108 protein-coding genes (2 of these 108 running past the window's edge) are annotated in these 115,343 nt (G+C 42.1%); 41 read left to right on the top strand and 67 right to left on the bottom strand.

Translation table 11 applies throughout. From position 1 onward, the window contains the following. Positions 1 to 89: the 5' end (the start) of a glycosyl transferase family protein gene (locus AACW90_RS09265; RefSeq protein WP_390233461.1), read on the bottom strand. It extends 886 nt beyond the left edge of the window; only the first 89 of its 975 coding nucleotides appear in the window; the start codon lies at positions 87 to 89; the stop codon falls past the left edge of the window. 111 nt (positions 90 to 200) lie between these two features. Beyond that, complete coding sequence (locus AACW90_RS09260; protein WP_390233458.1) at positions 201 to 866, bottom strand: pyridoxamine 5'-phosphate oxidase family protein; 666 nt, start codon at positions 864 to 866, stop codon at positions 201 to 203. Between the two features lie 103 nt (positions 867 to 969). Between AACW90_RS09260 and pdxR the strand changes: the two genes are divergently transcribed. Next, positions 970 to 2,439: a MocR-like pyridoxine biosynthesis transcription factor PdxR gene (pdxR, locus tag AACW90_RS09255; RefSeq protein ID WP_390233456.1), complete on the top strand. Its 1,470-nt coding sequence runs from the start codon at positions 970 to 972 to the stop codon at positions 2,437 to 2,439. A gap of 18 nt (positions 2,440 to 2,457) precedes the next feature. Here pdxR and AACW90_RS09250 read toward each other — a convergent pair whose 3' ends face one another. Next, positions 2,458 to 2,889 (bottom strand): c-type cytochrome, encoded by a 432-nt coding sequence (locus AACW90_RS09250; RefSeq protein ID WP_390233454.1) that lies wholly within the window; start codon positions 2,887 to 2,889, stop codon positions 2,458 to 2,460. A 189-nt stretch (positions 2,890 to 3,078) separates the two neighbouring features. Between AACW90_RS09250 and AACW90_RS09245 the strand changes: the two genes are divergently transcribed. Continuing rightward, a complete protein-coding gene (locus AACW90_RS09245; RefSeq protein ID WP_390233451.1) occupies positions 3,079 to 3,702 on the top strand; it encodes a cytochrome b/b6 domain-containing protein in 624 nt (207 codons plus the stop codon). A gap of 116 nt (positions 3,703 to 3,818) precedes the next feature. Here the strand turns inward: AACW90_RS09245 and AACW90_RS09240 are convergent, their stop codons facing one another. Further along, entirely contained in the window at positions 3,819 to 4,913 is a 1,095-nt protein-coding gene (locus tag AACW90_RS09240; protein ID WP_390233448.1) for an MBL fold metallo-hydrolase, read from the bottom strand. 108 nt (positions 4,914 to 5,021) lie between these two features. Between AACW90_RS09240 and AACW90_RS09235 the strand changes: the two genes are divergently transcribed. Continuing rightward, on the top strand, positions 5,022 to 5,636 hold the full coding sequence (locus AACW90_RS09235) for a TetR/AcrR family transcriptional regulator (RefSeq protein WP_390233446.1): 615 nt from the start codon (positions 5,022 to 5,024) through the stop codon (positions 5,634 to 5,636). A gap of 249 nt (positions 5,637 to 5,885) precedes the next feature. Here the strand turns inward: AACW90_RS09235 and AACW90_RS09230 are convergent, their stop codons facing one another. Next, the gene (locus AACW90_RS09230) at positions 5,886 to 7,067 is read right to left on the bottom strand and encodes an NnrS family protein (RefSeq protein WP_390233443.1); all 1,182 of its coding nucleotides are present in this window, start codon (positions 7,065 to 7,067) and stop codon (positions 5,886 to 5,888) included. Positions 7,068 to 7,365: 298 nt separating this feature from the next. Here AACW90_RS09230 and AACW90_RS09225 point away from each other — a divergent pair, with 298 nt between their 5' ends. Next, complete coding sequence (locus AACW90_RS09225; RefSeq protein ID WP_275136192.1) at positions 7,366 to 7,494, top strand: hypothetical protein; 129 nt, start codon at positions 7,366 to 7,368, stop codon at positions 7,492 to 7,494. Positions 7,495 to 7,556: 62 nt separating this feature from the next. Here the strand turns inward: AACW90_RS09225 and nifJ are convergent, their stop codons facing one another. Beyond that, positions 7,557 to 11,153: a pyruvate:ferredoxin (flavodoxin) oxidoreductase gene (gene nifJ, locus AACW90_RS09220; RefSeq protein WP_390233440.1), complete on the bottom strand. Its 3,597-nt coding sequence runs from the start codon at positions 11,151 to 11,153 to the stop codon at positions 7,557 to 7,559. Between the two features lie 10 nt (positions 11,154 to 11,163). Next, positions 11,164 to 12,792 (bottom strand): NAD(P)-binding protein, encoded by a 1,629-nt coding sequence (locus AACW90_RS09215; RefSeq protein ID WP_390233437.1) that lies wholly within the window; start codon positions 12,790 to 12,792, stop codon positions 11,164 to 11,166. Between the two features lie 451 nt (positions 12,793 to 13,243). Here AACW90_RS09215 and AACW90_RS09210 point away from each other — a divergent pair, with 451 nt between their 5' ends. After that, positions 13,244 to 14,956, top strand: a complete 1,713-nt coding sequence (locus AACW90_RS09210) for a sensor domain-containing protein (RefSeq protein ID WP_390233435.1) — start codon at positions 13,244 to 13,246, stop codon at positions 14,954 to 14,956. Between the two features lie 98 nt (positions 14,957 to 15,054). Beyond that, positions 15,055 to 15,915: a DMT family transporter gene (locus AACW90_RS09205; protein ID WP_390233433.1), complete on the top strand. Its 861-nt coding sequence runs from the start codon at positions 15,055 to 15,057 to the stop codon at positions 15,913 to 15,915. An 81-nt stretch (positions 15,916 to 15,996) separates the two neighbouring features. Here the strand turns inward: AACW90_RS09205 and AACW90_RS09200 are convergent, their stop codons facing one another. Further along, complete coding sequence (locus AACW90_RS09200) at positions 15,997 to 16,236, bottom strand: hypothetical protein (protein WP_390233431.1); 240 nt, start codon at positions 16,234 to 16,236, stop codon at positions 15,997 to 15,999. Between the two features lie 123 nt (positions 16,237 to 16,359). On the opposite strand from AACW90_RS09200, the gene AACW90_RS09195 reads away from it, so the two are divergent. Together AACW90_RS09195 and AACW90_RS09190 are read left to right on the top strand one after the other, a co-directional pair. Then, a complete protein-coding gene (locus AACW90_RS09195; RefSeq protein WP_390233429.1) occupies positions 16,360 to 17,250 on the top strand; it encodes an AraC family transcriptional regulator in 891 nt (296 codons plus the stop codon). Positions 17,251 to 17,330: 80 nt separating this feature from the next. Further along, a complete protein-coding gene (locus tag AACW90_RS09190) occupies positions 17,331 to 18,230 on the top strand; it encodes an AraC family transcriptional regulator (protein ID WP_390233427.1) in 900 nt (299 codons plus the stop codon). A 37-nt stretch (positions 18,231 to 18,267) separates the two neighbouring features. Here AACW90_RS09190 and AACW90_RS09185 read toward each other — a convergent pair whose 3' ends face one another. Beyond that, positions 18,268 to 19,227: a LysR substrate-binding domain-containing protein gene (locus AACW90_RS09185; protein ID WP_390233424.1), complete on the bottom strand. Its 960-nt coding sequence runs from the start codon at positions 19,225 to 19,227 to the stop codon at positions 18,268 to 18,270. Between the two features lie 99 nt (positions 19,228 to 19,326). Here AACW90_RS09185 and AACW90_RS09180 point away from each other — a divergent pair, with 99 nt between their 5' ends. Further along, the gene (locus AACW90_RS09180) at positions 19,327 to 19,533 is read left to right on the top strand and encodes a DUF1127 domain-containing protein (protein WP_390233422.1); all 207 of its coding nucleotides are present in this window, start codon (positions 19,327 to 19,329) and stop codon (positions 19,531 to 19,533) included. A 127-nt stretch (positions 19,534 to 19,660) separates the two neighbouring features. After that, a complete protein-coding gene (locus tag AACW90_RS09175; protein ID WP_390233420.1) occupies positions 19,661 to 20,050 on the top strand; it encodes an MAPEG family protein in 390 nt (129 codons plus the stop codon). A gap of 25 nt (positions 20,051 to 20,075) precedes the next feature. Here AACW90_RS09175 and AACW90_RS09170 read toward each other — a convergent pair whose 3' ends face one another. Further along, a complete protein-coding gene (locus AACW90_RS09170; RefSeq protein WP_390233419.1) occupies positions 20,076 to 20,942 on the bottom strand; it encodes an EamA family transporter in 867 nt (288 codons plus the stop codon). A gap of 414 nt (positions 20,943 to 21,356) precedes the next feature. On the opposite strand from AACW90_RS09170, the gene glpD reads away from it, so the two are divergent. Further along, complete coding sequence (gene glpD, locus AACW90_RS09165; protein WP_390233417.1) at positions 21,357 to 22,886, top strand: glycerol-3-phosphate dehydrogenase; 1,530 nt, start codon at positions 21,357 to 21,359, stop codon at positions 22,884 to 22,886. A 182-nt stretch (positions 22,887 to 23,068) separates the two neighbouring features. On the opposite strand, the gene AACW90_RS09160 is transcribed toward glpD, so the two are convergent. Further along, entirely contained in the window at positions 23,069 to 24,049 is a 981-nt protein-coding gene (locus AACW90_RS09160; RefSeq protein ID WP_390233549.1) for a Gfo/Idh/MocA family protein, read from the bottom strand. A gap of 23 nt (positions 24,050 to 24,072) precedes the next feature. Next, positions 24,073 to 24,360 (bottom strand): putative quinol monooxygenase, encoded by a 288-nt coding sequence (locus AACW90_RS09155; protein WP_390233415.1) that lies wholly within the window; start codon positions 24,358 to 24,360, stop codon positions 24,073 to 24,075. 120 nt (positions 24,361 to 24,480) lie between these two features. Here AACW90_RS09155 and AACW90_RS09150 point away from each other — a divergent pair, with 120 nt between their 5' ends. The 4 genes from AACW90_RS09150 to msrB all read left to right on the top strand — a co-directional run bounded on the left by AACW90_RS09150 (position 24,481) and on the right by msrB (position 28,940). After that, a complete protein-coding gene (locus tag AACW90_RS09150) occupies positions 24,481 to 25,356 on the top strand; it encodes a LysR substrate-binding domain-containing protein (protein ID WP_390233413.1) in 876 nt (291 codons plus the stop codon). 119 nt (positions 25,357 to 25,475) lie between these two features. Then, positions 25,476 to 26,570: a PfkB family carbohydrate kinase gene (locus AACW90_RS09145; protein ID WP_390233412.1), complete on the top strand. Its 1,095-nt coding sequence runs from the start codon at positions 25,476 to 25,478 to the stop codon at positions 26,568 to 26,570. Next, positions 26,564 to 27,481, top strand: a complete 918-nt coding sequence (locus AACW90_RS09140) for a pseudouridine-5'-phosphate glycosidase (RefSeq protein ID WP_390233410.1) — start codon at positions 26,564 to 26,566, stop codon at positions 27,479 to 27,481. Before AACW90_RS09145 ends, AACW90_RS09140 begins: the two co-directional genes overlap by 7 nt. Before the next feature lie 316 nt (positions 27,482 to 27,797). Then, positions 27,798 to 28,940, top strand: coding sequence for a peptide-methionine (R)-S-oxide reductase MsrB (gene msrB / locus AACW90_RS09135; protein WP_390233408.1), 1,143 nt, complete (start codon positions 27,798 to 27,800; stop codon positions 28,938 to 28,940). 124 nt (positions 28,941 to 29,064) lie between these two features. Here the strand turns inward: msrB and AACW90_RS09130 are convergent, their stop codons facing one another. Both AACW90_RS09130 and sseA read right to left on the bottom strand, forming a co-directional pair. After that, positions 29,065 to 29,820 (bottom strand): nitroreductase family protein, encoded by a 756-nt coding sequence (locus AACW90_RS09130; RefSeq protein WP_390233406.1) that lies wholly within the window; start codon positions 29,818 to 29,820, stop codon positions 29,065 to 29,067. A 29-nt stretch (positions 29,821 to 29,849) separates the two neighbouring features. Then, a complete protein-coding gene (sseA, locus tag AACW90_RS09125; RefSeq protein ID WP_390233404.1) occupies positions 29,850 to 30,698 on the bottom strand; it encodes a 3-mercaptopyruvate sulfurtransferase in 849 nt (282 codons plus the stop codon). Positions 30,699 to 30,905: 207 nt separating this feature from the next. On the opposite strand from sseA, the gene AACW90_RS09120 reads away from it, so the two are divergent. After that, a complete protein-coding gene (locus AACW90_RS09120; protein ID WP_390233401.1) occupies positions 30,906 to 31,361 on the top strand; it encodes a hypothetical protein in 456 nt (151 codons plus the stop codon). A gap of 117 nt (positions 31,362 to 31,478) precedes the next feature. On the opposite strand, the gene AACW90_RS09115 is transcribed toward AACW90_RS09120, so the two are convergent. From AACW90_RS09115 to AACW90_RS09085, 7 genes are all read right to left on the bottom strand, one after another. Continuing rightward, positions 31,479 to 32,462, bottom strand: coding sequence for a glutathione S-transferase family protein (locus AACW90_RS09115; RefSeq protein WP_390233399.1), 984 nt, complete (start codon positions 32,460 to 32,462; stop codon positions 31,479 to 31,481). Between the two features lie 47 nt (positions 32,463 to 32,509). Continuing rightward, a complete protein-coding gene (locus AACW90_RS09110; RefSeq protein ID WP_390233397.1) occupies positions 32,510 to 33,205 on the bottom strand; it encodes a pirin family protein in 696 nt (231 codons plus the stop codon). Positions 33,206 to 33,407: 202 nt separating this feature from the next. Continuing rightward, the gene (locus AACW90_RS09105; protein ID WP_390233396.1) at positions 33,408 to 34,703 is read right to left on the bottom strand and encodes a MipA/OmpV family protein; all 1,296 of its coding nucleotides are present in this window, start codon (positions 34,701 to 34,703) and stop codon (positions 33,408 to 33,410) included. Positions 34,704 to 34,910: 207 nt separating this feature from the next. Continuing rightward, positions 34,911 to 36,431 carry a tripartite tricarboxylate transporter permease gene (locus AACW90_RS09100; protein ID WP_390233394.1) on the bottom strand — a complete coding sequence of 507 codons (1,521 nt, stop codon included), beginning with the start codon at positions 36,429 to 36,431 and terminating at the stop codon, positions 34,911 to 34,913. Beyond that, complete coding sequence (locus AACW90_RS09095) at positions 36,432 to 36,881, bottom strand: hypothetical protein (RefSeq protein ID WP_390233392.1); 450 nt, start codon at positions 36,879 to 36,881, stop codon at positions 36,432 to 36,434. It abuts the gene before it with no gap. A gap of 52 nt (positions 36,882 to 36,933) precedes the next feature. Beyond that, positions 36,934 to 37,869 (bottom strand): tripartite tricarboxylate transporter substrate binding protein, encoded by a 936-nt coding sequence (locus tag AACW90_RS09090; protein ID WP_390233390.1) that lies wholly within the window; start codon positions 37,867 to 37,869, stop codon positions 36,934 to 36,936. A gap of 33 nt (positions 37,870 to 37,902) precedes the next feature. Continuing rightward, a complete protein-coding gene (locus tag AACW90_RS09085; protein ID WP_390233387.1) occupies positions 37,903 to 39,366 on the bottom strand; it encodes a sulfatase family protein in 1,464 nt (487 codons plus the stop codon). Between the two features lie 347 nt (positions 39,367 to 39,713). Here AACW90_RS09085 and AACW90_RS09080 point away from each other — a divergent pair, with 347 nt between their 5' ends. The 3 genes from AACW90_RS09080 to AACW90_RS09070 all read left to right on the top strand — a co-directional run bounded on the left by AACW90_RS09080 (position 39,714) and on the right by AACW90_RS09070 (position 41,613). Further along, positions 39,714 to 40,568, top strand: a complete 855-nt coding sequence (locus tag AACW90_RS09080) for a LysR family transcriptional regulator (protein WP_390233385.1) — start codon at positions 39,714 to 39,716, stop codon at positions 40,566 to 40,568. A 61-nt stretch (positions 40,569 to 40,629) separates the two neighbouring features. Next, on the top strand, positions 40,630 to 41,007 hold the full coding sequence (locus tag AACW90_RS09075; protein ID WP_390233382.1) for a MerR family transcriptional regulator: 378 nt from the start codon (positions 40,630 to 40,632) through the stop codon (positions 41,005 to 41,007). Positions 41,008 to 41,040: 33 nt separating this feature from the next. Further along, positions 41,041 to 41,613, top strand: a complete 573-nt coding sequence (locus tag AACW90_RS09070; protein ID WP_390233379.1) for an NAD(P)H-dependent oxidoreductase — start codon at positions 41,041 to 41,043, stop codon at positions 41,611 to 41,613. A gap of 63 nt (positions 41,614 to 41,676) precedes the next feature. Here the strand turns inward: AACW90_RS09070 and AACW90_RS09065 are convergent, their stop codons facing one another. Together AACW90_RS09065 and AACW90_RS09060 are read right to left on the bottom strand one after the other, a co-directional pair. Next, positions 41,677 to 42,768 (bottom strand): alkene reductase, encoded by a 1,092-nt coding sequence (locus tag AACW90_RS09065; RefSeq protein ID WP_390233377.1) that lies wholly within the window; start codon positions 42,766 to 42,768, stop codon positions 41,677 to 41,679. A 67-nt stretch (positions 42,769 to 42,835) separates the two neighbouring features. Beyond that, positions 42,836 to 43,465, bottom strand: coding sequence for a glutathione S-transferase family protein (locus AACW90_RS09060; RefSeq protein ID WP_390233375.1), 630 nt, complete (start codon positions 43,463 to 43,465; stop codon positions 42,836 to 42,838). 124 nt (positions 43,466 to 43,589) lie between these two features. On the opposite strand from AACW90_RS09060, the gene AACW90_RS09055 reads away from it, so the two are divergent. Beyond that, positions 43,590 to 44,468: a LysR family transcriptional regulator gene (locus AACW90_RS09055; RefSeq protein WP_390233373.1), complete on the top strand. Its 879-nt coding sequence runs from the start codon at positions 43,590 to 43,592 to the stop codon at positions 44,466 to 44,468. A gap of 24 nt (positions 44,469 to 44,492) precedes the next feature. Here AACW90_RS09055 and AACW90_RS09050 read toward each other — a convergent pair whose 3' ends face one another. The 3 genes from AACW90_RS09050 to AACW90_RS09040 form a co-directional block, all read right to left on the bottom strand. Next, on the bottom strand, positions 44,493 to 45,119 hold the full coding sequence (locus AACW90_RS09050; RefSeq protein WP_390233370.1) for a LysE family translocator: 627 nt from the start codon (positions 45,117 to 45,119) through the stop codon (positions 44,493 to 44,495). A 95-nt stretch (positions 45,120 to 45,214) separates the two neighbouring features. Then, the gene (locus tag AACW90_RS09045; RefSeq protein WP_390233368.1) at positions 45,215 to 46,267 is read right to left on the bottom strand and encodes an aldo/keto reductase; all 1,053 of its coding nucleotides are present in this window, start codon (positions 46,265 to 46,267) and stop codon (positions 45,215 to 45,217) included. 109 nt (positions 46,268 to 46,376) lie between these two features. Then, positions 46,377 to 48,161, bottom strand: coding sequence for a choline/carnitine O-acyltransferase (locus AACW90_RS09040; RefSeq protein WP_390233366.1), 1,785 nt, complete (start codon positions 48,159 to 48,161; stop codon positions 46,377 to 46,379). A gap of 429 nt (positions 48,162 to 48,590) precedes the next feature. Here AACW90_RS09040 and betB point away from each other — a divergent pair, with 429 nt between their 5' ends. The 5 genes from betB (at position 48,591) to AACW90_RS09015 (ending at position 55,103) form a co-directional block, all read left to right on the top strand. Continuing rightward, complete coding sequence (betB, locus tag AACW90_RS09035) at positions 48,591 to 50,057, top strand: betaine-aldehyde dehydrogenase (RefSeq protein WP_390233364.1); 1,467 nt, start codon at positions 48,591 to 48,593, stop codon at positions 50,055 to 50,057. Between the two features lie 9 nt (positions 50,058 to 50,066). Then, on the top strand, positions 50,067 to 51,743 hold the full coding sequence (betA, locus tag AACW90_RS09030; RefSeq protein ID WP_390233361.1) for a choline dehydrogenase: 1,677 nt from the start codon (positions 50,067 to 50,069) through the stop codon (positions 51,741 to 51,743). 266 nt (positions 51,744 to 52,009) lie between these two features. Next, positions 52,010 to 53,227: a BCCT family transporter gene (locus AACW90_RS09025; protein WP_390233358.1), complete on the top strand. Its 1,218-nt coding sequence runs from the start codon at positions 52,010 to 52,012 to the stop codon at positions 53,225 to 53,227. Between the two features lie 289 nt (positions 53,228 to 53,516). Next, positions 53,517 to 54,542 (top strand): Lcl C-terminal domain-containing protein, encoded by a 1,026-nt coding sequence (locus AACW90_RS09020; protein WP_390233355.1) that lies wholly within the window; start codon positions 53,517 to 53,519, stop codon positions 54,540 to 54,542. 267 nt (positions 54,543 to 54,809) lie between these two features. Further along, a complete protein-coding gene (locus AACW90_RS09015) occupies positions 54,810 to 55,103 on the top strand; it encodes a hypothetical protein (RefSeq protein WP_390233354.1) in 294 nt (97 codons plus the stop codon). 161 nt (positions 55,104 to 55,264) lie between these two features. Here AACW90_RS09015 and AACW90_RS09010 read toward each other — a convergent pair whose 3' ends face one another. Then, the gene (locus AACW90_RS09010; RefSeq protein WP_390233352.1) at positions 55,265 to 55,417 is read right to left on the bottom strand and encodes a hypothetical protein; all 153 of its coding nucleotides are present in this window, start codon (positions 55,415 to 55,417) and stop codon (positions 55,265 to 55,267) included. Positions 55,418 to 55,788: 371 nt separating this feature from the next. Between AACW90_RS09010 and AACW90_RS09005 the strand changes: the two genes are divergently transcribed. Together AACW90_RS09005 and AACW90_RS09000 are read left to right on the top strand one after the other, a co-directional pair. Beyond that, positions 55,789 to 56,667, top strand: a complete 879-nt coding sequence (locus tag AACW90_RS09005) for an NAD(P)-dependent oxidoreductase (protein WP_390233350.1) — start codon at positions 55,789 to 55,791, stop codon at positions 56,665 to 56,667. A gap of 501 nt (positions 56,668 to 57,168) precedes the next feature. Further along, positions 57,169 to 57,564 (top strand): DUF3465 domain-containing protein, encoded by a 396-nt coding sequence (locus AACW90_RS09000; RefSeq protein WP_390233347.1) that lies wholly within the window; start codon positions 57,169 to 57,171, stop codon positions 57,562 to 57,564. 185 nt (positions 57,565 to 57,749) lie between these two features. Here AACW90_RS09000 and AACW90_RS08995 read toward each other — a convergent pair whose 3' ends face one another. Then, positions 57,750 to 58,037: a hypothetical protein gene (locus AACW90_RS08995; RefSeq protein ID WP_390233345.1), complete on the bottom strand. Its 288-nt coding sequence runs from the start codon at positions 58,035 to 58,037 to the stop codon at positions 57,750 to 57,752. A gap of 321 nt (positions 58,038 to 58,358) precedes the next feature. Here AACW90_RS08995 and AACW90_RS08990 point away from each other — a divergent pair, with 321 nt between their 5' ends. Beyond that, positions 58,359 to 58,517 carry a hypothetical protein gene (locus AACW90_RS08990; protein WP_195702807.1) on the top strand — a complete coding sequence of 53 codons (159 nt, stop codon included), beginning with the start codon at positions 58,359 to 58,361 and terminating at the stop codon, positions 58,515 to 58,517. A 69-nt stretch (positions 58,518 to 58,586) separates the two neighbouring features. On the opposite strand, the gene bioD is transcribed toward AACW90_RS08990, so the two are convergent. From bioD to bioB, 4 genes are read right to left on the bottom strand one after another with little or no spacing between them, the layout of a single operon-like run. Then, a complete protein-coding gene (gene bioD, locus AACW90_RS08985) occupies positions 58,587 to 59,270 on the bottom strand; it encodes a dethiobiotin synthase (RefSeq protein ID WP_390233343.1) in 684 nt (227 codons plus the stop codon). Then, a complete protein-coding gene (gene bioC, locus AACW90_RS08980; protein WP_390233548.1) occupies positions 59,263 to 60,024 on the bottom strand; it encodes a malonyl-ACP O-methyltransferase BioC in 762 nt (253 codons plus the stop codon). Before bioC ends, bioD begins: the two co-directional genes overlap by 8 nt. A gap of 41 nt (positions 60,025 to 60,065) precedes the next feature. After that, positions 60,066 to 61,220: an 8-amino-7-oxononanoate synthase gene (bioF, locus tag AACW90_RS08975; RefSeq protein ID WP_390233340.1), complete on the bottom strand. Its 1,155-nt coding sequence runs from the start codon at positions 61,218 to 61,220 to the stop codon at positions 60,066 to 60,068. A gap of 5 nt (positions 61,221 to 61,225) precedes the next feature. Beyond that, positions 61,226 to 62,278, bottom strand: coding sequence for a biotin synthase BioB (gene bioB, locus AACW90_RS08970; protein WP_390233338.1), 1,053 nt, complete (start codon positions 62,276 to 62,278; stop codon positions 61,226 to 61,228). A gap of 121 nt (positions 62,279 to 62,399) precedes the next feature. Here bioB and bioA point away from each other — a divergent pair, with 121 nt between their 5' ends. After that, on the top strand, positions 62,400 to 63,677 hold the full coding sequence (bioA, locus tag AACW90_RS08965) for an adenosylmethionine--8-amino-7-oxononanoate transaminase (RefSeq protein ID WP_390233336.1): 1,278 nt from the start codon (positions 62,400 to 62,402) through the stop codon (positions 63,675 to 63,677). Between the two features lie 150 nt (positions 63,678 to 63,827). Here bioA and serS read toward each other — a convergent pair whose 3' ends face one another. The 5 genes from serS to lrp form a co-directional block, all read right to left on the bottom strand. Then, the gene (serS, locus tag AACW90_RS08960) at positions 63,828 to 65,120 is read right to left on the bottom strand and encodes a serine--tRNA ligase (protein WP_390233333.1); all 1,293 of its coding nucleotides are present in this window, start codon (positions 65,118 to 65,120) and stop codon (positions 63,828 to 63,830) included. A gap of 107 nt (positions 65,121 to 65,227) precedes the next feature. Next, positions 65,228 to 66,577: a replication-associated recombination protein A gene (locus tag AACW90_RS08955; protein WP_390233331.1), complete on the bottom strand. Its 1,350-nt coding sequence runs from the start codon at positions 66,575 to 66,577 to the stop codon at positions 65,228 to 65,230. Between the two features lie 49 nt (positions 66,578 to 66,626). Further along, complete coding sequence (gene lolA, locus AACW90_RS08950) at positions 66,627 to 67,247, bottom strand: outer membrane lipoprotein periplasmic chaperone LolA (protein WP_390233329.1); 621 nt, start codon at positions 67,245 to 67,247, stop codon at positions 66,627 to 66,629. Between the two features lie 276 nt (positions 67,248 to 67,523). After that, entirely contained in the window at positions 67,524 to 70,370 is a 2,847-nt protein-coding gene (locus AACW90_RS08945) for a DNA translocase FtsK (RefSeq protein ID WP_390233328.1), read from the bottom strand. Between the two features lie 164 nt (positions 70,371 to 70,534). Continuing rightward, positions 70,535 to 71,029 (bottom strand): leucine-responsive transcriptional regulator Lrp, encoded by a 495-nt coding sequence (lrp, locus tag AACW90_RS08940; RefSeq protein ID WP_195702799.1) that lies wholly within the window; start codon positions 71,027 to 71,029, stop codon positions 70,535 to 70,537. A 156-nt stretch (positions 71,030 to 71,185) separates the two neighbouring features. On the opposite strand from lrp, the gene ald reads away from it, so the two are divergent. Then, entirely contained in the window at positions 71,186 to 72,310 is a 1,125-nt protein-coding gene (gene ald / locus AACW90_RS08935; RefSeq protein WP_275136132.1) for an alanine dehydrogenase, read from the top strand. A gap of 150 nt (positions 72,311 to 72,460) precedes the next feature. Here ald and AACW90_RS08930 read toward each other — a convergent pair whose 3' ends face one another. Together AACW90_RS08930 and cysB are read right to left on the bottom strand one after the other, a co-directional pair. Beyond that, positions 72,461 to 73,654, bottom strand: a complete 1,194-nt coding sequence (locus AACW90_RS08930) for a methyltransferase (RefSeq protein ID WP_390233325.1) — start codon at positions 73,652 to 73,654, stop codon at positions 72,461 to 72,463. Between the two features lie 55 nt (positions 73,655 to 73,709). Further along, positions 73,710 to 74,684 (bottom strand): HTH-type transcriptional regulator CysB, encoded by a 975-nt coding sequence (gene cysB, locus AACW90_RS08925; RefSeq protein ID WP_195702796.1) that lies wholly within the window; start codon positions 74,682 to 74,684, stop codon positions 73,710 to 73,712. Positions 74,685 to 74,989: 305 nt separating this feature from the next. Between cysB and AACW90_RS08920 the strand changes: the two genes are divergently transcribed. Next, positions 74,990 to 75,751, top strand: coding sequence for a DNA repair protein (locus tag AACW90_RS08920; RefSeq protein WP_390233323.1), 762 nt, complete (start codon positions 74,990 to 74,992; stop codon positions 75,749 to 75,751). A 72-nt stretch (positions 75,752 to 75,823) separates the two neighbouring features. Next, on the top strand, positions 75,824 to 76,600 hold the full coding sequence (gene miaE, locus AACW90_RS08915) for a tRNA isopentenyl-2-thiomethyl-A-37 hydroxylase MiaE (RefSeq protein WP_390233321.1): 777 nt from the start codon (positions 75,824 to 75,826) through the stop codon (positions 76,598 to 76,600). Between the two features lie 112 nt (positions 76,601 to 76,712). Here miaE and pyrF read toward each other — a convergent pair whose 3' ends face one another. The 7 genes from pyrF to sohB form a co-directional block, all read right to left on the bottom strand. Next, positions 76,713 to 77,411 (bottom strand): orotidine-5'-phosphate decarboxylase, encoded by a 699-nt coding sequence (pyrF, locus tag AACW90_RS08910; RefSeq protein WP_390233319.1) that lies wholly within the window; start codon positions 77,409 to 77,411, stop codon positions 76,713 to 76,715. 203 nt (positions 77,412 to 77,614) lie between these two features. Then, positions 77,615 to 78,784 carry a lipopolysaccharide assembly protein LapB gene (gene lapB, locus AACW90_RS08905; RefSeq protein WP_390233317.1) on the bottom strand — a complete coding sequence of 390 codons (1,170 nt, stop codon included), beginning with the start codon at positions 78,782 to 78,784 and terminating at the stop codon, positions 77,615 to 77,617. 23 nt (positions 78,785 to 78,807) lie between these two features. Beyond that, on the bottom strand, positions 78,808 to 79,083 hold the full coding sequence (locus AACW90_RS08900; protein ID WP_275136116.1) for a LapA family protein: 276 nt from the start codon (positions 79,081 to 79,083) through the stop codon (positions 78,808 to 78,810). Positions 79,084 to 79,214: 131 nt separating this feature from the next. Continuing rightward, complete coding sequence (gene ihfB, locus AACW90_RS08895) at positions 79,215 to 79,496, bottom strand: integration host factor subunit beta (RefSeq protein ID WP_195702782.1); 282 nt, start codon at positions 79,494 to 79,496, stop codon at positions 79,215 to 79,217. Positions 79,497 to 79,570: 74 nt separating this feature from the next. After that, positions 79,571 to 81,250, bottom strand: a complete 1,680-nt coding sequence (rpsA, locus tag AACW90_RS08890) for a 30S ribosomal protein S1 (protein WP_390233314.1) — start codon at positions 81,248 to 81,250, stop codon at positions 79,571 to 79,573. Positions 81,251 to 81,354: 104 nt separating this feature from the next. Continuing rightward, a complete protein-coding gene (gene cmk, locus AACW90_RS08885) occupies positions 81,355 to 82,032 on the bottom strand; it encodes a (d)CMP kinase (RefSeq protein ID WP_390233312.1) in 678 nt (225 codons plus the stop codon). 270 nt (positions 82,033 to 82,302) lie between these two features. After that, positions 82,303 to 83,364: a protease SohB gene (gene sohB / locus AACW90_RS08880; protein WP_390233310.1), complete on the bottom strand. Its 1,062-nt coding sequence runs from the start codon at positions 83,362 to 83,364 to the stop codon at positions 82,303 to 82,305. An 87-nt stretch (positions 83,365 to 83,451) separates the two neighbouring features. On the opposite strand from sohB, the gene AACW90_RS08875 reads away from it, so the two are divergent. Next, positions 83,452 to 84,192: a YciK family oxidoreductase gene (locus tag AACW90_RS08875; RefSeq protein ID WP_390233308.1), complete on the top strand. Its 741-nt coding sequence runs from the start codon at positions 83,452 to 83,454 to the stop codon at positions 84,190 to 84,192. Positions 84,193 to 84,333: 141 nt separating this feature from the next. Here the strand turns inward: AACW90_RS08875 and AACW90_RS08870 are convergent, their stop codons facing one another. Next, positions 84,334 to 85,269, bottom strand: a complete 936-nt coding sequence (locus AACW90_RS08870; protein ID WP_390233306.1) for an AEC family transporter — start codon at positions 85,267 to 85,269, stop codon at positions 84,334 to 84,336. Positions 85,270 to 85,448: 179 nt separating this feature from the next. On the opposite strand from AACW90_RS08870, the gene imuA reads away from it, so the two are divergent. Genes imuA through AACW90_RS08855 form a run of 3 tightly spaced genes read left to right on the top strand, consistent with a single transcriptional unit; the run spans position 85,449 to position 90,637 of the window. After that, positions 85,449 to 86,141, top strand: coding sequence for a translesion DNA synthesis-associated protein ImuA (gene imuA / locus AACW90_RS08865; RefSeq protein WP_390233304.1), 693 nt, complete (start codon positions 85,449 to 85,451; stop codon positions 86,139 to 86,141). Continuing rightward, positions 86,141 to 87,538 carry a Y-family DNA polymerase gene (locus AACW90_RS08860; protein WP_390233545.1) on the top strand — a complete coding sequence of 466 codons (1,398 nt, stop codon included), beginning with the start codon at positions 86,141 to 86,143 and terminating at the stop codon, positions 87,536 to 87,538. The genes imuA and AACW90_RS08860 overlap by 1 nt, the downstream gene beginning before the upstream one ends. Then, complete coding sequence (locus AACW90_RS08855; RefSeq protein ID WP_390233302.1) at positions 87,539 to 90,637, top strand: error-prone DNA polymerase; 3,099 nt, start codon at positions 87,539 to 87,541, stop codon at positions 90,635 to 90,637. 31 nt (positions 90,638 to 90,668) lie between these two features. Here the strand turns inward: AACW90_RS08855 and AACW90_RS08850 are convergent, their stop codons facing one another. Further along, positions 90,669 to 91,610 carry a chemotaxis protein CheV gene (locus AACW90_RS08850; RefSeq protein WP_390233300.1) on the bottom strand — a complete coding sequence of 314 codons (942 nt, stop codon included), beginning with the start codon at positions 91,608 to 91,610 and terminating at the stop codon, positions 90,669 to 90,671. Positions 91,611 to 91,788: 178 nt separating this feature from the next. Next, positions 91,789 to 93,003, bottom strand: coding sequence for a sugar metabolism global transcriptional regulator Mlc (mlc, locus tag AACW90_RS08845; RefSeq protein WP_390233298.1), 1,215 nt, complete (start codon positions 93,001 to 93,003; stop codon positions 91,789 to 91,791). Between the two features lie 288 nt (positions 93,004 to 93,291). Between mlc and pyk the strand changes: the two genes are divergently transcribed. Then, positions 93,292 to 94,737, top strand: coding sequence for a pyruvate kinase (pyk, locus tag AACW90_RS08840; RefSeq protein ID WP_390233296.1), 1,446 nt, complete (start codon positions 93,292 to 93,294; stop codon positions 94,735 to 94,737). A 77-nt stretch (positions 94,738 to 94,814) separates the two neighbouring features. Here the strand turns inward: pyk and AACW90_RS08835 are convergent, their stop codons facing one another. Both AACW90_RS08835 and cydH read right to left on the bottom strand, forming a co-directional pair. After that, positions 94,815 to 95,975: a patatin-like phospholipase family protein gene (locus tag AACW90_RS08835; protein ID WP_390233294.1), complete on the bottom strand. Its 1,161-nt coding sequence runs from the start codon at positions 95,973 to 95,975 to the stop codon at positions 94,815 to 94,817. Between the two features lie 21 nt (positions 95,976 to 95,996). Further along, positions 95,997 to 96,086, bottom strand: coding sequence for a cytochrome bd-I oxidase subunit CydH (gene cydH, locus AACW90_RS08830; RefSeq protein WP_275136105.1), 90 nt, complete (start codon positions 96,084 to 96,086; stop codon positions 95,997 to 95,999). 639 nt (positions 96,087 to 96,725) lie between these two features. Between cydH and AACW90_RS08825 the strand changes: the two genes are divergently transcribed. Next, entirely contained in the window at positions 96,726 to 98,213 is a 1,488-nt protein-coding gene (locus tag AACW90_RS08825) for a sodium-dependent transporter (protein ID WP_275136104.1), read from the top strand. Between the two features lies 1 nt (position 98,214). Continuing rightward, a complete protein-coding gene (locus tag AACW90_RS08820; RefSeq protein WP_195702769.1) occupies positions 98,215 to 98,316 on the top strand; it encodes a MetS family NSS transporter small subunit in 102 nt (33 codons plus the stop codon). 67 nt (positions 98,317 to 98,383) lie between these two features. On the opposite strand, the gene AACW90_RS08815 is transcribed toward AACW90_RS08820, so the two are convergent. The 15 genes from AACW90_RS08815 to yceD all read right to left on the bottom strand — a co-directional run bounded on the left by AACW90_RS08815 (position 98,384) and on the right by yceD (position 111,290). Beyond that, positions 98,384 to 98,812, bottom strand: a complete 429-nt coding sequence (locus AACW90_RS08815) for a hypothetical protein (protein WP_390233291.1) — start codon at positions 98,810 to 98,812, stop codon at positions 98,384 to 98,386. Positions 98,813 to 98,970: 158 nt separating this feature from the next. After that, on the bottom strand, positions 98,971 to 100,404 hold the full coding sequence (gene ptsG / locus AACW90_RS08810) for a PTS glucose transporter subunit IIBC (protein WP_195702768.1): 1,434 nt from the start codon (positions 100,402 to 100,404) through the stop codon (positions 98,971 to 98,973). Positions 100,405 to 100,770: 366 nt separating this feature from the next. Continuing rightward, positions 100,771 to 101,538, bottom strand: a complete 768-nt coding sequence (locus AACW90_RS08805) for a TatD family hydrolase (RefSeq protein WP_390233288.1) — start codon at positions 101,536 to 101,538, stop codon at positions 100,771 to 100,773. After that, the gene (gene holB / locus AACW90_RS08800) at positions 101,529 to 102,494 is read right to left on the bottom strand and encodes a DNA polymerase III subunit delta' (RefSeq protein WP_390233286.1); all 966 of its coding nucleotides are present in this window, start codon (positions 102,492 to 102,494) and stop codon (positions 101,529 to 101,531) included. The genes AACW90_RS08805 and holB overlap by 10 nt, the downstream gene beginning before the upstream one ends. A 5-nt stretch (positions 102,495 to 102,499) precedes the next feature. Continuing rightward, entirely contained in the window at positions 102,500 to 103,135 is a 636-nt protein-coding gene (gene tmk / locus AACW90_RS08795; RefSeq protein WP_390233284.1) for a dTMP kinase, read from the bottom strand. Beyond that, on the bottom strand, positions 103,135 to 104,148 hold the full coding sequence (gene mltG, locus AACW90_RS08790) for an endolytic transglycosylase MltG (RefSeq protein ID WP_390233282.1): 1,014 nt from the start codon (positions 104,146 to 104,148) through the stop codon (positions 103,135 to 103,137). The genes tmk and mltG overlap by 1 nt, the downstream gene beginning before the upstream one ends. Then, positions 104,145 to 104,948 carry an aminodeoxychorismate lyase gene (gene pabC / locus AACW90_RS08785; protein WP_390233280.1) on the bottom strand — a complete coding sequence of 268 codons (804 nt, stop codon included), beginning with the start codon at positions 104,946 to 104,948 and terminating at the stop codon, positions 104,145 to 104,147. The genes mltG and pabC overlap by 4 nt, the downstream gene beginning before the upstream one ends. Before the next feature lie 87 nt (positions 104,949 to 105,035). Continuing rightward, a complete protein-coding gene (fabF, locus tag AACW90_RS08780) occupies positions 105,036 to 106,277 on the bottom strand; it encodes a beta-ketoacyl-ACP synthase II (RefSeq protein ID WP_390233278.1) in 1,242 nt (413 codons plus the stop codon). A 98-nt stretch (positions 106,278 to 106,375) separates the two neighbouring features. Further along, positions 106,376 to 106,609, bottom strand: a complete 234-nt coding sequence (acpP, locus tag AACW90_RS08775) for an acyl carrier protein (RefSeq protein ID WP_017051317.1) — start codon at positions 106,607 to 106,609, stop codon at positions 106,376 to 106,378. A 167-nt stretch (positions 106,610 to 106,776) separates the two neighbouring features. Beyond that, complete coding sequence (gene fabG / locus AACW90_RS08770; RefSeq protein WP_390233275.1) at positions 106,777 to 107,514, bottom strand: 3-oxoacyl-ACP reductase FabG; 738 nt, start codon at positions 107,512 to 107,514, stop codon at positions 106,777 to 106,779. A 15-nt stretch (positions 107,515 to 107,529) separates the two neighbouring features. Continuing rightward, the gene (gene fabD / locus AACW90_RS08765; RefSeq protein ID WP_390233273.1) at positions 107,530 to 108,453 is read right to left on the bottom strand and encodes an ACP S-malonyltransferase; all 924 of its coding nucleotides are present in this window, start codon (positions 108,451 to 108,453) and stop codon (positions 107,530 to 107,532) included. Positions 108,454 to 108,525: 72 nt separating this feature from the next. Continuing rightward, positions 108,526 to 109,509, bottom strand: coding sequence for a beta-ketoacyl-ACP synthase III (locus tag AACW90_RS08760; RefSeq protein WP_195702759.1), 984 nt, complete (start codon positions 109,507 to 109,509; stop codon positions 108,526 to 108,528). A gap of 5 nt (positions 109,510 to 109,514) precedes the next feature. Next, on the bottom strand, positions 109,515 to 110,555 hold the full coding sequence (gene plsX, locus AACW90_RS08755) for a phosphate acyltransferase PlsX (RefSeq protein WP_390233270.1): 1,041 nt from the start codon (positions 110,553 to 110,555) through the stop codon (positions 109,515 to 109,517). Between the two features lie 9 nt (positions 110,556 to 110,564). After that, positions 110,565 to 110,735 carry a 50S ribosomal protein L32 gene (gene rpmF / locus AACW90_RS08750; RefSeq protein WP_195702757.1) on the bottom strand — a complete coding sequence of 57 codons (171 nt, stop codon included), beginning with the start codon at positions 110,733 to 110,735 and terminating at the stop codon, positions 110,565 to 110,567. Positions 110,736 to 110,765: 30 nt separating this feature from the next. Then, entirely contained in the window at positions 110,766 to 111,290 is a 525-nt protein-coding gene (gene yceD / locus AACW90_RS08745) for a 23S rRNA accumulation protein YceD (RefSeq protein WP_390233268.1), read from the bottom strand. A gap of 115 nt (positions 111,291 to 111,405) precedes the next feature. Here yceD and AACW90_RS08740 point away from each other — a divergent pair, with 115 nt between their 5' ends. Further along, positions 111,406 to 111,993: a Maf family protein gene (locus AACW90_RS08740; protein WP_390233266.1), complete on the top strand. Its 588-nt coding sequence runs from the start codon at positions 111,406 to 111,408 to the stop codon at positions 111,991 to 111,993. A gap of 11 nt (positions 111,994 to 112,004) precedes the next feature. Here AACW90_RS08740 and rluC read toward each other — a convergent pair whose 3' ends face one another. Continuing rightward, positions 112,005 to 112,946, bottom strand: a complete 942-nt coding sequence (rluC, locus tag AACW90_RS08735; protein ID WP_390233264.1) for a 23S rRNA pseudouridine(955/2504/2580) synthase RluC — start codon at positions 112,944 to 112,946, stop codon at positions 112,005 to 112,007. Between the two features lie 615 nt (positions 112,947 to 113,561). On the opposite strand from rluC, the gene rne reads away from it, so the two are divergent. Continuing rightward, positions 113,562 to 115,343 carry the 5' portion of a ribonuclease E gene (rne, locus tag AACW90_RS08730; protein ID WP_390233262.1) on the top strand. 1,332 nt of this gene lie beyond the right edge of the window, so 1,782 of the gene's 3,114 nt are visible here — the first part of the coding sequence; the start codon lies at positions 113,562 to 113,564; its stop codon lies beyond the right edge, outside the window.

Here is a 115,343-nt window from a genome sequence, read left to right as displayed (position 1 = left end):
ATTACTTGATAAGCTTGCTCAAAATTAAGAGGTTTTCGTCCCCTTTCGCCTTTACCTACGGTTCGTATACAATCGAGAATTGTGCTCATTATCTTCCTTGATTTCTATCTATTGTTTACAGACATCATTCGGCTAAAAACCGTTTTATGCCGTTAAATGTATCGTATTAAACATAGATAGCAACTGTTCTCGAACATTCACTACTCATATGAACGGCACCAACGGCCACCGTAAGCTGAAGAATAATCAGGTGTTACAATGCCTTCGCCGAGATCGGTCACAGGTTCAAGAGGCCCGATAACCGTTTTATAAGGCAAAACACCCGCCCAAACTGGTCTATCCAAGTCTGCTATATCGTCGTTAACACCATGATTACCAATTTTAACTGAGGCTTCTGTTAAAGGCATTCTCAGTAGCAGAGTCGCAGACAACTCTTTTTGACTACCTAAACGAACCTCACGGGTACGATTGGGTGCGATTTGTTCAACAAAGTGGTTCAATATACGATCTTTTTCGTCATTTTTACTTATCTGTTCAAACCGACCAAATACCACCGCACTTCGATAGTGCGCACTATGATGCATTGCTGATCGAGCCAGTACCCAGCCATCAAAAAGTGTAAAGGTCAAACTCGTTTCTATACTATTTTTCAACGTTCTGAGTAGGCGGCTATTGTTCGCACCGTGAATATAGATATGATCGTCGACTCTCCAAGCTAACATAGGAATAACGATAGGTACCCCTTTCTCCACAATAGCGACATGAGCAAGCAAACTTTCATCAATTATTTGATGCAACTTAGCTTGCTCATTACACGCTTTATGTGCGCCCTTTTTTATCGCTGTTCGTTCCGTTTTTGAAAGCATTATTTTGGCTCCTAGTTTGAACTTTTTATCTGGTGTTTTTACAATATACAATCAAACTGGTATCTTAATTAGAGCCAATTATAAATAAACCAAAGGGCCAGTTATGAGTTTAATCGACGTCGGTGATCTTTTTCTATCAAAGCAAAGTTCTTCACTTCAACAAACATTATTTGATGCCATTCAGCAAAAAATAATCAATGGGCATTGGAAAAGAGAACAAAAGTTACCCTCTACCAGAAAGATGGCAGAAGAACTTAAACTGAGTCGAAATACAGTAACCAGTGCCTACGAACAGCTTGTTGCAGAGGGATACTTGCAAAGCCGAAAAGGTTCAGGCTTTTTTGTAGCGGTATCTATCCCTGAGCACTTTCTGAAGACCGCTATCAGTCAATCCCAACGACCATACCGATCCACCATAAACAGTAAAGAACTCACTATTGTGCCCCCATTCGACACACAACGATCGCTTTATCTAAATCGACCATTTTCTCCTGGTATACCTGACCTCGCTGAATTCCCATATACCAAATGGCAACGATTGCTACAAAGACATATTCACCGGGACTCATTGTCAGGAATGGGTGACATACAAGGTTACTTCCCATTGCGTGAAGCACTCAGCCACTATCTACAATCGAGCCGCTCCGTTTCCTGTCATCCAAACCGAATCATCGTTACTTCCGGTGCGCAGCAGGCGCTTTCCATCGCAACCTTAGCGATTTTAGATCCAAATCAAACGGTGTTAATGGAAGAACCAGGATATTCACAGATGCGTAAAGTGTTGGACCTTTATCGTATTAAGACGGTTTCAGTATCAGTCGACCCGTTACTGGGGCTCAATATTTCCTCATTGCTAACACACAGAGCGGCGGCCGTTTACTTAACACCCAGCAACCAATATCCGATGGGAACGACCCTCAATACCGAGCAGCGGTTACAAATATTGCAATGGGCAGAGGCGAACCACGCTTGGGTTATCGAGGACGATTATGATAGCGAGTTTCAATTTGCTCATAGACCCTATACGTCGCTTCAAGGTTTATCTGCACAATCAGGGTTTTCAGAACGTCGTATCTATGTTGGCTCATTAAGTAAGACGATGTTTAACGGCTTAAGAATTGGCTACATGGTGGTGCCGGAAAATCTGGTAGAGACTTGCTTAAAGATAAAAGATGCGATGGCTGGCAATACCGCGATACATAGCCAAGCCGCTTTGGCAGACTTCATCTCTGAAGGACATTTTCTCCGTCATCTAAGGCGAATGAGGAAAATTTATCAACAAAAATCTATTTTATTACGAGGCGCGCTCACGCAACATTTTGGAAGAGAGTGGCAAGTGATCAGTCAGGAGGCAGGACTGCACACCACTGTTCGCTGGCAGGGTTCACCTAGCGAAAATCAAGTGGTCGAAGCGGCCGATAAGAAAGGGATCACGGTTCGACCCCTATCTTATTATGAGAAACACACCAATCAGCGCGACTGGAATGCTCTGGTTCTTGGCTATGGCAATGTACAAAGTAATAAAATTGAACCGCTTATCGCACAGCTCAGACAGATTTATCTCAGTCTGTGAATAGAACTCTTTTTTACTTTATTTCTTATTACGGAACTTACGATGACAGCCTTTGCAGGTACCAGTCGCATCTTTAAATCCGGCTACGAGAGCGGCCTGATCTTGTACCTTTGCTGCCGCATAGAAATCTTGAAAGCCTTGATCGAGTTTATCTAGATTCGTTGAGAATTTCTCAAAATCCTTCCATACCGCCTTTTTGGCGTTACTGCCTTCTTGGCTTCCTTCTGGGAACAGCGTTTTTAGGCTAGATGAATGCTTGGTTAGTGCCTCTCCCAGCATCTCAAACTTAGCGTAATCAAATTGACCACTTTCGAGCATGCCACCAACCGCTTCGACGTTATCTTTGATACCTGAATATGCATCCTGACGAGCCTCTATTTCCGCTTCAAACGTTGCTGCACTAGCCGAAACCGAAATAAGCATAAATAGGCTTACTAATTGCTTTTTCATTTTACTTCCTCCATGTCGCTCATATGAGAGCTGTTTATTATTTAAGCATAGTTACACAATAATCACGCTTAAGTAAATAGTTGTTATTACGTAAGTCGTGTTTGTTATGTAAATAGTTGCAATAGACATTACTCTTCGGTTAATCAGATTGTATAATGAGGAATAGCAAACTACTCACAAGGACGGGACATGAAAGTTTGGGACTTACCGACACGTTTATATCATTGGATTCAGGCGCTACTATTCGCTGGGTTGGCCTTTAGCGGTCTTACGGAACAAGGGCCGCACGTTTACTTTGGTTTAACCCTTTTTACTCTGCTCATATGGCGTATTATTTGGGGCTTTTTCGGAAGTGATACAAGTCGTTTCTCACGATTTATCCGATCACCAAAAACGGTCGTTCAATACCTAAATGGACAACATCCGGAGCAACCAGGCCATAACCCTGCAGGTGGTTATATGGTCCTCGCCATGATTGGTGCACTATTGCTTCAAGCGCTGACTGGTCTTGCTCTATCTGGGATGTTGGACCCCTTACCCGGTTCAGAAATCTGGCTTAACGATGACATATTTGATGTCTGCGTTCTCATACATGAAAACCTCGTTAATGGGTTATTTGTACTTGTAGGGCTACACGTGCTGGCCATTATTATCTATAAATGGCGGAACAAACCTCTCGTCAAAGCAATGTTTACTGGCTATCAAGAAAACATGACAGCCAAAATAAACTTAGCTTCAAATAGAAGGGCCTTGGTAATACTGATGATCGCTTTAGCAATAACATCGGCTATTTACACGCTTTCTATCGAATAAAATGTCGTATAACCATCAATTCGAATTAACGCTTCATCGTCGTTAATAGAGGTCCTAATGCAGCAATCACTGCTTTGCTTAGCTATAGAGTCTGGCAAAGTAGCGACCCACGTATTTTATTGCTCTTGTAGCGCTAACGTGGACTCATTCGTCTCTTGTGCTTCACGCCACCATGCATAATTACTAACCGGATTGTCGAGCTCAATCGCATCACCAAACACTGGCGTTAATAGATTAACGTTATTTTGCTTCGCCAATTTTGTAATTCGTTCAAACGGTTCAAACCAGTCGTGCATGGATAGATCAAAGGTACCATTGTGGATTGGCAACATCGCTTTGCCTTTAAGATCCAGGTGTGCCTGCATGCTATGTTCAGGTAACATATGAATATCGGCCCACAGGTCATTATAAGCCCCCGTCTCTATCATAGTGACATCAAACGGACCGTATTTTTCACCAATATCTTTGAAACCATTAAAATAGCCGCCATCTCCACTAAAGAATAGATTGTGTTTGTCGCTTTGGATGACCCAGCTTGCCCACAATGTTTCATCTCGATCAAACAGACTTCGACCAGAGAAGTGTTGAGCCGGTGTCGCAACAAGATGAATATTGCCAATCTGCACGTCTTGCCACCAGTCCAATTGGGTCACTTTAGATTCGTCAACACCCCAATCGATAAGATAGTCTCCCACTTTTAAAGGGGTAACAAAATGCTCAACTTTGTTCGCCAATTTCTTGATTGCCGCTTTGTCCAAATGGTCATAATGGTCATGACTGATAATCACCACTTTAATATTGGGTAGATCTTCAATAGAAATTGGGGTTGGGTGAAACCGCTTAGGCCCCGCCCATTGCACTGGTGATGCTCTTTCGCTGAATACCGGATCAGTCATGACATACTCACCATTTAACCTCATCAAGATGGTTGAGTGTCCTAAGCGAAAAATGACATCTTCATCACTGCTCTGTAATTGAGCCTGTGATATTGATTTCAAAGGAACTTCACTTGTTGGTTCCGCTGCGGTTCGTTTTGTATTAAAACGTTCGACTATCATGTCCCAAATATTCCCTAGAGACGGGCTGTATCTGATTTCCGAATTTACAAACTTTCCTTTATTTTGAGTCGCACCAATACCGGTTACACACGCGCCAATCGTTACAACTGTCATAAACAAAACTCCTAAACCAAATATTTTAAATTTCTTCATTCGAGTGCTCTAACTTGTAAACTACACTGGGTAGTTTACATTTATACATTGAAAAGTAAACTACTCAGTGTAAAATAATTAACAGCCTATAAATGAGTCGATGTTTAAATGTCTGAAGTAAAAAAAACGAGAAGTGAACTAAAACGTGAAGCAATTCTTAATGCTGCTAAGAAAGCTTTTATAAAAGATGGCGTGCAGAGTACCAGCATGGACAAGGTATCCGAGTTGGCTCAAGTCTCCAAAAGAACGGTTTACAACCATTTTGAAACCAAAGAGATACTTGTCATGCAAATCATGGCGGAGATGTGGCGAAAATCGACCATTCAGCCTGATTTTGAGTACCTAACAGATACCTCTCTACGTGAGCAATTAAGCGCTATTTTACTGGCTGAAGCAAAGATGTTCTCCGCTAAAGAAAATCTTGAGCTTTCACGCGTCGCATTTGGGCACTTTTTTTACAACCCTGAGGCACTGCAAAAGGAGATGGGCAAATTCTCCGCTAGAGAAACCACTCTTTTTAAATGGCTAGAAGCGGCGGTCGCTGACAACAGGCTTAAACCAATGGATTTTGAGTTTGCTAATAGCCAATTGCATAACATGATTAAAGGACACTGTTTCTGGCCCTTATTGCTCAATATAGGTAGCAAGATAGAGTTAGAAAAACTCAAAAACATCACCGATGAAACGGCCGCCATGTTTTTGAGTCACTATGCAAAGAACTAGTCTATCTATTACTGCTGGTGCCGTCGCCTCTGATATGATGACGTTGGCTTGTTTAGGTTCGAATGAATAACAGCCTTTATTTATATTTTATGTCATTCAACTTTCATCAATTAACGCAAGGTTAATTACGTAACTCTACTCGTAAAAGACAATGGAATATTATATTTGTCTCAACTTAACGCAATTTTAAAAACCGCATCTAATTGACGTTAGATACGGTTTTTATTTGGCTAATATACCAACTACTTATTAACCTGGATGTCCATCCACTCTAGGCGTCATAAGCATAATCGCAAAATTATATAGAAACATAACAAACGCAATCGTCCATAACACGGCAGCACTGTTCACTAACAACATCAGGTGTTCAGGAAATAGCGCCACAACAAAACTTCTTATCAAAGCAGCAATAAACAGTGCCAAAAAGGCTGGCCACATTCTTGGCCCTTCATAGATAGCATGACCAGTATGTCCCATCGTTACTCGAGAAATCATCGCTAAAATCACTCCACCCAATGCACCAATCGCGAATAAATGGATCATCGAGTGTTTGAAAAAACCTTCACTAAAACCGCTTGCAAGTAAACCCAACGGGATACAAAGATAGGCACTGTGCAGCGACCATACAAGGGGTTCGCTTAATGTGAGCCACGGCTTCCAACGCGCAAAACGAATAAACTGAAATAGCGCCCCAACGAGCAAAAATACCTGTGATAATTGTTGATTTGCTAGAGGAAAGAAACTAAGTACAAACAACATCACTAATGGTAAATTAGCACCAACATCAAGCCACAATAGCGGTTGAGCTTTCTCGAAATTGAATTTTCGAGCGGTAAAAAAAGGTATTACTCGTCCACCCATTACGGACAAAAGTAACATAAACCACCAAAGCATCGCCTGCCACACAGCAAGAGAAGGGAATGGCGGTAAACCCTTAATTGTTGCGTAACTGGCAAAATTCGCGATTAACGCAAGAACAAAAAGAGGAACAAAAAATAGATTTTTCCACCCTTTTGACTTAACCACTCGGAAACCCACTTCATACGTAACGGCGGCCAAAAATAGTGCTTCAACTATAGAGATGAGCCACAAAGGTGTTTGTGTCCAAAAAAGTAATCTAGGTAATGCCCACAACGACACAATAATCCCGAGTCGAAAACCCTTAGTACCGTTAATTCCGGTCCATGTTTGCACCGCCGTTAATACAAAACCGGCAACGATAGCCATTGCAAAGCCAAACAACATTTCGTGGACATGCCACCAAAGAGCAGGAACGTTAAGTGCACTCGGTTGACCGTATTGAAATGAATACACCCAAATAAGAATAGATAAAACCGCGTATAACGAGCCAAAAAGAAAAAATGGGCGGAAGCCAAGCCTTAAAAGAGGGGGAATTTTGTCTTCTTTGCTTTTGTCAGTAATGTTTAACAATTTTGGACCTTAGTAAAATAGAGCAATTGACCTCGAGGTGCAGGAAATGTGCCGATAATATTGATCAATAGAAAATACCTACAGCTCTTAAAAATCAATCTATTGAAGGTGTATTTCGAAAAATAAGTTACACACCAATCGTCATAAAGACAATCATAAGATGTCTATTTGACACTAAGCGTGTCTTAAAGACAGTTCACCTTGATATTTGACATATTTAATTATGTTATATCAAACAGTTACTAACTGGCACAGATACTGCTTTACCAAAGGAATATCCTTGCATAATGGTCACGATATGAATCCGAATTTATCCGCTATTCTGAAATCCAGCGTCATTCTATTCGCGGTATATTGGCTTGCAGTATACGCCGCTATTTTACCAGAGTTAATTTATATGTTTGCACTAAAGATAGGTCTGTTTTAATCGTAAACCCGTTATCCCCCCACTGATGAGAGGGGGGAGTTAAGGTAAGTTATCGATTGGTTTTACTTCTGAGCGGTCAACTCAACATGTGGGGCAATCGTCCCCGTACTTCGAGTGGCTAACTCTTCATATAATTGCCATTTCCTGTGGGCAACCTGTTGAGCCTCTTCCGTGATTTTCTCCGCCATTTCCGGATCACTTCGTTGTAACATTCGGTATCTATCCTCATTCATTCGATACTCTTTAAGAGAAATACTTGGTCTCAATGAGTCTAGGGAAAAAGGATTAATATCCACCTCTCTAAGCGATGGATTATATCGGAACAGAGGCCAGTGACCCGATTGAACCGCAAGTTGTTGCTGTCGTAAACCATCTTCCATATTGATGCCATGGGCAATACAGTGGCTATACGCAATAACGATAGAAGGTCCGCGGTACATTTCAGCCTCACGCATTGCCAATAATGATTGTTGTGGGTCCCCTCCAAGGGCGATACGAGCAACATAAACATTATTATAAGCAATGGCTTGCATGGCGAGATCTTTTTTGGTTGCCTGTTTTCCCGCCGAAGCAAATTTCGCTACCGCACCTAGAGGCGTTGATTTCGACATCTGACCACCGGTATTTGAATACACCTCAGTATCCATAACCAACACGTTTACATCCGCACCACTAGCTAACACATGGTCTAACCCACCTGAATCAATATCATATGCCCAGCCATCACCACCAACAATCCATATTGAACGACGAACGAGCTGCTCGGCAACTGAAGTGAGATTACGTGTCGATTCTGTATCTATCTGTTCAAGGCGTTCCTTGAGCGTATTGACACGTTTGATCTGCGCCTGGATTTCGGACTCCGTTATTTGTTTTGCATTAAGTAGTTGGTCAACTAATAACGGATCAAAGTGTTCGCGATTTTCTAACAACAGTTGTTCCGCTAATTCGCGCTGCTTAACGGCCGCTAACCTAAAGCCAAAACCGAATTCTGCATTGTCTTCAAACAACGAATTGGACCAAGACGGGCCTCTGCCATCATTGTTCACTGACCAAGGCGTTGTGGGTAGGTTACCACCGTAAATTGAGGAACAACCTGTCGCATTCGCTATCATTAATCGGTCACCGAAAAGCTGTGACATCAGTTTAAGATACGGGGTTTCACCGCATCCTGAACATGCACCGGAAAACTCAAACAGAGGTTGAAGGAACTGAACACCTCGGACGTGTGAGAAGTCCACTCGAGATCGGTCGTTGTAATCTAGCTCTTCAAAGAACGCCAGATTGCTAATTTCTTGTTCTAGATAAGGTTCTTTAAGCTCCATATTAATCGCTTTACGCGTGTCATCCCCATTTGAGTTAGCACTTACTATTGCCGGACACGCATCTACACATAGACCACATCCTGTACAATCTTCGGCATACACTTGCAATGTATAGCGAATTTCCGGAAATCCTCTCGCCGAGATATGCGCCGTTTTAAACCCATCAGGTGCAGAGTCCAACATCGATTTGTCATAAAACTTGGCTCGAATCGCGGCATGAGGACAAACGATACTGCAATTACCACATTGAATACACGCATCGAAATCCCAGATAGGGATACGCTGTGCGATGTTTCGTTTCTCCCACTGCGTTGTGCCTGAAGGATAGGTGCCATCGACTGGCAACTGGGAAACAGGAATCAAATCACCCTTGCCTGCCATCATCATCGCGGTCACTTCTTTTACAAAATCAGGCGCTTTATCAGAGACAAATTTGATCGCTTCAATTTTTGCGGTTACCTGCTTAGGTATATCGATCTGATGTAGATTCGCTAGAGCTTGATCCACCGCTAAGAAGTTTTTTTCAACGAGCTCTGGTCCTTTTTTCGAATACGTTTTTTCAATCGCTTTCTTAATTTTTTCTATCGCTTGGTCTTTCTCGATCACGCCAGAGAGGGCAAAAAAGCAGGTCTGCATGATGGTATTGGTTCTGTTGCCCATCCCTGTTTCACGCGCCACTTTATAGCCATCAATAACATAGAGCTTCATCTGTTTATCGATCAGCTGTTTTTGCATCCTTGCAGGCAAAGAATCCCACACCAACTCATTATCAACAGAGGAATTCAGCAAGAAGGTGGCATGTAATGCCGCCTTAGCCAGCATATCCGTTTTTTCTACAAAGGTCTGTTGGTGACAAGCAATGAAATTTGCAGACTGAATCAGATACGGACTGTTAATCTCATGGTGACCAAATCTAAGGTGGGATTCAGTTTGCGAGCCTGATTTCTTAGAATCATAGACAAAATAACCCTGTGCAAAATAATCAGGGTCGTCTCCTATGATCTTTATCGTATTCTTGTTTGCACCAACGGTACCATCGGCGCCTAGCCCATAAAACATCGCTCGAACCACTTCATTCGGTTCAATATCAAAGCTTTCATCAACCTCAAGATGTGACAAACCTACATCATCAATAATGCCAACAGTAAAATGCCGCTTAGTTTCGCCTTTAACATTATCAAACACCGCTTTTGCCATTGCAGGGGTAAATTCTTTACTCGATAGACCATATCTTCCTGCCAACACTCTTGGCATAGATTCGAATTTACTTCCGTCTTCCATTAACGCAGTAATAATATCTTGATAAAGGGGATCCGCCGTTGCACTTGGCTCTTTGGTACGATCAAGCACCGTAATGCATTTTACACTATCCGGTAATTCAGCTAATAGGTGTTCGGTCGACAATGGACGATAAAGGCGCACCTTTAACACCCCCACTTTCTCGCCCTTTTCGACAAGATAATCGACCGTTTCAATGAGGGTCTCAACCCCTGACCCCATCGCAATAACGACGTGTTCAGCATCTTCTGCGCCATGGAATTCAATAAGTTTGTAATGTCGGCCAGTTAACTCTGCTAGCTGATCCATGCAGCCCTGAACAATACTTGGTGTTGCTGCATAAAACGGGTTTACGGTCTCTCTCGCTTGAAAGTAAACATCTGGGTTTTGCGCCGTACCGCGAATAAATGGTGTATCGGGGCTAAGTCCTCTAAGTCTATGTGCTCGTACAAGTTCATCCGAGATCATTTCTCTTATTACTTCATCAGAGATTAGATTTATTTTGTTCACTTCGTGTGAAGTGCGAAAACCATCGAAAAAATGGATAAACGGTATTCGCGCAGACAATGTCGCAGTATGAGCAATAAGTGCCATATCGTGCGCTTCTTGTACCGAGGATGCTGCCAGTAAAGCAAAGCCAGTACCACGAGCCGCCATAATATCTTGGTGGTCACCAAATATTGATAACCCTTGAGCTGCCAGCGATCGCGCCGCCACATGGAAGACTGCGGGTGTTAATTCTCCAGCAATCTTATACATATTTGGTAGCATCAACATCAAGCCTTGAGAGGCAGTGAATGTAGTCGTTAATGCGCCACTTTGAAGCGCTCCGTGTACCGTTCCTGCGGCGCCTCCTTCACTTTGCATCTCTGCAATTAAAGGGATATTCCCCCAGATATTTCGTTTGTCCTCTGCTGCCCACTGGTCAGCAAATTCAGCCATTGTGGAAGAAGGCGTTATAGGATAAATAGCACAAACTTCACTCACGCGATACGCGATATGTGCCGTAGCTTCATTACCATCACAGGTATGCATAACATGATTAAAATGACTCATTTAGCGCCTCCTACTTCACTTCAGCTGCGACCATTTCGATCGCATGACATGGGCATTGGGTATAGCAAGCTTCGCAACCCGTGCATTTATCGTAATCAACCGAGTACCCTTTACCCTTACCTTTTGATGTAATCGCACCATAGGGACAAGCCCCTAAGCAACCATCACACTCAAAACAGTTACCACAAGAATAACAACGTTGGGCTTCAAACAAGGCTTCTTGTAACGTTAGGCCCCCTATGACTTCTTCAAAAGATGAGGTACGGATTTCAGGTGCTACGGCGGGTTGTTCCCGCTTATCGGCATCGGTTTTATACCAGAGATGCAGTTGATCATATTTAATCAGTGGTTGCTTCGATGCTTTGGAAAATGCTCTGCCACATAGGAAACCATTTATATGCGCGGCGGCTTTTTTACCATGTCCAACGGCAATCGTCACGGTGCGGTCACTTGGTACCATATCACCACCAGCAAACAGGCCAGGATACCCAGTCATCATTTGATTATTTACGACGACAGTGCCATCATCCTTGTGCTCAACACCCGGTACATTTCGGGTCAATTTGGTATCAATATTTTGTCCAAGGGCAAGAATAAGGGAGTCGGCTTGTATGGTTTCATATTCACCGGTTGGCTTCGGTCGCCCATCAACTATATTCATTTTTTCTAGCGTAAAAGTTGAACCATCGATACTATTGATAGTTCGAAGCCAATGAAACGCTATCCCTTCTTCCATCGCTTCCACACATTCAAAATCATGAGCAGGCATGAGTTCTCGATTGCGACGATAGATAATCATCACCTCCGCCCCCATTCGTTTTGCAGTACGAGCGGCATCCATTGCGGTATTACCCCCACCATACACCGCAACCCGCTTACCCAAGGTCGGCGTATCACCCATCCCGATATTACGCAAATAGGTAACCGCATCAATGGCTACGCCGGGGTCATCACTCGGGATCTCAATACCACGACCAACATGGGCACCGATAGCCAAAAATACCGCATCAAACCGTCCCTGCACTTTTGCGGCTAATAGGTCGTCGACTTTACTGTTGAGAACAATATCGATGCCCATTCCTTGAATACGCGCAATTTCTTGATTTAATACCTCTCGAGGTAAGCGGTAGGCAGGAATACCGAAATGCATCATTCCACCCGCCATCGGTCCCGCTTCATGGATCTCGACATCGTGACCAAATCGTTTTAGATGATACGCCGTCGCTAAACCACTCGGTCCAGCCCCCACCACTAATACCCTTTTCCCCGTTGCTTTCGCATCAAAGCGCACTGGCCATTTTTTCTCAATAGCAACATCGCCCAAGTAGCGTTCGACCGCATGAATACTCACTGGTTGGTCAACATCGGTTCTGTTGCAAGCGGTTTCGCAAGGGTGATAACAAACACGTCCATGGATCGCGGGAAGCGGGTTATTCAGTACCAGTTCTTGAAACGCTTCTTCGTACCGTTCTTCTTGCGCTAAGGATAGCCATTTTTGAATGTTGCTGCCTGTCGGACATGCATGGTTACAAGGCGGTAGAGAGTTTGAATAGATTGGAAATTTAGTACGTACGGGGCCAGACCCTTTTTTAGTGGTCAGGTCAGGTGGCAGGGTCATATCCTTTAACGAATTGCTCATATTGTTCTACCTTATGTTGGGGTAAAAACGAAAGCGGCGTCACGATTGTGGCAAATTGTTCTTCTAACGTGCGCTCCATTGTAAAATCTTTGCTATTGCTTCTCACTCGTTGTTTTTCTCTTTATTAGACTTTTACTATAGTCCTGCGCACAATTTAAATTTGTGCTAGTGGTCAATTACTGAACGTATTTATCCGCTTAAATTAGAAAAACGAGATATAACCCTTTAGTCGTACGTACTCGTCGCACTATCAATAGATCTATTAATCTATCTGTCTAATATTGATGCATAAAAAATAGAACAGTCATGTGCACTCACTCAACACACCAATGCCATTCAGATTTGAATTCGGTTTAAAACTTGCTTTTTACCCATAATTTCATAGAGTTAAATTTAGAACGGCATCATTGGAATATCCTTATGACAGCACTCTGTACGGAGGTGGACCGCATTGACTAATCAATCTATGAACGCATACGATCCTAATGAATCTCGATTTTTGCGGCTCATAGAGTCAATGCCAAAAGTGGCAGTACAGGGTTATGACAAAAACAGAAAGGTTATCTATTGGAATGAAGCAAGCTGCGAGATTTATGGGTACTCCAAAGAAGAGGCGTTCGGACAAACCTTAGAAGATCTCATTATTCCTGACGCCATGCAAAAGACCGTTATTGACCTCCATAAAGCGTGGATAGACCACAACATCGCTATCCCTGCAGGAGAGCTTTGCTTACGATGCAAAGACGGCCAGCAAGTAATTGTGTACTCAAGCCACATCATGCTTAAACAAGGATCGGATGAACCAGAGATGTTCTGCGTCGATGTTGATCTTACCGAGCAGCATAAGTCGAAGCTGGAACTACAACGAATAGCAACCACAGACAGTTTAACTGACCTCCCCAATCGGCGGTATTTTGAGCAAGAACTCGCTCGCCGAATCAGTGAAGCTAAACGATTCGATCAGAAAATGGCCGTGTTATTTATCGATCTCGACCTATTTAAAGAGATTAACGATACTATGGGACATAATGCTGGGGACCGCTTATTAATACAGGTTGCTCAACGGCTCAAACGCCGTCTAAGGATGTACGATACGCTCTCTCGATTTGGTGGCGATGAGTTTCTAGTCGTTTTGCCAAATATTCAAAACAATAGTGACGTCGAGATTGTGGTGCATAAACTCATGACTGAGTTTGAACAGACGTTTACGCTTTTTAAACAGAATATATACATCACAGCAAGCATCGGAATCAGCCTATACCCAAAGGATGGTATCGATACAGATCAGTTACTTAAATATTCAGATGCCGCCATGTATCAAGCAAAGGAAGACGGCCGGAATCGCTATCGGTTTTTTGACAAATCTATTCACAACGTTCTTCGCTTCCAACGAGAGATCTCAAATCACCTCAGAGATTCACTTTATTTAGACCAGTTTCATCTCGTTTATCAGCCTCAAATTGACCTTAACAACAATAAAATAATCTCTTGTGAAGCATTAATTCGATGGGATCCAACCCCTCCTATTAAGGCAGTAGGTCCGGATATTTTCATCCCAATTGCGGAACGTTCAGATCTGATTATTAAGATTGGCGAATGGGTGCTCAGAAGTGCTTGCAAACAGATCTCGCAATGGAAGCAACAAGGAATTAAAGACATACGAGTTGACATCAATGTCTCTGGTAGGCAATTAACACAGAACCACTTTTTCTCCTTCTTATTTGACACGTTGCGCGAGTTTGGCTTACAGCCAAAAGATCTCGGCATTGAGTTGACGGAACACACATTAATTACTGCGAACGACGATTTGATGATTAAGTTAAAACGTCTACAAAAAGCTGGTACGGCAATATCCATTGACGATTTTGGCACTGGCTATTCATCACTAAGTTATCTACGAAAATTCCCAATCAATTACCTTAAAGTTGATAGGGCATTTGTAACAGAAGTGCCGAATAATCGTAAAGATGAAGCGATTTTGAAGGCGATTATAGATGTGGGACACATCCTCGATCTCATTATCGTTGTAGAAGGCGTTGAAACCAAAACTCAGGCTCAATTTTGTCATCAACTCGGTAGCGATTCCGCTCAAGGGTACTTTTTCTACAAACCAATGAAAGCCGAACAGATGCTACCTCTGTTACTACACCAACTAGAAGACTGATATATATGCCTAAATGGTATAGATAGGAACAGGTTATGCTAGATTAGGTAATAAAAACACGCCACAATGGCACAACTATTCATTCAAATGTGGTCAATGTGAAAACCCTATTATATACCTTTGTGGCTATGCTCGCTTTCGCCGCCAATTCGATTTTGTGTAGAATTGCGTTACTAGAAGGATACATCGATGCAGGCTCTTTCACGCTGATTCGGATTTTATCCGGAGCAATCACGCTCATTATTATTACGCTAGTTTTTCGTCAATCCAAATCAATCGACCAACCCATTGATAAAAAATCTGTATTCATTTCGTCTATATCGCTACTTGGCTACGCGCTGTTTTTTTCATTCGCGTATATCGAACTTGGAACAGGAACAGGTGCACTTATTCTATTTGGGGTTGTACAACTAAGTATGTTGATCGCTTATGCCTTTAAAGGAAACCACATTATTGGTTTTGAGTGGTTAGGTATTGGAGTTGCCATCAGTGGCTTTCTGGTTTTACTTTTGCCTTCTGCAACCAGACCCAATCTCATTTCGGCACTGTTGATGGCGATATCTGGGGTATGCTGGGCGATATTTACTCTTCAAGGAAAAGCGTCTGGCAAACCTTTACAATCGACCACCCAAGGTTTTGTAGGCAGCTCGATGATTGCTCTTCTCATGTTACCGTGGTTATTAAATATCGACAGTATTACTCCAACTGGTCTGTTGTTAGCTATCTGCTCTGGCGTTTTCACTTCAGCATTAGGTTACGTCATCTGGTATATGGCGTTAAAGCAACTCACCGTGCTTACGGCATCAATCGTCCAGCTTTCCGTACCTGCAATAGCTTTGCTTGGAGGGGCTATCATCGTAAGAGAACCATTCTCATTTAATATTGTTCTTTCTACCACGTGTATCTTGGGCGGGATTGCTCTGGTATTTATTGCACAACAGATAAAATCAGCACGTTAATAATGTAAACCATATTGATGAAACCATACCAATACAATAAAAAAAAGGACGCTTTGTTAGCGTCCTCAACGGGGACCAACCCTATAAAAACATGGCCATGAGGCCCAAAGGAATGACAAGGAGGTAAAGCTCTAATCCACGGTCATTGAGGGCGAGGAATACCGACTTAATAAGCATGCTAAGCTTTAGTCCGAAGTGCACAACTTCAAGCTTTAAACTTTTATCACCATCCATATTGATATGCGAACTGGTTGATTTAATATGCTTATTGGCATAAGAATTTTTATATTCAAATGACTTATGTTTTGTTAACTGGTTCATGATAAAACCTCCTCCACCTTTTGTTAACACCTATTATATAAGCATTGTCACAAAATAAAATGCCATGTTTGGTATATTGGATATGCTTAATGGCAGAAACGATATTTTATATGGATGGCACCAATGGTAGAAAAAAATTCACACAAGTTTTACGCAAAGGAAGAGTTATTTGAAAGTGAGCTGATTGCTAAAGAGTGCTCTGGTGTTAATTCTCCTTCGAATTATTCACGGACATTAGGGGCATCACAAAACTGGATTGGGTGTGGATACATACATAAACCCGGCATTGAAACTGAACATATTAATATTAAATTCCCCTTCTTTTCTTTGGTTTATGTCATTCGAGGAAATGGGAGTTATACCGACGAAAAAGGCAAACTTTACCCGTTGTCGCCAGGCTGTGTATTTCAACGCAGACCAAAAGTCATACATACCACGGTGGTTAATCCCCACAGTGACTGGCAAGAATATTACCTAGACTGTAACGAAGAGTTGTATGAACACCTGAGTGGCATGTCTTTGATCAACAGAGATATCGCGGTGTACAGTAATGCCGTATGCCCGGGTATTAAGCCCGACATAGAATCCCTAATGTCACAGTTACAAAACGCCAACGAAGAGGATGTATTCGACGCTTATTTAAGTTTCTTGAACATAATGAGGACGTTATTGACCTCTCAAGATGAAGCCACTATCCCAAACGATATGATCACAGAAAGCATCACCGATTTCGAGATGCGTTATGCCGTTCGATTTGACCTCAAAGCGTACTGCACGGAGAAAGGCTGGGGCTACGAAAAATTTCGAAAAACATTTAAGAAACACATTGGTGTCTCTCCAAAAGAGTATTTAATCAGAAAACGAATGGATGAGGCCTGCCGCCTTTTAAGATCGACCAAAAAACGTATCTCGGTTATCGCAGCCGATCTAGGCTACGCATCACAATATGAGTTTTCGAATCAATTCAGTAAGTATTTCAACGTTGCTCCTAAGCATTATCGGGAGGGAATTTAACGAACTGAATGATTTTAACTGTACAAAAACACAGTAAATTGTACACTTACACTATCATTTATTGTTATAAAGAGACCCAAATGAGAACGAATTACCAAACTAAACTGAAGCCCGTTATTCGTTTTTTAGAACAAAATTACAATGTGCCGCTCAACTTAGAAGAGGTGGCTAAATTAGCCGCACTTTCCCCCTATCACTTCCACCGAGTTTTCAAAAGTGTTACTGGGGAAACATTAAATGAATTTCTACGTCGTCTTCGATTACAAAAAGCAGCACACGATCTCTTCTATAACAAACCCCCTATTATTGACGTCGCCTTAGAGCAAGGGTTTTCCAGTTCCCAAAACTTCGCGAAAGCATTTCGCAAACATTTTGATCTTTCCCCCAGTGACGTTCGCGAATGTACTAATCTCGCCATTTTTTCTCAGGTTCTTCGAAAGAGCAAGATAGGAAACACACACAGCAAAAACGGAAACGACTTAGTCGAAAACACTTCCTATAATTCTTCTCACACGACACAGAGGAGAATAAACATGATTAAACAACAATTTGACCAAGGAACCTTAGCCTACGTTCGAGTCACTGGACCTTACGGTGAGAACTACAAACCCGCACTCGACGCCCTGTATGGTTGGGCAAGCTCCGAAGGCGTCGCAAATGCTACTTGTATCTTCATCTACCACGACAACCCCGAAATAACGCCGGCGGAAAAGTGCCGAACGGATATTGGCTTATTGGTCCCAAAGAATGTCAAAGTAGCGGGAGCGGTAGAGAAACAACCATTTGTCGGGGGCACATATGCCACGATGCGAAAACAGATCACTGACATGTCCCAATACGGACCGGCGTGGAACGAACACATCGGCCAGATCGTTGATCTAGGGATAGAGATGGGTGACGGCCCATGCTTTGAGCTTTACCATAGCTTCAACCCAGAAACCAATGAATCGGATGTTAGTTTCTGTAGCTCAATTAGGTAATAATTGTATACGCAGCCTTATCTCAAGTTAGATAAGGCTAGGGTCTTTTGAGGTCAATCACGCCATCCTTTTCCGGTGGCAGATCAAGAAGATTGATACCTTCTGCGTCGTTTTGTCTAAACTCTTGCACCTGTTGTTGAATCCAGTCAACAAATGAGCGAATTTTTTCACGACGAAAGTACCCCTTAGGTGCACAAAGATAATAACTGTATCGAGATTTTACCGCTTTATCGCCGATACGCACCAAGTTCCCCTCACGTAAATATCTATTCGCCAAACTATGTTTAACTAAGGCTACGCCTTGCGCTGACAACGCCCCTTCCATGACAAATTGCGAACCATCATATTCAATGGAAGCGTGTCCCGTAGAAAGCTGCATCGTTTCAAACCATATTGACCAATTCATATCCGGCCATACGTCTTCAATTAGGTCTACTTTAGATAGATTAGATACATCGAATAGTTGATGCCGCTGTTGATAGCTAGGGTGACAAACAGGATATAGGATTTCATCCATCAACCAAACAGATTCAACATTAGTGTATTGGCCGTGACCATAACGAATACAGATATCCACTAAGCCGTCTTGAAAGTTGACTAGCTCATTTTTTGGGTCCACCAATAACGACAACTGAGGGTAGAGAGATCGAAAATGATTAATACGTGGAATCAACCAATGTTGGGCAAAAGTCGGATGAGTAGAAATAGACAACCGACTGGGCTCTGGATCTTGGCTTAGGTTTCTGACGCCATCTTGCAGATGAGCAAATCCTTTTTTTGCTGACTGAAAAAGCGTCTCGCCTTCGGCCGTCAACAGAACTTTTCTGTGTTGACGCACAAATAACTCGCAATCTAACCATTCTTCTAACTGACGTATTTGTTGACTGATCGCCGCTGCACTAACAAACAACTGCTCAGCGGCTAATTTAAAACTGCCTTTTTCTGCAGCTACATAAAAATAAAATAAGCCTTGTAGGGGAGGCAATTTATCTTTCACTTAAGTTCTCCTTAACTCAATGTCAATTTCTATCGTTTGTCAGAACGAGCACATTGAATGAGTATTGACCATGAAGTCCACTATGTTCAAGGAGTATTTATGACTATTCACACAAATTCATCACTCAATTACAATCGTCTTAGTACGCAAGTTTCGCTTAAGAATTTCTTCATCTTGATAAAGAAATGGCACCACAATGCTCGTAGCCGACAGACTCTAAACGAGCTCTCCAAGCACCAACTGGCCGACATTGGACTAGATAAATTGCAGGCAGTAAAAGAGGTCCAAAAACACTTTTGGCAATAGTAAAAACGGCAGATGCTAACCACATACACAGAAAGGCCATGGTCTAGCGCATTGAAAAAAACGAGAAATAAGAATCAAACTCCTTTACTCTAGAGTTCTATTGAAGATTTAGATAATGGAATGAACAATGATTACTGCGCTATATGCATCCTTACTTATGCTGTTAATAATTTGGTTAACCGTTAAGGTGATTAAACAACGCCAATCCGGAAAAATAGCGTATGCAGACGGAGGAGTAAAAGAGCTTCAGATAGCTCGCTCGGCACACGGAAATGCATCAGAAACCATACCTATAACATTAGTTTTAATGATTCTTTTAGAGTTAAATGGTGGCAATATTTATCTGTTGCACTTGTGCGGAGTAGCACTATTACTGGGCCGAATACTTCATGGAACAGGGATTCTTAACGAAAACTTTGGCAACAGAAAAAAAGGTATGGTGCTCACCTTTATCAGTCAATTAATTCTTGTCGTTGGCAACCTCATCTACTTACCTTTCGACAAAATGTTTGGCTAAGCAAACTTTGCTAATATATAACATACTAAAGATAAAAGGTGCCAACAGCGACAAACATCATCGCGGCACCGAATAATTTTTTCTGCCAGAGTACTTTAGACTGGTTGATCTGATGCCTAAAAAAGAAAAACGCAAGCAGAACACCAATCACACCTCGTAAAGATTGGATAACATTTCCTGTCACTACACCGCTCATATTGAACCCAATCAACAAGAAAACCACGGCAATTAACCATGCTATCGCAACCCATTTCACTTGATAAGCCATTTTAAACGTCACGCCTTTTACAGGCATTAAAAATAGACTCCCCAATCCACAGATAAAATAGTTAATCGAAATAGTCACTACCGACTGCTCAAATGGGTTTGACTGAATAATCTCTTTTGAAAACTGCGCAATGGCCATATCAGCAAAGCTATAACCGACACTTGCCGCCAAAACCAGTAAAAGCGGCTTCATCGCTATTTTTCCTGACAGCGCTGAAAACTGCCATGCGATAAGCAGGATAAATAAAATGGATAGCCATTGCATTAAGGTAAACTCGGCATTAAACATCACGATAGATATCATTGCCAACACCGGAATTTTGATTGCCAGCAGCGGTGATACTACCGAAGCATCACTAAGTTTTATGGCTTTTATAAGCATATACTGAGCAAAAAGGTAAGGGAGATTAATAAGCAGTATATCTAAGGTTAGAGAGGGTTCAATTAAGCGCCAATAACCCATAAATAACACGGGATATGCGGCAAACACCCCAATCGTGACATGTACCGCGATCAGTAGTCTCACCCCATCAATATTAAAATTTTGTTGGCAACGTTGAGTAAGAATATAGTTAGTCGCTTGGAAAAAGGCGGCCAGAAAGCTAGCAATAAACCCTAAAATCATATTAGGTGAATCTTCTAAGTGGTGTGGGGGAACACATGGAGCATTCAATAAAGGAAATATAATGCAGCCTGAAGGGTTTCTATACCAGTGGCTCTTCTGTACCAACAATCAACGTATTGTATCACCATGTTCTAATTGAAGATATTACCACCGCATTTCATTCCGTCTTTTGATCACCAAGAAACGGTCACTCTCTTTTCGCTCGTACGAGCAAAAAAGAAATCGCAACATTCCAGCAACAGAAACCGACGATAATACAGGCTATAATGGCGATAATTGATTATTTTGAGCACTGACCTGTCAATTTTGTAAAAAATAATTAACAACTTTTTATACGGTTTAATTCGATTTTTTGTCGGTTATGTGCTTTTATATAGACATCAATGCTCGAACGAACATAAAAGAGTCGGTATAATGGAAAAAGTAGAAAACGTTCATGATTTAATTGTCATCGGTGGAGGCATTAATGGTGTCGCTGTCGCCAGTGATGCGGCGGGTCGCGGGTTAGACGTCGCGTTATTTGAGATGAACGATCTCGCATCTGCCACCTCCTCCGCAAGTAGTAAACTGATACATGGTGGGCTTCGTTATCTTGAGCATTACGAGTTTCGTTTAGTCAGTGAGGCACTAGCAGAGCGCGAAGTATTGTTGAATAACGCCCCTCATCTGGTAGCGCCTTTACGTTTTCAATTACCGCATCGCCCACACCTACGCCCAGCTTGGATGATTCGTATCGGTCTGTTTCTTTACGATAACATCGGCAAGCGCGTCTCTTTACCCGCAAGCCACGGACTAAAATTTGCTTCCAACGGGCCTTTATTGCCACAAATGAAAAAAGGCTTCGAGTATTCCGACTGTGCCGTAGACGACGCTCGATTAGTGGTTATTAACGCCAAATTAGCGCAAGAGAAAGGGGCAAAGATACACACACGCTCAAAATGTATTGACGCAACGCGCAGCAAAGAAGGTTGGACGGTCACGATAGAAGATACATTGACAGGAAAAACAACCGAGTTTAAATCGAAAGCGTTAGTCAATGCTGCCGGACCATGGGTCGATAAATTTTTTGACTCACAGCTAAAAATGACTTCGCCTCGTGGGATTCGATTGGTGAAAGGCAGCCATGTCATTGTGCCCAAGATGTATGAAGAAAATCATGCCTTCATTTTGCAGAACGAAGATAACCGAATTGTATTTGTACTGCCCTATCTCGATGATTATTCAGTTATTGGTACCACTGACGTGGAATACACAGGCGACCCTTCAAAAGTGACGATAGATGATGACGAAATAAGCTACCTATGTGATATCGTTAATCAGCACTTTGTTAAACCCGTCTCTCCAGACGATGTCATCTCAACCTGGTCAGGTGTCCGTCCTCTTTGTGAAGATGAGTCATCCGATGCGCAAGCGGTAACGAGAGATTACACCATTGAGCTCGATGACCAACAACAAGATGCGCCTTTACTTTCCATATTTGGTGGTAAACTCACCACCTACAGAAAGCTTGGTCAAGCCGCCGTCGACCAGCTTGCACCTTTCTTTCCTGAGATGAATGAGCCATGGACTAAAACCGCGACATTACCAGGTGGCGATTTTATCAGCCGAGATAGCTTGCAAAGCACGCTTTTAAAGCAGTATCCATGGTTGGATGCCAACATTGCGCGGCGCTTTGTTAGGGCTTATGGCACTCTTTCCGTTTCTATCCTTAAACAGATAAGTAGCGTAGAAGAACTTGGTATGCACTTTGGACACGGTTTGTATCAAGCGGAAGTCGATTATTTGGTCGCTGAGGAGTGGGCCGTCAGTGTCGAAGATATTCTTTGGCGCAGAAGCAAACTCGGACTCAAGTACACACAAGCAGAAGTTAACGCTTTAGATGCATACCTTAATCCCCTCAGCACACAAGCTGAAAAGGTAGAAGACACGGCTTTATCGGCTTGATTAGCGGGAATACCTTCGTATTAGGCGATTAAATCCGCCCCCCCAAGTTCAGTTGTCCCCACTATTGTGGGGATGTCATCTGTTCTAACGATCCCATGAGCAACAAGGCATCCCATAACTATAAATACATCTGTTTATTCTGCAAAAGCCCTCGTTTAACCGCTTATCCACGACTCAGTTGTTCATAAACCTATAGCGGCTTCCCAATCGGTTAGGAGTCGCATGATTGTTCGGGAGTCTTCCGGCCGCGCGCTGGTTCCTTTCAACGTGAGATCACCCTGCTCTACCGCTTGTCTTATATTTCGTACTTGATACAAGAAGCCATTCCCTCTCGCATCTACATTGACCACTCTTCCATCTTGCTCATACTCAGTAACCACAAAATGATTCCCTATCGCTTCCGGTAACCAAGGGTTCGACGAAATCGTGAGGCTTCCTTTGCTTCCAAGAATCGTGAATTGTGGAAACAAACCATGGTCTTCTGCCGTATGTAACTGCGCAACAACACCATTTTTAAATTGAAACGTTGCGGCGGTATCACATATATTCCCATCGGTACCCATTTTACCAAATGCAGCCAAATTGTATTGACCAAACACTTGCTCACCAAAACAGCTTTTTAGTACAAGATGCATAAGAGACACAGGATAACAACCTAGATTATAAAGCGCGCCTTTACTATCTGGATTAACAAACTCAGCAATAGAGGCCACATACTGCGCATTAATCGACTTTACTTCGCCAATACTTCCGTTAGCAAGTTCCTCCATGATCTGAGCAATAAGCGGATGGTTGAGATACATCAAACCTTCCGCAAAAAAAACGTTGTGCTTTTCGACCGCTCGCAGCGCTAAATCGGTCTTCTCCATATCAACAGAAAGTGACTTTTCACTCAAGATAGCTTTGCCAGCTTGCGCTGCTTTAATAATGTACTCATGATGAAGATGATTTGGTAAGGCAACATAAACGACATCAACCTCTTTATCGTTAATCAACGCATCGAAGTCTTGGTAAACCTTCTCAACCTGATGCTGTTTTGCAAACGCTTGCAGTGGTTCGAGCGAACGACCAGCAACAGCACATATCTCGGTTGTTCCTTCTTCTTTGATGGCATCGGCCATGACACCGGAAATAAAGCTTGTTCCTAAAATACCCCATTTCAGTTTCTTATCCATATTGTTTCTCTTTAGAGTTGGTAAGTTTGATAGGCGCTAACAAGGTCAGTGAATCCTTGTTTAATAAACTTCTGCGTATGCTCGGCGCGAAAATGCTTTTCATAGGCGGCTTCATCTTCATAACGCTCCCAAAATATAAACTGTCGTGCGTCTGTTTTACTCTTCATCGGTATTGCCATGGTACAGCCTTCTTCACTGTTCATACTTACACAAAACGCTTTGATCGCCAGTAACGCATGGTCATAATTTACATCTTCTTTGATGCGAATTTCTGCTGTAATAAATAGACCTTTATCCACTTCAATCTCTCTAATAACTTGGGTTCATTGTATTCATTAATGTAATTGACTCCCCATAATTTATAAACGATCATATTGTTTATTCTTTATAAACCATGAGTTACTAATAGGGCATATCAAATGGACAAGCTAAAAAGTATGCAAGTTTTCGTTTACGTGGTTGAACATGGCACATTTTCCAGCGCTGCGGTTCATTTTTCGATAACCGCTACCATGATTGGTAAACATATAAAACAACTTGAGAAACAGCTTGGAACTCAACTCATCACTCGAACCACGAGAAAACAGTCATTAACTGAATCTGGTCAACTTTATTACAGCGACTGCAAACGAATATTAGAAGAAATCACCAACGTAGAAAATAAAATACTCACCGTTGAAAACAGACCAAAAGGGACGGTAAGAATTAATGCGCCTGTCACGTATGGAAGTATTGTTTTGGCCCCTATTGTCGCCGATTTTCTTAAGCTATACCCAGAGATTAACATAGAGCTCACCTTGGATAATCTTCGTATCGACCCTATTCTTGATCAAGTTGACATCATCATTCGCATTGGCCATCTTACCGATTCAACGTTGATTGCTCGCCCATTAGGCCAGTATGAGATGATATTTAGCGCCTCCCCAAAATATTTATCCACCTACGGCATACCAAGCAAGGTCAAGGATCTAGTGAGTCATCATTGCTTGGGCTTCCACTATGGGGATATTCAATCTCATCAGGCGAGTCGATTAGGCACACATGCCTTTGATAAAACCAATATCCGTTTATCCTCAAACAATGGTTATGCGCTGAAAATAGCTGCTTTACAAGGCCTTGGGATAATGCTCCAGCCGAAGATTTCACTTACTTCTGAGATAACCGACCAATCGCTTATTCAGATTCTTGATGACGAATCACCAACCTCTAATCCAATACATGTGTTGTATAAGAGCAAGTTCATTCCTATCAAAACACGAACATTTGTCGACTATTTATTAGAATGTACTGTGTAATCTGACGCTTATATGTGATTTAAATTGTGATCCAGAGCAAACGGTTACCTTTCTGACTATCATTTTGCAGAACGCCGGCCTATCATGCAAACTTAAGTTTGGTTGACGGACATATGTTTATGACTGAAAGAGAACAACAGATATTAAGTATCTTGCGAACAGAACCAATGATCGCACAACAAGTTCTAGCGGATAAGCTAGGGTTAAGCCGCAGCGCCGTTGCTGGCCATATCATGAACCTCACAAAAAAAGGGTTCATTCAAGGCAAAGGGTACATCATTGCACCCAACCAATACGCTATGGTCATTGGTGGTGCCAATATGGACCTTTGCGGACGCTCCTCTGCCGCTTTAATTCAAGGTGATTCTAATCCTGGCCAGCTCACAAGTGGTGCTGGAGGCGTAGCAAGAAATATTGCTGACAATCTTAGTCGTTTAGGCAGTTCCGTACAGTTTATTGGTGCCATGGGTGACGATAATTGGGGTGAGCAGCTTAAATCTGCCTGCCGTGAAGCTGGCGTTAGTGTCGAGCACTGTTTAACAGTGACAGGCGCAACATCTAGCAGTTATTTGTCGATACACGACCATGACGGCGAGATGCAATTAGCACTTAACGACATGAAATTGATCGACCGACTTAATGCCGAGCAACTCGCTCAACGTGAAGGGGCCATTGCTCGCTCTAGCGCGATTGTTCTCGATGCTAACTTAAGCCACAGTGCTCTTGAATACCTCTTTCATGTTCATAGTGACATCGACATTTTTGTCGACCCTGTTTCGTCAGTCAAAGCGCCCAAGCTACTGCCATTCTTAGATAAAATTCACATGTTAAAACCAAACTTAATGGAAGCGGAATTACTGTCTGGCATCACGTTTACACAACAGAGCGACCTAGAAAAAATTGCTGGGACCCTACACAACAAAGGGGTTGAGCAAATACTGATAAGCCTTGGAAGCAAAGGAGCTTATTCCAGCTGTAGCGAGGGAGCAACATTTATCCCTCCATCAAAAACACAGGTTAACAATGTAACCGGAGCAGGCGATGCGTTAATGGCTGGCCTTACTCACGGGTACCTGAATCAATGGCAGTGGAGTAACACTGTCGAATTTGCACTTGGCGCAGCACGATTAGCGCTAGTTGCTGAAAACACGATTAATTCAACTATGTCTGAAAAAGCGGTTCGACGCTTAATAGAGGAAACCATCACATGTTAGAGAAATACCTTGATATCCAACCAGAAGTGGCACAAGCATTAGCCAACAACCAACCTGTTGTTGCCCTAGAATCAACAATCATCTCACATGGTATGCCATTTCCAAGGAATGTAGAAACGGCTCTGTTGGTTGAGAACACCATCCGTGAACAAGGTGCTGTCCCTGCCACTATCGCTATCATCAATGGTCGCTTAAAGGTTGGACTTTCAGAAGAACAGATCACACACCTAGGCAAAGCTGGTTCAGCCGTAACCAAAGTAAGCCGTCGTGATATACCTTTTGTAGTCGCAAGCAAACAAGATGGCGCAACGACCGTTGCAGCTACAATGATTCTGGCATCAATGGCGGGTATTAAAGTCTTCGCTACGGGTGGTATTGGTGGTGTTCACCGTGGTGCACAACAAACCATGGACATCTCTGCTGATCTGCAAGAGCTTGCAAATACAGATGTTGCGGTTATCTGTGCGGGTGCTAAATCGATTCTTGATCTTGGACTTACGCGCGAATACCTTGAAACTCAAGGTGTACCAGTAATTGGTTACCAAACTGACAGCCTTCCGGCGTTTTACACGCGTGAAAGTGAGCACAGCATCGATTATCGCCTAGATACTGCAGATCAAATTGCATTGGCACTCAAAGCAAAATGGGAAATGAATTTAAACGGGGGCGTTGTGATAGCCAACCCAATTCCTGTTGAATTTGCCATGCCAACAGACACCATTACTAACGCTGTCAATACAGCATTGGCGGAAGCGGAAGCGCAAGGTATCTCAGGTAAGGAATCAACACCATTCTTGTTGGCTCGCGTTTGCGAACTAACCGGTGGCAACAGCCTAGATTCAAATATTCACCTCGTATTAAACAACGCTCGTTTAGGCGCTCAAATCGCGATTGAATACAGCAAGCTTTAACACATAATTGATTCGCAAAACGGGACAATTAATTAATGGTTGTCACAAGTAGCAATCAAATAAAATAAGCTCGATGGCGCAAACCGCAATAGGCAGAAATGTCTTGAACGGCTTGCAAAGTCGAGTTCATTTTGATCGTTTCCGCAATAAGAACGGTATAATTTCTTCTTTATTCACAACTCTCCTTAGGCGACTCGCCTCTCTTTTTCAAGAAAATCAAAGATTCCAAAATTTAAAATGCCTTTTTTTGAAAGTAATTCGGTCTTTCCCCTTTCTATATCCCTACATAACTTTACAAACAACAAAAGGGAAAGACATGAAGCGATTATCCAAGTGGTTGCTCTCTTTCGCGGTGATATTGCCAGCACTCGTACTGATCATCATGCCAGAAAGCTCTGCTAACGCAGAGAGCAACAAACCAACCGCTATGAACAGTCAAGTTGCCACACTTGCTGGTGGTTGTTTTTGGTGTACAGAATCTGATTTCGAGAAACTCGATGGCGTAACAGACGTCGTTTCTGGTTATGCCGGTGGTGAGCTAGATAACCCAACCTACAAACAAGTCTCTTCAGGTAAGTCTGGGCACATTGAAGTTATTCAGGTTACCTATGACGCAGATAGCCTAAGCTACGAACAGATACTCGATCACCTTTTTAGACATATGGATCCAACAGATGACAAAGGGTCATTTGTCGACCGTGGTCCGCAATATCGTCCGGCTATTTTTTATCACACGCCAGAGCAAAAAGCGATCGCGATGCAGTTCATTAAAGAGGTGGATGATGCTGGAATATATCCAGATCCAATTGCCACTGAATTAATAGAATATACCGAGTTCTTTCCGGCGGAAGATTACCATCAGGATTACTATAAAAAGAGCAAGGTTCGCTATAACTACTACCGCTATGCATCGGGTCGAGATCAATACTTAGACAAGCTGTTTGGCGAAGACAGAAACGAGAACCAGGTTACGTTACGCCAAATAATTGATGGCAAAAAACAAACTGTAAGCCTAAAAAAATATCGTAAGCCCTCGGATGAAGAGATCCGCAAAAACCTTACTTCATTACAGTATGATGTAACCCAAGAAGATGCGACTGAACGCCCATTCAACAACCCTTACTGGGATAACAAAAAAGAAGGGATTTACGTAGATATTGTTACGGGTGAACCTCTTTTCTCTTCAACCGATAAATACAAATCGGGAACTGGCTGGCCAAGTTTTACCAGACCGCTTGCTGGTAGTTACGTTGTCACAACGACGGACTACAAACTGATTTATCCAAGAACAGAAGTAAGAAGTAAGTTTGGTGATTCACACCTAGGCCATGTATTCAAGGATGGGCCAGCCCCAACCGGGCTTAGATACTGTATGAACTCGGCTTCAATGCGATTTGTCCCAGTAGAGAAGATGGGGACAGAGGGATACGAGGAGTATCTACATTTATTTGAAGGATAAAGAGTGATTTCCACTCAGGAATGACAGGCGTCAATACACTCTATTCCACCATCCCCACGAAAGTGGGGATTTTTTAACAAAAGAGCCTCGTTGCTACCTCTATATCTGTCCGTTGGATTGCCTATCAATGAGTGAATACAACCTCATTACGACTGACCCTTTGACGTTCGCTGTAAATACCATCTTCAGTACGCGAACCACAGCTTATTATCATAGTAATTTCCGCGTTTTTTTCTAAATCTAACAACACTTTGGCTCGTTTTGAATCAAAACCTTCCATTGGGCACGTATCGTATCCTTCTGCCCGCATAGCGGTCATAAATGTCATTGCGGCAAGCGAACTACTTTTATGTAGACTGACTCGAAGATCGGACTTTCCAACCTCTCTCACTGACGGTTTTTTCATACCTAAATATGCACTCCACCACTTTCTGAATAGCCCAAACAAGCCAAATCTGTCGTTTCTATATAATATAGGAATAAGCTTTTCGTAGTATTGCAAGGCTCTTTTCGAAACCGCATCTTCGCGGCCTTCGAAGGCCTTACGCACATTTGCGGCATTCATTTGAACCCGAGGTCGCCACTTATCGGGAGTGACGACGAAAGCAACCAGTTCGTTAGCGGTTTTTGCCGCTTTCTGCCCCATACAGATATCGGCCAACTCACTTCGAGTCTGTTCACCAATGATTCGATGAAATTGCCAGAGCTGCATATTAGAACTATTTGGCGACAATATGGCCAAGTCGAGGGAACGACTCACCGCTTGATGATCAAACGCAGCAGTTTGATCATATTTTCTCACCGAACGACGCGACTGAATCAGTTGCTGAAAAATAGCTGATTGCGTGTCTTCTGGAGGATTTATTAACGTTGTTTCCACTCTACATACTCACTAAGTTACAAATAGGATTATTCAATAGAGAAGTCGTGCCTTGAACCCCACTCCGTCCATGAGCCGTCATACACCGACAGTTTTTGCTTATTACACTGCGTTGCAGCAAGCGCTAAAACGCAAGCGGTGACACCAGAACCACAGGTGAAAATAAGAGACTGAGAATCGTCACAGACGTCGGCGAACATCATTTTCAATTCGCTAACTGGCTTTAGATAACCATTCTCAACCAAACGAGGGAACGGTAAATTTATTGAACTGGGAATATGTCCGCTTCTAACATTTTCCCTCGGTTCTACTTGTTGACCATGGAAACGCTCTGCTGGTCGAGCGTCGATTATTGCCATCTCTGGGAGGTGCGTCTTTGTATTCAGTGTCTCGATATTGATCTGCCACTCTGAACATAGCTGCGCTTGATAGCGACAGCTTGGCAATGCAATGGGCTCACTATTGTCTAATGGTGCACTGGCGGCTTTCCAAGCTGGCAACCCACCATTTAGAACCGCAACATCATTGTGGCCCATGGCCTTAAACATCCACCATACTCGTGGCGAAGAAAACAAACCATGACTATCGTAGACCACAATTTTTGTGTCATTCGCAATACCTAACAACCCAACTTGTTCAGAAAAATAGTCTGCCGACGGCATCATGTGTGGCAAATCTGAACCTAGATCGCATATCAAGGTATCAAAATCAAAAAACAGTGCACCCGGTATTCGCTCTGACTGCCATTCTGACCGTCCATCCCTTTCTATGCCCGGCATAAACCAGCTTGCATCTATTACGGTTAGCTCCGGGTGGTTCAGGTGTATTTTTAGCCAGTCAACATCCACGACTGAACTCGATAATTCAAATAAACTCATCTGTTTTGATTCTCCATCTTAAAGTTCCATTTCCAGTAATCCAAACCCTTCATATCTACATATTGACGTTAGGTCTTTCCTTCACTTTCATGGTTATACCATAACAAAATAAGACAAAAAATGAATTCGCCTTCCCCAAGAGAAAGTATTAGAGTTAATAGATAAGGGTACCGAGCCCGAATTCAAGCATCTATTTAAAGGAAGACAATGAAAAGTATCTCTATTGCTACAGCGATAATCGCGCTTACTGGCTGTCAAGGCATGAGTAACGACAAACCATCCGATATGCCGATTTCAGATAACGGTCAAGCCCAGAACAGCGAACAATGCGCCATCTACGACACAAGAGATTGGCAGGCCAGCATCACGCCTTTAACTGGAAGCGATAACACCTATGTTCTCACGGTAAGTGGGCAGGTTGACCTACCCTCACCCGCGTATCAAGTGGTATGGCAGAAAGGGCCAATAGACAGAGCCAATCCACCAAGCTTGCGTCTAAAGTTAACCACACTAAACGCGACCAATGGTGCATCCATACAAGTCATAACAGCGACCAAAATAGAATACACATTAGAGACGCCGTTACCGGCAATGAGAAACGTGATGGTTTCCTGCGGTGATTCTGTTGTTGCAACCATTCCTGTGTCTACTGGCAGTCATTAATCTGACCCAGAAAAATATAGAAAGGTTTCGTGTAGAAGATATTTGCGTAATAAGTTTGAACCTAACCGATTTAAAATGTTCAGCTCATCTCCATTTAGATAAGTAATGTGATCTTAGTTAGGCGAATCGACGATGACGTGAATGAGCAGACATATAGTTAATCTCTGGCCCTTCAGGAACGATTTGTGTTGGATTGATCATTGTATGGCTAAAATAGTAGTGACGCTTAATATGAAAGAAATCCACTGTATCCGCAACACCTTGAAACTGATAGAGATCTCTTACGTACTCAGCAAGGTTTGGAAACTGTTCTATTTGTTGTCGGTTACACTTAAAATGCCCAAAATAGACTGGGTCAAAACGAATCAGAGTGGTAAAGAGTCGCCAATCTGCCTCAGTCAAGTTATTGCCCGCTAAGTAACGCTGCTGACCGAGAAGTTCTTCGATGTTATCTAGCGTCTCAAAAAGTACGGTGTAGGCTTCTTTATAGGCGGTGGGGCTGGTTGCAAATCCAGCTTTATAAACACCATTATTGATTGCGTGGTAGACAATATCATTCATCTCATCGATCTGCTTTCGTTGCGCCAACGGGTAAAAATCAAGTTGATTACCTGTCAAACCATTAAAGGCAGCGTTAAGCATTCTAATTATCTCAGACGATTCATTACTCACAATACGATTGGATTGTTTGTCCCACAAAACGGGCACTGTCACCCGTCCAGTATAGTTAGGCTGGTTGCGCGTATAGATTTGAAACAAGTGGTCTGATTGAAAAAGAGCATCACCAGAGCTATGGTTATCTCGGTCGAAACTCCAGCCACTATTAAGCATATCCGGGCTGACCACCGAGACAGTTATGTGCGATTCTAAGCCTTTTATTGCTCTAAAAATGAGAGTACGATGCGCCCAAGGACACGCCAATGAAACATACAAGTGATATCGGCCAGATTCTGCTTTAAAGCCACCTTCTCCTGTCGGACCGGCTGCACCATCTTCTGTCACCCAGTTGCGTAATTGGGCCTCTTCTCGCTTAAACTTGCCGCTGTTCTGTTTGGTTTCATACCATTGGTCGTGCCAAACACCATCTACGAGCAAACCCATATTTTTATCCTCTTACTTTCTGTAGTTTAATCCGTTCTATAAACAAATTAAGGCAAATCAAAAACAAGCGCTATCACCTGAGTATGGCCTTTGTTAACAAATAATATATTATCGACCGACTCAATTTTTACACCATCGCCCTCACTCAACGTCTGCTCATCCATGGTTAACTCCCCAGATATATGGTGCACATAAACCTTTCGGCCAGAACCAATGGTGAGGTTCAATTCTGTATTTGAATCAAGCACTAATTGATGCAACGTAGTATCTTGTTTGATGTTAAATGCGGTACCTTGCCCAGTTGGAGATGCAATCGTCGTTAATCCTACATCTGTACCAAAAGATCGTTGTTGGTACCCGGGGTTGTTACCGAATGAATTGGGTTGTATCCAGATCTGCAATAGACGCAGTTCATCACTTTGCGACGCGTTAAATTCACTATGGTATATGCCACTACCCGCCGACATTAACTGGTATTCTCCCGCAGAAAGTTGCTCAATATTGCCTTCGCTGTCTTTATGTTGAATGGCGCCTCTAAGCACAAACGTGATGATTTCCATATCCCGGTGACCATGGGTATCAAAACCTGCATTTGGCTTCAGCACGTCGTCATTAATCACTCGTAAAGCTGAAAACCCCATATGTTCCGGGTCATAATAATCAGCAAAAGAAAAGGTATGTTTACTCTCTATCCAGCCGTGATTCGCTTTGCCTCTATCTTGCGATGGTCTTATCGTAATCATATTACTACCTATCCATATTTTGTTGGCTATGACAAGTAAACATCGGCGTGCTTGCTATCATCAATAGGATCAGTATATCTCTGTTATTTTGGGTTTAATAACGCAATATATTGATACTCTATTTCAAAATATTTGAACCCACTTTGAGGGACTATGCTGCGATCTTTCGATAGTAACAACAGAATATTTAGAGACGTTTTGATTACAAATCGACTTGCAGATAAATGGTATTGTAGTTGCTTCCGCCCTTTATTCGACCAAACTGAGAAGACGACTCAAAGATGGCAGAACGATGATGCAGAGAGTAACCCAACCATATATTGTTCCAGTCTCGTTTGTTAAATAAGTCTCCGAGATTAACGTCATATGAGACATCCAAATAATTAAGAAGTTGGCTAGGTTCATACCCCTTATCAGCCATACTTTTTCCTTCCATATAGGTGATTTTATCAATATATGAAAGACCTTCAGCCAGACCAATTCGCCATTTGGTTGGCCAATTCAACGTATAGTACGCTTTAACCGCCACGACATATTCTGTGCTTGCCCCTTGAGCGTCCGACGTCCAGTGGTGAATCAAGCCGGGTGTAAGATAGATATCGAAATCATATCCAAACAGTTCATCAGTGAGGGGATAGCCATAAAAAATTGAACTGAGTGTTCCGTCATTTTCGTCTTTTTCGCTCTCCAAACGAAAAAGAATATCACCCATATTAGACGTCGTTGCCCAACCGTGTGCCACTCTCAAGTAAGGCGATATTGAGAGTGACTCTCGTGACGGTGTGCTTTTATCATTAAAAAAGGCAATACCTGCATAAGCTTCGCCTTGCCACCGTTCTTCAACTATCTCGGCCCTATAAGCATTGTTATCCAGATACGTAGCACCGATACTTCCCAATAAGTAGAAATTAGAAGTAACATGATATTTAGCCCTAACTGCGGCCGTCGCGTCTATTCCTCCATCAGTTGATTCTCCGGTTTCTTGCTTAAAGGCATAGTATTTCGAATTGAATTCTTGGCTTTTTAACCTAAGAGTGAGCTTGGGTTCCAACTGCCAGTTACCGAATTCATAGTCACCTGATAAAACAAAATTAGAATGTAGGTAAATATCTTCATCACTCATTAACTCAGCTTCGAAGTCCCAATGCTTATTAAATGGGCGTTGGAATTTAAGGCCAAGATCCGCGCTATCTCCACCAGCTTCATTTTGTAAAGAACGCGGTATATCAACAAAACGAGTACGCAATATAGCAAAGAGGTTGTAATCCAGTTCTGGGTGTGTGTACAGCTTCGCACCCCCCTCTAACCCATCCAGATAAAAAGTCTCACCTTGAAAAAAAAGCATCGGCACAAAAGAGTTAACGTAATCATCGCCAGACTCATTAGCAAAAGGAATTGTCGCGGAACGCATCACCCCAGCAATACCCCATTCTTGCTCTGAATAAGAAGCAAATACAGAGGTTGAAAAAAGTAAAACGATACATAAACCAAAACGCATAGTACAAACCCAACCAAATAAAATTTAAGTCCCTGTTTAGATTGTATAAGAACAAAGGCAAAAACACATCGAAAAGTATGCAGAGAGATATATAATAATTTAGCAACGTGACCAACCGTTTTTTATTATCAATGCTACGCTTAATGGCATTCGTTGACCCAGTAGATTATGTTCAGCTCAAAATATGAACATAACTACTGGACAGTCTTACAATGTGGCTTGATGCGTGTCTTCAGGTTCTGACTGTTTTTGACTTTTTGTCGTCAATTGTTTGTAGGCCGAGAATAGCAATATCAATGTGCTTGCTGCCAAAATTACCGCACTCAAAGGGTGGCTAACAAAGATAACATAGCTGCCTTTTGAAATGGTTAGCGCTTGTCGGAATGATGACTCGGCAATCGGGCCTAATACGATGCCCATAAGCAAAGGGGTTAATGGATAGTCAAACTTTGGAAGAAAGAATCCGATCATTCCAAATACCATCATAACTTGTACATCGAACAAGCTATTATTGACCGCGTAGCATCCCGATACACAGAAGATAAACAAAATAGAGGTAAACAAATATGGATTTATCTTCATCACGTTCTTATATATTTTGATATAAGCAAGCGCATGAAAGATCATCAAGATATTAATGATAAACAAGCTAAATATCATTCCATATACTTCTGTAGCATGATTTTCAAATAGCTTAGGACCGGGAATAAGGCCATGTACCATTAACGCCCCTAATAAAATGGCCGCAATGATGTCCCCAGGTATACCAAGCGTTAGCATTGGGATAAGTGTCGCGCCAGTAATACCATTGTTGCCCGCTTCAGATGCTGCAATACCTTCTAAACTGCCTTTACCAAATTGTTCCGGATTTTTAGAACTTCTTCTCGCTTCGTTGTAAGCCAAGAACGAAGAAGTTACGGCTCCAGTACCGGGTACTGCACCGATAAAAGTACCGATGAAAGAAGACTTAACAATTGTTTTCAATGATGGCAGAAATTCAGCCATCGTCAACGAACCTCCTGTTGTAGCAGGGACGCTGAGCTTTCCTGTTTTACGCAAGTCATCTATGCGCCGCAATATTTCAGAGACAGCAAACAACCCGATTAAGGCCGGTACAAGCTCGATACCGCCACTCAAATCTAATAGATCAAACGTAAACCGATCTAATCCATCTATCGGGTCCAAACCGACGGTTTTAATCAGCATTCCGATACATGCTGCCGCAATACCTTTCAAAATATTACTGTTTACTGCAATGACGACAGACAATCCAAACACGGCTAAAGCGAAGTACTCTGCTGACCCAAATTTGAGCGCAACTTTTGCTAATTGGGGTGCAATAAATAGCAGCATTAATGCGCTAATAATCCCACTAATCACCGACGCATAAAGCGCCATTTGCATCGCCTTTAATGCGAGACCTTTTTTCGTTAACTCAAAGCCATCATTTAACGTCGCGGCAGAAGCGGGTGTCCCAGGTGTTCGAATTAAAATTGCCGTGATTGAGCCTCCATATACCCCACCACAGTACACACCCAGTAGCATCCCTATCCCTGTCGTTGGAGCCATATTAAAGGTAAATGGTAGTGCTAGAGTGACCCCCATTACCGTCGTTAGACCCGGTAATGAACCGAAAATGATGCCGACAAGCAGGCCTACATTTATAAATAAAAACGTATCCCAGTTAAGCAGCATATAAAAACTGTTTAAAAGCTCTGCATAATTCATCTAAAGCACTCCCGTTGGCAATTCGATATATAGGAAGGTTGTGAAAATATAAGAGATAAAATAGACAATGATAGGAATGAGTACATAGGCATATACTTTTTTCAATCTAAGCGTCGCGAGTATCAAAACAGAGCCAATAGTAATTGCGATATTGAACCCTATATAAAACATAGCTATCACGGACAATAACATAATACTATACACTGCTATGGCCTGACCCGAAATAAGCTCTGCTCTTAATTCGCATCCACTTTTTGAAGTGAAAAAATCGTAGAGTCCACTCGTTACAGCCACAACAAACAACGCTTGGCAAAGTAGTGTGGGGAATGCTCTAGAGGAGACATAAGAAACTTGTAAGTCAGAAGTTTGATATGGAATCAATAGATAAATCACTACTGAAAATAAAATGATTATTAGGTTAAATATGTTCTTTGAGACGTTATTGTTCATCGTATTCATCCAAATAGCTGCCATATCTCAGTATGGCAGCCAACTACTTAGGTTATTTGATAATTCCCATCTCTTTCAGTAATGGGGGAAGTTCATTAAGTTCCTTATCAAAGTTCTGATAGATTTTTTCTGATGTTATATCGAATACGGTAATATTCGCGTTATTAGCAAAGGTCTTGAATTCTGCTGAATTCAGCATGGTTTCAAACCCTGAACGAATAGTTTCAATTCTATCTTTTGGCGTATCCTTAGGCGCCATAATAAAGTTGTAGTTATCCATTACTAGATCAAAACCGGCTTCACGTACTGTCGGAACATCTGGATACTCAGGTAACCTTTCTTCCGTGAATACGGCTAAAACACGCATCTTTTCACCCAAAGAAACTTCAATAGAAGGCTGCGTTATAGAGATATCAATGTGACCACCTATCATTGCAACATTCGCTTCTGTTGTGCTTTTGTAGATAACATTATCCATACCAAAGCCAACTGTCTTTGACAATGCCACCATCGCTATATTAGGCATACTACCAGCGCCAGGTGAACCAGCATTAAAATCATGTCCTTTTAGATCAGCTACCGTGTTATATGGTGAAGATTTAGACACAGCTAACAATAATGGTTCTGATGTTGTACCGATAACTGGAACAAAATCATCAAGAGAGTATTTTACTTTTCTGATCATTGGTTGAGTGGTTGACACACCAGAGGTATACCACATTAAAGTGTACCCATCCGCTTTTGCACGCGCCAGTTCTGTCGCTGCAATAGTGCCACCCGCACCCGTTCTGTTTTTCACAATAAGATTAGTGTGTATATATTTTTGCGCGACATTCGCTAATGCGCGAGCTTGAGTATCGGAACTACCACCGGGTCCCCAAGGCATTAATAGTGTAATCGGTTTCGCCGGAAACTCAGCTGCCGAAACAGATAGAGATAAAGCGGCTAGAGGTAAAGATAACAGTCCTAATAGATGCTTCCTATTCATGTCAGTTCTCCATTTTTTGTGTAGGTTATTGGTTTAAAGATTGTTTTTCATCTTTTTTATTCTTAGAAGGTTTTCATGTTGTTCAAAATCACCAAGATATGATTTTGGATTTCGCTCAAACACCTTTTGTACGGTCTTTGGCAAAAATTCTGGTGGTTGCCCTTGGCACTGTTGTCTTTTTAATAAAGTCAGTGTCAACTTATGGCGTACTTCTTTATAGCGTTCATCATCAAATAGATTGGATATCTCTTCTGGATCTGCGGTTAAGTCATACAGTTCACCGTTATCATCTGCGTAAATAACCAATTTATGTTTTTTAGTACGTAACATTGTTCCTGGGCCCCATTGTGTTGGATCATGAGGCGCTTTGATTACAAGACCAGAGATAGGTTCCTTTGGCTGTACCGCATATATACCGCCTTCTGCCAATACACTCTTTCTTTCTATATAGTCTTCTGATAGAAGGCTTTGCCCTCGACAATAAGATGGTGTGTCTATTCCAAGAATGGACAAGACCGTCGGCATAATATCAATAGACTCGATTAGGTGAGAATTTGAACCAGCAGAAAGGTGACCACTAGGATCATACATAATAAGCGGTATACGAGTTAAGCAGTCATAGAACATAAGCCCTTTATGAGTAACACCGAAGTCTCCTAAAAATTCGCCATGATCACTCCAGAAAATAATTACGGTGTTATCTAATTGATCGAGTTGCTCTAGTTTGTCAATGATCCTACCTACCTGATCGTCAACGTATCTTATTTGACCACAATACATCGCCATGGCCTCTTTCATCTCTTGCTCTGTTGCCTGCAATGACTCACTGTGTATTCGCCAGTTTGTCAGCCTCACTGGTTCCTTGCTGTCCACTGGGGTTCTAAAGCTCTTAGGCAGCTCAAATTGCTCAGCTGAGAAGAGCGAATCGTACGGTGCTGGTGCAGCAAAATAAGGATGAGGATCTTGTAGGTTTATAGTAGCGAAGTAAGGTTTATTCTCGGTTACATTACGTTCAATAAAGTTGAGGCAATTGGTCGTAAGTCGTTCAGTCAAATTATACTTTGATTCTGCGGCAAGAGAACCACTGTCCCAACTTTTTTTGTAACCCGGATGATCGTCCATGTTGCCGATACAAATATCTTCACCTTCATCGTACATGACACCGATGGCATCCGGTTCAATGATATGGTCTTTGCCAAACAAGCCCAAGTTATAGCCATTTCGCTTTAACTCTGAGAGCATATTGGGATAATCTGGTGACATCGTACCAACATAATTTCGAACTTGGTGCTCAATTGGGTACTGACCAGTAATAAATGAGGTTCTTGATGGCCCACACATTGGGCTAATGGTGAATGCATTAGGGAAATAAGTCCCCTTCTCAGCCAAACGGTTTAGATTTCGAGTCTCTATAAACGGATGACCCGCAGGCGTCATATAATCTGCGCGCATTTGGTCTGGATTAATAATAATTATGTTATACGGTAATTTCGACAAAATACATTCCTTTTATTACTCCAAACATCTTTTATATTATTAAAATTCTTACACTTCTAATAATACTGATTGCATAGGCTATATATTTAGACCACCAAATAAACCTTGATTGCATATAATGAAAAATAAGTTAAATTTATATTAAAATTGAAATCTAATTTTTCTTTTTAAGATAAAAGAGCATGTCCATAAGCTATATAAAGAAAACCATGATTTGAATTTTGTGTCTATTGTTATTATTGCATACGGATATGCTCAATCTGGATAGGTAACAAAGTTTTTCACAATGCGAAGAAGCTCACATCATATTCAATCGTTCGTACTATAATGTCTATATTTACAATGCTATGTCGAAACTAAATGATCTTAAATTATTGAGGATATTCGTGGTTACTTTTCAGAAGAAAAGTGTCACTGGAGCCTCTGAAGTACTCCACTTATCGCAGTCAAGTGTTACTCGAGCGATACAATCTCTTGAAGATTATTTAGGCTTATCTCTTTTTACTCGCACAGCCAATGGCTTAGTCCCAACAGAATTTTCTTGTCGGTTTTATCAACGGGCCATTTTGATTCTGGATGAAATTGAACATATACATCATGATGTACATAATCTTTCTCATGAAAAGAGAGTTATTTTAAATATTGGACTAGGCATCGATTGCTATCCCATTTTTCAATCAGGATTACATCGTTTCTTAGAAAAAGAAGAAGACTATAATTTAAATATCAATATAGCGAGTGCTCGAGGATTAGTGGGCAATAGTGAAACCAAAAATTTGGATCTAATTATTGCTGATTCTACTATTATTTCAGGATGTTCATGGCTGAAAACGTTAAGAACATTTGAATCCAAAAAATATATTATTGTTCGAGAAGGACACCCAGTACTCAAGCTTGCATTAGATAAACAGTTTTCCGCGTTAAAACCCTATCCATATTATACTTATCACCTATTAGAAGATTCACACGGGTCCAAAATACCAAAGCCGCCATTAATCAGAATGAATGACTACATGTTCTTGCTTGATAGAATAGAACAGACGGATGGCTATATGTATGTAAATGAATCGACGCTTAGTCTCATAGAACGCTTTAAAGTCAAAGTCGTTGCAGAAACCAATTTTGATGCGATGCAATACTCTATTGCATATGAAAACATCGAGAGAATTGAAGCTTTATTACCTTATTTGCAACAGTCTTAAATCGCTCAGAAGGGCGCGAGCAGGATAATAACTTAAACTCGAATTCAAAAAGTGAAAAAATATGTTTATTGGTGAGGTCTCAAAAAGAACCGGATTATCCATAAAAGCGATCAGATTCTACGAAGAGAAAGGGCTAATTCGGTCTCCATTACGGCAAGGCCGTTACCGAGTATACACGGACACAGATATTGAGATTCTCAGTCTAATTTCTGAAGCTAAAAAACTGGGTGTTACATTAGCAAGATTAAAAAATGTGATTGTTTACCATGATGGGGAAATCGACTGGGCTCGAATCAACCAATTTCTTATAGAAGTCAAAAATGAATTGCAGGCAGAGATGTTGGCTATCTCTCGTAAGGTAAAAAAAGTGGAGAAATGCATCGATGCGATGAATTTTTCTTCTAATACGCTTGACTCTTCCCTTAAGGGGAGAGAATAAAATATTCGTCACTACTTAAATAAGGAAGTAATGATGAAAAATATTTTATTATTGAACGGCAATCCAAAAGAAGTCAGTTTTGCTAAACAGTTAAGTGATACCTATGAAGACGAAGCGAATAAAAAGCATCAAGTGTCTCGCTTCAATCTTTCAGAGATGAATTTTAATCCAAACTTAGAGAATGGTTACGACGAGATACAACAGTTGGAACCAGATCTAATTGAGTTTCAAAAATCCGTTCTGTTAGCAGACCATATTGTTATCGTTGCACCGATTTGGTGGGGGGGATTACCCGCCAAATTGAAAGGCTTATTTGATCGCACGTTTTTGCCGGGATTTGCATTTAAATTTGAAGATGACAACCCAGAACCCGTGCAGCTACTGCAAGATAAAACCTCAAGGCTCATCTTAACGATGGATGCACCGGCTGACTATGCAACGCAACAAGCACAACCCATAATGCAACAACTGGATCAGTTTACCCTTCAATTTAGTGGGGTTAGCAAGGCCGAACATAACTTATTTGGCTCGGTTATTTTATCAGACCGGGAGCAAAAAAATAATTGGCTTCAAACCGTTAAAGATGTAGCTGCAGCAGGTAAATAATGGCTAAAAGAGCAGCGGATAAATTCGATGCTCTTTTATATCAATTATACCTTATGATTCATATTAATTTCCGTTGCTAAGTAACCTCGGATAATCGGTGTAGCCTTGAGCTCCCTGACTATAAAACCGAGTAGCGTCAGGGCTAGCTAGCACCAGATCATGTTGATAGCGCTCTACAAGATCTGGATTGGCTATAAATGGCATACCAAACGCCACACCATTCGCCATACCTGCTTGCAACACCCGCTCCGCACTAGTTTTGTTATAACCTCCATTGACGATTAGATAACCAGTGTACTGTTTTCTTAACTCCGGAGTTAAGTAATCTAAAGTTTCCACTCCGCTTTCAGGCACAGGTTTGGGTTCTAGCAGATGCAAGTAAGCTAATCCAAACCGATCGAGTTGCTGCACCGCTTGAGTAAACGTTTCTCTATACTGGCTATCTGAAATCCCCCACACTTTGTTAGTGGGAGAAAGTCTAATTCCGACTTTATCTGGTCCTATTTCATTACAGACCGCCGTAACAACATCCATCATGAATCTCAACCTATTGTTGATACTTCCACCATAAATATCATGGCGCTGGTTACTGCTGTCCCGTGTGAACTGGTCGATAAGAAAGCCATTGGCGGCATGAATTTCTACCCCGTCTAGTCCTGCATCGATCGCGCGTCTTGCTGCATTTGTGAAATTATCAACCTGTACTGAAATCTCATCGATGGACAAGGATCGAGGTTTAACGAACTGTCGGTCCCGCCCTTTCGGTGTGGGTAGTTGCCCTGCTAACTGCACTGCTGAAGACGATACCGGCGTTTCACCGTCGAGAAAATCAGGATGAACCGCCCCGCCCATATGCCAAAGTTGAACAAAGATGGTACCTGAAGCCTGATGAACCGCATCGGCTATCTTTTTCCAGCCTTGTTGTTGTTCATCATTGAACATCCCAGGCGAATTAAGCCATCCTCGTCCATCCTTACTGACAGCGGTTGCTTCAGCAATAATCAACCCCGCACTGGCTCGTTGGCGATAATATTCGGCCATTAGTTCACTTGGGACGCCCGTTTCATTCGCTCTTCCCCGTGTCAGTGGCGCCATAACCATACGATTTTTTAAGGTTTTTTTACCCAGCAATACAGGTTTAAAAAGTGATGTCATTTCTATTCTCCTACGCAACAAAACACAATCATTAAAACAGGCAGAAGATCTCTTCTGCCTTGTAGACTTAACCACCAAATTCAGTTTTATAGAGCGAACCGATGGTCGGTTCTTCATAGATTCGAGCTTGATAGGCTTCAATGTTTGGGTATCGACTCGAAAGCGACGTTTTCAAGGCGCCTTGCCAATGCACTGTCACCATTAGATAAAGATCGGCCAAGCTTAACCTGTCCCCAGCGATATAGTTGTGTTTGCCAAGCTGTGCGTCGATAAGGGAATACACTTTATGTAGCTCTGCCTCAGATAATTCACGAACACGGTCAGCATCATTAGAATAACGTTCCGGAAAAAACAGACGGCTCCAATGAGGATGTACCGTAGCGTAAAGAAGCTGAAACCATTTTAGTGCTTCGGCATACGCCAATGTATCGCTCTTAGGCATTAAATGAGCGTCAGGAAACTGGCTTGATAGATATAACAAAATTGCTGCCCCCTCAGTTAAGACATAATTTTCAGAGTTCTGGGCAATAACTAAAGCAGGAACCTTGCTTAGTGGGCTGATAACAATGTATTCATCTTGAAAATGCTCGCCATTGGCCAAGTCCATAACTTGGGTTTCAAATGGTGTGTCTGTCAGTGTTAATGCGGCTTTGACGGCCAATGAGCATGTTCCAGCTCCGTGATATAGCTTATACATAATCGTTTCCTAATTTCGTTAATGAGTGGCTGAGTTCGACAAGAAGTGTAAGACGAATTAGACTGTCAATAAATTCACAATAAATGCAATTCAGCTGTGCAAAAAAGCACAAGGGTAGATAACTATGAATGACTGGGATGATATTCGTTACTTCCTCTCTGTTTCACGAGAGGGCAGTGTCTCAGCAGCAGCCAAAGTATTAGGGGTTAATCATTCAACCGTTTCTCGACGAATTAAAGGATTTGAAGAAAAGCATGGAGTGCTTCTCTTCAACCGTCTACGAGACGGTTACGAAATGACCGAATCAGCTGACGCTATTTTTGAACAAGCACAAAACATGGAATCGCAAAATGAACAGATTTCTCGAACTTTGTTTGGTCAGGACGCGAGATTAGAAGGGCCGATTAACCTGACCATGCCACATGACATTTTTGAGTATTGTCTTGCACCTGAGTTGGCACAATTTAATAAAGAACATCCGGGTATCAAAATCAATCTGATGGTAACCAAAGGGGTTCGAAATCTTGCAAGCCGAGAGGCGGATCTCGCCATTCGCCTAACTCCATCCCCACCCGACTATCTAATAGGCAGGCAAGCATCTGGTTTACAACACGGGATATACGTGGCAAGCCATATCGATTTAACTCAACCTATTGGGATAATAATATGGAGCGGAGAAACCGAGCTACCAGAATGGGCAGACCAGCATTTCCCCAACGCCTACATTGCACTTAAAGTTGATGATTTATCGAGTATGTATGCAAGCGTCAAAGCGGGGTTTGGTGCTGCTCGTATGCCGTGTTATATGCCAGATAGCATCCATGACACACAAGTAGTAAAACTCAATATCCCTATACCTCGCTCAGATTGGTCGGTATGGGTACTTAGCCATGTTGATCTAAGAAAAACAGCACGAATCAAGAAATGCCGTGACTTTTTGATCACGGCGATAGACAAAAAGAGAACCTTATTTGAAGGCGACACGTCATTAGAGCAACAGTGATTGCACTCATGACATGCGCTTTGGTTAACTGTCTAACTTACTTGCGAGTATTTTGAATCCTGCCACCCCAAAGAACAGCGCAAACAGAGACTCAAATACTCTACGAGATTTAGTATAAAAGTGCCGAATACGACTATTAGAAAACATAAGCGCATAACCGACAAATATAGATGCGTTGACCATCGCAACAACACCAATCACCTTGACCAAACTATCTGAATTTGAGCCCACAGGAATAACGATAGAATAGAGAGAACCAAAAAAAAGTATTGGCTTAGGGTTGGTTAAATGAATTAAGAGGCCACGCAAGTATGTTGCAAACAAACCTGACTTGATATGGTTCGACATACTTGCTGACTTTACCTGCCACGCAGATACAAACGATTTGTATGCTAAATATAAGAGATAACATGCCCCTAAATACTTAACTATTTCTAACAGCCAAACGTTAGAATACATCAGTGTCCCTAGGCCAAACGCACCACAAATGGACCAAAAAAGAGACCCGGTTAACACACCTAACGCCAGCATAACACCATAAATCCGGCCTTGATTCATAGATGTATTTGCAATGGCCAATGTTGCGGGCCCTGGACTAGCAATGGCTAAAAAAGCCGCCATAACAACCAACAAATAGTTTATATCTTCCATAATCTGCCTATTCCCTTACACCTGAATCCATCCGATCAGGTTGTTCACCGACAACTATCATTCTCTACCGCATCTTATATTAAGGCTTTCTTGGCTTAATACGGCGCTGGGTAGGTTTTCAATACACCATCAATACTCGTCAATATTTCTTGATTTAACGGCTTAGAAAAAGCACTAATATTCTCTTTAAGCTGAGCCATAGATGTCGCACCAATAATTGTAGAGGTGACACCATCTACTTGGTTACACCATGCTAATGCTAACTGACTTGGTGTAAGATCGTGTGCATCCGCAATCGCCATGTACTCTTTAATCGCGCTACTCGCAATTGGCGTATCACGGAAAATCCCATTGCGTTGCATGTATGTCCAACGACTGCCTTCAGGACGCTTTCCGTCTAAATATTTTCCACTAAGCATGCCACTAGCAAGAGGAGACCAAGGTAGATAAGCAATATCCTCATGTACGCAATTTTCGATTAGATAAGGCCAATCTTTAGCATGAAGCAGGTTGAACTCATTTTGGATAGCAACCATACGTGGAAGGTCATATTTTTCACTCAGCTTTAGGTAAGTATTGATCCCCCATGGCGTATCATCCGATAGCCCGCAATGACGTATCTTTCCCGCTTTTACGCACCTAGCTAACCCTTGCAGAATATCGAGCATCTGCGCCTCTTGTTGCTTGGCGTCAAATTCACTAAATGAGATTTTATTTGGCAGATGTTTACCAAAATGAGGCGATGTACGATTCGGCCAATGCAGCTGATAAAGGTCGATGTAGTCGGTTTGCAATCGTTGGAGAGAGGCATCTACAGCCGCAACAACCGCATCACCAGTGATAGGTCCACCTTCTCTCACCCATGGCATGCCTGGACCCGCTATCTTCGTTGCGATAATGAGTTCTTTTCGACGATGCGGGTTTTCAGCAAGCCAGGTGCCAATAATAGTCTCTGTTTTTCCGTAGGTGTCTGGTGAAGGAGGAACGGCATACATTTCAGCCGTGTCGATAAAGTTTATTCCCTGACTTATCGCATACTCTATCTGCTGATTTGCATCTTGTTGATTGTTTTGAAGTCCCCACGTCATACTGCCTAAACAGACTCGTGACACTAAAATATCACTGCTACCGAGTTTAGAAAATTCCATTTACATCGTTCCTTTACTTTTCATTTTACAAATATTACTAACAATATTTCATATTAAACTCTTTTTGTCTTTAGTTGATGACCAACTTATTCATGCCGTGTCATCAATACTATGCTTCTTCACGCATCAATTCTGCCATCTCAATGAGAGACTGCTCGATGTAAATCACCATATTGTCCAAATTGTCTTGCATTTGGGTTCGACTTGTCATGTTGAAGCATATGCCGTCGTTCTTTGTAAAATATCTGATCCCGTAACCATCATCGACAATCGGCCCATACCCTGCGAGATCAACACCATATTCGGATGTTGTACTTGTACAAACAACACTATGAGTTAATGCCTGATAGCCCGTACCGGTAAACAATGCTGGTAGAGTATTTAGACCGATAGAACTGCCGGCTATTTTATAGCGATATTTCAGCGCAAGAAGATGAGTGTAGATCCCATTACCAACCCTACACTCATCAGCCCGTGCAATATGCTTTTTCAGTGCTTGTCGCAGTAAGCGTTGTTTTTCTTGAACACTAAAATTTGGCGAATCTACACTGCGGATAAATGCCATCGACTCGGGAGTGACGGTGTACAAAACATCGATACGACCATCAAGGAATGTTCGAGTCATCACAGCTTCATAGGCGCTGTAACATTTTCCATACAGCTTATACTCTGCCAACTGTAACGCCAACTGAACAAACGCATCTGGACTCACACCAAATTGCTTTATGTGCTTTTTGCCAAAAAAAGAGAAGTTAAGTACTCTAGTTTGAGTATTGGCCATATGCTGAACAAATCGCTCTGCAGTGTCTTGTACCGTGTGAACCAATACATCATTTAGTTCAAATTTGATGTCCTCGACATTTGATAAAATCGCGCGACTCTTTATTTCTTCACAATCACTTTCGTCAAAAACAACCGCATCAATTGTGTCATATATATGTGCCATTAACGGAACCATAACCGAACCATCCACCCCGGTATGCTCGTAGTTTATTCCGGTTTTCCCGTTTGCAAACACAATAAATTGTATCGATTTATCAAAATAACGATTGCTGCCCGTTCCGTGTAACAATTGTTTTGAGATTTCGGTTATCGCTTCTGGTTTATTTTCATCTAAACACAACGCAAAAACCGACTCTTCAATAGCAGTCATGGCCTCTTTATTGCTCAAAGATATATCGAGCAATTCTGCTCTGCGTTCTGCCCATATATTGCGCGGCATTGTGGTTAGCAAGCCTATATTTTGCCCTTTATCCGAGGCAGACAAAATACATTCAAGATCGAATTCGATAGCAGATGGTGATCGGATATTTCCTTTTTCGTCGATAATATTGATTTTATAGATATGTTGATTCTGTAGAACAACAATATGCTGTCTAGATGATGAAACTTTAAACTCATCGGTTCCATTTCTGGGTATTCTGATTGAAGAAAAAATGCTGTTATATTGATTCATGCAAAGCGGTATTTCTTTTTGCATATCCACTTTGAGATCTTTCTTATCAATCAAAGCGATAAAGCTGTAGACACTGACAATCAAAGCGGCAGCGATAGTCGCTTGTTTACATACCTCTTCATCCAGCTTACTTTTAAGGTAATAAAATACATTACTATTAATGACCAAAGGCTCACGAGATTCCAGATAGAGATCTTTCCAAGCCAATGCAGACCAATTGGAGATGTCATCACTATCACTCCAATCACACAGCTCATTTTGCAGTCTTTCACCTTCCCCGCCAGACAGGAGAAACTGCTCCACTACGCTTTTCGCCCTTGTTTGTTCTTCTTCTGTTAATAAAGGTTCGGCCCATTCTAAAAGCCTATTACATGTATCATGTAAATCTGGAACCGGCATTGTCGGCAATGCTTCTTGGCAACTAAATGTGCTCACCATCGATCTTTCAACTCCTACTACAAGTTAAATAACTATTTTTCACCCGTCGAACCAAGCTAACTTGATTGCTACGGAATCTAACCAAAATAACGACTAGCCATCATGACCTTGATCAAATGATTACAACTCAAATGATTACAACTCAAATGATTTAACTGTAAGTAGCCTAGTTTATTGGTTTAGAGTAAACTCAGAAACACCCAACTACACCCTTAAAAAACAAAAGGTTACTGCACTTGTAGCGAGTATACAATTCAGTTAATAGTCCAAACCCACTTGATCATTAGAGTAATAATAATTAGTATTCTAACTAATTTATAGTTTTACGAATGTCACGTTCACTTGAAAAGGTGCATTTTATCTCTAATTTCGACGAATAAAACACGGCAATCAAATTGATTTTTTGGTCTTAAAATACGAGGAAACTTAATGTCATCGTTAGTTGTTTATCAGAACTATGTACACGGTCAATATCTATCTAATAATACGGGTGAAACATTTGAAGTCATTAACCCCGCGACAGGCCAAATAAGCTACTTAGTTGAAACCGCCAACGAAGTCATACAACAAGCTGTAATAAAAAGTGCTAAATCTGGGTTTGCCACATGGTCAAAAATGACACCGATCGAACGGAGTCGTATTCTCTTAAAGGCTGTCGCTTTACTGCGCGAAAACAACGACGAACTTGCCGCAGGTGAAGTACTTGATACCGGCAAACCTTGGCAAGAAGCCTCGGTTGTCGATGTGGTTACCGGTGCAGATTCAATCGAATTTTTTGCAGGCTTAGCCCCAAGTATAGAAGGTAATCAACAGACTGTTGGTGACGATTTTTATTATACGCGTCGTGAGCCGCTTGGCATTTGCGCGGGTATCGGCGCGTGGAATTATCCATTGCAGATTGCTTGTTGGAAAGCAGCACCAGCCCTAGCTTGCGGAAACGCCATGATCTTTAAGCCATCAGAAGAAACGCCGAGAGGCGCAATGCGCTTGGCCGAGGCATTCACGCAGGCTGGTTTACCCGATGGTGTCTTTAACGTTGTTCAAGGTGATGGTCGTGTCGGTGCGTGGCTAACAGAGCACGAGGACATCGCAAAGATCTCATTTACTGGAGAAGTTGGTACAGGAAAAAAGGTCATGGCTGCCGCCGCCAACTCACTTAAAGAAGTGACCATGGAGTTGGGTGGAAAATCTCCTCTAATCATCTTCAATGATGCTGACATAGAAAATGCAATTTCCGCTGCCATGCTCGGCAACTTCTATACGCAAGGTGAAGTTTGTACTAACGGTACACGCGTGTTTGTTCAAAAAGACATTTACCCGCGTTTTATTAGACGTCTTATTGAGCGTACCGAACAAAATATTATCTGCGGCGACCCAATGAATGCAGAGACCAACTTCGGAGCGCTTATTTCAAAAAGCCACCAGCAAAAAGTGCTCGACTACATTGATATTGGCAAGTCTGAGGGCGCAACACTTCTTACGGGCGGAACCGCCCTGCAACCAGAAGATTGTCCCAACGGGTATTTCGTTGCTCCAACCGTTTTCACCGATTGCACCGATGAAATGACCATCGCGAAAGAAGAAATCTTTGGGCCAGTCATGTCGGTACTTACATTTACCGATGAGGATGAAGTGATTCGTCGCGCAAACAGCACACGCTTAGGATTAGCGGCTGGCGTATTTACTCAGGATATTACTCGCGCCCACCGCGTTATACACCAAATACAAGCTGGCATTTGCTGGATCAATGCTTATGGTGCCTCGCCTGCTGAAATGCCAGTAGGTGGCTACAAAATGTCTGGTATTGGACGAGAAAATGGCAGTGAAACCTTAAAAGCGTATACGCAAATAAAGGCGGTTTATGTTGGCATGCAATCGCTTGATAGCCCATTTTAAGGAATGACAATGACTAACGAAGACTATGATTACATCATTGTAGGGGCTGGAAGTGCGGGGTGCGTACTCGCGAATCGCTTATCCGCCGATCCGAGCAACAACGTCTTGTTACTAGAAACAGGCGGCAGTGATAAAAGCATTTTCATTCAGATGCCCACCGCATTATCTATCCCGATGAACACAGAAAAGTACGCTTGGCAATTTAGAACCGAAGCTGAACCGTTTTTGGATAACCGTCATATGCATTGCCCTCGCGGAAAAGTGTTGGGAGGGTCTTCATCCATCAACGGCATGGTCTATGTGCGCGGCCATGCGCGTGACTTCGACGAATGGCAGAAACATGGAGCAGTAGGTTGGGACTATTCGCATTGTCTACCCTATTTCAAAAAAGCGGAAACATGGTCATTCGGTGGTAACGACTATCGAGGCGACCTCGGGCCTCTAGCGGTAAATAACGGCAACAATATGAAAAACCCGTTATATCAAGCATTTGTTGAAGCGGGCAAAGATGCAGGCTATTTAGCCACTGCCGACTACAATGCCGAACAGCAAGAAGGGTTTGGTCCAATGCACATGACGGTAAAAGATGGTGTCCGTTGGTCAACAGCAAATGCCTATCTAAAACCAGCCCTGAAGCGTAATAACTTGACGGTGGTTACTCACGCACTTGTACACAAAATTCTGCTAGAAGGTAAGACCGCCGTTGGTGTTCGATACGAACGCAAGAATCAAATAATTGATATACGTTGCAATAAAGAAGTGGTGCTTTCCGCCGGCTCAGTTGGTTCCCCTCATATACTACAACTATCTGGTATTGGTGCATCTGATACATTAAAAAATGCCGGAATTGAACAGGTTCATGAATTACCGGGTGTAGGCGAAAACCTTCAGGACCACCTAGAGTTTTATTTCCAGTTTAAATGCTTGAAACCAATATCATTGAACGGAAAACTTGGTCCATTTAGCAAGTTGTTAATTGGTACTCGCTGGATACTCGACAAGTCCGGACTTGGTGCAACCAACCATTTTGAGTCTTGTGGATTTATCCGTTCTAAAGCAAATTTAGAATGGCCAGATCTCCAATATCACTTCTTACCTGCCGCGATGCGATATGACGGTAAAGAGGCCTTTTCAGGTCATGGCTTTCAGGTTCACATTGGCCATAACAAACCCAAAAGCCGAGGGTCGATTAAGATTTCGTCAAACGACCCCCGTGTTGCACCGAAAATTCAATTTAATTATCTGTCTCATCAAGATGACATCGAAGGATTTAGAGCTTGCGTTCGTCTGACTCGCGAGATCATAAATCAACCCGGACTAGACAAATATCGGGGCGAAGAAATTCAACCTGGACTAACCGTAAAGACCGATTCAGAGATCGATCAGTTTGTTAGACGCTCTGTTGAAAGTGCCTATCATCCGTCTTGTTCCTGCAAAATGGGTGAAGACTCAATGTCCGTAGTGAACTCTGAAACCAAGGTTCACGGTATCGACAGTCTACGCGTTGTTGATTCTTCAATATTCCCCACTATTCCTAACGGTAACCTTAATTCACCGACCATTATGGTCGCTGAGCGTGCCGCGGATATTATTTTGGGGAAAGAGCTATTAGCGCCAAGCACGGCTCAAGTGGTGACTGCATCGGATTGGCAAACAAGCCAGCGATTACAGAACCCTAAACGATAAACATTCACCCTAACCAAGGAGTACATTCACTACCCTATATCTAACGAAAACATTCGTTCATGGAAAGTAATATTACTATGACCAACTAATGCGATGTTCGCAAATGGTCAACTTAACTATGTTCAATTTATCAGGTTTTAACTATCGTCAAAACGATACTTAAAACCTGATGGCACTTGCCGTCCTAAAAAATTGTGACATAGCGTAAAAACATAAATCAAGGAAATAATTATGTTTGCTAGCAACAACCCCGCGGAGACCAAATAATGACTACTTGGTTATCTATTGGTATTTTATTTACCTTTGCCGCTATCGTGTTTGTCCTTTACCGTTGGGGCAACATGAAGTGTATTGGCGTCACTCCTGTACGCAAATTCACCTTTATCGCCATCCTCTTCACCTCTGGTTTAGACGTCGGATTGATCATGTTTCCACTAACTGAGTTTGCTGGTTATGCTGATCTAGCCACCAGCCCTGAATACTCTTTTACTAATCCGTTAGCCATAGAGTTTGGCTTTTGGGCATTCTTCATTTGGGCCTTCTACTTCTTAACCTGTTTTTACTTTTGTGTTATTGAGCCAAGGGTCAAATTCTTCGAGATACCGTTAATCAAACTGATTAATAACGTTGTTATTATTGGTACCTGCGCGTTCACCGCTTACCTATTGTTGGTTAACTTACCGTGGTATCTACCCGAGTTAGGTGACGGAGAGACTATCATAGGTAGCTTCTATTTAGTGGTACTCGCCATCATTGCTGTCGCCGTGTACTCAAGTACAAGTATCCGCTACGTCAGAATATTAAGCTTAGGAAGCAGTTGGTTATTCATGGGCTTGATCGCGTTAATGTGGTCCGGTGCATTTTTATCGGATAATTCTAGTGTTGGCGAATTCTTTACCACCTTGAGTCTTTTGGGCGGTTACTTTACTAACCTACATAAATTTGTGTTGCCGCTTAATGATTACCATGAGTTTTATCTTTATTGGTGGTTTGCGTGGAGCATCATGATCGGCCAATTTACCGCTCGTTTTGTCAGTGGGCTCAGAACTTACCAAGTATTGGTTTCTATGATGGTATTCCCATCTATTCCAATCGCTATTTGGTTCAGTGTTCTTTATTACTACAGCGCCAACGCGATACCGGTTGCAGGTTTCTACAATCTCGCAATGGTCTTGGTTGGGATGACATTTGTTATCAATTCACTTGATTCCTTGGTTCGTTTATATACCGACAATTTAAACCTAACGGTACAGCGGTTCGGTAAAGTGCGATACATGATCGGTAATGTGGTATTACTCAGCGGGTTAACATTGTTGTTTAAATTAGATTTCCTTCAAATTCAATGGGTCGGAGCTTTGGCAATTGCATTAATTTTGGGCTGTTTTGGCTATATTCTTTTATTTCACTTTCGTAAAGTTAGCGAGATTGAGCGTTCACCTAAAGAGAACAGTATCGATTTCAACAAGATTGAATTAATCAACTAGCACATTGCGATAGGTGCCGGCTAAACGACACCTATCGCGCATTTTTAACCAAAATAATAGTCTACATAATCAACACAATTACTGTCTAGTCACCACCATTTGTCAAACGCTCACAAAACCTCTGCATCTTATTTAATCATATGATCTATTAGCATTTTCCCTTCGAAATAATTTTTATAAGCTATTTCCTACATCCCATATTCATTATATATATTACGATCACGACCATTGCAGATCCTTAGCGATAAAAAGAAACCAATCCTAATTTGAATATGGAGAATCGATCTATATGATTACAAACAACTTGGCATCTTACTTGTATTCTGTCGTTATTATGACGGTATTAGCCGGATGTAACTCCGGTAGTAATTCCTACAATAATGACAATACCGATCAGCTTCCCGATAATATTATTGGTGATTCATCACTCTATGAGATCGTCATTACGCCTAGCTCACTGGCTTATGTTCCTATGGTGCAACTACCAACACAAACAAGCTTCCAAGCCATCGGTAAATACGATGACGGCACCGAAATCGACATTACTGCGGAGGTAGATTGGTCAATGACCTCTTCGGGTATTGCTGACATTAACTCAGGTCATATCTCCCCAAAGAATGAAGGCAATACCCGCGTATTTGCAAATTTTGATGGCATCGTCAGCGACGAAGCAGACCTTACTATTACCGCATCATCAGTGTGTAGTCATAACGTTAACTTACCATTGGATGACGCTTCGATTACACCCGGAGGCGGCATCAATGATATTAGTAACAACGCGGCTGATGGTTGTTTGAAGATTGCGTCAGCGACCGTAACAGGAAAAACCTTATTATTCACATCGACACCCAGCGTTGCTGTATTACAAAGGCTCGGATACAAGCAAAGCATGGGCATAGACAGTGCTAATGATGGACGCAATTATTCAGCTACCGTTCTAGATAGCGCCTACGGCGAGGCATTTGGTCTGTTTGACCAAAGAAACATAACAGGTGATCATGGCATCGATGGTCAATATGATCGCTGGTGTACCGACTTAGCACGAATGCATTTTGCCGGAAAGACGGATTGGAAAACAGCAACGATCGCAGAGATGGGTAGCCACGATGCCTCTAAGAACCCGGCATTAGAAGGCTTATTCCAAGACAAAGGCGACTTGGCAACGTTAGGTTGGCCCACTGATAAACTTTATTGGTCAAACACACAAAGCGCTTCACCATCTAATTATGACACGATGCTTTTATCTAACGGTGCAACTTTTTCAGGAGGAGCGAGTTACACAAGTTACGTTTCATGTGTCTCTGAGGGTGAATAAGGCATAGCTTAAGGGCCAGGTACTTATGTGTTGTTTGATATCTATCGAGAGTGCTTTTACCAAAGCGAAAGTAAATCAAAATAAAAAATCTAGATATTAGGGTCAATTTGGTCATTAGACTCAGGCAACAATTAACCATTTCTTGAAGGCTGCTACATTTCTACAATCCCAAAATGAAAGCTGATTATGTTGTGAGGTCAATCTCATACTTAACATGAAGAGTATGATTTCATAATTACCCCAACAAGAATTGGATAGGATAATTTAATGGAACTGATAGCAACAAGATTGGATGGTTGGAATTTATACAAAGCGGGCGAACAGTACTTCGAATCACAAATAAAACTGACTAGCGAACAATTAGCGTCTGATGGCGAAGAAATTCTTACCAATTCAGGTAACCTAAAACAACTTGAATTTAGTCAAGATTCAATCAAAAACTGGTTCAACGACAGTAAAACGGAAGGTGATTTCCGAAAAATATTGAGCGCACTAGAGCCAATAATTATTGAACTTTGGACAGAGAAAAAATTGAGTTCTTGGACAATGGAAATATATTAGCAGACGCTGATTTCACCCAATGCCAAAAAGCACTGTTTATTGCAATACAGGCTAGATCAGCCACTACCGTTTAACGTTCTGACCACAACGGGTAAAAATGGCTTGAGTGACCTTAGTTTTCAAGCCTTCACATCTCACCCTCTAAAATTAGAGCATGGCGACTATCTAATTACAGCTAATTTTGGTTGCTCTACTTCTTCATTCCGTTTATTCCAGATATAAATCGGTGCTGAAGAAGCACAATCCGAACAGATCACATGCAGTTCAACCTCCGCATTATTCCAAGCACTTTTTTTTTGCTCAACACTTAGCATAGAACTTCCACAAAATGGACAATTTTTCATGGCGTTTTTCCTTAAAAAACTAAGGGGAGTAATCGCAAATCTAACCATGCTCAGCTGATTCAAATAAAGACATCAGTAGATCAACATTGAAACGCGACTCCAAAAATATGAGCAAACCATAACACTGGAGTGGTTAAGGGTGGGTTAATGTCGAATTGGTATGGTGCTCTTTTGCTAAGCCAAATAGAGTTTATTTTCTGAATTTCCCGCGATTTTTTCCTCAATACCACTAAGTAACCCAACCTTTCAATAATTTCACATCATTCAAGGATTGCTTAAATACAAGTAGACGTATACTATATAATAATACAAGCATACAATAAGATATTTAGGAGTTAAACATGACAAAACCAGTCATAGGTTTCATCGGTCTCGGCCTTATGGGCAGCAACATGGTTGAGTGCTTACAAAAAAACGGATATGAACCGATTGTAATGGATCTTAACAAAGATGCCGTTGCGGCGGTTGTCGCTCGCGGCGCTACCGAAGCAACTTCACCCGCTGAACTCGCAGCGGCTAGCGACATTGTGATGCTTTGTCTCACTACATCAGCTATTGTTGAAAAACTGGTTTATGCTGAAGACGGCATACTCGCGGGCATGAAGGAAGGTTCTGTACTTATCGACTTCGGAACATCTATCCCAGCGTCTACTCGTAAGATCGGTGCTGAGCTAGCCAAAAAAGGGGCAGACATGATTGACGCTCCATTAGGCCGCACACCCGCCCACGCGAAAGACGGACTTCTAAACATCATGGCCTCTGGTAATCAGGCGACCTTTGACAAGGTTAAGCCTGTCCTCGACGTGCTTGGCGAAAATATTTTCAATTTAGGTGCGTTAGGCGCAGGTCACACAACCAAACTAATCAATAATTTCATGGGTATGACTACGGTCTGCACCATGTCGCAAGCTTTCGCTGTGGCGGCTCAAGCTGGTGTTGACCGCCAACAACTGTTTGAGATTATGTCTACTGGTCCGTCAAATTCGCCTTTCATGCAGTTCTGTAAAAACTATGCTGTAGACGGCGTGAGTGACTTAGGCTTCTCTATTGGCAATGCCAACAAAGATCTAGGCTATTTCCTCGAGATGGTTAAAGACTTAGGCACCCGAGCTGAGATTGCTGAAGGTACCTCTGCCAATCTTCAGGCCGCCTTTGATGCAGGTATGGGCAACGGTAATGTTCCAGAAATTTTCGATTATTTCCTTAAACTAGAAAAATAATTCGAATACGACCTTACTATTGTGTTGGAGCGGGTGATAAAGCAAACACACTCTAGTAAGGTCTGGCTCAGTAATAGTTTTTATCCCTACATTTAACATATACCTACGTCCCTTACCTTCGATTGCCATTTTTGTCTGCAAGCAGTTACGTTGAAATCAACCACTGAGATATAAAACAATAACCATATCTGTGTCTATCATATTTAGTACCTAACTATAAATCATCATTACGCGAATTGTAGTTATTACTCCCTATTCAATTCTTATCAAATTCACACATTTATTGGCATCCTTATCTATAAACCCTCTCGTCTTATCGTCAATTAAGGTTCCTTGTTATGCCGATGTTTGATTTTTCCAGCATAAATACTCACTAACACAAAAATTAGACACCTTTTTTCATAGGTTCTCGGCCCGAGATCAATTTATTGTTGACCATGACCGTTCGGCACTGGCACACTCTGTAACGACAGCAAATACAACCAATAGAAAGGTTTTGATATGAAGTTATTTTTGACGATAATTTGGGTTGTATTAAGTGTGACCTCTTTTTTCACATGGTCCAATGATAGTGAATTAAAGCAGGCATTTGAATCACGACAAAGTGATGTACAAGTCCAAGGTGTCGGTACTGTAATTCGTTTATTGGCAGACGATAATAAAGGGTCGAGGCATCAAAAATTTATATTGAAACTGTCTAATCGTCAGACTCTCTTGGTGGCACATAATATTGATTTAGCGCCGCGTATTTCTAATCTAGAAACTGGAGATGTTGTTGAGTTTTACGGTGAGTATGAGTGGAATAATAGAGGTGGCATTATCCATTGGACACATCGCGACCCAAGAAATAAGCACAAACATGGCTGGCTCAAACATAATGGTCAGGTGTACAACTAATTTACTTTACTACATAAAATACGCTTAGGTCTGGTTTTAATTACTCGATTTAATGCGAATTAACATCAAAATATTCCAGAGATAAAATAATACAGAAATAAAAAGTTGATTCAAACCAACCTAGAAAATTCAAATCAACTCTATATCAAGGTAATGTATACCAATAAGGTAACTAGTCTTATTATCTACAAACTATACATGACCACAACGACTGAGGTGTTTATGTTTTCATTCCCGTTGCCGCTCTCTTTATGTTGAATAGTATACTCTCTGTTAATGGTAACATTATTGGACCCATCATTAATAAGCGCTTCCGCGCTACTTTGAATATCTTCTGAATTTATCGTAGAAAACAAATTTGGTTGATATAGAAGTGTAATAATGCCTTGCCATGATACTGAAACAGATTTTGCGCTGACATTCGTCGAGGACAAAATTATACAGAACAACACTCCCTTAAATAAAATATTCATAACCGCCTTCCTAATTACTTTACATAACATCCATATTTATGTGGCCACCTTTCGAAACTATGCATAATGAAAAATAAACCACTATCTAAATGCTAGTCTTATTGGCAATTATAATCAATATTTTTATTATGAATGCTAATTTGAAAATTAGATTAAATAAAAATAGTCCTTTAATTTATCGTACGGCTCATCTAAATAATATGAGACTATGAGTAAACCCGGATGTTAGACTTTCGTCTTATTGAGTAAATGACTCGTTAAGCGTAGATTCGAAGCAGCGTAGGATTGCAACTGCAGTTCGCTTTGATAAGGAATAGAACAATGGTTGAGAATACCAATTTTCAAATGGCGATCGACTTACTTTGTTGTCACCTAGGGATCACGGAAAAAGAGGCCAAAGAACAACTAGGTATTGGCGAGGACCAATTGCTTCATAAACAAGTATTGGATACCCAACGCACTCTGTCTGATGGGGTTTAGCTCCGAAAAATAAATTTTATAAAAAAATGGGTTGCCACAATTTGGCAACCCATTTTTTTATATTGAATCTTATGCCTTAATAATTGGTTCTATATTCATATACTTACCAATATTTTTCTTTTTGACGCTAGGTACGTAGGGTATCTCACCCAATTTAGGTGCCGGGATTTTTTCTTCCAACATACGGATAATATCCGCGTAATTTTCCGTTCCAGGATTAATGCGATTTGCTGCCCAGCCAATAATTTCCAAACCATCATTCTGAATCGCTTCTACACTAAGCATGGCATGGCTCAAGCAACCAAGTTTAATGCCGACCACCAGTACTACTGGAAGTTTTTCCTGCTTTACCCATGTCGATAAACATTCGGTGTCTGAGATAGGAACACGCCAACCTCCCGCACCTTCTACTAACACCATATCAGCGACACTCTTATGTGTTGCTAATTTTTCGCTTAATAGCGCAGGGTCTATCTGCACATTGTCGAACTTAGCGGCAATATGTGGTGATGTCGCGCTCAAGAGTGCATAAGGGTTGGCTTCACCATAAGCAATATCGATCGTTGCCGCTTCTTGCAAATGAAGCGCGTCAGAGTTTCTAAGCCCTTGCTCTGTTTCTTTACAACCCGCGGCGACAGGTTTATAACCGATGGTTGATAAACCTTTCGCGGCAAGTGCTTGTAATATTGCTTTTGACACAACAGTTTTACCAACTTCAGTATCTGTTCCGGCAATAAAAAATGCATTAATCATAAAAAATTGTTCCTAAACACACTTGATAAGTTGCGGGTAGCAACTCATTGTCATTTTTAAATCTTTGGTATTCGGTCTCAACGCGAGACAAGGTGCTTTTTTTGGTCAACCCGGGAGAACGTGCTCCAACATGAGTTGCACCAATGCCTTTTAAGTCCCGCATTAACTTAAATGCCGATGCGTACCAAAGCTGAATTGTTAGTAAGTCTAGATGATGGTTTTGTGATCCAGCTTGCGCTAACGCAATTTTTATCTGTTTCTCACTTAGAAATTGATTCACGTGTTGATATGAATCAATTTCAGCCCACGCATTTCTCAGCTCAATTAACGATCCCTGCATTAAGGTAGAGAAAAGAACCTTGCCACCTTTTTTTGTTACTCTTTGTAATTCTCTAAGTGGAATAGCTAAATCGTCACACCATTGAAGAGCCAAACTTGAAAAAACAATATCGAAATGGTGGTTGTCAAATGGCAATGCTTCTGCATCCGCTTGTCGATATTCAAGCACATTATTATTGCAACGAGCTTTGGCTTGAACGAGCATTTCTTTTGAAAGATCCGCTGCAGTAACCTCTGCTCCTCGGTGAGAGAGATGCTCGGAAAAATACCCTGTTCCACAGCCAATATCTAACACCTTCAATCCTGACAAATCTTGCGGCAAGTATTTCAACAGCTCGTTGCCGACATCTCTCTGAAATTGTGCATGTTGGTCATAGCCATGGGCAGCTTTGCTAAATGCCTCTGCAATAGCCATTTTACGAGCCGAATTATTGGGTACGGAACATTCCACTAGTATTAACCTTTAGTATTTTTTTCTGAAAACTGGATGATGTTATTAGCCAAATCTGTTACCTGTTTTATTGTGTGGTTAGCCGTGAGCGTAATTCTAATTCTACTGCTCTCTTTAGGCACCGTTGGGGGGCGAATTGCTGTCACCCAATTGCCCTCTTTTTTGAGACTATCTGCTAACGTCATTGTTTTAGCAACATCACCACAAATAAAAGGTTTGATGGGTGTTCTTGTCTCTACGAAGCCCGGAGTACCAGACAAAACCGCATTATACGTATCGTAGAGATTCAATAGCTTATCTCTACGCCAGTGCTGGTTTTGTAACATCGCAGCGGCATGAGTGAGGGCATGAGCTTGACTCGGCGGTATCGCCGTGGAGTAAACGTGATGTCTTGCAAACTGTGTTAGATAATCACCCAACGCGGAACTGCAGAGAACCGCAGCACCTGAAAGCCCAAAGGCTTTACCAAATGTCACGACCAAAACTTGAGGCACAATATTCGCTTCGTTACAGCTCCCTGCGCCATTCTCACCGAGAATTCCTACTCCATGGGCATCGTCGACCATTAACCAGTTCCCATAGCGACTTGTCACCTCTGCTATTTCGCTTAGCGGTGCTAAGTCGCCGTCCATGCTAAATACGCCTTCAGTCACCACAAGGCTTTGCTTTTTGGTAGAGAGCACTTCATTAAGGTGTTTCACATCGTTATGCTTAAATCGTTTCATAGACGCCGGGCTAAACATACCCGCTTCCATAAGTGAAGCGTGGTTTAGCCTATCTTGAACCAATAAATCTTGTTTTTCTAACAATGAAAAAAGCACCGCTTGATTCGCACTAAAACCTGAACTGAACAGAATTGCTCTTTCAAAACCAAGCCAAGTACAGAGCGTTTCCTCAAGCCTTTTATGTGCCGTTGAAAAACCGGTAACTAACGGCGATGCACCACTGCCTGCGCCATACTTGTCGATACCCTCTTGCCATGCTTTAGACAATTCGTCTGAACTAGCCAGGCCCATATAATCGTTACTCGAAAAGTTGGTATAGCACATGTCTCCAAAACGAAAGTTAGGTTGATTACCGCCCTCAATTACCGTTATTTTGCGGTCTAAAGCGGCTATTTTTCTTCCCTCTAAAGCAGTATCAATTCGACGACTAAACACGACGTCTACATGCTCGCATCATAAAAAAGGTCGTCTTTTGTCGGCCGTGCTGCGACTCTCTCTACCACCTGATCGAGTAGCTCACTTTCTTGGACTTGATCCGGCTTTTGACTTACCTCAACGCTATTGATACCCAGCTTATTGAAAAGCTGCATATCGCTATCTTCATCCGGGTTTGGTGTCGTCAATAATTTACATCCGTAGAAGACCGAATTTGCTCCAGCCATAAAGCATAGTGCTTGCATTTGTTCATTCATGCTTTCGCGCCCAGCAGAAAGTCTCACCGCTGATTCTGGCATCATGATCCGCGCTACAGCAATAAGACGTATAAAGTCAAAAGGCTCTACGTCCTCTGCATCCTCTAACGGTGTACCCTGCACTTTCACTAACATGTTAATTGGCACGCTTTCAGGGTGGACTGGCAGATTAGCAAGTTCAGCGAACAAACTTGCCCGATCGTTCACACTCTCACCCAGACCGATAATGCCACCCGAACAAATCTTCATACCAGAGTCACGCACGTGAGACAGGGTATCTAATCGGTCTTGATAGGTACGAGTAGTAATGATGTTTCCATAATATTCAGGAGAAGTATCTAGATTGTGGTTGTAATAGTCGAGCCCTGCGTGTGCCAAATCGACGGCTTGATCTGGCGTTAGCATACCCAATGTCATGCACGTTTCTAACCCCATTTCCTTAACACCTTTCACCATATCTTTTAGATATGGCATATCACGCTCTTTGGGGTTTTTCCACGCCGCTCCCATACAAAATCGTGTCGAGCCAGAGTCTTTTGCTTTTTGCGCCGCGTCTAAAACGCTCTGCACTTCCATTAAACGCTCACGGTCTACATCGGTACGATAATGGGCGCTCTGAGGACAGTATTTACAATCTTCCGGGCAAGCACCTGTTTTGATAGAGAGGAGAGTACTGACCTGTACATAATTATGTTGCTGATGTTGACGATGAACCAGTTGTGCTTCGAATAGCAGGTCCATAAAAGGCTTTTCTAGTAATGCACGAACTTCTTCAATTTCCCAATTGTGACGAACTTCCACGTGATGCTTCCTTTAGTTATTTTTTTAATACTTGGCTAGTCTACTGATTCGCTTTAAACTGTCAACATAACTAAATGAATCAAGTTTACACTTGCTCAAAAAACAATCAATAAGAAGCATCATGGATTTAAAATTTGATCGCCAACACATTTGGCACCCTTACACCTCTACAGTTAATCCATTGACTTGCTACCCCGTGATAGGCGCAAAAGGGGTTGAAATCATGTTAGAGACAGGAGAAATACTCGTTGACGGCATGTCCTCTTGGTGGTCAGCAATACATGGCTATAACCACCCCCATTTAAACGAAGCGGCGCATAAACAAATAGACAGCGTTTCTCACATCATGTTCGGCGGGATAACCCACCAACCTGCCATTAGTTTATGCAAGAAGTTGGTACTATTAACACCTAGCGAACTTCAGCATGTATTTCTTGCCGACTCAGGGTCTGTTGCGGTTGAAGTAAGCCTGAAGATGGCGTTGCAATATTGGCACGCAAAAGGCAAACCAAAGTCTATGTTCCTCACTCTACGCGATGGCTATCATGGTGATACTTTTGCCGCCATGTCTGTTACCGATCCTGATAATTCTATGCATAATCTATACAAAGGTTTTCTCCCTGAGCATCTATTTGCTGATTCTCCAAAGATTGGATACTGGCAAGAGTGGGACGACTCAGATATCGACGACTTTAAGCAAAAGATAACGAAACACCACAACCAGATTGCAGCAGTCATACTAGAACCGATTGTCCAAGGCGCAGGAGGAATGCGCATTTATCATCCAGAATTCCTTAGGCAAGTACGCTCATTATGTGATGAATTCAATGTCCTTCTCATTCTCGACGAGATAGCAACTGGATTCGGCCGAACAGGTAAGTTATTCGCCTGCGAGCATGCGGATATTCAACCCGATATCTTGTGCGTGGGTAAAGCGATAACTGGCGGGTATATGACCTTATCCGCAACGTTAACCACTAAAATTGTCGCAGATACTGTATGTGGAGGTGAAGCCGGTTGCTTTATGCACGGTCCTACTTTTATGGGCAATCCATTAGCTTGTGCGGTTGCTAATGCAAGTATGGAGCTCATTGAAACGGGTGACTGGCAAAGACAAACTGCCATAATCGAATCTCTTTTTGCTAAGAAATTACCAGAATTAACCCGCTATGAATTGGTACAAGACACGCGTTGGCTGGGTGCAATCGGAGTAATCGAAACAAAGAAAGCGGTCAATATGGAAGTGATTCAGAAATTTTTCGTTGATAACGGTGTTTGGATACGACCGTTTGGCAAGCTGATATACATAATGCCCCCGTATGTCAGTTCGCCAGAGCATGTAAATAAGCTAATTGATGTGATTGAAACTGCACTACAAGACAAGAATTGTTTTATTTAGAGCGTTTCAGATGAAAACCGACGTCATCCCCATGAAAATGGGGATCTAGCATCACCAAGATTCCCGTTTTCACGGGAATGACGAAGAATTTAGCATTGATCGAACAGCATTAGACAATTTTGTCGGCATTTATCTACTACGTTGTCACGTTTAACCGATATGAGTTAATCCATTCATGTACTTACGCAGTACTTCTGGAATCTCTATTCTTCCATCCGCTTGCTGATTGTTTTCTAATATCGCAACCATAGTACGACCAACAGCCAAACCAGAACCATTTAGTGTATGGACAAGCTCCGGCTTCTTTTCACCCTTACGGCGGAAACGTGCTTGCATACGGCGCGCTTGGAAATCCCACATGTTAGAGCATGACGAGATCTCGCGATAGGTTTCTTGAGCAGGAACCCACACCTCTAAATCGTAGGTTTTGCGAGCACCAAAGCCCATATCACCTGTACAAAGTATGACTTTACGATAAGGGAGAGCCAACAGTTGAAGCACTTTTTCAGCATGACCGGTTAATTCTTCTAATGCATCCATCGAATCTTCCGGCTTAGTAATTTGCACAAGCTCGACTTTATCGAACTGGTGCATACGAATAAGACCACGAGTATCACGACCATAAGAACCCGCTTCTGATCGGAAGCAAGGTGTATGAGCGGTCATTTTGAGCGGCAGATCAGCTTCGTCAGAAATAGTATCACGCACCATATTGGTCACTGGAACTTCTGCCGTTGGGATAAGACACATACCCTGACCTTCTTCCGTCGCAGGTTTAGTATGAAAGAGATCCTCACCAAATTTTGGAAGCTGCCCAGTACCGTAGAGGCTATCGTGGTTCACTAGGTATGGGACATACATTTCTGTATAACCGTGTTGTTCAGTATGAAGATCGAGCATGAACTGAGCAATTGAGCGATGTAGACGCGCAAATTGGCCTTTCATGACGATAAAACGAGCCCCAGAAATCTTTACTGCACTTTGAAAATCTAAGCCGTCACCCATTTCACCAAGGTCAACGTGATCTCTCAGTTGAAAATCGTAAGATTTGGGTTCACCCCAACGCGCCACTTCTACATTCTCATTTTCATCTTTGCCTGATGGAACAGCATCGTCAGGTAAATTAGGTACAGATAGTGTGATTTCTTCTAGTTGGATTTGTAGCTCTGCAAGTGCATTTTTCGCTTGATCGAGTTCGCTACCAAGATTGCCGACTTCTGCAAGAATTCGTGCCGCTTCATCATGGTCGCCTTTTGCTTTCGCTTGACCAATGGACTTCGAACGAGAATTACGTAGCGCTTGTAGCTCTTCAGTTTTCACTTGAAGGGATTTACGTTGTTCTTCAAGTTCACGTATCTTATCTACATCAAGAATAAATCCTCGACGGGCTAGTTTTTCAGCTGTGTCATTCAGCTCTGTTCGAAGTAATTTAGAATCCAGCATTGCTAATCCTATGCTTTAAGTTGTGAAAAAACGCGTTGTTCATTGACTTCAACATCAACACCAACGCGTTATAGAATAATTAATCGAGTAAAGATATCCAAAAAGCACTACTTTTCATAGCGCTTTTGCAGGCTTTTTTCATCTAATGAGCAAAGATAATCCAACTTATCGCCAATTTTTGTTTCTAAGCCGCGATTTGTCGGAAAATAATAGCGCGTTTCTTTCATTTCTTTTGGAAAATAATTCTCTCCGGCGGCATAAGCATTAGTTTCATCATGAGCATATCGATACTCTGCTCCGTAACCCATATCTTTCATTAAACTGGTGGGCGCGTTACGTAAGTGGTGAGGTACTTCATATTCAGGTTGATTATGCGCGTCCGACAATGCCTGCTTCCACGCAGAATAGACCGCATTACTTTTAGGTGCACAGGCCAAATACACGACAGCTTGGGCAATGGCTCTTTCTCCCTCGGCGGGACCTATTCTGGTAAAACAATCCCAAGCTGAAACCGCAACCTGCATCGCCCTCGGATCGGCATTGCCAATATCTTCAGACGCGATAGCCAACAATCTTCTTACGATATAGAGTGGGTCACAACCTGCAGCCATCATACGCGCGGACCAATAAAGTGCGGCATCTGGGTTAGACCCTCGTATCGATTTATGCACGGCAGAGATAAGGTCATACCAAATATCGCCTTTATTATCGAAACGAGACACCTTCTCTCCAGCAACTTCAGCCAGTAACGGCAGCGTAATTTGCTTGATGCCCGCTTCATCTTCTTCCGCCATGTCATAAAGCAGCTCAAGATAATTAAGCGCCATTCGAGCATCACCATTAACCAATTCAGCTAATCGATCTGAAACATTATCGGTAAAATTCGCTTCAATTTGACCTAAACCACGTTCTTTATCTTGTGCAGCTTGATCGATAACAGAAAGGATATCTTCTTGATTTAAAGAGGTGAGCTTATAAACCCTCGCTCTGGATAACAGGGCATTATTAAGTTCAAAAGATGGGTTCTCTGTGGTGGCTCCAATAAAGGTGATGGTGCCATCTTCAATATGTGGTAAAAAAGCATCCTGCTGGCTTTTATTGAATCGATGGACTTCGTCGACAAACAGAATAGTTCGGTGCCCTACAAGTTTATTTTCTCGTGCTTTTTCAATAGCAGCACGAATATCTTTTACACCGGAGGTAACGGCAGAGACACGCTCAACTTCAGCGTTGGCATAGTTCGCGGCAACTTCTGCTAACGTTGTTTTACCGGTACCCGGTGGGCCCCATAAAATCATGGAATGTATATGACCCGCTTCCAAAGCTCTACGTAACGGTTTGCCTTCCCCTAGAACATGTTTCTGACCAATATATTGCTCCACGGTCATAGGGCGCATTCGCGCAGCTAGCGGACGAAAATCTTCATCGGCTGCAAAATCTAGACTGTAATTACTCAATTTGACGCCCTATACCACAAATATTATTCGTTACGATGAATGCCATTAGCTACTGTGGAAGCGATCCGTTTCTTTGATCATCCACTTCAACACCATCGGGGATAGCAAAGGTAAATCGTTCCTTACTTGGAACCTTGTTGTTGTAACCATTGAAAACAAACTGACCTTCTTGGCCATCTTGTTCGATGACAGTAAATCCCTTAATTACACCCGCACTGTCCACATCAACCTGAAATTGACCTTGATTAGAGTCAATGGCTGTCGGGATTAAGGTAAATCTATCCCCTTGTTGAGAAACCAAATAGTTATCCCAATCACTTGATCTATTCCGAGTAAGCAGCACGAATGGGGTTTGTGATGTCGCTTGCTCTTGCCAATAAATACTCACCTGTTCTACAAACGGGCTGTAGTACCAAAGTGTTTTACCATCGGATACCAGCACGTTTTCGTCTGGCATGACCGTTGTCCAACGAAAAAGGCTTGGACGTGCAATCTCTACTTTCCCTTCCCCTTCCATTACGACTTCATTGTCAGGACTAATAACCGTTTGAGTAAAGGAAGCACTGAAACCGTCGGTTTTAGACAGTCGTTCGCTTAGTTCATCCTTAGGCGATACGGCGGCGGTCGCAGTAAAACTAAAAAGAAACAAAAGAGTTAAAATCTTATTCATTTATAAGCCTAGTGTTGTTGGTAACTATACCAATTGTTTAAAGTAATCAAATTACGTCATTCCACGAAATCAGCGGCATCTCCACTAAATCAACGGCATCTCCACTAAATCAACGTCATCTCCACGAAAGTGGAGATCTAAACCCACTCAGATTCCCGTTTTCACGGGAATGACGACGGAATTTAGTACTCACCGAACAACATCACGTTGTCTTAAACAATTCGCGTTGAGATGATGTGTGATACGTATACTGACTCCCTTACGCGAGGTTAGTTCCTATTCTTTAACTGGCGCTGGTGCTAACACTTCTCGATTACCATTGTGCCCGGGAGAACTAACGATACCTTGCGCCTCAAGTTGTTCGATAATTCGAGCCGCTCGGTTGTACCCAATTTTAAATCTACGTTGGACACCCGAAACGGAACCACGACGACTTTGAACTACGTGCTCAACAACCTGATCAAATAAAGGATCGACATCCTCATCGCTGTCCATATTCTCGCCGGGAAGTAAGGTATCTGCCGTCTGCTGGCCATTAACAATCTCGTCGATGTAATTTGGTTGTCCACGCGCCTTCCAATCGTTTACCACAGCATGAACATCATCATCCGAAGCGAAAGCACCATGTACACGAGTTGTGTGGCTAGAGCCCGGAGGCAAGTAGAGCATGTCACCCATGCCGAGCAGTGACTCTGCACCGCCCTGGTCGAGAATGGTTCTTGAATCTGTCTTGGTTGATACGGTGAAAGCAACACGAGTTGGTATGTTTGCTTTGATAAGGCCCGTAATCACATCCACAGATGGACGTTGAGTCGCGAGAATTAGGTGGACACCGGCCGCACGAGCTTTCTGTGCCAAACGGGCAATCAACTCTTCCACTTTCTTACCCACGACCATAATTAAGTCAGCAAACTCATCCACCACCACTACAATGTATGGCAGTTTCTCTAGCAGTGGCGCCACTTGATCCATACTGTCACCGGCTTTCCATAACGGGTCATGAATTGGGTGCCCTGCGTCGGCAGCCATTTTCAGTTTTTCATTAAAGCCTTTTATATTACGTACACCCAAAGCGGACATTAGTTTATATCGACGTTCCATTTCACCAACACACCAACGCAATGCATTGGCAGCATCTTTCATGTCAGTCACTACTTCTGAAAGAAGATGAGGAATACCTTCGTATATAGAAAGCTCCAGCATTTTAGGATCGATCATAATAAAGCGAAGGTCTTCTGGCTTAGCCTTGTAAAGCATACTTAGAATCATGACGTTCACGCCAACTGATTTACCAGAGCCCGTAGTACCTGCGACAAGTACATGAGGCATTTTGGCGATATCGGCAATGACAGCTTCGCCAGCGATATCCTGTCCCATAACGACGGTTGTTGGTGACGTAGATTCTTGGAAAATTTTGCTGTTTACAACATCCGAAAAATACACCGTCTGACGGGTAATATTGGGTAGTTCTAATCCTACATAGGGTTTACCCGGAATAACCTCGACGACCCTAACGGCCATCGCAGAGAGCGAACGAGCCAGATCCATAGAAAGGCTAGAGATTCGACTCACTTTTACCCCTGGAGCTAAATCCAGTTCAAAGCGTGTGATAACCGGTCCTGGGAAAATATCGACTACTCTCGCCTTGATTTTGTAATCATCAAGTTTTGATTCAACTAATCGTGCAATCTCTTCGAGCGCGGCTCTATCTATGTGATTCTCACGCTTCTCAGGATGATAAAGTAACTCTAATGTAGGCAAAGGCGCGGTTGGTACAGGCAGATTGGCTTGTTTTTGAACCAAGAAAGGATTTTGCTCTGCTGCCATATTCTGTTGCGCTTCTGAAACCAGATCTTGGAACGCTTTCACGTCTTCGTCACCTTGTTCTTCTTCGACTACATTGCTTTGAATATCCGCCCGAGTTTCTTCAACGGTTTTACTTTCTTCACCAATCGTTGTTTGTTCCCATTCTTGTTCACTGTTGTCGTCGATTACCGACACCGCGGAAACACGGCTCTTTTCAGCAAATTCATCATCGATGAGATGGTCAAGCGCTTCTCTTGATATCGACGGCTCGGTTTTTTCTGTCTCATTAACAAAGTGTTCAATATCTGATTTCGATGGCTCTACCCTATTTGTTCTCTCCATTCTATGAGACGTCAATTCATCATCTCTTAGACCAATATTTTGAGTCACTATCGGCATATCATTATGCTGCTGTGCATCCTGTTCTAACTGTTCAATCGTTGAATACAGTTGCTGCGAGCGTTCTACGTTTGAAGCCTCTTCATTTGTATGAGATGCAGATGCTTCTAGGTTTTCTTTAGGAATATGGATGTTATATCGACGTTGTGGATTATCTTGCTCATTATCGGATTCAAGACGATGTTCAAATGGCGTATCAATGGCCAGTTCTTCCTCACTGGTTGTTTCTTCTACCTGATCATTATTGACAGATTGCAGTGTCTCTTTTGGCGAACCACGAAGTGTATTTAGAGCCCATGTCAATGCACTTATAAAGCGCGAACCTAACCACTCTACAATTGACAACCAAGATATTCCGGTTAGTAATGTAAGGCCCGCGCCCCACAAAAACAAGAATACAATGGTGGTGCCAAGGATATTTAGTATCGGTAGAGACAAGCTTGTCAGCACATCGCCAATGACACCACCCGATGAGAAGTACCAAATATCATCAAAATTTATATCGGCTAACCCACAGCTCGTCAGGATAACGAGACTAAGGCCAAGAATTCTTGTTCCCCAGAGCATCAAATCAATTGAATCGTCATCCTCCCGCTTTCTAAACAAACCCCATGTAAATGCCGCGTTTACGATAGGTACACAATATGCCAATGAGCCAAATGCAAAAAACAAAGTATCGGCTATCCATGCACCCAACATACCGGAGGCATTATTGACTTCACCACCCCACGAGGTTTGAGACCATGACGGATCGGCTGGACTGAAGCTATAGAGGGAAATAGCGAGAAATATAGCGATGAGAGAACCAAGGATAAAACAGCATTCTCTAAGACGCTGAAAACCACTTAGGCGACGTCGGTCGCTTTCATCCCCGGTTTTGATAATAGTTTGTACTTTATTTTTTTGCTCTTTGAACATAGAAGCTTACTAACTTTATAAAACAATCCGAGCGGCCAATGCCGCTCGAATAATAAGTGATTAGATCTCAATAACTAAATTTAATCATATCACCAATAAAAACCCAACCTGTAGAAAGCCTTAATTTGAACCTTGTCCAGACTTAGAACTTTCTACTATCGCAGTTATCGTGTTTGAATGACCAACTGATTCGATTGTTTGACTTCTTCCATCACAACGTAGGTACGAGTGTCATTCACACCAGGCAATCGCAATAACGTATCCCCGAGTAGTTTACGATATGCACTCATATCGGATACACGCGTTTTAAGAAGATAATCGAAATCACCAGATACGAGATGACATTCTTGGATATCATCTAACTTTTGTACGGCTGTATTAAACTGTTCAAATACATCTGGTGCACCACGGTTCAATGTAATCTCTACAAAGACGAGTAAAGACGCATCTAAATATTGTGGATTTAGTAATGCGGTATAACCAATTATATACCCTTGTCGTTCCAATCGACGAACACGCTCCAAGCACGGTGTAGGTGAAAGACCTACTCGCTTAGACAGTTCTACATTCGATATACGACCATCCTTTTGCAATTCATTTAGTATATTGCGATCAATGCGATCTAGTTCCTTGGACGGCTTTTTGTAGTTGTCTGCCATTTTTTATTCCACCTTTTAACTTCCCTGCAAAAAAATATACTACAACTTAGTAATATACAGAATCAAATATTGCTTTATACACTTTATACTAGAGGTATATTTGGGATTTTAACTAAAAACCCAGTTGTTACAACCACAAATCGAGAAGGAGTTAGCATGATTATCGGCGTACCTAAGGAAATCAAAAACCACGAGTATCGTGTGGGCATGATCCCAGCAAATGTGAGAGAACTTATTTCACATGGTCATCAAGTGTACATTGAAACCAATGCTGGTTCGGGTATCGACTTTTCAGACGATGATTACATCGCTGTAGGCGCATCCATTCTTCCTACTGCTTCTGACGTATTCGCTAAAGCAGAAATGATTGTAAAGGTAAAAGAACCTCAATCTGTAGAGCGTGCAATGCTCCGTGAAGGGCAAATATTATTCACTTATTTACACCTTGCACCAGATTTTACACAGACAAAAGAGCTTATCAAGAGCAAAGCTGTCTGTATAGCCTATGAGACTGTAACAGATTATATGGGTCGTCTGCCACTATTAGCACCGATGTCTGAAGTCGCAGGACGAATGTCTATTCAAGCTGGCGCACAAACTTTAGAGAAATCGAATGGTGGTCGCGGCCTTCTACTTGGAGGGGTTCCAGGTGTTGAACCCGCTAAAGTCGTTATAATTGGTGGTGGCGTCGTAGGGTCTAATGCCGCAAGAATGGCTGTTGGTATGCGCGCCGATGTAACTATTTTAGACAGAAGCCTCGATACCTTGCGTCAATTAGACGAAGAATTCCAAGGCAGAGCAAAAGTGGTTTATTCTACAGTGGATGCCTTAGAGAAGCATGTTCTGGAAGCTGACCTTGTGGTAGGTGCAGTACTTATACCCGGTGCAGCGGCCCCTAAACTTGTCACTAAGGAACATATTTTCAACATGAAACCGGGTTCTGCTATCGTTGATGTCGCCATTGATCAAGGCGGTTGTTTTGAAACCTCACATGCGACCACCCACGCAGATCCTACCTATGTCGTTGACGATGTGGTCCACTACTGTGTAGCAAATATGCCGGGAGCAGTAGCAAGAACCTCTACTTTTGCACTGAACAACGCCACTCTACCTTATATCCTAAAATTAGCAGACAAAGGTTACAAAGAAGCTTTACTGGGCGATGAAGGGTTCTTAGATGGGCTTAATGTTATCCATGGCCAAGTGACATGTAAGGAAGTTGCTGAAAGCTTTGAACTTGAATATGTAGAAGCGAAAACAGCGATAGCGATGTTTAATTAGGCTGAATACCTCAGGTCATTTCGTCATCCCGGTGAAAATTGGCCTATTTTCATGAAAACCAACGTCATCCCCATGAAAATGGGGATCTAAACCCACCTAGATTCCCGTTTTCACGGGAATGACGAAGTATTTAGCACTAACCGAACAGCATTACGTTTTTACCGCATGAATCATAATATTTCGCGGTGTCACTTCTCTTTCACAGAATTCTACAACGGAAACCTGATAACCATTTTGTTGCAAAAATAGTGCTCGATCATACACAAGCCACAATTCTAAAGCGCGACGAAACAGTTGTTGAAGCAGGCTTTGACGTTCCATTTGCCAAAATCTTTTTTCCCCTTCTCCTTCCCAAAGGGTAAAATCGATAACGGGTAAAATGATGTCCTTTTCCTTAGCTGCCCAGTTACAAAAATGTTCAAACCCTTCAGAAAGCATCGATTTTTTGATACTAGGGACCGCGACATAACTTTCCATACCAAGTACCTTTTTTAACACTAGGTCAAAACCTAGTCGATAACGCATTTCTTGCTCTCGATGCCTTGATACTCTTTTTCCACCAGTAACCGTCTCTTGTAAAGGAATACGTAATTCTGTTTTTGTTAGATTAAGTGTCGAACGTAAGCCTTGGTCTGAAAGTGGTTGATACTTTTCGTGTTCAATGAGGTGATAGCAACAAGGAGAAATGGAGATAGCTTGGCTGCCTGCTGCACTGGCGTGCTGGATTAATCTGACATGAAGATCACCACAGGCATGCAATGCAACAACATGTTGATTTGAAGTGACAATGTCTCGTGCTTTTTCCGATAAAGCATCCCCTTGAATAAATGTCATAGGAAGGGACTCCTTGATTGCCTCCCGTTGTCCTAATTCACAAAGTGAGGTTTGCCACTCAAAACTGGTCACAAGCTGAGTTGAACACGATGCCAATATTCGCCCCAAATAGCCTTTCCCTGAACACCATTCTAACCATTCGGTTCCTTTATGGTGCGCTAACGCAAAACTCCCCATCGATACAATCTGTTCAAGCTTTCTACCTGGGATACCAGAATCGAGCCCTCTTTTTAACGAAACCGGATCTTGAGTTGTCATCGATAACGAGATAAGCCTCTGCAATTCTTCCACTTGTGGGAATACAAGAGTGATATCGTTCATCAATTTAGAGGTTGAAGATTTGTATTGCCGCACTTGTTCTATAGATAATGCTGATAGCCATTGACATAACTCTGGATAATCGCCAGACCATGTTAGCCGAGATTGAATGCTCTGATGAAAGGGTTCAAATCGCCACAGGGATTCATTTTGTTGGAGTATAAGTTCGAGTTGTAAAAAAACGGATTGCATGATTCCTCCTACCTAGCAAAGCGAATTGTAGGAGGAATTAGATAAAAATAAATACTTACCGTATTGGTAAGTTTATATCTTTAAACATCTCTTCAATTTCGACATTATTTCTTAGTGATATGGCTTGTTCTACAACTGGGCGAGTAAGGTGCGGTGCAAAACGCTCCATAAAATCAAACATATAAGCACGTAAGAAGGTCCCACGTCTAAAACCAATACTTGTCGTACTAGACCCAAAGATATGACTGGCATCGATAACAACTAAATCAGTATCTTGAATTTGGTCAATCGCCATACTCGCGATGACACCTACACCAATACCCATTCTAACATAGGTTTTTATGACATCAGCGTCTGTTGCGGTAAAGACAATTTTAGGCGTTAAACCTGCTGTATCGAAGGCCGTGTCTAGTTCAGAACGACCAGTGAAACCAAAAACATAAGTCACAAGTGAAAAAGCAGCCAGATCTTCAATCGTCAACGATGATTTTTGTGCTAATGGGTGATCTTTTGTCACTACAATAGATCGGTTCCAATGATAACAAGGCAGCATGATGGCGTCATGATAAAGGTGCAAGGCCTCTGTTGCTATCGCAAAATTGGCGGTTCCTTTCGCAACGGCTTCTGACATTTGTGAAGGTGTCCCTTGATGCATATGCAAAGAAACTTTAGGGTATCGAGCCGTAAAACCTTTGATAACGTCAGGCAAAGCATAACGAGCTTGTGTATGTGTCGTGGAAATATTTAACGTGCCCATTTCCGGGTTAGTGTGCTCACTCGCAACCGATTTGATACCATCAACACGTGAAAGAATTTCTCTTGAAATTCTTACAATATCGACACCAGCCGTTGTTACTTGAGTCAAATGCTTACCACTGCGTTCAAATATTTGAATACCAAGCTCATCTTCCAGCAAGCGTACTTGTTTACTAATACCGGGTTGAGAAGTATAAAGACTTTCTGCTGTCGCGGACACATTGAGATTGTGATTCACGACTTCAACAATATACCTTAGCTGCTGTAACTTCATTATGTTACCTGTATTCCTTTACCGTCTATCGTTATAATTAAAGGTTATAAATAATAGTTATAACGTTTAATTATAAAAATTGATAGTGAAAATGCATAGCGAGCGAAATAATCTGTCGCAAGATTAATCGCTTAATGGTGTTATTTGCAATCAAACACACAATTTTTGTCGATATATATCGATTTTTATTACCAATCGCGAGCTTAACGTTAATAATTATGTTCATCGTCAATACCACTATTGACCCCTTATAGATTAGTGTATGCTGTCTATAGTTTGATTCTCCACCTGATAGATATAAGTTTATGAATATTGGTCTAATTGTTATCCTCGTTGCAATATTGCTGATTATGGTCATCGGCTATAACGTGATGTTGCAATATAATGCAAAGATTGAGTCCTCTCGAAAGGTCGAATCATCACGCTATCTCGCGATTATTGATGCCACCGAAGATCTCATCGGTAATGCTCATCATCTACCCTATAGCCAAGATTTATTGATCTGCCTAAACAGTCGCATTTTGGATGCATTAGAAAACATGTTTATGCTTGATCCAAAAAACAAGCAACTCGCTCAACGTGTCGAGAATATTAAGCATCAAATTCAAGCATTAAGAAACAACTACACAAGTGGAGAAAGTACTAATTTCAAGGTTCCTAGCAGTGATAAACAAGCGATTGTCATGTTAAAACTTGTTAAGCGCCTAAAAGATACTATTCGAAGCGAACACAATAAAGGTCGCTTCAATACGCAAGGTTACGTCGCTGAAAACGCTCGATTAGAAACGATTCAACTGCGGATAAACATTGAGAATGTCATTAAGAGAGCCAATGAGGCCGTGGTTCGAGGTCAGTCAGGAACCGCAAGACAACTACTCAACAAAGCTATCGATATTTTGATGTCTAAGAACGACGCTTATTCCACTAAGGCACGCGAAAAATTACAGGGTATGTTGAATGAGTTAGATAAAAATAAGAAAAGCCAGAATGCAAATCTTGTTGCGCAAGAAGAGAAAGAACGCGACAGCGACATGGAAGCTTTGTTTGGCGAGAAGAAGAAATGGTAATCAGAGCATTTTGATCTATTTTTATAAGGTCGCATTCGCGACCTTTTCTATAACAACCAATTAGTACAAATCATGAATACAAACGCCACTATTCAACAATTACTCAACCCTATCCATCTTTTTTTACAATGTGAGACACCCGATGAATGGATCGATGTTGCCAAAAAGCCCGAAAACCTTGAAACCATCTTACTTGACCATCTGTTATGTGAATTAAAAGCCGGTCAATCGGCTATGTACCTGATACGAAAGTACGCAGTGGATAGCCAAAGTGCGGCGATTCTACTTGAGTGGTTTAAGCCTTATGAAGATATCGCTTACCGCAAAATCGGCAACTCAACTACACTCAAAGGCATGAATACGGTCACTAAAGCGATTATGGCGAAGTCAGGGTCACCCTATAGCCAAAACCTAATCGACAAAATGGTCATGCTGATTAAAGAAGAATTACATCACTTTTATCAAGTTTTAGAGATCTTGGAGTCTAGAGGGATTAAATATGAAAGCATCAAGCCAAGTCGATACGCTAAGGGATTGTTATCAAAGGTGAAAACCTACGAGCCTGATACCCTTATTGACAAATTAATTATCGGTGCTTACATTGAAGCGCGATCTTGCGAACGATTTGCGAAACTAGCTACTTACCTTGACAAAGATTTGGAAAAATTTTATATCTCCTTGTTACGCTCTGAAGCACGGCACTACCAAGATTATCTTGCATTAGCCGAACAAATTGCAGGAGGCGATATCTCCGAGCGAGTGAAAGAACTGGGCGTGATCGAAGCGGAACTCATCTCTTCACCAGATAATGATTTTAAATTCCATAGTGGAAGACCGGCTAGCCTTTAAAAAATTGCATATTAACACGACCGTCAATAATGCCTTCTTAGATTTAAAACGCGAATTTCATTCAATAGTCAAAAACTAAAGGCGCTCAGATTCAAAAACTAAGCGCCCGTATTTATTCAATCAGGCTCTTATTTATTTCTGTAAGCACAAATGCTGGGTCTTTTGCCTGTGTGATAGGCCTACCTATTACTAAATAGTCTGAGCCTGCTTTAACCGCTTCTGCTGGCGTCATAATGCGCTTTTGATCACCAACTGCACTACCTACAGGTCGGATTCCAGGAGTAACTAACACAAACTCATCGCCCAGACTAGATTTAAGCATTGAAGATTCTTGAGCCGAACACACCACGCCATCCAAACCACTATTTTGAGTTAATAGTGCAAGGCGTTTCACCTGCTGCTGTGGTTCCATGTCTAATCCGATGCCAGCAAGGTCAGAACGTTCCATACTGGTTAATACCGTGACGCCAATGAGCAAAGGCCTTTCATTCCCATAGGGTTCTAATATCTCACGAGAAGCCGTCATCATCTTCTCTCCGCCACTAGCGTGTACATTAACCATCCAGATACCCAGTTCTGCTGCGGCTCTTACTGCTTTTGAACAGGTATTAGGAATATCGTGAAATTTAAGGTCAAGAAATACAGAGAAATTACGTTTATGCAGTTCTTGTACAAATTGTGGACCATATAGAGTAAACATTTCTTTGCCCACCTTTAGGCGGCAAGAATTAGGATCGATTTTATCAATAAAGGCTAACGCATCCGCCTGATTATCATAATCCAGAGCCACAATAACTTTTTGATCCAACATTTTCTCTCCTAACTAATATTCAAAAAAAACCTCCAATTTGGAGGTAATACCAATCACATTAATTGTGTGACTAAAATGAATTCGATTCCGTAAACCGCTTAAGACATCAAGCTCCGCCATCCTCACGAAAGTGGGGATCTAATCCCACACAGATTCCCGTTTTTACGGGAATAACGAAAACTGCATCAATATCATCGGTTTCATTATTCCCCATCAAGTCCACGAATTGGCTTAATGGTTCCCCAACCTTTACATGATGGGCAGTGCCAATAAAGTGAATGGGTTGAAAAACCACATTTTCTGCAGCGATAATGCGGCTTTGTTTTAAGTTGCTCGCCGACAAGCGACCGTAGCGTTGTTAAACTCTCTTTAGCTCGCCCTTCTTCAGCTTCGGCTAAATGGTAATCCATTAGGCGGTGAAAGCCTTTCATTGTCGGATTTCGAAGTAACTGCCGGGTTAACAATGTCTGAGCAGAAGCAAAACCCTCATGATGTGCGACCAGTTGTGCCAACATCAGTTCCGCCGAAACTCCTGCCTTCTTATCTATACACTTACGCAGAAACTCAACCAGTTGCTCTTCTTGACCAATATGGTGATAACACTCGGCCAACGTTTCAAGTACTTCGCTTATAAAATCAGTATCTTGATCTAGCACCATCTCCATATATTTGATGGTGCCTTTATAATCTTCATTCTCAAGATATATTTTACCCAAAGAAATGCTGGCTCTTACGCATTTAGGGTCTTCAGATAGTGCTCTTTTAAAATAGAGTATCGATTTAGCTGTGTTGCTTTCCGATTGCTCTAACAGTGCCAATTCACACCAAAAATGAGCAATATTTGCTGTAATGCGTTTGCGACCAAGTTTCACTAATGCCGTTGCATATTTGATTGCATTATTCCACTCTCGTGTCTGTTGATAGATGCTCACCAATTGAGTCAACGCCGCTTCTTTGTGAGAAGGCTCGTCAACTAATTGTTCAAATATTTTTTCGGCCCGATCTAAAAAACCGGAAACCATGTAATCTTTTGCTAATTGTTGCAGTGCAAGATTCTTTTGGTCTATAGAGAGGTTTTTTCTTGAAATAAGATTTTGGTGAATTCGTATAGCTCGATCAACTTCCCCACGAGATCGGAACAGGTTTCCGAGGGCTAAGTGAGTATCAATAGTTTCTGCATCAACTTGAAGTAATTCAATAAAATGATCGACCGCTTTATCTGATTGATCAGATAATAGCAGGTTCAAGCCCGTAACGTATTGCCGGGAAATTTGATGGGACTGTTCTTGTTTATCTTGCCGTGCGCTTCGGTTGCCCATGTACCAACCATAGGCTGCCGCAATTGGCAATAATAAAAAGAGTAGTTCAAGCATGGATGCTTACCGCTATATCACCATTAAGCTTTCGACTCGACCGGAAGCTGATTAACAGAAGACTTCTTCAGCTTTCGATTTAAACGACGAATGGTTAACTGAGATTTTAATTGCATACTTCCTACAATAAGCCAAGCTAGTACAAATCCAGCAACAAAAACAACCCCTAGCAATGTAGACAGGTGAAATTCACCTTGTGCCAATAGGTAGTTAAAAGAGACGACTTCTTGATTTTGCGCACCTAATGCTAATGCCACAAGAAAAAGTGCAATGACTAGAATCGTTTTTATAATTTTCATGACTCACTACTCCAGATATTTCGCTAACGTCTGATTATGCAGTAATTTGAGTCTACAAACCATCGGAAACCGCTTATAAAAAAGCGGCATATTAAAATATGCCGCTTTTTTATAACTCTATATGAGTGATATTAGCTAATATCTACGCGTTCGCGAAGCTCTTTGCCTGGTTTAAAGTGCGGAACATATTTTCCGTCAAGTTCAACCTTATCACCTGTTTTAGGGTTACGACCTAAACGAGGTTCACGATAATGCAATGAGAAACTACCAAAGCCACGAATTTCGATTCGATCACCACTTTCTAAAGTAGAAGCCATATGCTCTAGAACATCCTTTACAGCGTCTTCTATCTCTTTCGCAGAAAGGTGTGTTTGCTCAGCACAGAGTCTTTCTATTAGTTCAGACTTAGTCATATTTACCCTCATCACATTTTCAAAAACGTCAAATCATAAAAAAAGGGAGCCAAGAGGCTCCCTAATTGCGATTATTACTCGCCTTTAGCAGCCTTGAAAGCATCTGCCATAGCATTTGTGAACCCGCTAGTAGAAGTCTCTTCTTGCTTGTTCACTGACGCCATTGCTTCTTGCTCGTCAGCTTCATCCTTCGCTTTAACAGAAAGGTTTACTACGCGGTTCTTACGGTCAACGCCCGTGAACTTAGCTTCAACACTATCGCCTACGCTTAGGATTAGAGATGCATCTTCAACACGGTCACGTGAAACTTCAGATGCACGGATGTAACCTTCAACACCCTCTGCAATTTCAAGTGTAGCACCTTTTGCGTCAACTGCAGTTACAGTTGCGTTAATTAGGATGCCTTTCTTGTTATCAGCAACAAATGCGTTGAACGGGTCATTTTCCATTTGCTTAACGCCAAGAGAAATACGTTCACGCTCTGCATCAACTGCAAGAACAACTGCAGAGATTTCATCGCCTTTCTTATAATCACGTACCGCATCTTCTCCTGCAACATTCCAAGAGATATCAGATAAGTGAACAAGACCGTCGATGCCGCCGTCAAGACCGATAAAGATACCAAAGTCAGTGATAGACTTGATCTTACCAGTTACTTTGTCGCCTTTAACTTGCGCTTCAGAGAATGACTGCCAAGGGTTAGCTTTACATTGCTTAAGGCCTAGAGAAATACGACGACGTTCTTCGTCAATCTCAAGAACCATAACTTCAGCTTCGTCGCCAACGTTAACCACTTTAGATGGGTGGATATTCTTGTTAGTCCAATCCATTTCTGAAACGTGTACTAGACCTTCAACGCCTTCTTCGATTTCCACGAAGCAACCGTAGTCAGTTAAGTTAGTAACACGACCAGTTAGTTTGTGACCTTCTGGGTAACGCTTAGCGATTGCTACCCATGGATCTTCACCAAGTTGCTTAAGACCTAGAGATACGCGAGTACGCTCACGGTCAAACTTAAGAACTTTAACTAGGATTTCATCACCTACGTTTACGATCTCAGATGGGTGCTTAACACGCTTCCAAGCCATATCTGTAATGTGAAGTAGGCCATCTACGCCGCCAAGGTCAACGAATGCACCGTAGTCAGTAAGGTTCTTAACGATACCTTTAACTTCGCTACCTTCTTGAAGTGTTTCAAGAAGTTCGTCACGCTCAACACTGTTTTCAGATTCGATAACAGCACGGCGAGAAACAACAACGTTGTTACGTTTTTGATCTAGCTTAATTACTTTAAACTCTAGCTCTTTGTTCTCTAGGTGAGCAGTGTCGCGGATTGGGCGAACATCTACTAATGAACCAGGTAGGAACGCACGGATACCGTTTAGTTCTACTGTGAAACCACCTTTAACTTTACCGTTAATGATACCAATAACAGTTTCAGCTTCTTCGTATGCTTTCTCAAGAACGATCCAAGCTTCGTGACGCTTAGCTTTCTCACGAGAAAGTTTAGTTTCACCAAAGCCATCTTCAACAGCATCAAGTGCTACGTCGATTTCTGAACCAATTTCAACATCAAGTTCGCCAGCAGCGTTCTTGAATTCCTCTGCTGGGATAGCAGATTCTGATTTTAGGCCAGCATCAACAAGAACGAAACCGTTCTCGATAGCAACTACAGTACCTTTAACAATGGTACCTGGGCGAAGTTCTAGTTCGTTTAGAGACTCTTCAAAGAGTTGAGCGAAAGATTCAGTCATTAATTTGATCTTCAATTATTAAACTTCCACGGGCATCCTACCGCGTGGGGTTGATAAAATAGCCAGTCATCATCCTTGCGACCGACCTCCTATTGCCTCTTAAATTAAGACAATTTAGATTCGATATATTCAAGCGCTTGATCAACCACTTCACCTATAGAAAGTGTAGTAGAATCAAGCACTAATGCGCCATCAGCAGGACGTAACGGAGCCACCGCACGGTTGCGGTCTCTGTCATCACGCTCCTGTATCTCGCGTAAAAGGTGGTCAAATTTAACACTTAACCCCTTATCTTGCAACTGCTTAAGGCGTCTATCCGCCCTTTCCTCAGCCGTTGCGTCAAGGAAGATCTTCACCTCAGCATTTGGGAAAACTACCGTGCCCATATCACGCCCATCAGCAACCAAACCTTGTTCGTTGCTAAATGAACGTTGGCGTCGTAATAACGCCTCACGGACTCGTGGTAATGCCGCCACTTTTGATGCTGCGGTACCCGTCTCTTCTTTACGGAGCTCTGAAGAAACGTCTTCCCCTTCTAAAATAACCTTAACCAGATCACCTTCCGCGATAAACTGTACGTCTAAATGCGTCGCTAAAGGTACTAACGCCTCTTCCGATTCTGTATTAACACCATGATGAATAGCCGCAAGCGCTAATACACGATAAATAGCGCCAGAATCAAGTAAGTGAAAACCGAGTTTTTCAGCCAACAACATACATAGCGTGCCTTTACCTGCACCACTAGGTCCATCAACAGTTACAACGGGTTTCTTCGAGGACATTTATGACTCCAATTCTTAAGTGTGTAGCAATTCTATCCGTATAGAACCACTTTTATCGGCGGCATATTATAGGTCGAAATGAGGAGCGGAGCGAGGAAAGAAGGAGGAAAATTTAAAATTTAATAATTGACTATTAAGTCATTAAAAGTGGGTTAAGCAAGTGCTTTATTTAGCTAATACCTTGTTAACCCACGTAATAATTGTAGACAACAACAACGTTTTACCATCGTATACAGATGTAACTTATTGATCTATAAACACTGTCGTTTTCTATATTATCGGTCTCTGTCCACGAGATAACCATTTCATCAGTAAATGATCTGCGGCTTCGCCACCGATTCTCGCCAGTTTATCCGCCATTTTTTTCTTTTGAACATAACGAACGGAGAGTACCGTTTTCTTTTTACAGGCATTAACAACGATATCATCAGATGTGCTAATTTCATCCACTAACCCTAGCGCTTGAGCTTGTGTTCCAAACCAATGTTCACCTGTTGCTACTTTTTCTAAATCAAGTGCAGGACGTCGTTCTCGGATGAAATCTTTGAATAGCCCATGGGTTTCTTCAAGTTCTTGTTTAAATTTATCCCGAGCTTTATCGCTGTTCTCACCGAACATCGTCAATGTACGTTTATACTCACCGGCTGTGAGCTGTTCAAACTCTATATTATGTTTTTTAAGCAGTTTGTTGAAATTTGGCAGTTGAGCAATCACACCAATTGAGCCAACAATGGCAAAAGGAGCAGATACAATTTTGTCACCAATACACGCCATCATATAACCACCACTTGCGGCGACTTTATCGACAGAGATAATCAGTGGGATATTTGCGGCTTTGATACGGTCAAGCTGCGAGGACGCAAGGCCGTAACCATGAACCATCCCACCACCAGATTCTAGACGAAGTAACACCTCATCACCTTCTCTAGCAACAGACAATATTGCAGTGACTTCTTCTCGCAGAGACGCCACTTCTTTGGCATCAATGCTGCCATTAAAATCCAAGACAAACAGATGCGCTTCACGTTTACTCTCTAAAGCGCCTTCTTTAACCGCTTGTTTCACTTCTTTATTTCGTGATTTTGCTTTCTCTTTTTCTGCTTTTTTTTCTGCCTTATCACGCTCTTTTATAAAGGTGCCATCATGTAAGTGGTGCTCCATCACTTCAATGTTATCTTTGTGTCTCTCGGTTAGGTTGGTGATCTCTAACTCACCTTTCGGGCCACCTTGTTTCCCACCGACTGCTTTTGCAACCACTAAAATAGCAATAACTGCCACAACAAAAGTCGCAATCTTGGCCAAAAATAGGCCGTAGTCCAACAAAAATTCCAATCTAGTATCCCCAATCATTTCAATTCGTGTATTGTAATCACTTTGTCATGATAACCAACATTAAATAATAAAAATAGGGATATGGAAGTGGATTATTCAGTCTCAAAAGACACACTCAAAGATAAAATCATTTTAGTTACCGGCGCTGGCGCTGGAATAGGAAAGCAAGCGGCTCTTAGTTACGCCCAACATGGTGCGACCGTTATTCTATTGGGCCGTACCGTTAAAAAACTTGAACAAACTTATGACGAAATAGAAGCAGCCGGTTATGTTCAGCCTGCAATTATCCCGTTGGATATGAAAGGAGCAAGTAAACAAAACTATATTGATATGGCTGAAACGATTGAACAGCAGTTTGGCCGTTTAGATGGTGTATTACATAATGCTAGCCTGCTTGGCGTCATCAGTCCATTCGATCAAATAAGTGAAGATACCTTTGATGATGTGATGCAAATCAATGTAAAAGCGCAGTTTTTGATGACTCAGGCCTTACTGCCTATCTTGCACAATTCAGATGATGCTAGGATCGTCTACACCTCGTCTTCTGTAGGACATAAAGGCAGAGCTTTTTGGGGAACCTATTCAATCTCTAAGTTCGCGACCGAAGGTATGATGCAGATCCTTGCTGATGAGTTAACCGATACTGCGATTAAGGTTAATGCCATTAACCCAGGTGCTACGCGAACAGGGATGCGGGCTACAGCCTATCCAGCAGAGGACTCGCATTTATTAAAAACACCGTTAGATATTATGCCACTCTATCTCTATTTAATGGCACCTGAAGGTAAAGAGATAAATGGGCAGTGTATTGATGCCCAACCTAAATAGGATCCCCTCGATTGACTAAGTGTTCACTCTGTTCGCTTCTTAAATCGAGAGATCCTTCACTTCTTGAACCGTCACTTCGTTCATTTCTAAACAAAGGCGAAGTGATTGTTTGAAAAGACTTTATAACTAACGCTTAATGCTCTAAAGCAGCATCACCGTTATTGGAAAAGCGATAAGAAAAGCCAAATAACTATAGAACCATGCCGTATTGGCAAGATCGCTGTCTAAGCGATACAACACCGTTGGTATCGTTGAAGTAAAGCCCGTTGGCATAACCGATAACAGAATACATACCTTAGCAACCAACCCATCGTATACTGACCACAAATCAAACAAGGTAATGAGAAGAATCGCAACGGCCGGAGCAAGAACTGCCCGACATGTTGATACCTGTATCGCCAATGTTTTCCACTTATCCCCGCCCTTAAGATTAAATGTCAATCCCACAGAGAAAACCATCATTAAGCTGCCAAATGGAATCACATATTGGTTAATATCACCAATAATCAGCGGTCTGTTGAGGCCGCTTAGGTTAAGCATCAAACCCATAAAAATGGCACTGATTGCGGCCAAAAATATAGGGTCGCGCCAAAAATATCTTTTTCCAATATTGAGCGGCTGATCTCCACATTTTCGGGCGTAAGGGTAGATCCCGGCAAAATAGATTAACTCTTCACTTAATTTATACAGGGCAGCAATCGCTATCCCATTTTCGCCGAAGATAAAAAAAGCACACAGATTACCTAACGCACCTAAATTATAAATAGTGGTAACCGAAACTAATGCCCCAGCCTGCTTAGGTGCAAGATTTTTCCATTTCACGGCAAAAAAACCGACCAGTGCTCCTAGAAAGATGACCCCAACCCCCACTAAAGGAAGATAAAAAAGTTGAGATTCTATTTTTGGGAGTTGCCAGATAGAAGTCAGTATTGAGTAGGGAATGATGATGGTTAAGGTAAATTTGCCTAAGGTTACGCTAAGAGATTGATTGATCTCTGCATATTTTTTTTGAAACCATAAACCGATTGAAAAACTCATGACAATGAGTGCGAACAGCATAATGAGTTGCTGATGCATTAAATAACTCCTAGATACGGCTCACTCGGTGAGAATTATTGATTCAGACTCGGATATTATACAAGGTTCTGTATTTTATATAGAAATAGTTTATCTCTCTGATTCCTACTTTTCTTCCTTGATCCTCTCTCTCGATCAAATATACTGTATGTATATCCAGTACATTTGATCGAGAGAGAATGATGCAAACCGCTATTGATCTATTACATAGTAAGCACCTGATTTGGCAGGGTTCTAAACCTCAAAATCCCGTAGAAACTCACCCAACAGGATATATAGAGCTCGATAAACAACTAGGTGGTGGCTTTCCAACTCATGGTGTGGTCGAAATATCATCCGCTTTTGGTATTGGCGAGCTACGACTGCTCACTCCGTACATAAAAGAAAATGGAAAACAAAGGCTTAGCGTATTTATTAACCCACCTGGGCACCTCTGTTCCGAGTACCTAATTCAACAAGGTATTGATCTTAAACGCGTCGTGATGATCTTTCCTAAAACAAAAAAAGAGGCACTTTGGTCTGCGGAGCAAAGCTTGAAAAGCGGTTGTTGTGGCAGCGTCACTTTATGGCACCCATCATTGGAAGTGCATCAAGCAAGAAGGTTACAGGTTGCCAGTGAAACAGGACAATGTCTCAATTTTTTATTCAAAACCAAACAAAAATATCAGATTAGTTTACCTATTTCACTAAGTATGCAGCTCCAACCTCAAGCCAACGCTATACAGGTCACTCTCCATAAGCGTAAGGGCGGTTGGCTTAAATCAACATTTTCTGTCGATATGAGCCGTCGTTGGGCTCACCTTAACCAAGAGGAAAGCACCGAACAAAGTAATATTACGCCGTTTCCTCTACTGAAACGAGGCCACGCGTGATTCTTTGGCTCTATCTTCATTTTCCTAAACTGCAACTCGATACCCTTTTCTCAGAGTCAGGTGAATTACCTATTGCTATTCTGCACAAAAATCACATCGTGCAACTCAACAACATTGCGACACAATCTGGGCTGAAACTCGGTATGGGGTTAGGTAATGCTGCTTCCCTTTGTAATATATTACAGGTACACCCATACAAATCGGATATTGAAGAACAAAAGTTGTTAGAAATTGCTCATTGGTTATATATGGTTACAGCAGATATTTCTCTCTCCTCACCTTCAGGTTTATTGCTTAAAGTCAGTAATATGTTAACGCTCTACGACGGATTAGATAGCTATTGGCAAGCGGTTAAAAAACCATTAGACGACCTTAATATCGAATACTGTTTCGCGACCGGTTACTCCCCTTACTCTGCCCGATTACTCGCTCAAGCCCAACTCAACCGTATATCAGAAGATAAAGGGGCAATAGAGCAGCAATTAAAAAAATACCCTTTAGAAGCAACCGCATTGACAAAAAAGACCATAGAGAAACTGAATCGTGTTGGCGTTCGCCATTTAGGCGATCTTCTCATGCTCGATATTTCAGACGTTGCCCGTCGTTTTGATATTGAATTGGTTAATTATATTGGTCAGTTGACCGGACGATTTAAGCATCTTATCGAATTTTATTATCCACCAGAAACATTTACCCGATCTTTAGAACTGCTCTATGAAATTGATAATTTTCAATGGCTAGAAAAACCATTACACACACTATTCAAACAATTAGAACGTTTTCTTAAACGAAGGGACCAGATCGCTTATGAATTGATATTGACACTTCACAAGCGCGAAAAAAGCAACGAAGCCCAAGAAGTCATGTTCACCTCAGCACAGGGTGATTACCTTGCCACCAAATGGCATGAGCTCAGCCAGTTAACCCTAGAGTCGATTAAACTCGATGCACCCGTCGTTGCTATCACCTTATCCATTAGCCGAGTAGCCCAACAGCAAGGAGACGGACACGACCTCTTTGATGGTCCAAAAGGAAGCATGTCTGCTCTCGAACTAATATCTCGCTTACAAGCAAAGTTGGGAAAAGAATGCGTTTCAGGTCTTACCTTAACCTCAGACCCTAGACCCGAACAAACAACACGGCTTTGTCAGCCTCTAGAAAATAATACTATTGGTCAAAAAACGAAGCAGATAAGGCCCAGTATTCTGCTTCCTTTTCCAACACCTTTGCAGGAAAAAATCACCATCATCCAAGGTCCGGAAAGACTCGCAACAGGATGGTGGGATGCGGGTGAAGTAACAAGAGATTATTTTATTGCCAGAGGTCATAAAGGGAAGACGTTGTGGGTATTTAGAACTCCAGCAAAGGAGTGGTTCATACATGGGGTATTCAGTTAAATGACGCCTCATTCACTCAACTACGCTGAACTCTTTTGCCAGAGTAATTTCTCTTTTTTAACAGGGGCTTCTCATCCAGAAGAGTTGGTTTTACAGGCCGATTTCCTACGTTATTCTGCTATTGCCATTACTGATGAATGTTCCGTCGCTGGTGTCGTCCGTGCTTTTCGTACCATCGAAGAAAAAAAGCTCAAGGTTAAACTTATCATCGGCAGTATGTTTTGGCTCAATTCTGAATGCCAGATAGTTTTACTTAGTCCTACACGTGAAGCTTACGCCGAACTATGCCGAGTCATCACTAATGCAAGAAGACGAGCAGAGAAAGGCAAATACAATCTTTCCGAGTGGGATATTATGTCCCTTAAACACTGCTATATCCTTTGGTTGCCTCGTCAAAAACACTGCGATCAGTATTGGGGAGACTGGTTAGCGAAACATCACCAAAAAAGGATGTGGCTTGGTCTCCAACGCCACCTAAAAAGCACAGACAAATATTACCTCGACCACTGCAAACAATTAGCAGGCTTATTCAATATTCCAATCACGGCTTGTGGCGGAGTGTTAATGCATAGTGCAACACGTTTACCACTTCAACATACGCTAACCGCAATACGAGAAAACCGTGCGATTACTGGCATTAAACAACACCTTATTAGTAATACCGAGCAAAGCTTACGCCCCATAGATAAACTGCAAATTATCTTTGAGTCCTCGTGGTTGCAAGCCTCGCACAAACTGGCACAGCAATGTACGTTTACAATGAAAGAGCTTTGTTACCAGTATCCGGCAGAACTCATACCCATCGGGCATACCCCCATGAGTTATCTGCGAAAATTAGTTGAAAACGGAAAAAAAATTCGTTTCCCTAATGGTGTTCCTACCGAGGTTCAAGCAACGATAGACAAGGAATTAATTCTAATAGAAGAATTAAAATACCCTTTCTATTTTTTAACTATCCATGACATCGTCATGTTCGCCAAAAACCAGAGTATTCTCTATCAAGGACGTGGTTCAGCCGCCAATTCTGTTGTTTGTTATTGTTTAGAGATTACCGCTGTCGATCCAAGACAAATCTCCGTTCTGTTTGAACGTTTCATCAGTAAAGAAAGAGATGAGCCACCAGACATCGATGTCGACTTTGAGCACGAAAGGCGAGAAGAGGTGATTCAATATATCTATAAGAAATACGGCCGAGAGAGAGCCGCTTTGGCCGCAACGGTTATCAGTTATCGATACAAAAGTGCAGTTCGAGATGTCGGTAAGGCGTTAGGAATTTCAGAAACTCAATTGGACTTTTTTATAAAAAACACCAATCGACGTGATCGCACCCTCGATTGGCAAGCCCAGCTCACCGAATTGGGCCTAAAACCCGACTCGCTAAAAGGCCAGCAATTTATACAACTGGTTAATGAAATCATGGGGTTTCCACGTCATCTATCTCAACATGTTGGTGGTTTTGTTATCTCTTCTGGCCCTCTATATGAACTGGTTCCAGTCGAAAATGCCTCTATGCCCGAAAGAACGGTGATCCAATGGGACAAAGATGATTTAGAAACGCTCAAATTATTAAAAGTCGATGTACTTGCTCTTGGTATGCTTAGCGCGATTAGAAAATGCTTCGATCTCATACAAAAACACGAACAACGAACGTTAACTATCCCGGATATCAGTCGCATGCAAGATGATGAAAAAGTCTACGCCATGCTACAAAAAGCAGATACCGTAGGTGTGTTTCAGATTGAATCTCGAGCTCAAATGAGCATGCTGCCGCGTTTGAAACCAAGGTGCTACTACGATCTTGTTATTCAAATTGCTATTGTGCGTCCTGGGCCTATTCAAGGCGACATGGTTCACCCGTTCCTAAAGCGGCGAGATGGTAAAGAGCCTATCACTTACCCTTCTGAAGCCGTTCGTGACGTTCTACATCGCACGATGGGCGTCCCCATATTTCAAGAACAAGTCATTAAGTTAGCCATGGTGGCAGCGGGTTTTACAGGAGGAGAAGCCGACCAACTACGACGAGCGATGGCCGCATGGAAAAAAAATGGTCATGTGTTTAAGTTCAAGGATAAGCTTATCAATGGCATGCTAGAAAGAGGTTATGACGCTGAGTTTGCACAGCGCATCTTTAATCAAATCTGCGGCTTCGGTGAATATGGTTTTCCTGAAAGTCATTCTGCCTCTTTTGCAATATTAGCGTACTGCTCTGCATGGCTAAAATATTATTATCCTGAAGCCTTTTACACCTCTATTTTGAACAGTTTACCGATGGGGTTTTATAGCCCATCTCAGCTTATTCAAGATGCCCGCCGACATGACATTTCCGTTCTACCTGTGTCAGTGAATCATTCAAAATACGACCACATCATGGTGCCTAACGACCAACAAAACAAACACAGTTACGCCTTACGTCTAGGGTTTCGCCTTGTTCGAGGGCTTTCAGAAAAAGGGGCAAAACAACTTATCAATAATCGTCCAGAAAATGGGTATAGCAACACTGGGCAACTCAAAAGCATCGGTTTGAACAAAAAGGATATCGAAGCCTTAGCGTCTGCTGATGCCTTAAAAGCACTTTCAGGAGACCGATATGCAACCCGCTGGGCCGTAATGGATTCAATACAGGATTACCCTCTTTTTCAACAAAACTCTGCCGACAACAATGCGTTTCAATACCAAGAAAATGAATTTGAAACATTAACTGAAGATTATGCTGCAACAGGCGTATCGCTCGCAAAACACCCCATAACCTTGTTGGAAGAAAAAGGGATATTAGGTAAGTTTACGCGACAGGTAGAATTGTTAAATCAGCCACACAAATCACTGGTGACAGTAGCAGGTATTGTAACGGGCCGACAATCTCCTGGAACCGCGGCTGGTGTGACATTTTTCACTTTGGAAGATGACACAGGTAATGTCAATGTAGTGGTATGGTCTAATACCGCAAGGGCTCAACAGGAAGCGTATCTAACCGCTAAAATACTAAAAATAAAAGGGATATTAGAGCATGATGGGCAAGTGACCCATGTTATTGCAGGCAAGCTGATTGATTTAACCGATTCTATCGCACAGCTTAGTACCCAATCTAGGGATTTCCATTAAACTTATTTCCGGCATAAAAATGCCGGAGAACCTAATCCAAAATCTGCTTCATTCTCTCTTGGGCCACACCCACCAAAAGATCTGGTTGGAATTTAGAGATAAAGCGATCACAGCCGACTTTTTCTACCATTGCATCATTAAAACTACCACTCAAAGAAGTATTTAGAGTAATAAATAGATTTTTCATTCGTGGGTCATTCCGTACTTCGTAAGTTAATCTATACCCATCCATTTCTGGCATTTCAGCGTCGGTAATCATCATCATCAGTTTTTCAGTAACGTCTGTACCTTCATCACTCCACTTGCGTAGTAAATTCAAGGCCTCTAAACCATCACCACACTCAATAATATTCAAGCCCAATTGTTCAAGTGTACCCTTAATTTGTCCTCTAGCGGTCGATGAATCATCAACGACTAGAACGTTCCTACCCACCATTTGAGTCGTAAGCCGCTCATCAAGAACGCCTTCGGAAATAGAAATATCGTAATCAATAATCTGAGCCAATACCTTCTCTACATCGATGATCTCAACAATCTTCTGTACGCCTTCATCTTCTATATTAGTGATGGCGGTTAAGTAGTTTGATTTACCGGCTGTTTTAGGTGGCGGCGCAATATCAGTCCACGTTGTGTTTACAATATTACGAACCTGACCGACTAAAAATCCCTGAACACTTCGGTTGTATTCCGTAATAATTAAATTTTGCTCTTCATCTGGGTGCATAGGTCGGTACCCAATAGCAGCACGAAGATCAATAATAGGTACTGACTCTCCACGTAAAGAAGCCACACCAATGACATTCTGGTGAGAGCCTGGCAATTTAGTTACAACAGGTACTTTTAGTATTTCTTTAACCTTAAACACATTGATCGCAAACAATTGGCGATTGCTCAGTTTAAACAACAACAACTCAAGTCGGTTTTCACCCACCAAGTTCGTTCTTTGATCAACGCTACTTAATACTCCAGACATACGACTTTCTCACAGAGATTGGAATTAAGTTCTAATTCACACTTAGAAACAAAAAATTACGATACCGTTATTTATACTATACAACACCGGATAAACCTATCCAGTATCCATAGATACACCACGAAAACATGAGAGAACTGATTGATATCAATCTTCAGTACATAACATGTACCAAATATCAGCCCTCCACGACCTTCATTAATAACTCTCCATCATACATAGCTTGTTTAATTAACGCAGCGCCAGGCATAGTGGCTTGCTTGAGAAAGCGACTCTCGACTATATCTACGTTTCGATGATAAACGGCTAAACTTTGCTTCTTAATCGAAGACTCTATAGCCGGATAAAGAATAGATTTGGCACGGTTAATTACACCGCCAATGAGTACTTTTTCAGGGTTAAACAGATTGATCATGATAGCGATCGCGGACCCCAAATAATAACCAAGTTTTTCAATCACTTCCACCGCGAGAGGATCGCCCACTGCGGCTGCAGAGCAAATCGCTTCGATAGTGGGGTTGGCGGCATCAATAGAGGAGACTTCTCCTTGTTCAAGACGCATTGTGACTTCTTCTCTAATTGCTTTAGAACTCGCGACCGTTTCAAGGCAACCATAGTTACCACAATGACAACGCTTACCAGCAGGATCTATCTGAATATGCCCTAGATCACCAATATTACCATTTTTACCCTGAAGTACTCGACCATCTAGCACAATGCCCGCGCCAACACCGTGATGAATCGAAATCAACACAGAACTATCATTTACCTGAGAGTTTCCAAACAGTTTCTCTGCGAGTGCCCATGCATGCGTATCATTGGCAATAAATACAGGTAACCCTGTCGCCTTGTACATTTCTGGGCCCAAAGGCAAATTGGCGACATTGTAGTGTGGCATTTGAATCACAATACCGTGCTCAGAGTTAACCAAACCCGGCAGCGTTACTGCAATACTGGTTACTCTATTTAATTGATCGGCATAGGTTTGAAAAAATTCCTCCGTTTCATGGAGAAGACGTGCGAGTAGATCATCTTGTTCTACTTCATGAATATCTATTTTTGTATCAACTAAAACCGAACCACCTAACTCATGCAGTGCGATAGTTAAATATCCACGACCTAATCTCATAGAGAGAAACTGCCAACCCTCATTGTTAGTTTGTAACCCGACAGCAGGCCGCCCACGACTCGTCGCTTCCTGAACCGTAGTTTCATGAATAAGATGTGCATCGATAAGCTCACGAGTAATTTTTGTGATACTTGCAGGCGCCAATGAACTCGTTTTCGACAGATCGATACGAGAGATTGGGCCGAGCTCATCAATTAATTTATATACACGACCAGCATTGAACTGTTTTATATGATCAATATGGCCTGGTTGAGCCATGTACATCTGAAACTCCAAAATAACACTGTTAGGGTGATTTTTTTACTTTGCGAAGTAATTGTGAAGCGCCTTAGCAAATCGCCGTGACCAGTATCACGCACAAATCGTATTTAGTTCATAAATAGAGAGAAATTTATATTTCAAACACCGAAATAATTGATCTATGACAGGATTACCACGTCGTCAAAACACTTTACCCTAAATGATAACTACACCCCAATAGAACAATTCTTTTTTCTCGCCTTAGATTCATATCATATACTCAATGAGTAAAGTCAGTAACGGAGATAAAAAATGGTAGAAATGCTTAGAAGAACAAAAATTGTTACCACCCTTGGTCCGGCCACAGATAAAGACAATGTCCTCGAAGAAATCATCAAAGCTGGTGCCAACGTTGTTCGCATGAACTTTTCACATGGCAGTGCTGATGACCACATTAAGAGAGCAAAAAAGGTCAAAGAAATTGCTGCAAAATTAGGTCAACACATCGCCATTCTTGGTGACTTGCAAGGCCCTAAAATTCGAGTCTCTACTTTTAAAAATGGTAAAATCGACCTCGTCATTGGGGAGAAATTCACCTTAGATAGCGAACTAGAAGCAGGGATGGGTGATCAAGACGCCGTTGGTCTGGACTATAAAAACCTACCGCAAGATGTTTCTAACGGCGATCTATTAATGCTTGACGATGGCCGAGTTCAGCTCAAAGTTATATCCGTAAAAGGCAACAAAGTGTTTACTGAGGTTGTCATCGGTGGCGTGCTTTCAAACAACAAAGGGATCAATAAAAAAGGCGGAGGGCTATCTGCAGAAGCGCTAACTGAAAAAGACAAACAAGATATTTTAACCGCGGCAAAAATAAAAGTCGATTATCTCGCTATCTCGTTCCCGCGTAATGGGGAAGATATGAGATACGCGAGAAGGCTTGCCCGGGATGCAGGATTGGAAGCGAAATTAGTCGCTAAAGTTGAAAGAGCCGAAACAGTTGCAAATGCAGAAAGCATAGATGACATAATTCTCGCTTCAGACGTCATCATGGTCGCTCGTGGTGATCTAGGTGTGGAGATCGGTGACCCTGAATTGATCGGAGTCCAAAAACAACTCATTAAACGTACTCGCAGTTTAAACCGAACCGTGATCACTGCGACTCAGATGATGGAGTCAATGATAGTCAACTCTATGCCAACACGAGCTGAAGTAATGGATGTCGCTAATGCCGTATTAGATGGTACAGACGCGGTTATGCTATCCGGCGAGACTGCCGTTGGTGCGCACCCCGTTGAAACCGTAATATCAATGGCCAGTGTGTGTGTTGGTGCAGAAAAAATGCCGTCTTTAAGTACATCAAGTTATCGTATTGATAAGACATTCCAAGCGACCGAAGAAGCAATAGCAATGGCAACGATGTATTCAGCCAATCATTTGGAAGGTGTGAAAGCAATGATATCACTGACAGAATCAGGTAAAACACCACTTATGATGTCTCGTTTAAGCTCTGGCCTCCCTATATTTGCACTTTCTCGTAATGAATCCACCTTAAACAAATCATCTTTATATCGAGGGGTTACGCCTGTGTACTTTGATTCCCATGCAGATGCGGGCATATCATCGGCACAAGAGGCCATTACTACTCTAAAAAATAAAGGCTATGTACATAGTGGGGATATTGTCATTATTACGCAGGGAGACGTAATGGATATCATTGGTTCAACGAACTGTATGCGAATAATAACCGTGCAATAGTCGCCTATCAGTACTAGGGTCTTTTGATCATTCGAGGCTATTTTGCAACGAAAGATCAACAGACCTTAAGTCCTCACCTAATATTTACACTTGGATTCAGGTATATTAGTTGCGTTCTTTCTCGCTAAAGAGTGTTGCTTGATAAATTCGTAGCCCGCACTAAGGCCCAGTTCATAGTCAAAGATAAGGTCTTCTTTTTTACTCATTAATGGTGAGGATTTTAGCGGCTCAGAAGGCACTATTTGCACAATAAAGCAGTCGTCAGGAGGGTTACTCAAGAATGCATTAGTTAGTGCAAGACTTTGATAATGTACCATAAAGAAGTCTGCCAAACCTGAATCAAACTTTCCGCCCAGTAAATGACTTAAGCGATACACGTCGCCTGCCCCATACAACCAACGCCCGCCATTAAGAATATCTAAATGCTTATGGTGTATTTTCTTCTGTTTCGATTTATCTATTTGTTCCTGCCAAAAACCACTCCACTCATTTTTCCATTGTTCAACGGTTTTATTCCAACGGTCCTGAACATTATTCATTGGTTCTTTAATCCAATGAACATCAATATTTAACTCTCTAATTTTTTCCACTTCTGATTCGAGGCTTTCTGTTCGAATGACAATAATATTGCGAGCACCCTGTCGCCAAGCTTCTTGGACGGGTATAGCGGCTGTCACACCACCATCAACAAACCTCTTACCCTCAATTATCACTTCTTCAGAGTAAAGACCCGGGATAGCACACGTTGCTCGCATGACGTCATACCAGTTTTCTGACAATAGCGGAATATACCTATCTTTAATGCTACTAACTTCGGTAACAGCAGCAAAGGCTTGCCTCTCTCTTAGGACTTTTCGTCCCATATCCAGATCAAGTTTGTAAGGATAATCGCGAAATTTATTCAGTGCCCAATCAAGATCCATACTTTGTTTACGTCGCATATAACTGAACAGATGGAAAAACTTATCATCTGTCGTCAAATCTAACGTAAAGGCTTTGCCTATACCGGGTTGTCGGCACAAATACGCACTAATATTTAGCGCACCTGCAGATGTGCCATAGAAGACATCGAAGGGATCAAAATTGGAAAGAAGAAAGGCATCTAAAACTCCAGACGTAAAAATACCACATTGGCCTCCTCCTTGAGTAACCAATGCACTTCGCCCATTTTGGTACTTACCATACTTAATAAGATCTAAGTCTGAATGTATACCACTCACAACACCCCGATTGGACATAGTGTACGCTTCATATAACGATTAGTTAGCGATCGCTACAAAGCTACAGAAAAGAATGACAGCATAAGATCCTGCAACAACCGTTAGTGCCATTTTTAAGTTGTATTCCATAACACGTTCTCCTTTATTTTATATATTGATTAAATAACAGACGAAGCTAATATTCACAAGCAACCATCACAACCAAGCCTTGAAACTGTAGCGGTTATCACACATCGTCCTCTAACCTTTTATGTCTGTTTCACTTTATCAGTATGAAAGCCTTAAATAACCAAAATTCTAGGCAAATAATAAGATAATTGTGCATATTGCACATTTTTCAGTCATACGCACTGCCATGAGGAAAAGTAATATTATCTATTAAATTCTATAATATAAGATATTAACACTGCCTTTAAGATAAAACATAAACTATTACCCCAAAATATAGCTGCATTAACACTTTTAGAACCAAAATAATTATAATTTTTAACAACCCATTTCTATTGCTTTACTCTGTCTATCTCTGTAATCTCCACTCAACGCGTAGCCGATTGTTTCAGGTTTCGCAAACACACACCATACAACACAGAACAAAACTCTGAAATTTACCTTGGAAACTAGAGATAAAATCTAGTTTTTTACATAGATGACAGAATTAACTCCATCAAGTTAGTCTTAAAAGAGTTAATAATGTTACTTAGTAGTTAATCCATATTGGACTAAGTGTAAATGCTTCATAACTCAGAGTTTAGTAGTAAAGGAGTAACTATGAAGCGTGAACAATGGGGATCCCGTGCAGGATTTATTCTTGCCGCAGTTGGATCTGCTATCGGCCTAGGAAACATCTGGCGTTTTCCTTATATGGCTTATGAAAATGGTGGTGGCGCCTTTTTGATTCCTTACCTTTTTGCCATGATCACCGCAGGTATCCCATTCATGATCCTAGAGTTCAGCATGGGTCAAAGAAATCGTGGGTCGGCTCCGATCACTCTGGCGCGTATTAACGCCAAATTTGAGTGGTTGGGTTGGTTCCAAATCGGTGTTGCCGCAACGATTGCCGTGTATTATGTCGCCGTCATTGGCTGGGCAATTTCATACTTGGGCATGTCATTTACCCAGGAATGGGGAGCGGACACAAATGCGTTCTTCTTCAGCGAATATCTAGGTTTAGGTGACAATTCACCCTCTAATCTAGGTGGTATGCAGTGGGGAATTGCTGGTTCGATGTTGATCGCTTGGGCCATCACTTATGCCGCGATTGCGGGTGGGGTTAAGGCTGGTATTGAACGTGCAGCAAAAATTATGATGCCAGTTTTGTTCATCATGGTGATTGTATTAATTGCGCGTATGATTTTCCTACCAGGTGCTATTGACGGTATCAACTACCTATTTGAACCTGATTTCAGTAAGCTTACGGATATGAAAGTGTGGGCCGCGGCTTATGGCCAAATCTTCTTCACACTGAGTATCGGTTTTGCCATCATGTTAGCGTATTCAAGCTACCTACCTGAAAAGTCGGACATCAACAACAACGCCTTTATGACGGTATTGATTAACTGTGGTTTCTCAATCCTCGCGGGTGTAATGATTTTCTCTGTTCTTGGCTACATGGCCGCAGAGCAAGGAAAACCAATAACAGAAGTGGTATCTGCTGGTGTCGGTCTTGCGTTTGTAACGCTGCCTGCTGCGATTAACTTATTACCTGCTCCATACATCCTAGGCCCTCTATTCTTCTTAGCATTGGTTGTTGCCGGGTTAAGTTCTCAGATTTCCATCATGGAAGCCGTTGTTTCAGCTGTCATCGACAAACTAAACTGGTCACGTAAGAAAGCGGCAACTATCGTTTGTGGTATTGGTCTAATTATCTCGATGGCATTTGCTACTGATGGCGGTTTGTTACTTCTAGACTTAGTGGATCATTTCGTAAACAACGTAGGTATCTTAACGAGCTGCTTCATCGAAATCATGCTTATGGCTTGGTTAGTTAAACTTGCTGACGTGCGTGAATATGTGAATAAAGTATCCGACTTTACAATCGGCGCATGGTTTGAAGTTTGCCTACGCTTTATCACTCCATTAGTACTTGCAGCAATCCTATACACCAAGTTCACTAGCTTAATCGCTGATGGCTACGGTGGTTACGCGAAATCTGAGCTTATGACTCTAGGATGGGGTTTAATCGCTCTGCTAGCGGTAATAGGTATTATCATTAATGTGGTTAGCAAGCCGCAAAAACCCGTTGACGCAGAGGTTTAAGATGACAACTAGTGCAATTATTATGATGATTATCGGTCTGGGTATTACCTGGGGCGGAGCAGCTATCTGCATTAAACGTGCAATGGATAGCGGTAAAGAATAATCACCTTTTTGCCTTTTAGGTAAGAAACGTGAATAAAAAGCCAGCTGTCGCTGGCTTTTTTATTGCATCAAAACGTGTACCGAACGCCAACACCTGCCCCTATACCCAACTCCAAGTCATCCGATTTCGTGTTGTAACTTAGCTCTGGGTGGATCTGAGCATACGCATCCCAATTAGTTGCAAAGTCCCAATCTAAACCTAGTGGTATTCGAGCCCCAAATTCATCGCCGTGGTTATCCCAACCTACCCAACCACCAGCGCCAACATACCAAGTAAAGGGAAAGTCGCTGCCTTCAAATGCACCCTCTTTAAAAATATAATCAAACGCGACACCATCATTCCCTATCGCTAAATTCATGTTTTCATCAATCTGAATTAACGCACTAAAGCCTTGATCGATACCAAAGCCGACAGCCAATGGAGTGACCTCCTCTGCCTGAATACCGTACGTAACCATTGACGTCATAACAACGAGTACTGCTAACTTCTTATCCATATTCTTACCACTCCAATTGAATCGACGATTACATTGTTCATAATAATTATGTGCCAAAGTACACTCAATTCCATCCTTTAGCCGCCACTCAAGATAAAAATTAAAAAGGGAGACTTTCGCCTCCCTTTGTTTAATCTAAACTAAGAATAAAGGCGAGATTAACCGTGGTTACGCATCCACACATCCATATCTGTTTTCAGGTTATCTGATTTGGTTCCAAATATTGCCTGAACACCACCAGAAACCACCACCACACCAGCAGCACCAAGCTGTTTTAACTTCGCTTGGTCAACCGCATCTTGATCAGCGACGGCAACACGAAGGCGCGTAATACATGCATCTAATCCTGTAATATTGTTTTTACCACCAAATGCCGCAACCAGCTCTCCCGCCATTTCATTTTCTGAGACCGCGACTACAACCTCATCTGATTCCTCTTCACGTCCGGGCGTTTTAAGATCCATCACCCTTATAACAGTACGGAAAACCACATAATAAAGCGCAGCGTAAGCAAGACCTAGCCCTACCAGCAATACCATGTTTTCAGCACGTGGTGATTGAACAACGAAATCAATGAATCCATTAGAGAATGTATGACCGTGAACAATGCCCAAACCATTAGTTAACGCATAAGCTGCGCCAGCTAATACTGCGTGAATCGCATAAAGTACCGGAGCAACGAACAAGAATGAAAATTCAATCGGTTCTGTAATACCCGTTAGGAATGACGTTAACGCGGCTGAGACCATGATACCCATGACTTTCGCACGATTTTCTGGTTTAGCTGAATGTGCAATAGCTAACGCTGCTGCCGGAAGACCAAACATCTTAAATAGATATCCGCCTGCCAACTGTCCAAAACCATTACCTGCAGCTCGTGAGGCATCATCAGCCGTCAAGAAACAGGTCATAATACCGTTTACTTCATCACCAGATGCGTTAACGCAGCTACCTGCTTCGTAGAAAAATGGAACATTCCAGATGTGATGTAGGCCAAATGGAATGAGAGCACGTTCAACAACGCCATAAATACCAAATGCAGTGATTGGGTTTTGATAGGCAGCCCAATCAGAGAAAGCATCAATACCAGAACCAATTGGTTGCCAAATAAACGCCAGTACCACACCTAAAGCAATAGCGAGAAAACCAGTGACAATCGGTACAAATCGTTTACCAGCAAAAAAGCCTAAGTAATCCGGCAATCTAATTGTATAGAAGCGATTAAAGGACCAAGCGGCAATAGAACCCGCGATGATACCGCCAAGTACGCCTGTATCGATACTATCGACACCTAACACACCAGCCATAACAGATAGAGTAGCAACCATGATTCCGTAACCAACAATTGCAGCAAGACCCGATACACCGTCATTGTTGGTAAAACCTAATGCAACACCAACCGCAAAAAGCAACGGCATTTGACCAAATACGGAGCCACCAGCCTGTTCCATCAGATGAGATACTATCTCGGGTAACCAGCTGAAATTGGCGGCACCAACACCAAGTAAAATACCCGCAACCGGAAGAACAGATACTGGTAGCATCAGCGCCTTACCGACTTTTTGCAAATTGGCAAAAAGATTCTTAAACATATTTTATGCTCCTGATAAGTAGATAAACGAGGCAAGATCCTAATGGAACTTTACTTAGCCCTAATATTAGTACCCTTAAAAAATATCACATGAATCCCTCAAAAGAGGTCTTGTTCACGCGTCACTTTTCTCATATATGCTACTTTTATCATCTTCATTCATTAAAATTGGCATGAATATATATATTTTTAGAATACAACTTCAGCAATCAAGCATTCATTATCGAATACCTGACCTCAGGTTTTTCTCAGTTTTCTTAAGGTCTATACACACAATTAGTTAACTTCAACATAAATGGTTAACTACTAGGTTGTAACAAAAAAAAGGAGCAAGCGCTCCTATATTTATGTCGATCAACGATAGTTATTATCGCAAGAATAAATCTCTAAAGTTCTGAGTGGTCTTTTGTGCGACTTCGGTAAGTGATGTCGATTTAAGCTGCGCAATATACTGAGCGACTTCCACTACATAAGCAGGTTGATTCTGCTTGCCTCGATGAGGAACGGGTGCCAAATAGGGTGAATCAGTTTCAATAAGTAATCGCTCTAAAGGCAATTGTCTCACCACTTCTTTTAGCTCAATCGCTTGCCTAAAGGTTACGATGCCAGAGATAGAGATATAAAAGCCTAACGACATTGCGTGTTCAGCAAACTCAAGGTCTTCAGTAAAGCAGTGAATTACACCACCACACCTTTCTGCATGTCCATTTGTTAGGATAGATAACGTATCTTCTCGTGCATCTCTTGTATGGATAATGAGCGGTTTATTCAGGTCTACCGCTAACTCAACTTGTTGCTCGAATCGCTCTCTTTGAAGACCAGCGGTTTCCGGCTTATAATGATAATCCAACCCAGTTTCACCAATGGCAACCACTTTAGAATGGGTTGCATACTGCTTCAAAGTATCGAGAGAAAACGGGCTTTCCACATCAAGAGGATGTACTCCACAAGAGGCGTGAACGTGATCATAGGCGCTGATCATCTCAATCATATTAGGAAAAGCATCGAGCGTTACACCAACCGACAATAATTCGTTAACTTTCGCATTAGATGCTTTATCGATCACATCTTGAATACTATCATGCAGCTCGTCATAATCTAATTTATCTAAATGACAGTGTGAATCTACAAACATACGTCCTCTTGAAGCTCTATTAACCAGTTAATTAACAATAACTCAGTATTTAACCCTGAAAAAGATTCTAACTGATCTTTCATTTTATTAATGGACAGCATGGCTTTATACGCCGCCGAGTAAGCCACTCGCTCTGCCAATTCCGTACTCTTTTCACACATACCAAGTTCGCTGCAACCAAAATGTGCTTTTTGAATATCACTCATTATGATCGCTAGCCAAGATAATCGCCCAACTGGATTATCTTTTATCGATAACCACACTGGGTTGTAACTTGCCCCTTTTGAACTCAAAAACGTTTGTAATGCTGACTCTACTTTTTGAAAATCGGCATACGTTTTTTGTTCAAAAAATGCTAAAGCCTTTAACGGCGCACCGTTACTTAAACGGATGCCTACATAGTTACATGGTTTGGTCGTTTGGGTTAATAACCATTGATAAGTCTCTTCCAAATTAGACTCAGCAATCGTCCATTTTTGACAGCGACTAATAATAGTCGGTAGAAGTTTATGGTTATTGTTCGCAAGCAATAAAAAAACGCAATTTTTAGCTGGTGACTCTAACGTTTTTAACAATGCATTCGATGCCGACTCATTCATCGCATCAGCTGGCGTGATGATGATGACACGCTTACCTGCAAGTTGAGACGATTCTACGGCCCATTGATTACAGGCACGAATCTGGTCAACCGTAATAGACTTCCCCTCTTTTTCAGGGGAGACCCAATGGATATCGGGGTGATTGCCAGATTTTGCTAGCTCACATGAGTGGCAAAAACCACAAGGTTCCGACGTGGAATGACTACATACTAAAGTATGCACAAACCATTCGGCTAGTTTTTCAATACCGCTGCCTTGTGGGGCACTACATAACATCGCCCCAGAAACTCTATGAGTTTCACTCAGCGCCTGCCATTTATGCAACAAAGGCAATAACCACGGATAGATATCTCGCATAAACGTTACCTGTTCGCCTTAAGCCAATCCAGTAGCGCTTGTTTTATACCTACCGCCACCTGCTCAATTTTCTGGCTCGCATCAATAATCAGCACAGAGTCGTCCTCATTGGCAATCTCCAAATAGCGTGCTCTAGACCGATCAAAAAAACTGATATCATTCTTCTCAATTCTGTCTAACTCTCCACGACCTCGTGCTCTTTCAAGGCCTAGACGAGGATCGAGATCGAGATACAGCGTTAAATCCGGTTTAAAATCACCTAAGGTTACCTGCTTTAGCTTTTGCATGGTATCAGGTGGAATCTGACGTCCACCACCTTGGTACGCTTGAGAGGACATATCATGGCGATCACCAACAACCCACTTACCGTTTTCTAGCGCGGGTTTAATGACATTCTCGACCAACTGAACGCGAGCAGCATACATCAAGAGCAACTCTGTCATATCTTGTAAAATTTCACCATCGTGTTCTTCCTTCACCAGCGCACGCATTTTCTCCGCGAGTACGGTACCGCCAGGTTCTCTCGTATTCACGACCTGTTTAATACCTTGTTGCTCTAATACTTCATTAATCGCAGCAATCGCAGTACTTTTTCCCGCACCTTCTAGTCCTTCAACAACAATAAATTTGGTTTTAATCATTATTTTTTTCTTAATTGTTTTAAATAATTTTGAACGGCTCGATTATGTTCTTTCAAGCTCTTGGAAAACACATGACCACCCTTGCCGCTTGCAACAAAATAGAGATAACGAGTTTTGTCAGGATTTAATGCGGCATCCACAGATGCTTTTCCCGTCATCGCGATAGGAGTTGGAGGCAATCCATTTATTGTATATGTATTGTAGGGTGTTGGCGTTTGCAGATCTTTTTTGCGAATATTCCCTTTGTACTTATCTCCCATACCATAAATAACAGTTGGGTCCGTTTGCAAACGCATTCTACGATTAAGTCTGTTTACAAATACGGAAGAAACTTTGGTTCGTTCTTCTTCTACCGCTGTCTCTTTTTCAATAATCGATGCAAGAATCAATGCCTCATAGGGCGTCTTGATAGGCAGTTCTTTTTGACGTTTTTCCCACGCTTGATTCAATACCGTGTTCAGGTTTTGATGCGAACGCTTTAGTATGTCTAGATCCGACATTCCTGCCGTGTAATGGTAGGTTTCGGCCAAAAACAAACCTTCTAATTTTTCGTGTTCGATACCGAGTTTTATTGCAATCTCTGATTCCGATAGATCCGTGATCTCATGTCTTAACGAATCAGCTTTCGCCAGCGTCGTTCGCCACTCAGTAAATCGACTCCCTTCAACAAAGGTAATAGTAAATTGATGTTCTTTACCCTTGGAAATGAAAACGATGGCGTCACTTAAAGATATACCTGGCTGAACTAAAAATGTACCCGCTTTTACTTTCGTTAGCTCTGGACGAAACCTTCTTACTAACTTCGTATATTGACTTTGATTCACCCAACCAGAAGATTCAAATTTAGAGAGCACTGTTTGGAAGCTACTGCCACTCTTAATGGTAATAATTTCAGGTTTAGTGATAGAGAGAGGTTGATCGATATAAAGGTCTACCTGCTTCTCGATATAAAAATAACCACCAGCAGCAACGCCGATAATGATGAACATTAAAACCAACAGTTTCTTAATCACGAATTTAGATTCTCCTGAAAACGTCGCGTTATCGCTCCAATAGGATAATGCGACCTATCTATTTTTCTCACAGGGGCAACACCGAGTATTGAATTCGTCATAAAGACCTCATCTGCATTTATTAGATGATCTAAAGGAAATTCCCCAACGGAGACTTCGATTCCACTGTCTTGGGCATCTTTTAAAATCATTTTCCGAATAACACCTGCAACACCGGAGGAAGTCAAACTAGGCGTGTATAATATGTCGTGTTTAGACCAAAACAGATTGGCCATTGTGGTTTCAATTACATGGTCATAAATATTCATAACGACACCATCTTGACATCCAACACGCTCCATCTCTCCCCGAAGAAGAACCTGTTCTAAACGATTATTATGCTTGTGCCCAGCAAGAAACGGCATTATACCTAGCTTGTAACCACATATACCTAGATCGACACCTTTTTCTTGCCAATCTAAGTAATGGAGAGGATACGAGAAATGACTGATTGTTGTCGTTACTGAGTCCACGCCAGTAGGATTATAACCCCTGCCGCCTTCTCCGCGACTAACGTGCAATTTTATTCCGGCCAACGAGTCTTTGAGCGCCGCTTGATCCACCCAAACTTTTACCTGATCCCAGTCTGGACTCTTAATAACTAACCGATCTAGGCACGCTTGCATTCTTTCAATATGTAAGGGCCAGTGCCGAGCCACACCTTCTTTAGTAAGAATAGTGGTAAAACAGCCATCACCATACTGAAATGACCGATCAGAAAGAGATATCATTGACGCTGGTTGTCCATTCACCCAAAACATCTATTCGCATACCTATACAAAAATTAGTCAAAAAAAAACGGCTTAATGCTGAGCATCAAGCCGCCGTTAAGCTAGTTTAATCGACTATCACATTTTTTTAAAGATAAGCGAACCGTTTGTTCCACCAAAGCCGAAGGAGTTACACAATGCATATTCCATTTCGACTTTACGTGCAGTATGGGGAACAAGGTCAAGGTCACACTCTTCATCAGGGTTATCTAAGTTAATCGTTGGTGGCACAATTTGGTCTACTAACGCCATAGCAGTAATAATTGCTTCTACAGAACCTGCAGCACCCAACAAGTGACCTGTCATAGATTTCGTAGAAGACACAAGTACTTTCTTAGAGCCTGCTTCACCAAGAGCGCGTTTTACACCTCTTAACTCTGCAACATCACCCGCCGGTGTCGACGTTCCGTGCGCGTTGATATAACCGATTTGTTCACCAGTAATACCAGCATCACGCATTGCCGCTTCCATCGCTAGCGCACCACCAGAACCATCAGCACTTGGCGATGTCATATGGTAAGCGTCGCCACTCATGCCAAAACCGACAACTTCACAGTAGATTTTCGCACCACGAGCTTTCGCTTGTTCGTATTCTTCTAAAACCATAACACCCGCACCGTCACCAAGAACAAACCCATCACGGTCTTTGTCCCAAGGGCGTGAAGCCTTCGATGGTTCTTCATTGCGCGTTGACAGTGCCTTTGCAGCAGCAAATCCGCCCATACCAAGAGGTGTAGACGCTTTTTCAGCACCACCAGCAACCATCGCTTCAGCATCGCCGTAAGCAATCATACGGGCCGCATGGCCAATATTGTGTAAGCCAGTAGTACAAGCAGTTGAAATCGCGATGTTGGGGCCTCTAAGGCCTCGCATTATCGACAGATTACCTGCGATCATATTAACGATAGTGGATGGTACAAAAAAGGGACTAATTTTGCGCGGGCCTCTTTCTGAAAGAACTTTATGGCCAGTTTCAATTAGACCAAGACCACCAATACCAGAACCAATTGCGACGCCAATGCGTGGCGCGTTCTCTTCAGTAACGGTGAAACCTGAGTCTTCTAATGCTTGAATACCCGCTGCGATGCCGTACTGGATAAAGAGATCCATCTTACGCGCATCTTTTTTGGTCATATACTCTTCGCAGTTAAAGTCTTTGACTAGACCTGCAAATCGAGTTGTAAATTCGGATGTATCAAAGTGTTCGATATCAACGATACCGCTTTGACCTGCTAACAGGGCTTTCCATGATGATTCTACAGTGTTGCCTACCGGTGACAACATACCCATGCCAGTAACAACTACGCGGCGCTTTGACATGATAATTTTCTCCGGGATTGAATGAATGATTTGATGGGGAAATAACGTATTTTAGATAAAACTCAGGCGGTCAAGGTTGACCGCCTGAGAGAGAAATATTACTGAGCGCTGGTAACGTAGTCGATTGCAGCTTGAACAGTAGTGATTTTCTCAGCTTCTTCGTCTGGAATCTCAGTATCGAATTCTTCTTCCAAAGCCATTACTAGCTCAACAGTGTCTAAAGAATCTGCACCTAGATCGTCAACAAATGAAGCTTCGTTCTTAACTTCTGCTTCGTCTACACCTAGCTGTTCAATAATGATTTTCTTTACGCGTTCTTCGAGATTGCTCATTTTTTCTTTTCCTTTACAGACTTTCGCGTTATGCGATGTTTCCGTAGTTTATTCAAACTTTTAAAAGTTGCAAGGGTGTGATCGCTGGTCAAACCACAATTTTTACGATTTTGACCGGAAATAGGTACATTTTTGACCTAAATCATACACAAAACATAGTGCACAATTTAAACCATGTACATTCCACCGTTTACATGAAGTGTTTCACCAGTAATATATGCCGCATCTGGAGAAGCTAAAAATGCTACCGCTGCTGCAATTTCACGTGGGTCACCTAAGCGTCCCGCAGGTACCTGAGATAGTGTAGCAGCACGCTGCTCATCATTCAGTGCTTTTGTCATGTCAGTTTCAATAAAACCGGGTGAAACAGTATTAATTGTTACACCGCGTGAAGAAACTTCACGTGCCATAGACTTAGTAAAACCAATCACACCCGCTTTCGCTGCGGCATAGTTAGTTTGACCTGCGTTACCCATAGTTCCGACAACAGAACCGACATTAATAATACGTCCGTTACGTTTTTTCATCATGCCACGCAAAACTGCTTTGGACAGTCTGAAAATAGACGTGAGGTTAGTATCTATGATATCCGTCCATTCGTCATCTTTCATACGCATCAATAGATTATCACGAGTAATACCAGCGTTGTTAACTAAAATATCTACGCCGCCATAATTTGTTGTGATCTCTTTGATAACGTCTGTAATAGATTCTGGCTCAGTCACATTGAGTTTAAAACCTTTGCCATTCTCACCTAAGTATTCACTGATAGCCACGGCGCCATTTTCACTTGTTGCCGTACCAAAAACTGTCGCTCCTCGTTCAACAAGAAGCTCCGCAATTGAGCGTCCAATACCACGGCTTGCACCAGTAACCAGTGCTACTTTGCCTTCTAGGTTTCTCATCTTCTATCTCTCTTTTTACTTCGCTGCTTCTAATGAAGCACAATCATTTACTGCCGCAGCGGTAAGCGTTTTAACAATACGTTTAGTTAAACCCGTTAGCACTTTTCCTGGGCCTAATTCATAGAGCTTTTCAACACCATCGTCATTCATTTGTTGAACACCTTCGGTCCAACGAACAGGGCTATGAAGTTGACGAACCAAAGCATTTTTAATTTTTTCTGGATCCGTTTCCGCAATGACATCAACATTATTAATCACTGGGATAATTGGTGTGTTAAATTCAATATCTTGCAGTGCGATTTCTAATCTATCCGCTGCTGGTTGCATTAATGCGCAATGAGAAGGCACCGATACAGGTAAAGGTAGCGCTCGTTTCGCGCCCGCCGCTTTACAAAGTACACCCGCTCTCTCTACTGCTGCTTTGTTGCCAGCAATCACAACCTGACCAGGTGAATTAAAGTTAACCGGAGAGACAATTTCGTCTTGCGCCGCTTCTTCACATGCCTTTGCGATCGACTCATCGTCTAATCCTATGATGGCATACATCGCACCCACACCAGCAGGTACCGCTTCTTGCATGAACTGACCACGTAATTCGACCAGTTTAATCGCCTGTTGAAAATCAAGCACTCCGGCACAAACAAGCGCCGAGTATTCACCTAAGCTGTGTCCTGCTAAATTGACAGGTTGTTCCAAGCCTTGCTCTTGCCATACACGCCAAATAGCCACAGATGCAGCAAGCAATGCTGGTTGAGTGCGAGAAGTCTGATTTAAATCTTCTACTGGACCATTTTGAACCAAGGCCCAAAGGTCATAACCTAGCGCTTCAGAAGCCTGAGCGAAGGTTGCTTTTACAACATCAAATTGTTCACCAAGCTCTGCAAGCATACCAACAGTTTGAGAACCTTGACCCGGAAATATGATAGCAAATTTGCTCATAGTTATTTTCCCTCAAGCAATGCATTATTAATTGAAGTAGATAAACGAGAGCCTATCTACTGAATTTAATTTTTAAAACTTAATTAAAGCGGAGCCCCAGGTGAAACCACCACCGAATGCTTCCAATAGAATGGTTTGTCCACGTTGAATTCGCCCATCGCGTACTGCTTCATCTAATGCTGTAGGCACCGTTGCCGCAGACGTATTACCGTGGCGATCTAGCGTAATAACTACTTGCTCTAAAGGCAGAGACAGTTTTTTAGCCGTCGCAGAGATAATCCTTAAATTTGCTTGATGTGGTACAAGCCAATCGAGTTCAGATTTATCCATACCATTTGCTTTAAGCGTTTCTTTAACCAAACGAGATAATTGCGTAACAGCCACTTTAAATACCTCATTTCCAGCCATATGAAGCCAGCTATTAATGTCGTCAGTCTGAGCGAATTCACCTTCACTCTTTTCTTTTTTACGACCAGGATGTTTAAGGCTTAATAGATCACCAAAACGCCCATCGGCATTGATGTGCGTTGATAGAATCCCCGGCTCTTCGCTTACACCGACCACAACTGCACCTGCTGCATCACCGAAAAGAATGATGGTGCCACGATCGGTAGGATCGCAGGTTTTTGATAGAGCATCCGCACCAACCACTAACACATTTTTACACATACCTGATTTAATATGCTGATCCGCAACTGAAAGCGCATAAACAAATCCAGAGCATGCCGCCGCCATATCAAAAGCTGGGCAATGTTTAATACCCAATTTTGCTTGAACTTCACAGGCAGCCGATGGGAAGGCATTTGAACCACTGGTCGTTGCGACGATAATCATATCGATATCGTCCTTATCTAATCCAGCCATATCGATAGCATTTTGAGAGGCTATTGTTGCCATGTCTGCTACCGTTTCATCCGGTGCAGAGATACGACGTTCACGAATCCCAGTTCGTGTTACGATCCATTCATCGGTGGTATTTACCATTTTCTCTAGGTCTGCGTTTGAACGCACCTGAGATGGCAGATAACTGCCCGTACCTAATATTTTACTGTACATATAGACTAATAATGCCTCTCGAGTAACACCGCTTCTAAGCGGTCACTAATACGACTTGGTACTTGTCGTTTGACTTCGTGTACTGCTTCACCAATAGCATTGACAATAGCAGCCACATCAGCACTTCCATGACTTTTTATCACAATACCGCGCAATCCTAACAAACTTGCGCCATTGTACTGGTCGGGGTTCAGCAGTTTTATCTCTTCTATTAGGTTGGCAAATAATTTTCTTGCTATCCAACCCTTTAGATTTGATGTTGCCATATGCTCTTTAAGTTTACCAATAAAAAGGTGGGCAACACCCTCTGCTGTCTTTAAACAAACATTGCCGACAAAACCATCGCATACAACGACATCGGCCGCATCGTGAAGTAACTGATTGCCTTCAATATAACCACTAAAGTTAATCGATTTAGTTTGACTCAGCATTTCAGCACATCGTTTTACTAAGTCATTGCCCTTAATCTCTTCTTCACCGATATTGAGTATAGCCACTCTTGGTGGTCTATCTAGGTGTTCTTCAGCTAATGCTCCACCCATCACAGCAAATTGGAATAACGTATCCGCATCTACTGACACATTTGCACCGAGGTCAAGCAACCAAGTTTTCTTACCTAAAGCCGTAGGAAGGGCCGACACTAAAGCAGGTCTCTCTATACCAGGTAATAATTTGAGTCTAAACCGGGAAAGTGCCATTAGAGCACCGGTATTCCCGCCACTTAAACAAGCATCCGCTGTGCCGTCGGCTACGGCGTCAATGGCAATACGCATCGACGAGCCAGTACTGTTTCTCAAAGCTAGGGAGGGTTTTTCCGAATTAGATATGACTCGTTCACTATGGGAGATAGTTAAACGATGACTGATTGAGTGATCATCTCCCACATATCCTAGGCGAGACAATTCAGGTGCGATCATGGATTGATCACCGACTACAATCACTTTTAGCTCTGGGAAATGCGACAGTGCCTGCACGACGGCAGGCACTGTTACGCAGGGACCGAAATCCCCGCCCATTGCATCAAGTGCAACGGTAATAGTTTTCAAAGGTCAACCTTACTTGTTGATAACCTTTTTGCCACGGTAGAAACCGTCAGCAGTCACGTTGTGACGCAGGTGAGTTTCACCTGTTGTTGGGTCTACAGAAAGTGCAGCTGTAGTTAGCGCATCATGTGAACGACGCATGCCACGCATTGAACGTGATTTTTTGCTCTTTTGTACGGCCATGGACCCTACTCCTTTGTCTATACTTAAAGCTTATCGCTTTAAGCTTTTTAAAACATCAAATGGGTTTGGTTTATCTTCTTCAACTTCTTTCGGAAGCACACCAAACACCAAATTATCTGTATTAACGCTACAGTTCGCATCATCATGCATTGCCACTTGAGGCAAACCAAGAATGAACTCGTCTTCAACTAGTTGTATGAGATCGATCTCACCGTACTCGTTCCGATCTACCAAATCGTACTCTTCGGGTGTATCCACTTCACTTTTCTCACTGCGAACAGGAGTATAAGTAAATTGAACTTCGCACTCATGTGCGAAAATCTCGTTACAACGCTGACACTCTAAATCGACTTCAACGTTAGCTTTACCAGAGATAACGGTTAATCGTTGTTCATCCATCTCAAAAGACAATGAGACTTCTGCGTCGCGTTTTACGCCTGAGGTCGTCTCAGCTAAGCGCTTAAATAAACTAGGTTGGATGATACCATCGAAATCTAGTCTACTTTGTGCGGCTTTAACCGGATCTACCGTGCGTGGAATTTTTACTTTTTGCATAGGGCGCGAATAATATATTTCTAATCGTCTTGAGTCAAAGGAAAAGTGAAAAAGTTATGCTTTTTTTAATTATCGTTTATTCTGTCGCTATTCTCTGCTCAACAAGACATTTCCTATGAATAAATTGGACCTCATTTTGGCTTCAACCTCGCCGTTTCGAAAATCCATTTTGGAAAAAATCCAGATACCTTTTAAACAGGTCAATCCAAGCTGTGATGAAACCCCATTAGAAAGAGAAGCACCGGAACAATTAGTCCTTAGGTTGGCTTTAAATAAAGCCAAGAGCTGCAAAACTGATGATCATTCCCTCATAATCGGTTCTGATCAGGTTTGCGTCATTAATGGAGACATTATCGGTAAACCCCACACAGTAGAAAATGCCGTTAAGCAACTCACTGCTGCAAGTGGACAATGCATCACTTTTTATACTGGGTTAGCTTTATATAATACCAGCACAAATAGCACCTCAGTAAAACTGGATATTTTTAAGGTTCATTTCCGAACACTTAATCAAAAACAGATAGAAGATTACGTCAAACGAGAGCAACCACTAACCTGTGCGGGCAGTTTTATGAGTGAAGGGTTAGGCATTGCACTCTTTGATAGATTAGAAGGGAAAGACCCGAATAGTTTAATCGGGCTCCCGTTAATTACATTGATAGATATGCTAGAAAAACAAGGCGTCTCTGTTCTCGGCTCTTAACGATACGTTTTTTAACCTCTTAATCGCTGAAGTACCGCTTCTAATCTTCCTTCCATAGGCGCTGAGATATCTATCTTTTCCTCTGTAGCAGGATGGGAAAACTTAATGTTGGCGGCATGTAAAAAGAGCCGGTCTAAACCAACCTTGCCAGTATAAGCATCAAATCGACGGTCTCCATATCGATCATCCCACGCGATTGGGTGTCCTGTGTATTGCGCATGGACGCGAATTTGATGCGTCCTCCCTGTAATTGGACTCGCTTGAACCAATGTCGCTTCAGTGAATTTTTCTACTATTTTGAAACGCGTTTCAGAAGCCTTGCCATTAGGATTTACACGAACAATACTGTTCACTTCATTCTTCAGTAATGGTTCATTTACTAGGCGACAACTTGGCTTCCAATGCCCCATAACAAGCGCGAAGTAATATTTTTGTACCGTTTTTTCACGAAATTGGGCTTGCAGATGTCTCAGTGCAGAGCGTTTCTTCGCGACAAGCAATATTCCTGATGTATCCCGGTCAATACGGTGGACTAATTCTAAAAAGCGCGCATCAGGACGTAATGCTCTGAGCGCTTCTATTGCACCAAATTTCAACCCACTCCCACCATGAACTGCGGTTCCGGACGGTTTATTTAAGACAAGCATGTGCTCATCTTCAAATATGATGCAACTCTCTAACTCAGCAACTTTGTTTAGTTTCGTGTTAGGCACATCTTTTTGTTCAACCTCTTCCATTTTTACTGGTGGTACTCGAACAATATCTCCCGGCTGAAGTTTATATTCCGCTTTGATTCGTTTTTTATTTACACGCACTTCACCTTTTCGAATGATTCTATAGATCAGACTTTTAGGCACGTTTTTAAGTTGATTACGCATGAAATTATCTATGCGTTGTCCTGCCATATCAGCATCAATATCGACAAACTGGACTTTCGTTTTTATCTCATTCATGGCGCACATTCTATCATTCAAATTGAGTTTTTATCACTCTTTACTTATTTCATCTTATCTAACGTCGATATACGGCAATTAATGTCGAATGAGTCTCGTGAACGTAGCCTGTGTATAAATATTGGGATTAAAATTGGACAAAATTAGAGCAACCTTATAAAAACTATTATTTATCAAAAAGATAGCTTTTTCGAAATTTTAACTACTTTCAAATATTTTGCCTGTTTATAACAAAGCAGATTGCTGTATTTTCACCGCACTGCTATAGTCACACCTGCTATGGGTAATTTGAATGCATTTCGCAATTTTTCTGATTATCCAGCAGCAATAAGCTAAATGAGTAGAAGAGTTTTATTATTCGATGCAGCGTATGGCGTAAGACGTTGAGAATAAAGCTTACTTGTCGCTCTACTCATCGTTCACTGATGTTGAGTATTCACCACCAAAGTTGTGGATCAGGACCTATTCATTTAGTTCCTGATGACTGGAGTGTCCGAGAGCATCCCTTCCAGCCGTGAGGCTGCACTTATTAAGTCATGGGATCTGACACCATCGGTATCGAAGCCAAGCGGCATATGTAATTAAAATAAAGAATAATCAACGAGAAATTAAAAAATGAAAAGAATGTTAATCAACGCAACTCAAAAAGAAGAGTTGCGTGTCGCTTTGGTCGATGGACAGCGACTTTTCGATCTTGATATCGAAAGCCCTGGCCATGAATCGAAAAAAGCAAATATCTATAAAGGCAAAATCACACGTATAGAACCAAGTTTAGAAGCTGCATTTGTTGACTACGGTGCAGAAAGACATGGTTTTCTTCCTCTTAAAGAAGTTGCTCGCGATTACTTCCCTAAAGGGTACACTTACCAAGGTCGTCCAAGCATTAAAGAAGTGCTTACTGAAGGCCAAGAAGTCATTGTACAAGTTGAAAAAGAAGAACGCGGCAATAAAGGAGCAGCACTAACGACATTTGTCTCGCTTGCGGGTAGTTATTTAGTTCTGATGCCAAACAATCCTAGAGCCGGTGGTATTTCTCGCCGTATCGAAGGTGATGAGCGTACAGAACTTAAATCAGCACTAAATACTTTAGAACTCCCTCAAGGTATGGGCTTAATCGTTCGTACTGCAGGTGTAGGCAAAAGTGCTGAAGAACTAGAGTGGGATCTGAACGTATTACTTAATCATTGGAACGCGATAACGGAAGCCGCAGGCACAACCCCTGCTCCATTCCTAATCCACCAAGAAAGTAACGTTATTGTACGAGCGATTCGTGATTATTTACGCCGTGACATTGGTGAAATACTAATAGACAGCGCCACTATCTACGAACGCGCCAGACAACATATTCAACTTATTCGTCCTGATTTTCTTAACCGTGTTAAGAAATATGATGGCGAAGTTCCGCTATTTAGTCACTATCAAATAGAGACCCAAATAGAGTCAGCCTTCCAACGTAACGTGAGTTTGCCTTCTGGCGGTTCAATCGTTATCGACCCAACTGAAGCGCTAACCTCTATTGATATCAACTCCGCTCGTGCAACGAAGGGCAGTGATATCGAAGAAACAGCACTAAACACTAACCTAGAAGCCGCCGATGAAATTGCTCGTCAGTTGCGTCTGCGTGATCTTGGTGGGTTGGTGGTTATCGACTTTATTGATATGACACCTGTTCGTAACCAACGTGAAGTTGAAAATCGATTACGTGAAGCCGTTCGTTTGGACCGCGCACGCGTTCAAATCGGACGTATTTCTCGTTTCGGTTTGTTAGAGATGTCTCGTCAACGTTTGAGCCCGTCTCTAGCAGAAGCAAGTCACCATATTTGTCCACGTTGTACCGGTACGGGCGTGGTTCGTGATAATGAATCACTTGCATTGTCTGTACTTAGACTTATTGAAGAAGAAGCGCTAAAAGACAACAGCTCTCAAGTTGTTGCTGTTGTCCCAGTCGCAATTGCTTCCTATCTTCTTAATGAAAAACGTCGTTCTGTTAATACCATTGAATCTTCACAGAATGTAAGGGTAATCATTGTTCCAAACTCCGACATGGAAACCCCTCATTTTGAGGTGGTCCGTGTACGTGGTGGCGAAGAACACGACATTCTTTCATACCTGGTTCCTAAGAAATTAGAAGCAATGAAAGAAGCAGAAGCAACAGAGCCTTCTGAAGCAGACATTACACCGAAGAAGATTGAAGAACCCGCGCTAAAAGGTTTTGCTGCGCCGGCTCCTCAACCTACACCTTCAGCACCAACGCCAGCTAAAGCAGAAACTCCCGCTAAAGCTGAAACGAACGAACCTGGTGTTGTTTCACGTCTGTTCAAGGCACTGACAAGTTTCTTCTCTACCCCTGTGGAAGAAGAAAAAGAAGAGAAACCTGCTGAGCAACCTCAGAACAAT

Source organism: Vibrio frigidus, assembly GCF_042465995.1.
Taxonomy (GTDB): Bacteria; Pseudomonadota; Gammaproteobacteria; order Enterobacterales; family Vibrionaceae; genus Vibrio.
Note: the sequence above shows the minus strand (reverse complement) of the source record. Positions and strands in the feature narration are given on the sequence as shown.

What these genes read in the sequence shown, in the direction of transcription:
- AACW90_RS09260 (WP_390233458.1), bottom strand. Translation starts at nt 866, where the DNA reads ATGCTTTCAAAAACGGAACGAACAGCGATAAAAAAGGGCGCACATAAA.
- pdxR (WP_390233456.1), top strand. Translation starts at nt 970, where the DNA reads ATGAGTTTAATCGACGTCGGTGATCTTTTTCTATCAAAGCAAAGTTCT.
- AACW90_RS09250 (WP_390233454.1), bottom strand. Translation starts at nt 2,889, where the DNA reads ATGAAAAAGCAATTAGTAAGCCTATTTATGCTTATTTCGGTTTCGGCT.
- AACW90_RS09245 (WP_390233451.1), top strand. Translation starts at nt 3,079, where the DNA reads ATGAAAGTTTGGGACTTACCGACACGTTTATATCATTGGATTCAGGCG.
- AACW90_RS09240 (WP_390233448.1), bottom strand. Translation starts at nt 4,913, where the DNA reads ATGAAGAAATTTAAAATATTTGGTTTAGGAGTTTTGTTTATGACAGTT.
- AACW90_RS09235 (WP_390233446.1), top strand. Translation starts at nt 5,022, where the DNA reads ATGTCTGAAGTAAAAAAAACGAGAAGTGAACTAAAACGTGAAGCAATT.
- AACW90_RS09225 (WP_275136192.1), top strand. Translation starts at nt 7,366, where the DNA reads ATGAATCCGAATTTATCCGCTATTCTGAAATCCAGCGTCATTCTATTC.
- nifJ (WP_390233440.1), bottom strand. Translation starts at nt 11,153, where the DNA reads ATGAGTCATTTTAATCATGTTATGCATACCTGTGATGGTAATGAAGCT.
- AACW90_RS09215 (WP_390233437.1), bottom strand. Translation starts at nt 12,792, where the DNA reads ATGAGCAATTCGTTAAAGGATATGACCCTGCCACCTGACCTGACCACT.
- AACW90_RS09200 (WP_390233431.1), bottom strand. Translation starts at nt 16,236, where the DNA reads ATGAACCAGTTAACAAAACATAAGTCATTTGAATATAAAAATTCTTAT.
- AACW90_RS09195 (WP_390233429.1), top strand. Translation starts at nt 16,360, where the DNA reads ATGGTAGAAAAAAATTCACACAAGTTTTACGCAAAGGAAGAGTTATTT.
- AACW90_RS09190 (WP_390233427.1), top strand. Translation starts at nt 17,331, where the DNA reads ATGAGAACGAATTACCAAACTAAACTGAAGCCCGTTATTCGTTTTTTA.
- AACW90_RS09180 (WP_390233422.1), top strand. Translation starts at nt 19,327, where the DNA reads ATGACTATTCACACAAATTCATCACTCAATTACAATCGTCTTAGTACG.
- AACW90_RS09175 (WP_390233420.1), top strand. Translation starts at nt 19,661, where the DNA reads ATGATTACTGCGCTATATGCATCCTTACTTATGCTGTTAATAATTTGG.
- AACW90_RS09170 (WP_390233419.1), bottom strand. Translation starts at nt 20,942, where the DNA reads ATGATTTTAGGGTTTATTGCTAGCTTTCTGGCCGCCTTTTTCCAAGCG.
- glpD (WP_390233417.1), top strand. Translation starts at nt 21,357, where the DNA reads ATGGAAAAAGTAGAAAACGTTCATGATTTAATTGTCATCGGTGGAGGC.
- AACW90_RS09150 (WP_390233413.1), top strand. Translation starts at nt 24,481, where the DNA reads ATGGACAAGCTAAAAAGTATGCAAGTTTTCGTTTACGTGGTTGAACAT.
- AACW90_RS09145 (WP_390233412.1), top strand. Translation starts at nt 25,476, where the DNA reads ATGACTGAAAGAGAACAACAGATATTAAGTATCTTGCGAACAGAACCA.
- AACW90_RS09140 (WP_390233410.1), top strand. Translation starts at nt 26,564, where the DNA reads ATGTTAGAGAAATACCTTGATATCCAACCAGAAGTGGCACAAGCATTA.
- msrB (WP_390233408.1), top strand. Translation starts at nt 27,798, where the DNA reads ATGAAGCGATTATCCAAGTGGTTGCTCTCTTTCGCGGTGATATTGCCA.
- sseA (WP_390233404.1), bottom strand. Translation starts at nt 30,698, where the DNA reads ATGAGTTTATTTGAATTATCGAGTTCAGTCGTGGATGTTGACTGGCTA.
- AACW90_RS09120 (WP_390233401.1), top strand. Translation starts at nt 30,906, where the DNA reads ATGAAAAGTATCTCTATTGCTACAGCGATAATCGCGCTTACTGGCTGT.
- AACW90_RS09115 (WP_390233399.1), bottom strand. Translation starts at nt 32,462, where the DNA reads ATGGGTTTGCTCGTAGATGGTGTTTGGCACGACCAATGGTATGAAACC.
- AACW90_RS09110 (WP_390233397.1), bottom strand. Translation starts at nt 33,205, where the DNA reads ATGATTACGATAAGACCATCGCAAGATAGAGGCAAAGCGAATCACGGC.
- AACW90_RS09105 (WP_390233396.1), bottom strand. Translation starts at nt 34,703, where the DNA reads ATGCGTTTTGGTTTATGTATCGTTTTACTTTTTTCAACCTCTGTATTT.
- AACW90_RS09100 (WP_390233394.1), bottom strand. Translation starts at nt 36,431, where the DNA reads ATGAATTATGCAGAGCTTTTAAACAGTTTTTATATGCTGCTTAACTGG.
- AACW90_RS09095 (WP_390233392.1), bottom strand. Translation starts at nt 36,881, where the DNA reads ATGAACAATAACGTCTCAAAGAACATATTTAACCTAATAATCATTTTA.
- AACW90_RS09090 (WP_390233390.1), bottom strand. Translation starts at nt 37,869, where the DNA reads ATGAATAGGAAGCATCTATTAGGACTGTTATCTTTACCTCTAGCCGCT.
- AACW90_RS09080 (WP_390233385.1), top strand. Translation starts at nt 39,714, where the DNA reads ATGTCGAAACTAAATGATCTTAAATTATTGAGGATATTCGTGGTTACT.
- AACW90_RS09075 (WP_390233382.1), top strand. Translation starts at nt 40,630, where the DNA reads ATGTTTATTGGTGAGGTCTCAAAAAGAACCGGATTATCCATAAAAGCG.
- AACW90_RS09070 (WP_390233379.1), top strand. Translation starts at nt 41,041, where the DNA reads ATGAAAAATATTTTATTATTGAACGGCAATCCAAAAGAAGTCAGTTTT.
- AACW90_RS09065 (WP_390233377.1), bottom strand. Translation starts at nt 42,768, where the DNA reads ATGACATCACTTTTTAAACCTGTATTGCTGGGTAAAAAAACCTTAAAA.
- AACW90_RS09060 (WP_390233375.1), bottom strand. Translation starts at nt 43,465, where the DNA reads ATGTATAAGCTATATCACGGAGCTGGAACATGCTCATTGGCCGTCAAA.
- AACW90_RS09055 (WP_390233373.1), top strand. Translation starts at nt 43,590, where the DNA reads ATGAATGACTGGGATGATATTCGTTACTTCCTCTCTGTTTCACGAGAG.
- AACW90_RS09050 (WP_390233370.1), bottom strand. Translation starts at nt 45,119, where the DNA reads ATGGAAGATATAAACTATTTGTTGGTTGTTATGGCGGCTTTTTTAGCC.
- AACW90_RS09045 (WP_390233368.1), bottom strand. Translation starts at nt 46,267, where the DNA reads ATGGAATTTTCTAAACTCGGTAGCAGTGATATTTTAGTGTCACGAGTC.
- AACW90_RS09040 (WP_390233366.1), bottom strand. Translation starts at nt 48,161, where the DNA reads ATGGTGAGCACATTTAGTTGCCAAGAAGCATTGCCGACAATGCCGGTT.
- betB (WP_390233364.1), top strand. Translation starts at nt 48,591, where the DNA reads ATGTCATCGTTAGTTGTTTATCAGAACTATGTACACGGTCAATATCTA.
- betA (WP_390233361.1), top strand. Translation starts at nt 50,067, where the DNA reads ATGACTAACGAAGACTATGATTACATCATTGTAGGGGCTGGAAGTGCG.
- AACW90_RS09025 (WP_390233358.1), top strand. Translation starts at nt 52,010, where the DNA reads ATGACTACTTGGTTATCTATTGGTATTTTATTTACCTTTGCCGCTATC.
- AACW90_RS09020 (WP_390233355.1), top strand. Translation starts at nt 53,517, where the DNA reads ATGATTACAAACAACTTGGCATCTTACTTGTATTCTGTCGTTATTATG.
- AACW90_RS09015 (WP_390233354.1), top strand. Translation starts at nt 54,810, where the DNA reads ATGGAACTGATAGCAACAAGATTGGATGGTTGGAATTTATACAAAGCG.
- AACW90_RS09010 (WP_390233352.1), bottom strand. Translation starts at nt 55,417, where the DNA reads ATGCTAAGTGTTGAGCAAAAAAAAAGTGCTTGGAATAATGCGGAGGTT.
- AACW90_RS09005 (WP_390233350.1), top strand. Translation starts at nt 55,789, where the DNA reads ATGACAAAACCAGTCATAGGTTTCATCGGTCTCGGCCTTATGGGCAGC.
- AACW90_RS09000 (WP_390233347.1), top strand. Translation starts at nt 57,169, where the DNA reads ATGAAGTTATTTTTGACGATAATTTGGGTTGTATTAAGTGTGACCTCT.
- AACW90_RS08995 (WP_390233345.1), bottom strand. Translation starts at nt 58,037, where the DNA reads ATGAATATTTTATTTAAGGGAGTGTTGTTCTGTATAATTTTGTCCTCG.
- AACW90_RS08990 (WP_195702807.1), top strand. Translation starts at nt 58,359, where the DNA reads ATGGTTGAGAATACCAATTTTCAAATGGCGATCGACTTACTTTGTTGT.
- bioD (WP_390233343.1), bottom strand. Translation starts at nt 59,270, where the DNA reads ATGATTAATGCATTTTTTATTGCCGGAACAGATACTGAAGTTGGTAAA.
- bioC (WP_390233548.1), bottom strand. Translation starts at nt 60,024, where the DNA reads ATGGCTATTGCAGAGGCATTTAGCAAAGCTGCCCATGGCTATGACCAA.
- bioA (WP_390233336.1), top strand. Translation starts at nt 62,400, where the DNA reads ATGGATTTAAAATTTGATCGCCAACACATTTGGCACCCTTACACCTCT.
- serS (WP_390233333.1), bottom strand. Translation starts at nt 65,120, where the DNA reads ATGCTGGATTCTAAATTACTTCGAACAGAGCTGAATGACACAGCTGAA.
- lolA (WP_390233329.1), bottom strand. Translation starts at nt 67,247, where the DNA reads ATGAATAAGATTTTAACTCTTTTGTTTCTTTTTAGTTTTACTGCGACC.
- AACW90_RS08945 (WP_390233328.1), bottom strand. Translation starts at nt 70,370, where the DNA reads ATGTTCAAAGAGCAAAAAAATAAAGTACAAACTATTATCAAAACCGGG.
- lrp (WP_195702799.1), bottom strand. Translation starts at nt 71,029, where the DNA reads ATGGCAGACAACTACAAAAAGCCGTCCAAGGAACTAGATCGCATTGAT.
- ald (WP_275136132.1), top strand. Translation starts at nt 71,186, where the DNA reads ATGATTATCGGCGTACCTAAGGAAATCAAAAACCACGAGTATCGTGTG.
- AACW90_RS08930 (WP_390233325.1), bottom strand. Translation starts at nt 73,654, where the DNA reads ATGCAATCCGTTTTTTTACAACTCGAACTTATACTCCAACAAAATGAA.
- cysB (WP_195702796.1), bottom strand. Translation starts at nt 74,684, where the DNA reads ATGAAGTTACAGCAGCTAAGGTATATTGTTGAAGTCGTGAATCACAAT.
- AACW90_RS08920 (WP_390233323.1), top strand. Translation starts at nt 74,990, where the DNA reads ATGAATATTGGTCTAATTGTTATCCTCGTTGCAATATTGCTGATTATG.
- miaE (WP_390233321.1), top strand. Translation starts at nt 75,824, where the DNA reads ATGAATACAAACGCCACTATTCAACAATTACTCAACCCTATCCATCTT.
- pyrF (WP_390233319.1), bottom strand. Translation starts at nt 77,411, where the DNA reads ATGTTGGATCAAAAAGTTATTGTGGCTCTGGATTATGATAATCAGGCG.
- lapB (WP_390233317.1), bottom strand. Translation starts at nt 78,784, where the DNA reads ATGCTTGAACTACTCTTTTTATTATTGCCAATTGCGGCAGCCTATGGT.
- AACW90_RS08900 (WP_275136116.1), bottom strand. Translation starts at nt 79,083, where the DNA reads ATGAAAATTATAAAAACGATTCTAGTCATTGCACTTTTTCTTGTGGCA.
- ihfB (WP_195702782.1), bottom strand. Translation starts at nt 79,496, where the DNA reads ATGACTAAGTCTGAACTAATAGAAAGACTCTGTGCTGAGCAAACACAC.
- rpsA (WP_390233314.1), bottom strand. Translation starts at nt 81,250, where the DNA reads ATGACTGAATCTTTCGCTCAACTCTTTGAAGAGTCTCTAAACGAACTA.
- cmk (WP_390233312.1), bottom strand. Translation starts at nt 82,032, where the DNA reads ATGTCCTCGAAGAAACCCGTTGTAACTGTTGATGGACCTAGTGGTGCA.
- AACW90_RS08870 (WP_390233306.1), bottom strand. Translation starts at nt 85,269, where the DNA reads ATGCATCAGCAACTCATTATGCTGTTCGCACTCATTGTCATGAGTTTT.
- imuA (WP_390233304.1), top strand. Translation starts at nt 85,449, where the DNA reads ATGATGCAAACCGCTATTGATCTATTACATAGTAAGCACCTGATTTGG.
- AACW90_RS08855 (WP_390233302.1), top strand. Translation starts at nt 87,539, where the DNA reads ATGACGCCTCATTCACTCAACTACGCTGAACTCTTTTGCCAGAGTAAT.
- AACW90_RS08850 (WP_390233300.1), bottom strand. Translation starts at nt 91,610, where the DNA reads ATGTCTGGAGTATTAAGTAGCGTTGATCAAAGAACGAACTTGGTGGGT.
- mlc (WP_390233298.1), bottom strand. Translation starts at nt 93,003, where the DNA reads ATGTACATGGCTCAACCAGGCCATATTGATCATATAAAACAGTTCAAT.
- pyk (WP_390233296.1), top strand. Translation starts at nt 93,292, where the DNA reads ATGGTAGAAATGCTTAGAAGAACAAAAATTGTTACCACCCTTGGTCCG.
- AACW90_RS08835 (WP_390233294.1), bottom strand. Translation starts at nt 95,975, where the DNA reads ATGTCCAATCGGGGTGTTGTGAGTGGTATACATTCAGACTTAGATCTT.
- cydH (WP_275136105.1), bottom strand. Translation starts at nt 96,086, where the DNA reads ATGGAATACAACTTAAAAATGGCACTAACGGTTGTTGCAGGATCTTAT.
- AACW90_RS08825 (WP_275136104.1), top strand. Translation starts at nt 96,726, where the DNA reads ATGAAGCGTGAACAATGGGGATCCCGTGCAGGATTTATTCTTGCCGCA.
- AACW90_RS08820 (WP_195702769.1), top strand. Translation starts at nt 98,215, where the DNA reads ATGACAACTAGTGCAATTATTATGATGATTATCGGTCTGGGTATTACC.
- AACW90_RS08815 (WP_390233291.1), bottom strand. Translation starts at nt 98,812, where the DNA reads ATGGATAAGAAGTTAGCAGTACTCGTTGTTATGACGTCAATGGTTACG.
- ptsG (WP_195702768.1), bottom strand. Translation starts at nt 100,404, where the DNA reads ATGTTTAAGAATCTTTTTGCCAATTTGCAAAAAGTCGGTAAGGCGCTG.
- AACW90_RS08805 (WP_390233288.1), bottom strand. Translation starts at nt 101,538, where the DNA reads ATGTTTGTAGATTCACACTGTCATTTAGATAAATTAGATTATGACGAG.
- holB (WP_390233286.1), bottom strand. Translation starts at nt 102,494, where the DNA reads ATGCGAGATATCTATCCGTGGTTATTGCCTTTGTTGCATAAATGGCAG.
- tmk (WP_390233284.1), bottom strand. Translation starts at nt 103,135, where the DNA reads ATGATTAAAACCAAATTTATTGTTGTTGAAGGACTAGAAGGTGCGGGA.
- pabC (WP_390233280.1), bottom strand. Translation starts at nt 104,948, where the DNA reads ATGTTTTGGGTGAATGGACAACCAGCGTCAATGATATCTCTTTCTGAT.
- fabF (WP_390233278.1), bottom strand. Translation starts at nt 106,277, where the DNA reads ATGTCAAAGCGCCGCGTAGTTGTTACTGGCATGGGTATGTTGTCACCG.
- acpP (WP_017051317.1), bottom strand. Translation starts at nt 106,609, where the DNA reads ATGAGCAATCTCGAAGAACGCGTAAAGAAAATCATTATTGAACAGCTA.
- fabG (WP_390233275.1), bottom strand. Translation starts at nt 107,514, where the DNA reads ATGAGAAACCTAGAAGGCAAAGTAGCACTGGTTACTGGTGCAAGCCGT.
- fabD (WP_390233273.1), bottom strand. Translation starts at nt 108,453, where the DNA reads ATGAGCAAATTTGCTATCATATTTCCGGGTCAAGGTTCTCAAACTGTT.
- AACW90_RS08760 (WP_195702759.1), bottom strand. Translation starts at nt 109,509, where the DNA reads ATGTACAGTAAAATATTAGGTACGGGCAGTTATCTGCCATCTCAGGTG.
- rpmF (WP_195702757.1), bottom strand. Translation starts at nt 110,735, where the DNA reads ATGGCCGTACAAAAGAGCAAAAAATCACGTTCAATGCGTGGCATGCGT.
- yceD (WP_390233268.1), bottom strand. Translation starts at nt 111,290, where the DNA reads ATGCAAAAAGTAAAAATTCCACGCACGGTAGATCCGGTTAAAGCCGCA.
- AACW90_RS08740 (WP_390233266.1), top strand. Translation starts at nt 111,406, where the DNA reads ATGAATAAATTGGACCTCATTTTGGCTTCAACCTCGCCGTTTCGAAAA.
- rluC (WP_390233264.1), bottom strand. Translation starts at nt 112,946, where the DNA reads ATGAATGAGATAAAAACGAAAGTCCAGTTTGTCGATATTGATGCTGAT.